Origin of the sequence: Nocardia sp. NPDC050799 (assembly GCF_040654015.1) — a bacterium.
Taxonomy (GTDB): domain Bacteria; phylum Actinomycetota; class Actinomycetes; order Mycobacteriales; family Mycobacteriaceae; genus Nocardia.
In genome coordinates this window covers 1-112,367 of the sequence record NZ_JBFAHF010000015.1, presented here as the reverse complement: position 1 = coordinate 112,367, position 112,367 = coordinate 1, and the positions used below count along the sequence as shown (strand labels likewise).

Below are 112,367 nucleotides of genomic sequence, written 5' to 3'. Positions count from 1 at the left end.
CCCGCCCCCCACCATGGCGTCGGCGAGTTCCTCGGTGAACTCCTCCGCGATGCTGGTGCAGGTCAGAAACTGGCGCAGCGTCGGGGAGAGGGTGTCGATGAGTTCGCCCACCAGCAGGTCGGTGAACGCGTGCGGCGGCCGGGCGAGCGCGGTCAGGGCGTCGCGGTGCGCGCCGTCGTGGGCGGCGAGATAGATCGCCGCGATCCGGACCAGCGCGGCCCAGCCCTGGGTGAGCGACATCAGCGTGCCCAGCGACTCCGGGTCCAGCGCGCAACCGTGTTCGGCGCACAGGCCGGCGGCCTCCTCCGGCGACAGCGCCAGTTCCGGGCCGCTCCACCGGGTCAGCCGGGAGTGCAGTTCCAGTAGATGCCACCGGATCGGGGGCTCGAACCGCGCGCACACCACGGTCGTCACCGTCGGCGGCGCGTACTGCAGGAAGTATTCGAGCCCGGCCAGCGCGAGCGGGTCGGTGATCAGGTGGGCGTCGTCGATCACCAGGACGGTGGGCGCGCCCTCGTCGGCGAGCGCGGCGATCACCGCCTCGGCCTCACCGACTCCCGCCGCGGGCTGTCCGGCGCCCGGCCCGGAACTGCCCAGACGGGCGCGCAGCTCCGGCCACAGCGCGGTCTGCTCACGGATCGTGACCCAGGCGATCCGCGTGTCGTGATGGGAGCGGGGCAGTCGGCGTGCGGCCCAGTCCGCGACGGCCACGGTTTTGCCGATCCCCACCGCGCCGCAGATCAGCAGGACACCGCCGTTGCCGCTGTCGGCCACGGTGTCCAGCACCGAGTGCAAACGTGGCCGGGACACCGGTGTGAAGGGCAGTATCGGGATGGGCGAGCGGGCCCGGGCCCGCGATACCGGGCGACCCGTCAGATCCAGTGTTGGCGAAGTGGTCACGGTGCCTCCCGAAGACGTCGTCCGAAACAGCACTAGCACGCACTCGGCCGCAGCCTACCGGAGCTGCGAGGGCTCCCAGCGGGTCGTGAACCAACCTGTTACCAGGGCGTATCCGGTCGAAATCATCCGCAGCGGGTGAGCCGGTCGGTCCGGCGGCAGCCATAGCGTGGACCGGTCGCCGGCACCGGGGACCCTGTATCCGAAAGCGAGCGAGGTGGGCCATGTCCTTCTGGGAAGTGCTCTGGCTGATCGTGGTGAGTTTCGCGTTCGTCGCCTATCTGCTGCTGCTCTTCTACATCATCGGTGATCTGTTCCGGGACAAGCAGACCTCGGGTTGGGTGAAGGCGATCTGGGTGGTGCTGCTGATCGTGCTGCCGCTACTGACCTCTCTGGTGTACTCGATCGTGCGCGGCCGGGGCATGACCGAACGCGCGGCCGTGGAAGCCGAGCAGGTCGAGGCGGCGCAGAAGAAGTACATCCAGCAGACCGCCGGTACCAGTCCGGCCGCCCAGATCTCCGAGGCGAAGCGGCTGCCGGCCGAGGGCACGATCACCGAGAGCGAATTCGAACGGCTCGAGGCCAAGGCCATGTCGTGAGCGAACCCGCGCCGGGGTCCGGCGATCCCGTCTCGAAGGACTCCGGGCCGGGCCCGGAGGGTGCGGGCTCGGGATCCGAGGGGCCGGAGCCGGCGCCGGGACCGGACGGCGCCGCGCGGGCACCGGAAAGCTCTCGCCCGGCGCAGTGGGCGATCCCCCGTGGCCTGATCGTGCTGCTCGTCGCGGCGGCCACGGTGGTGGCCGTCACCGGAGCGAAGGCGTTCTCCGGTGTGCTCGGCCCGGTATTCCTGGCGCTGATGTTCGCTATTGCGGCGCAGCCTATCCAGACTCGGCTGCAGCGCCGCGGCAGACCGGCCTGGATGGGGATGATCGCGGCCCTGGCGGTGGTGTATCTGGTGCTCCTGGGCCTGGTCGGTGCGTTGGCTTTGTCGGGCGCGCAGCTGGCCACCGCGCTCCCGGACTATGCCGACCAGTTCTCCGCCCTGTTCGATCAGGTCCGCTCGCTGCTGGAACGGTTCGACGTGGACCAGGACCGGATCCAGCAGGCGTTGAGCGGTTTCGACTTCGGCAAACTGGTCGAGGTGCTCGAGGGCGCGCTGCGCGAACTCGCCGGCGTTTTCTCCAACCTGCTGTTCGTGCTGGCCCTGCTGCTGTTCATGGCATTCGACGGGATGACCATCGGCCGCCGGATGACCGTGGTGGCCGGAATGCGGCCCGATATCTCGCACGCGCTGGGCACCTTCGCCGCCGGCACCCGCAAATACCTGATCGTCTCGACGGTGTTCGGGCTCATCGTGGCGGTACTCGACGGTGTGGCGCTGTGGTTGCTCGCAGTCCCGTTCCCGGTGCTGTGGGGACTGTTGTCGTTCATCACCAACTACATCCCGAACATCGGATTCGTGATCGGGCTGATCCCGCCCGCGCTGCTGGCCCTGCTCGACGGTGGTTTCTCGCGGATGGTGTGGGTGATCGTGCTCTACTGCGTGTTCAACGTGGTGGTGCAGTCGGTGATCCAGCCGAAGTTCGTGGGTGACGCGGTCGGTCTGAGTGTCACGGTCACCTTCCTCTCCCTGGTGTTCTGGTCCTGGGTGCTGGGCGCCCTCGGGGCGCTGCTGGCCATTCCGCTCACGCTGCTGGCCAAGGCGCTGCTGTTCGATATCGACCCGTCGACCCGGTGGATGGACGTACTCATCAGTGACCGGGCGCCACCCGACACCGAACCGGACGACGAGGCACCGGCCGCCGGCCCGGCGGCGTGACCCCGTTTCACCCGTGACGGGTGAGGTGAATCCGTCGCGCCCACGCGAGAGTCGACGCACACCTGCGCTCGGAAGGAGTGGAGATGACAACTGCCCGGGAGCCGATGACGAGCACTTCCGGCCCGTCCCCGGTACGGCAGGGCGTCGCGGCCGGTACCTCGATCGCCGCGGCGATTCTGCTGCTGACCGTCGGCGCGCTGTCGGTACTGGAAGGAATCGCCGCCGTCGCCGAGGACGGATTGTTCGTCGTCGGCGTGAACTACGCCTACGAATTCGATATCACGACCTGGGGCTGGATCCATCTCGTCCTCGGGATCGTGCTGATCATCAGCGCGCTCGGCCTGCTCACGGGGACGGCCTGGGGTCGCGGCCTGGCGATCGGTATCGCCGCGCTGTCGATCCTGGCCAATTTCCTGTGGCTGCCCTACTACCCGTGGTGGTCGGTCCTGATCATCGCTTTGAACATCGTCGTGATCTGGGCGATCGCGACCTGGCGGCCGCAGACCTGAGACCCGCGCGTGGTGGTCCTGGGTGATCTGCTTCCGTTGGCGGTGGGAGTGGCGATCTCTCCGATTCCGATCGTGGTGGCGATTCTGATGCTCCTGTCGAAGAACGCGTCCGCGGCGGTGGGCGGTTTCGCCACCGGTTGGACCGCGGGCATCCTGCTCGCGACCGTCGTCTTCGCCGTGCTCGCCGCCGCGGTCGGGTTGTCCGCCGACTCCGAACCCGGGGCGGCCGCGGCGTGGGTGAAGATCGTGCTGGGGCTGCTGTTGCTGGCGGTGGCTCTCGTGCAGTGGCGTCGCCGTGCCGATACCGTCCCACCCGGGTGGATGCGGAGTATCGATTCCCTGACTGCCGGGAAGGCCGTACTGCTCGGAGCGGCTCTCGCGGCGGCCAACCCGAAGAATTTGCTGCTGTGCGCGTCGGCGGGGGTGGCGGTGGGGGCGAGCGGGACGGCGGTAGCGGCCCAGATCGTGGCCGTGGTCGTGTTCACGGTGCTCGCCGCGGCCAGTGTCCTCGGCGTCGTGGTCGGGTACACCGTCGCGGCGGATCGGCTGCGCGGCGCGCTGGACCGCAGCCGGGCCTGGCTCGAGGACAACAACCATGTGGTCATGGCGATGATGCTGCTGGTGATGGGCGCCGTCGTGCTGGGCAAGGGGATCGGTGGCCTGTGACGAACTCGGCGACTTCGGCATCCGGGCACTCCGGAGTGGCGAGTGCGCTGTTCCCCTCGTTGCACGGGTACCGGCGGTCGTGGCTGCGGCCGATCCGGATCCGGGCGTACCCCACCGTCGCGGCGGCGGTGGGGGAGCAGACACCGCCACACCGCGACCCCTCCGAAGAGGATCGGTGACGCCGGTGTCAGCGCCGGCCGCGGCGGCGGATCAACAGCCCGGTCACCAGCCCGATCAGGAACATGACCAGCAGGATCAGCCACATCGGCGAACTCACGGTGATGGGCAAGAATTTGATCTCCACATGGTCGCGGTTCTCGACGACGAAGATCACGGCGATGACGGTCAGAGCCAGGGCCAGCCACTGGTTCACGGTGATCCGGGACAGCAGCGACGGCTTGGGTTCGCGGTCGGTCATCACATCCTCCGGTGGGCAGTCGGTCGCGACACTGTGCAGTCTCCGCCGCGGCCGGGCCGCGAGCATCATCCGCCGGGGATGACCCGGCGTCGATCGACGTTCACCTCACCCGGGGCGGCGCGGCGACCGCAGCACACGCGGGCGGCGCGCTGGACATCAGCACGTGTCGTGGCGCGGCGGATACACCCGTTCGCTTTCCGGCTCGGTGCATCGAGTGTGACCGTCGGGCCTGCTCGCCGACTTCCCACTCCCGCCCCGCGGGTCCCGCGGCCCTCCGGTGCGCTGAGCGGGCAGTTCACCCGTCGTAGGTGATACAGCGGGTGACTGCGGGTGCCTAGCGTGGTATTCCGGTGCGCCGACATCGCTGTTCGAGCGCGGACCCGCGCGGCGGCGGAACTCGGCCGCGCCGGAACCCGAGAGCCGGCCGACAGATCGCGAGGTAACGATGACCACGGAACTGGACTTCGACGACACCGCCGACTTCGGCAACGCGATGCGCGGGTTCATGGCCGAACTCGATCCGCCGGTGGTGACGGCCGCGGACGGCTCGGTGGTCTACGACATCGGCGCCTACGAATTCCTCGACGGCGACTGCCCGGACACCGCGGACCCCAGTCTGTGGCGGCAGGGGCAGTTGTGCAGCAAACAGGGGCTGTTCGAGGTGACCGAGGGCATCTACCAGGTCCGGAATCTGGATCTGTCGAATATGACGCTGGTCGAAGGACGCGACGGTGTCATCGTGATCGATCCCTTGCTGTCGGAGGAGACCGCGGCCGCGGGCCTGGCCCTGTACCGCGCGCAACGCGGTGACCGGCCGGTCACCGGCATGATCTATACCCATTCGCACGCGGACCATTTCGCCGGCGCCCGGGCGGCGGTGCCGGCCGGTCATCCGCCGGTGCCCATCCTGGCGCCCGCCGGATTCCTGGAACACGCGGTGAGCGAGAACGTGTACGCCGGCAATGCCATGAACCGCCGGGCCGTCTTCATGTACGGGGCAGTGCTTCCGAAGGCGCCCGACGGTCAGATCGGTGCCGGACTGGGTATGACGACCTCCACCGGGACCATCACCCTGATCCCGCCCACCGTAGACATCACGCGCACCGGGCAGGAAGAGGAGATCGACGGGGTCCGGATGGTGTTCCAGCTGACCCCGGGCACCGAGGCCCCGGCCGAGATGAACTTCCTGTTCCCCGATCGGCGCGCACTCTGTATGGCCGAGAACGCGACCCACAATATGCACAATGTGCTGACCCTGCGCGGCGCGGTGGTCCGCGATTCCCGGGTCTGGGCACAGTATCTCGACGAGGCCATCGCCCGGTTCGGCGACAAGGCCGATGTGGCGTTCGCCTCGCACCACTGGCCCACCTGGGGCCGGGAGCACTGGACCACCTGGCTGGCGAACCAGCGCGATATGTACGCCTACCTCCACGATCAGACGCTGCGCCTGACCAACGCGGGCTACACCGGGCCGGAGATCGCGGAACGGTTCGAATTCCCGCCCGAGCTCGACAAGGTCTGGGCGAACCGCGGGTACTACGGTTCCACCAGCCACAACGTCAAAGCCATCTACCAGCGGTACATGGGCTGGTACGACGGTAATCCGGCGCATCTGTGGGAGCATCCGCCGGTCGCGCTGGCGCAGCGGTATGTGGCCGACTACGGCGGGATCGAGGCGCTCGTCGCCAAGGGGCGGGAATACGCCGATGCCGATGACCTCCGGTTCGCGGCCACCTTGCTCAACCACGCCGTGTTCGCCGAACCCGGCCACGAGGGTGCCAAGGAGACACTGGCACAGGTCTACGACCGGCTCGGCCACGGCGCCGAGAACGGCACCTGGCGCAACTTCTATCTGACGGGCGCCCAGGAACTGCGGAAGGGCCCGACTCCGACCCCGATCCAATCGGCGAGCCCCGAGATGATGACCGCGCTGACACCGGAGATGATCATCGACTCCCTCGCGGTCCGGATCGACGGCCTGCGCGCCGCCGCGACCGGTTTCACCATGGACTGGGAACTGACCGACGAGGACGCCGTCCACCGCCTCACCCTGTCCCACGGCGCGCTCACCCATCGCGCCCTCACACCCGACGCGCCCGCTGTCGGGTCCGCGGATCTCACGCTGACGCTCACCAAGGAACAGCTGCTGAACGCGGTGAGCGGGACAGGATTCGACGGTGTGACGATCACCGGTGACCGGAGCCTGATCGACACGTTCATCGGGTTGCTGGACGCTCCGGATCCACAGTTCCCGATCGTCACGCCCTGAGCCGCGGCGCCCCGGGACCGACCGGACCACGGTCGGCGCCCCGGGTACCGACCGTGGTCGCCGGCTTCCGGTTGCCCCGCCGAACGGGCCACGGTGAAGACCTTCCGGTGGCCACCACCCGGGGTTCCGGTAGTAACCGCCGAAAAACCAACGGATATGGCGTAGCCGCAGCTGACCGCCGGTGAGGCCCGGTTCGGCCTGCGGCAGACCTGTGACCCCGAGTTCTTCTTGACTGATGTCCAAGAAGCCGTTACCGTAACCGCGACCTGCTTCTTGGATGGCGTCCAAGAAGAGCGGTGGTGAAGCGGGAGGACGCGAGTCATGGAAATCAGTGGGCCTGCCGATCGGCGCGAGGCGGTAGCGGTGCGGCGGCGTGAGGTCTCGTTCCCCTCTGGCCAGGACGAGTGCGCGGCATGGCTGTACACCGCACCCGAGCTGAACGGCCCGCGTCCGATGGTGATCATGGGGCACGGGCTCGGGGCGGTGCGGGAGATGCGCCTGGATGCCTACGCGGAACGGTTCGCCGACGCGGGGTGGTTGGTGCTGGTGTTCGACTACCGTCACCTCGGGGCCAGCGGTGGAGCGCCGCGCCAGCTCCTCGATATCGCCCGCCAACGCGCCGATTGGCATGCCGCCCTGGCCTTCGTACGCACACTACCGGAGGTCGATGTCGACCGGATCGCGTTGTGGGGCAGCTCGTTCGGCGGCGGACATGTCCTTCAGGTCGCCTCCGAAGACACCCGTATCGCGGCGGTCGTGGCCCAGTGCCCCTTCACCGACGGACCGGCGTCGTTGCGCTCGCGTCTACGGACCGGCCCGCTGAGCGCGGTAGCGCTGACAGTGGCCGGCATCCTCGACACGGTAGGTTCCTGGTTCGGCGCGAAGCCGATCCTGTTGCCGATGGCGGGGACGTCCTGGATGCCCGCGTTCGTCGCCTCACCCGACGCCCTCGCCGGCGCTTCCGCACTCCTGCCTGCGGGGACCCGGCTCTCGCGGCGCACCAGCGCGTTGTTGGAACGGCTGCCGTCGGTGCGGGCTCAGGTGTCGAAGAACATCGAGCTGACCGAGATCGACGGTGGGGAAGAACCGGTGATCGGTGTCGGTCGCGACAGCATATGGGGTGTATTGCGCGGCCCGGACGGTGAGTTCGATGCCGCCAACGCCCTGGCCGCACGGCTGGTGCTGCGCCTTCCGCTCGATCGGCCCGGTCGCGCGCTGGCTCGCTTCAGCACCCCGACGCTGCTGTGTGTCTGCGACAACGACGCGGCCGCGCCCGCGAAGACCACGAAGCGTCGCGCGCAGGGCCTGGCACACGTGCACGTCCAGAACTACCCGTGCGACCACTTCGACATCTACGTGGGCGAGCACTTCGAACGCGCTGTGCGTGACCAACTGTATTTCCTGACAACACAATTCGACTACACCGCACGCAACACGCAGTAGGTCGACCCGGGCTCGTGGACGTGCGCAGACCAGGCACTCAGCCGGCGGCTGCGGCGAGACTGCGAGCGCTGTTCAGCAATGTCTCGATCACCGCGCGCCGCTGAGCCTGATCCGTCGGATGCGTCAGCAAGCCCTCGACAACGAAAACGCCGATCGTGACCAGCGGATCCACATCGTCAACGGGCACGCCGAGCTCGATCAGCTCCGCTCGGAACAATTCCTCGGCCAGTGCGTGGAACTGCTCGTGCCATTCCTGAATGGACGCGGACTCCTCGGCGCGCGTGTGCACCGTGCTGACCAACCGGCCCAGTTGCTCCAATTCCTCGACCAGCCACAACAGCCGATCAGCCAGCCCCGAGCCCAGCACTTCGCCGTAGGAGGCCATCGAGTCGGCCAGGACCGCATCCAGGACCGCGATCAATACCGCGTCCTTGTCCTGGAAGTACCAGTACAGCGTGTTCGACACCACTCCGGCGTCGCGGGCGATCCGCGTCATCGACGCCGCGTCGTATCCCTCCTCGACGAACAACCGCCGGGCGGCCACCACGATCTCCGCACGCTTCTCTTCCCGATCCTGCGGACGTCTGTTGCGAGGCATCTCCAGTCCTGACCTAGTACCGGCCCCGATGCTATCTTGACCGGCCCCCAAGAACGGCCTCGGCAGGCGAACGGTCAAGCAAGCGGTCCAACGAACACCCTCAAATGCCGCAGATCGCGTATTCGGAGCACTGTCCGAGCGCCCTCGTTACCCCGGATAACGCGCTGTTATCCGGGGTAGTGCATCTGCCGACCTCCGGCTATAGCGCCCCAGCCGTGCGCGAAGTGGCCCCGTTATCGGGCCATGACCCATATCCGTTGCTTTTTCGGCGGTTACTACCGGGACCCCCACCCCTGCCGGGGCGCGGTGATCCCTTCGGTTTGCGTGGGCATCGGGCAGGTGCGGCCGGGCCGGAGCGGGCGCGCCGTTATTGCCGGAACCGGTGGCCCATACCCGTTTCGGTCAGCAGATGCCGCGGGTGGGACGGGTCGTCTTCGAGTTTGCGCCGCAACTGGGCCATATAGACGCGGAGATAGTGGGTTTCGGTCTGATACGCCGGCCCCCACACCTCGCGCAGCAGCTCGGTGCGGCCGACCAGTTTGCCGCGGTTGCGCACCAGCATCTCCAGCACCCCCCACTCGGTGGGTGTCAGATGTACCTCGGCGCCGCCCTTCACGACCTTCTTCGCCGACAGGTCGACAGTGAACGAATCGGTCACCACCACCGGTTCGTCGATTTCCGCCGAGGCCGCCGCTCGCCGCAGGGCGGCGCGCAAGCGGGCCAGGAACTCGTCCATGCCGAACGGTTTGGTGATGTAGTCGTCGGCGCCCGCGTCGAGCGCGTCCACCTTGTCGGCCGAATCGGTGCGGGCGGAGAGCACGATCACCGGCACCCGGGACCAGCCACGCAACCCGGCCAGCACCTCGATACCGTCGATATCGGGTAGCCCCAGATCGAGGACTATCACGTCGGGCCGGCGTTCGGTGGCCGCGCGGAGCGCGCCCGCGCCGGTGGACGCGGTGACCACCTCGTATCCGCGCACCGACAGGTTGATCCGCATGGCGCGCAGGATCTGTGGTTCGTCGTCCACCACGAGGACGGTCGTGTCCGCTCCCGGTCCGGCATCCTGCTCCGGGGGAGTCTTCATCACCGCACCTCCGTCGCCGGTCCGTCCGCGTCGACGTTACCGGGCGCGACCGCCAGGTCGACGGTGACCGTCAGTCCACCCCCGGGGGTGTCGGTGGCGGTGACGACGCCGCCCATGGCGACCGCGAACCCGCGCACCACCGAGAGCCCGAGCCCCAGACCGCTGGTGTTGTCCCGGTCGCCCAGCTGCTGGAACCGATCGAACACCCGCTCGGTATCGGTGCCCGGCAGACCGGGTCCGTGGTCGACCACCCGGATGATCACCCGCCCGTCGGCCGTGGTGGCGTCCACTTTCACCGGGGACTCCGCGCCGTAGCGCAGTGCGTTGTCGACCAGATTGGCCAGGACGCGCTCCAGCAGGTCGGCGTCGGCCCGGACCGCCATCGATCCCACCTGGACCGTTACCCGGTCGAGGGAACTGCGCCGGGCCCCGCGCGGGCTGACCCCCACGCTGACCAGCGCCCGGTGCACGACCTCGTCCAGGTAGACCGGCCGCATCCGCGGCCGCACCACCCCGGCGGCCAGCCGCGACGAATCGAGGAGATTGCCGACCAGTGAGGTGAGTTGGTCCGCCGATTCCTCCACCGTGGCCAGGAGTTCGGCACGGTCCTCGGGGGAGAACTCGACATCGTCGGAGCGCAGGCTCGACGCGGCGGCCTTCACCGCGGCCAGCGGCGTGCGCAGATCGTGGCTCACCGCGGAGAGCAGGTCACGCCGTAGCCGATCGGCCTCCGCGAGCGCGGCCGCCTGATTGGCCTCCGCGGCGAGCTGCTGCCGCTGCACCAGCCCCACGGCCTGGTTGGCGACCGCCTCCAGGACGCGCCGGTCCCGGGCGCGCAGGGTCGGACCGCCCAGCAGCAGCCAGTAGTCGCCGTCGCCCACCTCCACCGCGGTATCGGCGGTGTCGGCGCGTTCGGGTGGATCGGTGCCGACCGTGGCGATCACCCCGTCGGTGTGGTGCCGCAGGCTCACCGCCCGCTGGGCGTAGGTCCGGCGCAGGCGGTCCAGCAGCGCGGTCAGATCGGCGCCGCGCAGCACCGAACCCGCGAACAGTGTCAGCAGTTCGGCCTCCCGGGACGCCTGACCGGCCTGTTCGGCCCGCCGGGCGGCGGTATCGACAAGGATGGCCACCGCGACCGCGACGACCAGCAGCAGGACCGCGGGCAGGAAACTGTTCGGTTCCTGGATGGTGACGCTGTAGCGGGGATCGGTGAACAGGACATTGAGCAGCAGCCCGGCGAGCAGCGCGGCGGCGATCGCCGGCAGCACGCCCCCGAACAGCGCGACTGCCAGCACCGCGACGAAGTACAGCGCGCTCTCGCTCACCAGATCGAGGTAGCGGTCGAGCCAGGCCGCGAGCAGTGCCGAGATCGCCGAGGGCACCACGAACGCGGCGACCCAGGCGGCCGTGCGCCGTGACCGCGGCCGCGGCCGCCGCCGGCGGCGCCGCCGGCCCGCCGCCTCGTGGGTCACCATGTGCACATCGATCTTGCCGGAGCGCTGCACCACCTCCGCGCCGATGCCCTCGTCCACCATCCGCGCCCAGCGGGAGCGCCGGGAGGTGCCCAGTACCAGCTGGGTCGCGTTGACCGTGCGCGCGAAATCGAGCAGGGCGGCGGGGACCTCGTCACCGACCACCGTGTGCAGTTCGGCTCCCAGATGCGCGGCGAGTTCCCGGACCGCCGCCATCTGCGGCGCCGCCACACCGGTCAGCCCGTCGCCGCGGACCACATGCAGCACGAGAAGTTCGGCACTGGATTTGGCCGCGATCCGTGCGGCCCGCCGGACCAGCGTCTCCGATTCCCGGCCGCCGGTGACCGCCACGACCACTCGCTCCCGGGCCTCCCAGGTGTCGGTGATCCGGTGGTCGGCACGGTACTTGGCGAGGGCCGCGTCCACCTGGTCGGCCAGCCAGAGCAGCGCCAGTTCGCGCAGCGCGGTGAGGTTGCCGCGCCGGAAGTAGTGGGCGAGTGCGGCATCGGCCTTGTCGGGTGCGTAGACATTGCCGAGGCCGATCCGCCGCTGTAATGCTTCCGGGGCGATATCGACCAGTTCGATCTGGTCGGCCGCCCGGACCACCGAGTCCGGTACGGTCTCACGCTGGACGACGCCGGTGATCTGCTCGACCACATCGTTGAGGCCCTCCAGATGCTGGATGTTCACCGTCGAGACGACATCGATCCCGGCGGCCAGCAACTCCTGGACATCCTCGTAGCGCTTGCGGTTCCGGCTGCCCGGGGTGTTGGTGTGGGCCAGTTCGTCCACCAGCACCAGTTCGGGTTTCCGCCGCAGGACCGCGTCCACATCCAGCTCGTACTGCACCGTCCCGCGATAGGGGATCGCGATGCGGGGCAGTTGCTCGAGGCCCTCGAGCAGTTCCGCGGTCTGCGCGCGCCCGTGTGTCTCGACGATCGCGGCCACCACGTCCTGGCCGCGGCCGAGCCGGCGATGCGCCTCGCCGAGCATCGCATACGTTTTCCCGACCCCGGGGGCGGCGCCGAGATAGATGCGCAGCTCACCCGGTGTGCGGTCGTGTGTCGTGCTCACGTCGGCATCATGTCATCCCGCATCCGCATCACGCGCCGCCCGCGGCGGGAGCGGGATAGCGGCGGTCCAGGTCGAGGTTGAGTTCGAGCACGTTCACCCGGGGTTCGCCGAGGAATCCCAGTGCGCGGCCCGCGGTGTGCGCCGCCACGACCTCGCGCACCGCGGCCGGATCGGCGCCCCGCGCCGCGGCGACCCGGCGCACCTGGATATCGGCGTAGGCGGGGGAGATGTGCGGGTCCAGGCCACTACCGCTGCCGGTCACCGCGTCGGCGGGGACCGCCGGTTCGGCGGGGGCGTCCCCGGCGATCGGCACGATGCGCCCGGCCGAGTAGTCCTCGCCGTAGCGGGCACATTCGACCCGGACGCCCTGGTATTCGGCCACGAACACCACAGGAGCCGCACCCCGGCGGGTGGGGCAGGGTTCGTTCACGCTGACCACTCGTTCGGGTGTCACCGTGCCGTCGTGGTGGAAGGTGCCCAGCACGGCCAGTACCGCCCCGACACCTTCCGGAGTACAGAACGGCCGTGCCCCGTTCATGTTCTCCCGCGCGCCGATCTCCCGGCTACGAGTGCACACCTGTGTCAGCAGGCTCGGCGCGAAACCGGCTGTTTCCGGATCGCCGCCGGCCGCGCGCGACGCCGGGTCGGCGGGCGTGTCGACGACGTCCTCCGGGCCGAGATTGCCCGGGCCGGAGGCCAGCGCGTCGTAGCCGTCGCCGGCGGCGGAGGGCCGGCTCTGGAAGTACCAGGCGATCGGCTTTCCGTCCGCATCGGTGAACGATTGGCCGATCAGCGAACTGCCGGCGATACGGCCGTCGGTTTCGATGATCGAACCGTCGGCCTTGTCGCTCAGCCCGGGGAGCCGGCCTACCGCCCAGACGCCGGCCGGATAGAGCAGACCGGTCACCAGGGTCAGCACCAGCAGCGCGCGCAGTGCCGCCAGATGCTGCCGGATCAGATCGGAGAGAGACATATCAGGACATCCCGGGGAGGTATTGGACGAAGAGGTCGATGATTTTGATCCCGAGGAACGGCGCGATGACCCCGCCGAGCCCGTAGATCGACAGATTGCGGCTCAGCAGGCCGGCCGCGCTGCCGGGTGTGTACCGGACACCGCGCAGCGCCAGCGGGATGAGTGCCACGATGACCAGGGCGTTGAAGATCACCGCGGACAGGATCGCCGACTGCGGGCTGGTGAGCCGCATGATGTTCAGCAGGTCGAGTCCGGGGAAGAGGCCGACGAACAGCGCCGGGATGATCGCGAAATATTTGGCGATATCGTTGGCGATCGAGAAGGTCGTCAGTGCCCCGCGGGTGATGAGCAGCTGTTTGCCGATTTCCACGATCTCGATCAGCTTCGTCGGATCGGAATCCAGGTCCACCATGTTCCCGGCCTCTTTGGCCGCCGAGGTGCCGGTGTTCATGGCGACCCCGACATCGGCCTGGGCCAGGGCGGGCGCGTCGTTGGTCCCGTCGCCGGTCATGGCGACGAGCCGGCCGCCTGCCTGCTCACGTTTGATCAGCTCCAGTTTGTCTTCCGGCGTGGCCTCGGCCAGGAAGTCGTCCACGCCCGCCTCGTCCGCGATCGCCTCGGCGGTGCGGGGGTTGTCGCCGGTGATCATGACGGTGCGGATACCCATCCGGCGCATCTCGGCGAAACGCTCCCGCATGCCCTGCTTCACCACATCCTTGAGGTGGATGACGCCGAGCACCCGGGCGTCACCGTCGGCGATCTCGCCGACCACCAGGGGAGTGCCGCCCGCGGCCGAGATCCCGTCCACGATGGTGCCCAGTTCGGTGGGTACCGTGCCGCCGTGGCCGCGGATCCATTCGGCCACCGAATTGGCCGCGCCCTTGCGTAACTGGTGTCCGTCCACATCCACCCCGGACATCCGGGTCGCGGCGCTGAACGCGACCCACTGCGCGTGGGTGAGTTCGCCGGCAGTGCGCTCCCGCAGTCCGTACGCCTGTTTGGCGAACACCACGATCGACCGGCCCTCCGGGGTTTCGTCGGCGAGGCTGGAAAGTTGTGCGGCATCGGCCAGCCGATCGGCCGCGACCCCGGCGAGCGGGACGAAATCCGCGGCCTGCCGGTTGCCGAGCGTGATGGTCCCGGTCTTGTCCAGCAGCAGCGTGTTCACATCGCCGGCGGCCTCGACCGCGCGCCCCGACATGGCCAGCACATTGCGCTGCACCAGCCGGTCCATTCCTGCGATCCCGATAGCCGAGAGCAGTGCGCCGATGGTGGTCGGGATCAGGCATACCAGCAGCGAGACCAGCACTATCCCGGTGATTCCGTAGCTGCCCAGCGCCAGGCCGTCCGGCACGCCCGGGTTGTTGTCCCTGGAGTAGATCGCCAGCGGCTGCAGGGTGACCACCGCGACCACGAAGATGATGGTCAGGGCCGCCAACAGGATGTTGAGCGCGATCTCGTTCGGCGTCTTCTGCCGGGCCGCGCCCTCCACGAGGGCGATCATCTTGTCGATGAAGCTCTGGCCGGGCTCCTGGGTGATCCGGACGACGATCCGATCCGACAACACGGTGGTACCCCCGGTCACGGCCGACCGGTCGCCGCCGGATTCCCGGATGACCGGGGCGGATTCACCAGTGATGGCCGATTCGTCCACCGAGGCGATCCCCTCGACCACATCACCGTCGCCCGGGATGACCTGCCCGGCCTCCACCACCACATGATCGCCGCGCCGCAGCTCCGGCGCCGGGACCGGCTCCTCGGCACCGGCCGCGCGCGGTGACCAGTCGGGCAGCCGCCGGGCGACCGTATCGGCTTTGGCCTTGCGCAAGGTATCGGCCTGCGCTTTTCCGCGGCCCTCGGCGACCGCCTCGGCCAGGTTGGCGAACACCACGGTCAGCCACAACCAGGCCACGATCGCCCAGGCGAAGAAGCTGGGTTCGGCGATCGCGAGCGCGGTCGCCCAGACGGCGCCGATCTCCACGATGAACATCACCGGATTGCGCCACAGCGTCCGCGGATCCAGTTTGCGCACCGCCCGCGGTAGTGCGGTCGGCAGCATCTGTGGATCGAGCAGTCCGCCGCGTACCGGTTTCTTCCCGGACTGCGGCCCGACGGCGGAACCGGGGTGTTCGAGGGTGGGAGTGGACATCAGTGGAGCCCTTCGGCGAGTGGCCCGAGCGCCAGCGCGGGCAGGAAGGTGAGAGCGACCAGGATCACGGTCACACCGACGACGAGGCCGACGAACTGCGGTCGATGGGTCGGCAGGGTGCCCTCCGATACCGGGGTGGCACCCTGCCTGGCGAGTGAACCGGCCAGGGCCAGGGCCAGGATCATCGGTAGGAAGCGGCCGAACAGCATGGCCAGACCGAGCGCGGTATTGAACCATTCGGTGTTACCGGTCAGCCCGCCGAACGCCGAGCCGTTGTTGTTTCCGGCCGAGGTGAAGGCGTAGAGCACTTCCGACAGCCCGCGCGGCCCGGAGTTGAGCATGGACGCGCGCTGCCCGGGCAGGGCCATCGCGGCGGCGGTACCGGTCAGCACGATCACCGGCGTGACGAGGAAATAGCCGGCGGCGAGTTTGATCTCGCGGGGGGTGATCTTCTTACCGAGGTACTCCGGTGTGCGCCCGACCATCAGCCCGGCGACGAACACTGTGATCACCGCCAGGATCAGCATTCCGTACAGTCCCGACCCGACGCCGCCGGGCGCGACCTCACCCAACTGCATATTGAACATCAGCATCATGCCGCCGAGGCCGGTGTAGGAATCGTGCGCCGAATCGACGGCGCCCGTGGAGGTCAGTGTGGTGGCCGCGGCGAAGGTCGCCGAATTCGCTACTCCGAAGCGCTGTTCGACACCCTCCGACGCTGCGCCTACCGCGGCCGGCACGGTGCCGTGGTGCCGGAGCTGGAAGAGGTTGACCAGACCGATGCTGAGCAGTGCCAGCACGGTCATGACCGCGGTGATGGCGAACCCTTGTTTCGGGCTGTTCACCATGCGGCCGAAGGTGCGCGGTAGCGAGAAGGCGATGACCATCAGCAGGAAGATCTCCAGCCAGTTCGTCCACGCGACCGGATTCTCGAAGGGATGCGCGGCGTTGGCGTTGAAGAACCCGCCACCGTTGGTGCCGAGATTCTTGATGGCCTCCTGACCGGCGACCGGTCCGCCGGGCAGGGTCTGAGTGGCTCCACCGAGGGTGGTCGCGACCTGATCGTGCAGGTGGAAATTCTGCACGACACCGCCGGCGATGAGCACCACGGCCGCCACACTCGCGATCGGGAGCAGGATACGCAGCGTGCCGCGCACCAGATCGACCCAGAAATTACCGAGTTCACCGGCCCGCGAGCGGGCGAAACCGCGGACGAACGCCATGGCTACGGCCATGCCGGCCGCGGCCGAGACGAAGTTCTGCACCGACAGGCCCGCCGCCTGGACCAGATGGCCGAGCGTGGATTCGCCCGCGTAGTTCTGCCAGTTGGTGTTGGTGACGAAACTGACGGCGGTGTTCCATGCCAGCGCCGCGGTCATGGGGGTGCCGGGGTCGGCGGGCACCAGTGGCAGCTTGTCCTGGACCAGTAGCAGGACGAACAGGAAGATCACGCTGATCGCGGAGAAGGCCAGGACGCTGCGGGCATACCCGCCCCAGGTCTGCTCACGGTCGGGGTCGGCGCCGATGATCCGGTAGATCCCCCGTTCGACGCGGGAGTGGCCGGTGCGGGTGTAGACGCGATACATGTAGTCCCCGAGGGGGACGTGCACCAGAGCCAGCGCGATCACCAGGGCGGCGACGAACAGCAGCCCGGCGGTGGTGGTACTCACTCAGAACCTCTCGGGGAACAGCAGGGCGGCCACCAGGAACGCGGTCACCAGAACGGCGAGGACCAGCCCGACGGCATTGACGATGTTCACAAGCGCTCCACCATTCGCTGCACGAATCCGAGCACACCGAACACCGCGACCGTGACCACGAGAAAGGCCAGGATCGACACTTTCGCCTCCGTTCCGAGAACCTGGGGCAGCGCGACGCGGCCGATCGGCCGCTGCTGCCGAACCGGATCGAAACTACGAGCCGCGCGGTACCCGGTCCGCGCCGTTGACGAGTCCTTTACGGGCCGCGTTTCCGCCTTGACGCCTTCCTTGCGCGTGCCGCCCGCCCGCTGTGATGTGCGTCGCCGCCGGTGGAAATACTGTTGTTTTCCGCCACGTGCATGGCCACCGTCGCCGACCGATCGATTCCTGTTACCCGGGAGCGATTGATCGCGGGTAGCGGGGCTGTGTGGAAAGTCTGTGCGCAGCTGTATCCGCGAACCCGCCCGCGACGCGGCGCCGAGGGCGCACGCTGTAGAGGAAGCGCAGGTGTTCGCCACGGCCGTCTGATCGGATCTGCCCCGGCACGGACAACGGAGGATCGCTCATGCACCCGTTCGCCTATGAACCGCTCGAACTCGTCCAGGCCGTCATCCTGGCCGTGCGGTGCGTCCTGCACGTGTATTCGTCGGGCACCCCGTGCGTACCCGTCTGATGGCGCCGGGAGCGCGGCGGGCCTGCCACTTCCGGCCGGGAAGCGGCAGGCCCGCGGAGCGACTTTCTCAGTAGCAATCGGTCGGTTCGCCCACCTTGACCACCGACAGCACCGCATCGCCTTCGCCGATCGGGGTGCCGGGCGCCGGTCTCTGCGCGACCACCACCCAGTTGCGGTCCACCACCTGCGACCGGCCCCGGCCGGTGGCGTCCTCGCTCCGGGAGTAGAAGACCCCGGCCGTCTGGATGAGGTCCTGTGCCGCCTGGAGGTTCATACAGACGACCGCGGGCATCGTTGCCTCGCGCGCGGTTTCCGCGACCGGGGGCGCCGTATCGGTTCCGGCCGATTGGGGCGCGGGCGCGGTGAGTGTGACGGTGGTGATCCGGACCGGAACCGCCGATGCGACAGCCGTGTACGACTCCGTATCCGGCTCGGGGGAACCGCAGGCGGCCAGTACCGCCGCGGCCGCCACGATCACGCACACGCAGAGTGTCTTCATGAGCATCCTCTCGACCTTCGATGAAGTGGTGTGGATCACTCGCAGATCGATCGGCTATCGATAGTTGTTACGCCGCGGCGTAAATCGGCGGCGCGGGCGTGGGGCCCGGAGAGCGCGGAAGGGCCGGACCCGCCGAGTGGCGGATCCGGCCCCGGAAAACTCGGGTCCCGCGAATTACACTGCGGCGGCGGCGAATCCGGCCCGCAGATCGGCGAGGATGTCCTCGATCCCCTCGATACCCACCGCCAGGCGCACCAGTCCCGGCGTGACACCCGAGCTGAGCTGCTCGTCCGGGGTCAGCTGGGAGTGGGTGGTCGAGGCGGGATGGATGACCAGCGAACGGACATCGCCGATATTGGCGACGTGGCTGTGCAGGGTCAGCGCGTCCACGAACTTCTTGCCCGCGTCGACACCGCCGGCCAGTTCGAAACCGACGACCGCGCCGGTGCCCTTGGGCGCCAACTGCTTACCCCGCTCGTACCAGGGGGAGGACGGCAGCCCCGCGTAGGAGACCGAGGTGACTTCCGGGCGCTCGGTAAGGAATTCGGCGACCGCCTGCGCGTTCTGGACGTGCCGTTCCACCCGCAGGCTCAATGTCTCCAGGCCCTGGCTGATCAGGAAAGCGTTGAACGGCGCGATCGCGGTACCGAGGTCGCGCAGCAACTGAACTCGCGCCTTGAGCGCGTAGGCCGGGGCGCCGAGGTCGGCGAACACGGCGCCGTGGTAGCTCGGATCGGGCTCGGTGAAACCCGGGAAGCGGGGGCCGTCGGCGCCGCGGACCGTCCAGTCGAAGGTGCCGCCGTCGACGATCACGCCCGCGATCGCGGCGCCGTGGCCGCCGAGGTACTTGGTCGCCGAGTGGACGACGATATCGGCGCCGTGTGCCAGGGGCTGGATCAGATAGGGGGTCGCGACCGTATTGTCGACGATCAACGGCAGGCCCGCGCCGTGCGCGACCTCGGCGATCCCGGGGATGTCGAAGATGTGGTTCTGCGGGTTGGACACCGTCTCGCCGTAGAAGGCCTTGGTGTTCGGCCGGATGGCGGTACGCCACTGGTCGAGATCGTCGGGATCCTCGACGAAGGAGACCTCGATACCCAGCTTGGGCAGCGTGTAGTGGAACAGGTTGTAGGTGCCGCCGTAGAGCCGGGGGCTGGAGACGATGTGGTCACCGGCGCCGGCGATGTTCAGGATCGCCAGGGTCTCCGCCGCCTGCCCCGAGGACACCAATAGTGCCGCGACCCCGCCTTCGAGCGCCGCGACCCGCTGTTCGACCGCGTCCTGGGTCGGGTTCATGATCCGGGTGTAGATATTGCCCGGCTCCGCCAGCCCGAACAGCGCCGCGGCGTGTGCCGTATCGCGGAAAGTGTAGGAGGTGGTCTGGTAGATCGGGAGGGCCCGGGCGTTGGTGCTCGTGTCGGGGTCCTGGCCGACGTGGATCTGCTTGGTCTCGAAGCTCCAACCGGCGGACGGGTCGGCCGGCGGGGTGGTTTCGGTCATCGCGGAGTTCTCCTGTAGGTGAGGAACGGGACGATCGCGCCGGACACAGCGAATTTGCCTCGGGCAGCACGCGTTTCCGGCCTGCCGCGGCCGGATGCGCCGCTGCGGCCCGTTCACGCTAGGGGTGGCCCTCGGGGAATGGCCACGGTTTTGTTCGCGCAGATTCCAATCATGCCGTGGTGGCGGGCCCCGCGCCATGCTTTCCGCCGTTCGGCCCGGTGCGCTCACCCGGCCGCCGCGCCGCGTGGTGCGTACATGATGATCGCGACCCCGGCCAGGCAGAACAGTGCCCCGGTGATATCCCAGCGGTCCGGCCGGAACCCGTCGAGCGCCATGGCCCACAGCAGCGAACCGGCGACGAACACCCCGCCGTACGCGGCGAGGATCCGGCCGAAGTTCGCGTCGGGTTGCGCAGTGGCGACAAATCCGTACAGCCCGAGCGCGATCACACCCGCGCCGATCCAGGCCCAGCCGCGATGTTCGCGCACGCCCTGCCACACCAGCCAGGCGCCGCCGATCTCGGCGAGGGCGGCCACGGCGAACAGCAGGATCGACCGGATAACGCTCATGCGGGCCGAGCCTACGAGACCCCCGCGTGCCGCGGGACGGGCACGGTTCGCCGGAGACCGGGTTCCGGCGAAAGCAAGACAAAACTGTAAATATGTCTTACAGTTGATACATGGTGGCAAATACGTATCGAGATCGGGCCCGGTTCGAATTGCGCTCCGGCGAAACCTGGCGCGAGCCGTGGACCATGTACGCGGCGCTGCGCGACCACGATCCGGTGCACCGTGTCGTCCCCGCCGACCACCCGGACAACGACTACTGGGTGCTCACCCGGCACGAACACGTGTACGCCGCCGCCCGGGACACCGGCACCTTCTCCTCGGGCGCGGGGCTGACGGTGGAATACGGTGAACTCGAACAGATCGGGCTCACCGGGAACCCGCCGATGGTGATGCAGGACCCGCCCGAGCACACCGAATTCCGCAAACTGGTCGCCCGCGGTTTCACCCCGCGTCAGGTCACCGAGGTGGAGCCGGTGGTGCGCCGGTTCGTCCGGGATCGGCTGGACCGGCTGGCCGCTCACGGCGGCGGCGATATCGTGGCCGAGGTGTTCAAACCGCTGCCGACCATGGTGGTCGCGCACTATCTCGGGGTTCCGGAGGAGGACCGCTCCCGTTTCGACGGCTGGACCGACGCGGTGGTCGCGGCCAGTACCCAGCGCACGGCGGACGCGCAGGCGGCGTCGATGGAGATGCTGGGTTATTTCGCCGATCTCATCAAGCGCCGGCGTACCGATCCGGGCGACGATACGGTGTCGCTGCTCGTCCAGGCCGGTATCGGCGCCGACGACGCCGATGTGGACGGTCTGGTCCAGATCCTGGCCTACACCTGGACCATGGTCGCCGGCGGTAACGACACCACCACGGGCCTGCTCGGGGGTGCGGTGCAGTTGTTGCAGCGCGACCCGCGGCAGCGCGCGGCGCTGGCCGCCGATCCGGCGGGCATCCGGGTCGCGGTCGAGGAGTTCGCCCGTCTCACCTCTCCCGTGCAGGGCCTGGCCCGGACCACGACTCGTCCGGTGGAGCTGGACGGCATGACGATTCCCGCGGGCCGTAAGGTGCTGCTCGTGTACGGCTCGGCGAATCGCGACGAACGGGTCTTCGGCGCCGATGCCGCCGAACTCGATATCGAGCGGGACCCGCAGCGCATCATGACCTTCGGGCACGGCCCGCATCACTGTCTGGGCGCGGCCGCGGCCCGGATGCAGGCACGGGTGGCGCTGGAGGAGCTGCTGGCGCGTTTCCCGGGCTACCACGTCGATATCGACGCGGTCACCTACGCGCCCGGACCGTACGTCCGGCGGCCGACCAGCGTTCCCTTCCGGTGCGCGGCGTGACCGATCGCCGCGATGACCCGCTGCCCCGGATCGGCGTCGTGGATGGTCCCCGCGCCCCGAACGGTGACCGGAGACCCGGTGCCGGGCTCGCCGGAGCCGCGCGATGACCGGTGACTGGTTGGCCGGCGGGCGGACCGAACTGGCCGCGGAACGGATTCTCGACGCGGTGCGTGCCCTGGTCATCGAGAAGGGCGCCGGGACGGTCGGCATGGCCGAGGTGGCCGAGGCGGCGGGCTGTTCGCGGGCGACCCTCTACCGCTACTTCGCCAACCGGCAGGCGTTGTATGTCGCCTTCGCCGGCCGGGAGGCCACCCAACTCCTCGCGCGGGTCTGGCGTGGCCGGGTGCCGGACGGCCCGGCCCGGGCCGAACTGCTGCTCGACGGACTGACCGCCACCCTTGCCGAGGCCCGCAAAACCCCGCATCTGGCTGTCTGGTTCGAACCCGCGAACGCGGGAATCGTGGCGCGGCTGTCGGATTCGTCAGAGGTGATCGACGAACTGGTCGCGGTCTTCATCACGCGACTGCGCCCGGACCTGTCCGCGGCGGCGGCGGATCGGCTGGGCCGGTGGGCGGTCCGGGTGATGATCTCCCTGCTGACCCTGCCACCCGCGACCGCGGACGAGGAGCGCGCCCTGCTGCGCGATTTCCTGCTCCCGTTCCTGCTGGGTACGGCTCCGGCGGCCCGGTAGCGCCCGGACGACCTGCGCCACCCCGGGCCGTTCCAGCGCGACGACGCGGCGTGGCGCGGTAGCTTTGCGCCATGGACGCGATCTCCGGTCTGGACTACCCGCTGCTGCTCGCCGATTTCCAGGGCGAATTCCTGGCGTCGATTCCGGATGCCGATCCGGTGGCGCAGATCCCGCACTGTGGTGACTGGACGGTCCGCGAACTCGTAGAGCACCTGGCCTTCGTCCATCACTGGGCCGCCGCGAACGCCCGCGCGGAGAAGGCCGAACCGCTGGGGGAGGGCCCGTTCGACCTCGCCGCCCACTACGCCGCCTGCGCGACCGAACTCCGCGAGACCCTGGCGGCCCTGGACCCGCGGGCCCAGGGCCGGATTCTCGCGCACCCCGAGCCCACGGCGCCGGGACCCGCATCGTTCTGGCGCCGCCGGCAGGTGCACGAAACGCTGATCCACGGGCACGATCTGCGGGCGGCGATCGCGGGGAAGGCGGCCCGCGGCTCGATCCGGGCGGTCCCCGAGGTGTGGGCGGATACGGTGGACGAGGTGGTGGAGGTGTTCTATCCGCGGCAGGTGGGGATGGGCAGGCTGGAGCCGCTCGAGGTGGCACTGCGGTTGGTGGCCACCGACCTCATCGACCCGGTCGAGTGGGTGCTCGGCGATTCGGAGTCCACGGCCGGCACCGTATCGGGGACGGCCGAAGGATTGGCACTGCTGCTGTGGGGCCGGGCGAGTGCGGACGAAGCGGGCGTCGATATCGCCGGCGACACCGGCCAGGTCGAGGAGATCCTCGGTCGGCCGATCGTGCCCTGACAGCCACCATGCCCCGATAGCCGGGCGATACCGCCGCCGCCGCGGCGGGCCACGCCCGGGACGGGGACCGGCTGGTGCCGCTTTCGGGTAGGTACGTTGCCCAGGTTCGCCGTAGGCGAAGGCGACGAACGAACTGGGGCTGTACGCGAACGCTGCTATCCCAGCTCGGCGAGACTGCGGGACCAGCGGCCCAGCTGCGCGGTATCCACCGGTTCGTACCGCGGGTCCTGCCGGGTCGCCGCGAGCACCTCGTGGCCGAGCCGCCGGATGCGCTGATGCCGGGTCCAATGCGCCCGCGTCCATTCCGGCTCGTTGTGGGCGGCGTCGATCGCGCCCAGAGTGGAACCCATCAGTTCGAATTCCAGCTCCCGCCGAGCGGCATCCTGCGGGTCCGGCGGTGTGCCCGCCCGGTGCGGTGGTGTCGTATGCGAGGAGTGCGCTCGACCTTCGCGTGGAGCCCGGCCCGGGGATATGCGGTGCAGGAGGTGACCGATGACCTCCAGCACCCGCTGATCGTTGCGCAACAGCACCCGCCGGTGGGCCCGCCGGTCGACCGCCCACAGCGCGGCCAACCCGACCACCACACCGATCACGCTCTCCAGCAGGCGGTCGCGCAGCACCGGGAACATATCGCCGTACTGTCCACCCCCACCCATCAGCAATGCCAGCGGCGTGATGAAGACGACCGCGAGCCCGTAATTCCGGGCGACGAACATCTCGATCGCGAATTGCAGGGCCATCAGGATCAGCACCAGCGCCCAGTTTCGGGGTTCCAGCGCGTAGAGCGCGGCGAACAGCACCAGTCCCAGCGCGGTACCGCCGATTCGATGGACCCCGCGGTAGGTGCCGCGTACCCGGTCCGGGCCCTGGTGCAGCAACACCGTGACCGTGAGGACCGCCCAGTCCGGGCGGCCGAGATCCAGCGCGACGGTCGAACAGCCGGCGAGGAGCGCGGCGACCCCGATCCGGTTCGCCGAGACCACCGCGTGGCTGTCCGGCGACAGCGACCGCAGGAGCCGGTAGCGCAGCGACGGCCGCGGTGTCGGTGCGGGTCGGCCGGTATCGAAGAGCAGATCCGATTCGTCGTCGGCGGTCCTGTTGCGGTGCAGCGCGTCGGCGAAGGTGCGCTGGGCGCCGGTGAGCGTGGCGGCGAGACCGCCGGCGCCGGTGCGCCGGGCGTCGTCGAGCAGTGCCCATGCCGTCTGTACCTTCATCGCGGTCGCGTAGCGCGCGTCCACCAGGCCCGCGGCCCCGGGGTTGAGGGCGGCGTAGTCGTCCACCGCGGCGACCGCGGCGGCCACCGCCCGCTCCTCCGGCGGATGGGCCCGCGTCAGCGTCGCCGACATACCGACCAGCAGGGCACTGACCCCGCCGAGGGCCGTCCACAGTGCCACCTGCCCGGGTGGGACGCCGTGTCCGGTGATCAGCGAACCGACCCCGGCGGCCAGGACGAAGAAGAACCCACCGGGCGGACCCAGCCGCAGCGCCGAGTTCACGAAGGTGCCGGTCACCGCGACCGCCGACATCAGCAGCACCAGGAGAAGCTGCCACCAGTGCGTGCCACCCGAGTCGAGCCGCTGGTGGATCAGTTCCCCGGTGAGGCCGCCGGCGACCGCCGAGAGGGTGAGCGCCAGCGCGGCCGCCCCGACGACCCGCCAGCGGCGCCGGTAGACCTGGCCTTCCCCGAAGATGACCGCCAGCGCGCCCGTCGCGGCCATCAAGCCCTGTTGTTCGTGCCCCAGGGCCACCGCGACCAGCGCCGGCGCACCGAATGCCAGGGCCGCGCGCGCCGCTCCGGGCAGTCGCCGCCCGGCGGGCGGCAGACCGAACAGCACCGAACGGGCCGGAGCCGGTGAGGGAAGCGTCGGTCCGTCCGGAGCCACCATTCACCCTCTCCTCACCTGGCCGTTCACTCCTCGGTGACGAATCCTTGCGCGACCATCCAGTCGCGCGCCACCTCCGCGGGCTCACGGCCCTCGACATCGACCTGCCGGTTCAGTTCCGTGATCGACTCGTTGGTCAGCAACCGGGAGATGGGTGCCATGAGCTCGGCGATCCGCGGATGCGCCCGGGCGAAATCCGCACGCATCACCAGAGCGGCATTGTACTTGGGGAAGAAAGAGCGATCGTCGCGCAGCAGGACCAGGTCGAGTCCGGGGATACGGCCGTCGGTGGCCGCGACCGAGCCGAATCCGCACTGCGCGGCGTCGGCGGTCGCCTGATAGACCACCGCGTCCTGGACGATTCGCTTGGGCACCTGCCCGCCGTCGATGCCGTAGGCGCGGGTGAGTCCCGGGAATCCGTCCTGGCGGACATTGAACTCGGTGCCCACGCAGATACTCGCCGCGGCGGGGTCGGTGGTGACCAGGCGCGCGTAGTCCGACAGGGTCCAGGTGCCGGTCCTTTCCGCGGTGCGCCGGGCGGTCGCCAGCGCGTAGGTGTTGTTCATGGGCGCCATCGCCGTCCACGCCATGTCGTGCGCGGCCAGGTCCGCGTCGCGCACCGCCGCGAACTGGCCCTGTTCGTCCGGGACCGGTTTCTCGTTGCCGAGATAGTTGACCCAGCCGGTTCCGGTGTAGTCGTAAGCGATATCGATCTGCCCGTTGACCTGGGCGTCGCGCAGACTGTTGGAGCCCTGGATATCGGTGAGATCCCGGACTTCGGCCCCGGCCGCGACCAGCGCGTATTCGATGATGTAGCCGAGGATGTTCTGTTCGGTGAAATCCTTGGAGCCCACCGTGACGGTGACACCCGCCAGCTCCGGGTCCGGGCGGATACTGCCGGGCCCGACCGGTAGCGGCACCGCGCTCCCGGCCTGCAGACCGCATCCGGCCAGTAGCAGTACCGCCGCCAGGAGCAGCAGCCGTGCCGATCGGACGGTTCTCATCGCAGCCCCCGCGGGCCGAGGAACCGTTCCGCCACCGCACCCAGCCAGTCCACCAGCAGGGCCAGTGCCACCGCGAGCACCGCGCCGACCACCAGCGTGACGTTATCGCGCAGTTTGTAGCCGGTATCGATCAGAATTCCCAATCCGCCCGCGCTGACCAGGAACGACAGCGTGGCGGTGCCGACGGCCAGCACCAGCGAGGTGCGTAACCCGGCCAGGATGAAGGGGACGGCGAGCGGGAACTCGATCCGGCGCAGGACCGTCACCGCCGACATCCCCTGTCCGCGCCCGGCGTCCACCAGCATCGGATCGACTTCCTGGTAGCCCAGGATCGTGTTGCGCAGGACCGGCAGCAGCGAATAGAACGCGATCGGCGCCACCCCGATCCAGAACCCGGTGGTGCGGGTGGCGAGATAGAACAGCACGATCAGCCCGATCGCCGGTGCGGCGGCCCCGATATTGGCGATACCGACGACGAACGGGGCCAGCCGGCGATACCCGGGCCTGGTGAGCAGGGTGCCCAGCGGGACCGCGACCAGCACCACGAGCAGCACCACGGTGGCGGTGATCAGGATGTGCTGCCAGGTGACGGTGGCGATATTGCCGGCGTTGAGGCTCGCCTGCTGGGTGAGGGTCAGGTCGCGCCGGAACGCCCACACCAGAACGCCCGCGGTGAGCAGCGCGACGAGCACCGGCTGGACCAGCAACCGGAGCCGCTCGGCGCGCCACTGCGCCGAGCGCCGCCCCGGTGCGGTGGGCGCCACCAAGGTGGTCATGCCGGTACGTCCGTCGTCGTGCCGGTGCCGGGCTCGGTCCGCAGCGCGGCCAGGTGGCCGACGAGAGTGTCGATCGTGACCAGTCCCGCGTACTTTCCGTCCGGCCCGGTGACCACCGCGGTGGCGTTCCGGTCACCCAGCAGCGCCGCCAGCCCTTCCTGCAGAGTCGATTCGGCGGATAGTGTCTCGGCCGCGGTCCCGGCCCCGCCGACAGAGTCGGTGTGGGCGAGGTCGGTGGTGGTGATCCAGCGCAACGGCCGCCCCGCGGTGTCGAGCACCAGGGCGCGAGCCCCGTCCCCGATCGCGGTCCGCGCCACGTCGACCGGAGCGTCCTCGGTGACCGTGGCGCATTCCTCGAGCGTGACCTCCCGGATCCGGGTCAGGGTCAGCTGTTTGAGCGCGGCGTCGGAGCCGGCGAATCCGGCGACGGTCTGGTCCGCCGGGTCGGCCAGGATCGCGGCCGGCCGGTCGTATTGCAGGATCCGGGACCGGTCGCCCAGGACCGCGATCCGGTCGCCGAGTTTCACCGCCTCGTTGAAATCGTGGGTGACGAAGACGATCGTCTTGCCCAGTTCGTCCTGTAGCCGGAGCAATTCGTCCTGGAGCAGGCCGCGGGTGATCGGGTCCACCGCGCCGAACGGTTCGTCCATCAGCAGGATCGGCGGGTCGGCGGCCAGCGCCCGCGCCACCCCCACCCGCTGCTGCTGCCCGCCGGACAGCTGGCGCGGATACCGGCGCCGGTAGGTCCCGGGATCCAGCCCGACCAGTTCCAGCATCTCGTCGGTGCGGGCGGCGATGCGCTTGCGATCCCAGCCGATCAACCCCGGGACGGTGGCGATGTTCCGCGCGACGGTCATATGCGGGAACAAGCCCGCCTGCTGGATGGAGTACCCGATACCGCGGCGCAACCGGTCGGGGTCGATCTCGGCGGCGTCGCGGCCGTCGATGGTCACCGTGCCGGAGGTGGGCTCGATCAGCCGGTTGATCATCCGCATGGTGGTGGTCTTCCCGCAGCCCGACGGTCCGACCAGTACCACGATCTCTCCGGCCGGTATCGTCATCGATACCGCGTCCACGGCCGGATCCTGTTGTCCGGGATATTGTTTGGTGACGGCGTCGAGCACGATCTCGACCCCGGACACCGCCGCCGCGGTCGTACGGTTCGCCGAATCAGTCACGAATACCCCTCGAAATGGTGAAACGTCCGACGAGGACGAAGATCCCGTCGAGAACCAGGGCGAGTGCGACGATCAGCACGGTGCCCGTGAGCGCCTGCGGTACCGCGTTGGGGCTACCGAGCCGGGCCAGCCCGGAGAAGATCAGATTTCCCAGCCCGGGGCCCTTGGCATAGGCGGCCAGCGCCAGAATGCCCATGATCAACTGGGTGCTCACCCGCATACCGGTCAGAATCGACGGCCAGGCCAGCGGCAGTTCGATCGCGGCGAGCACCCGCAACCGGTTCATGCCCACCCCGCGCGCCGCATCCACCACCGCGGTATCCACCGCGGAGAGACCGACGAGAGTGTTGCGCAGGATCGGCAACAGCGCGTAGAGCACCAGCGCGGTCACCGTCGGCGCGACACCCAGGCCCATCAGGGGAATGAGCAGCCCGAGCAGCGCGAAAGACGGCACCGTCAGAATGGTGCCGGCCGCGGCGGTCGCGGCCGCCGAGCCGAGCGGGCTGCGGTACACCGCGACACCCACGGCCACGGCCACCACCGTCGCGATGAGCAGGGACTGCACGACCGCCGAGACGTGCAGATAGGAGTCGACGAAGAGCTGATGCCGTCGTTGCACGACGAAGCTCCACCACGTATCCAGGATCCGACCTCCCGTTCCGGCCTCCAGCGAGGCTATCGCGACCGCGCCGCCCCCGGACGGGTTTTCCCGGAGGACGTGCGACCGCCGAGCCGGCGACGCGGCGCGCGACTACCGCGGGAGACGGTTCGTACGGTGACGATGACACACGACGAACGACCGGATCGGTGCCACGCCTGGATCAGTTGCGGGCGAGCGCGCGGTCGGCGAGTGCGCCGATGATCGGCGCGAGCGTTTCGGCGTAGCCGACGGTGAGGTGATTGTCGTCGCGGAAGACCAGGTTGTCCCCGATAACAAGCGGGCAGTCGTAGGGGGTGCAGAACAGTGAGGTCAGATCGGCGTACTGTCCGCCACCGCCGGTGGTTGCCGCCTGCTCGGCCGCGATACCGGCATCGTTCAGCGCATCCGGTCGTGCCGGTGCGCAGGCCGCGGAATCGTCGAGATGTTCGGACAGACATATCGGGACATCGGTGTGCGGGTCGGGGATCGACCCCAGCACGAGCACGGCCGCACCGGTTGCGCGCAGCCGGGCGACCAGGCGGTGCAGGCTGTCGATCCAGGCCGGGTCGTAGGAAACAAAGCCGAAGTCGGCACCATATCGCCGGGACATGCTCACCACGATCAACCGCGGTCGCTCGGCCTGCAGCCGGGCCACGATCTCGTCGCGCCACTGCTCGCATTCGGTGTACTCCCGGCCCAGGTAAGGACTGGTGATGGGCAGGTCCAGGAGCGGGCAGGTGACCTTGGCCATGGTCTCCAGCCGCCAGTGTCGCGCCGCGGTGATCTGCTCGAGCGCCGGCTGCCACATCGCGGCATGGGAATCGCCGACCAGGGCCACCGTGGTGGCCGAGTCCGGATCGCCGGAGGCGCACTCGGCCTGGCCCACCTCTCGCCAGGACCGTACACAGCCGTTCACGAATACGTCCGCTTTGCTCCCGGCCGCGTCGGCGAGCGAGGGGGTGAGATTCGAAGGGACGGGGCCGGTTGCGGCCGATGCGGCAATAGCGGCCTGCGCTTGTGCGACCTGCTGCCGGACTGCTGCCTCGCCGGGGTCCGTGGTCGGTGTGACCGGTGCGCTGGGTGCGGTGAGGGCAAGGGCCGGAGCCGCCGTACCGCGGCCGGCCGGGACCGGCACGAGTACGAGCAGTGCGAGCGCCACGCCGCCGGCAACAGCCGTGATCGCCCCGCCACAGGCGAGGCTGCGCGCGGCCGAACCGCGTAAGGGAACGGCGAAACGGGCCGGATTCTCGACCAGCCATAGTGTGAGCATGGCGAGTCCACCCGCTATCGTGACCGCGCCCAGCGAACCACCGAGTCCGAGCGGATGGCCGACCACCCAGGGCGCGAGCAGTAACACCGGCCAGTGCCACAGGTACCACGAGTAGGACCCGCGGCCGATCGCCCGTAGCGGGCCGAGTGCCAGCCCGCGCCCGACACCGAACCGCGGAGTGACGCAGCCGGAAATGATCACCAGTACGGTCCCTGCGACGGGTAGCAGCGCGGCGGTTCCGGGATATCGGGTGTGCTCGTCGAACCAGGTGCAAGCGGCGGCGATCAGCAGCAACCCGACCCACCCGGCCAGAGCGGCCGGAATCTTCGGCAGCCGGGACCACATCGCCGCCGACAGCGCGATCACGCCCCCGGCGGCCAACTCCCAGGCCCGGGTGGGCAGCGAGAAGAACGCCCACGACGGGAGCGTGCCGGTCCAGCTCAGTGAGGTTGCGAAGGAGAACGCGGCGACGATCAGGAGAACGATCAGATACGGCTGCGGTGCCGCCGAGCCGGTGTGGTGCCGTCGCGCGAACCACGCCGTCGCGGCGATAAGCACCGGCCAGAGCAGATAGAACTGCTCTTCCACACCGAGCGACCAGAAGTGTTGATACGGCGACGGAAGCACATCGCCGGCAAGATAGTCGGTGCCGCGCAGCGCAAACCGATAGTTCCCCGCGTATAGCGCGCTGGCGATCCCGTCGCCGAGTACCCGGCGGGCCGGCAGGGGCGGCAGCAGCACCGCGGCCGCCACCGCGGTGGTGACGAGGACAATTCCTGCCGCGGGTAGCAGTCGCCGGGCCCGCGCGCCGTAGAACAAGACCAATCCGATAGTGCCGGTGGTCGCCGTTTCGCGATAAAGGATTCCGGTGACGAGAAAGCCGGAAATGACGAAAAAGACATCCACGCCGACGAATCCGCCACCGACCCCGGGCATGCCCGCGTGAAAAAGCACGACGGCCACCACGGCAACTGCTCTCAATCCTTCGATATCGGGCCGGAAGTATCTCCGCGGCACCGCGTTATCGCCGCGGTCCGCACGCCGATCACCTAATTCGCTGCCGACCGCCACGGTCATGTGCAGCATTGTTATCGGTCTTGATGTTGTTGTCACGACAACGCACCGCGTGCGGATATTCCTGTCCGAGTTCTCCCGGTCGTGCTCGACGCCATCCACGGACAAATCGACGAATCGGGGGAGTGTCCGGTCAACGGTGGATACGATTCCGGTGTCGGTCGGCTACCGGTCGGGGTGATCCGGCCTTCGCCCGACACCGCACATGGGGACTGTGGATCGCGAGTCTGTTTCCGGCCTGATCCGCTGACCGGATGGCGAGTGGGAAAGGTGCCGCGCCGGTGACACTCGATGCCGTGACCAGGAAGAAAGCCGAGCAGCCGACGGTGGCGGAGCTGGTCCGGATAGGCGAGAGACAACCTTGTCCACGACCCGGCCAGGCCGCTCTCGGCTACCGCCGCGAGGGTCGGCAAGCTGCCGTCGCGACCGACTGAACCTGCCGCGCATGCTGATGACCGGATGCCGGGCCAGTTCTCGAGCGGCCTCGGCTTCCGCTACCGGACCTTTCACCCGGACTCCGCCGCGGCTGATCTCCGGGGGCCCCGCAGGAGTGCACGGGCATTGTCGGATCGGGAAACGGTGGGAAAATCGGCGAATTGTCGATGAGTAAACGCGAAAAATTCCAGATCCCGGCGCGTAGAATTCAAGCGGGTCGGGACACTATCTGGAGCCCATCATGACGACAAAGAATTCACACACGAAGTTCGCCCGGTTGGCGGCCGCCGCCGGTATAGCCGCAGTTGCCGCGATTCCGGTCGTCGCAGCCGCGCAGCAAGCGCCTACCGCGCAGGCAACCACGCCCACGTCTGCAACCCAACTCGTCGACAGCCCTGGCTGGGGTGGTGGCGGTTGGGGTCGCGGCGATGGTTGGGGCTGGGGTAATGGCGGCTGGGGTCGCGGCGGCTGGGGTTGGGGTAATGGTTGGGGTTGGGGTAATGGCTGGGGTTGGGGAAATGGCTGGGGCTGGGGTTGGAGTCCTGGCTGGGGTGGCTGGGGCAGCTTCTGACGCCGGTGACCGTGCCCGGCGACGCGCATCGTGCCGGGCTCGGTGACATCCAGTAACCGATCATGTGAAGTGAGGTGCGACCAGCCGGACTGGAGCTGGTAACGAGATGAAGATCGTATGCGTCGGTGGCGGGCCGGCCGGGTTGTACTTTGCCATTTCGATGAAGCGGCGCGACCCGGCCCATGCCATCACGGTGATCGACCGCGATCCCCCCGGGGCCACCTATGGCTGGGGCGTTGTGTACTGGGACGACCTGCTCGACATCCTGTACCGGAACGACCCCGAGAGCGCCCGGGCGGTGCGTGCCGAGTCGGTCGTATGGCGTGAACAGGCAATTCACTTGGGCGACCACCGGATTGCACATTTCGGGGGTTACGGGTTCAGCATGGGGCGCGCGGCGTTGCTCGACGTACTTTCCCGTCGGGCGAGCGATCTCGGCGTCGATGTCCGGTACGGGCGAGAGGTCCACGATCTGTCCGGATTCGACGACACCGATCTCATCGTCGCCTCCGACGGCGCGAACAGCCGGGTACGACAGCTGGGTGATGATTGTTTCGGTACGTCGGTCACACTCGGCGAGAATCGATATATCTGGCTCGGTACGGACGAGGTCTTCACCCGATTCACCTTCGCCTTCGAACACACCTCGGCCGGTTGGATCTGGTTCCATGCCTACCCGTCGGTTGCCGGGAAGATCAGCACCTGCATCGTCGAGTGCCAACCGCACACTTGGCATGGACTGGGATTCGACTCCCTGGACGATCCGGAAACGGTGCGTGTTCTGGAGAACATCTTCGCGCGCGTTCTCGGCGGTCATTCGTTGATCAGCAAGGCACGAGGCGAGTTCGCGAAATGGAGCCGCTTTCCCGAGGTGACCAACAAGACCTGGTATCACGACAATGTCGTGTTGCTCGGCGACGCGGCGCACACGACCCACTTCACCATCGGTTCCGGGACCCGGTTGGCTATCGTCGACGCCGTCGCGCTCGCACAGAATCTGTACCAGTATGCCGAGGTCGCCGATGCGCTGGAGAATTACGATGCCCAGCGGCGCGCCGCACTGCGCCCGATCCAGGCCGCCGCCCGGGCCAGTATGAACTGGTTCGAACACGCCGACCGGTATCTCGACCGTAGCGCCGTACAGTTCGCCTATGCGATGGCGGCCCGGCACGGGCCGCAGGTGCCGTGGCGATATCAGCTACACCTGCTCACACAGGTATCCGCCGTGCGCAGGGTCCGGCGTGCCGTGGACTCCGGACAGCGATGGTGGCGGGCTGCCCGACGGGGGGAATCCGCGATGGCATCGCCCTCGCCGCGACGCCCACGCGGACCGATCCCGACCGATCGGTCGGAGTCCTGATCCCGCATACGCCGAGCATTTCGCGGTCACGGGCCGTCCGCGGAAGAAACAATCGACCTGTCGAGGGGTGACCGACGGGCCCGGCCGGCGGGGTCGTTGGGTTTCAGACGCCGGGTGGACCGGCTTGCTTTTCATCCGCGGTTTGTCGGTCCTCACCCATGATTTCCCGAAGTGCGGTGGCGATGATCTGCCGCACTGGCCGCTGCGCTTCGACTCATTTGTCACCTGCGTGGGACAGAAGAGACGATCACACGATGAGCCGTCCTGTTACCGCTGAGATTCCGATCGGTCCCGTGGATGTGCCCGAGGTGGTCGAGGCGCTCGCCGGTGCCGACACGATAACCCCGGTGTGGCGTAACGAGCTCGGAGGTCTGACGTTTCGTCTCGAGGGCGAGGTGGTCAGGTATGCCAAGTGGGTTGCCGCGGGCACACCGGAGATCGATCTGCGCGGCGAGGCGGAGCGGCTGACTTGGGCGCAGCAGTGGGTGACCGTCCCCCGGGTCCTCGAGCACGGGGCCGACGAGCAGGGCGCCTGGTTGGTTACGGCGGAAGTCGCCGGACGCTCCGCGGTGGAGCCTCGGTGGATCGCGGAACCGACGACGGCGGCGGCCGCGATCGGGGCAGGGTTGCGCCGGCTGCACGAGCGCCTACCTCTCGACCGATGCCCGTTCGAGTGGAGTGTCGGAACACGACTCGTGCGCGCCGATGAGCGTATCGCCGAAGGGGAGGGACCGGCGGACCGGTCGCCCGAGTACCGGCATCTGAACGTCATGGAAGCCCGGGCACGGATCGGCGATCCGCCCGCGATCGACCGCCTCGTCGTCTGTCACGGTGACGCGTGCGTTCCGAACACGTTGTTGCACGACGACGGCGGGTTCGCCGCGCATGTGGATCTCGGCTCGCTGGGGGTGGGCGACCGATGGGCCGACCTCGCGGTCGCGGCATGGAGCACGGAGTGGAATTACGGCCCGGGATACGACGGGATCCTGTACGAGGCGTACGGGGTCGCGCCGGACCCCGAGCGCATCGATTACTACCGCCTGCTGTGGGATATGGCCTGAACATCCGTGCGCCGGGACCGGTGAGATCGCTACTTACGCGGTCCGGTCCGGCTCTTCCTCATCCCCAGGTGAGGGGGTCGAGGTGCAGGTAGAAGTCCAAGCGCTCGCGGTCCAGGTCGAGGCCGTACCCGGCCGCGAACAGCGTGTCGGCGGTCAGTGCCTGCTCCTCGTTCTCCCAGGTTTCCCGCGCGTTGGCGAGCAGGAGCGCCAGATCGGCATAGCGATCGGCGGACCCGAGACGGCCCAGATCGATGAATCCGGACACCTTCAGCGTTTCCCGGTCCACGACGATATTGGGCAGGCACAGGTCGCCGTGACAGACGACCGTGTCCGCAGCCTCCTGGGCGCGCATCCGCGCGATCTCGGGTTCGAGGCGGGCCAGCAGTTCCGCGGCCGGCGTGTGCTGCTGCTCGACGGGGAGAAACTCCGGGTTCACGGCATTCCGGCCGACGACGTCACGCGCCACGGCGACCATCGTCTCCAGGCCGCGGTCGTACGGGCAGCGTTGCGCCGGTAGTTCGTGCAGCCCGCGCACCGTGCCGGCGATATGTTCCCAGGCCGCGCGGAGGTCCGTAGCCGAGAGTCGATCCGCGGAAACGCCGGGGACGGCACCGGTCACCAGCAGTGCTCCCGCCTCGCCGGAGTGCCAGTCGAGCACCCGTGGGCCCGGCACGTCCTGGTCGGCCAGCCACTCCACTCGGTCGTGCTCTGCCTTCAGCACGGCGGCCTCCGCGGCCGGAACGCATTTGGCGTATCGGGTGGCGTCCGCGTCGCGAAAGACTGTGGCGCCCGACTCGCCGGTGGTGACAGGTGACCAGTCTTCGATGGTGTATCCCGCACTCGCCAATATCGTTCGCGGGTCGTGGCCATCACTCATTCCGGCCACTCTAACCAGCCCGCCTCCGCGCTTGTCGGCCCGAAGGCGGCGCCCGCGCTCGGTCCGGGGCGACCAGTGGCCGAGACACGCATATGGGCGCCCCCCGCGTGCGTGGGAACAGCCCGACACCACCCGTGAGTATCCGGTGCGCCGGTAGGCTGCCGCAGGTGACCGCGTCGGATTCCGGAGATCCCCTTTCTGCCGGTGTGCTGCCGATGGAGCAGTACATCGCGGGTCTGGTCCGTAAGCGGATGGCGGCGGGGGTGTTGTTCCGCGACGGGAAGGGTCGAGTGCTGTTGGTCGAGCCGTCTTACAAGCCGAACTGGGAGATTCCCGGTGGTGCTGTGGAGGCCGATGGGTCGCCGTGGGAGACGGCGCGGCGTGAGGTATTCGAAGAGCTGAGTTGGCGTACTTCGGTGGAACGGTTGCTGGTGGTGGACTATGTGCGTCCACAAGATCATCGACCCGAAGGTGTCGTGTTCGTCTTCGACGGTGGTGTCATGGCTGAGCGCGACGTCGCCGGTATGACTTTTCGCGAGGGTGAGATCTTGTCCGCCGGCTTTCACACCTTGCAGGAAGCTGCCGAGCGGGTGAAGCCGTTGCTCGCCGATCGGCTTGCTGCTGCGCTGTCCGCTGCCCAAGAGGGTGCCACTGTGTTGTGTGAGCAGGGCCGACGCCTTACCTGATGAATACTCCTTCGTGCGGGTGGTCCTGGGTCATGCGGACTCAGGCAACCGATTGGCGGCAGCTCCCCGGATTGTCTCGCCGGTCATGTGCTGTTTGCCGGCTGCGAGATAGAGGCTGTCGTGGATGCCGTCGGCGTACATCAGGCCGCCCAGGTCCCGGCGAGTCTTCGCAACCTGGCTGTCGGCGCGGAACCCGGCGGCGCCCAACAGTAGGGAGAGGTCTTTGAGGGCCAGGTTGGCTGCATCGATACCATGGGCTTTTGTCTCGGCGCTCCACCGTTCGGCATGCTGATAGCCGGATGCGGCGAGGTCGGCCGCGCTGGCGGCTGCAAGCAGGGCCGTGACGATCTGGGCGTGCCCTCGGCCGATTGTTATGAGCGCCGAGTCCCGCACTCGCGTGATGTCACCTGTATCGCGTCGGTCGGCGAGAGCGGTGACCACGGTGTCGAACACCGCGGCGGCGCCGCCCAGCGCGGTGGCGGTGACCAGTGGCCGATAGTGGGCGAAGTGTTCGCGGAGCAGGGCCATTCCGTCGCCTCTCAGAACGTTCCCGGGCTGGATCGGGACCGCCCGGAGATCGAGGGTGCCCCAACTCCACCCGGCCAAGCCCGCAGGAGGGAACGTATGGCGGTGCAGCCCGGGTTCCGCAGCGTCGACCACAGCGGCTGCCAGGTAGCCGTCCGGCGCGCGGAAGAACAGCACGAACAGCGCCGCTTCGCTGAGGCGACTTATCCAAGTTTTGTGGCCTGTGACCAGCCATCTGCCTCCTGCGATGGAGGTTGCGCAGGTGCGGGCGGCGGCAGGGTTGGACCCGCCGTGTGGTTCGGTGATCGCGATCCCTGCCAGTTCACCCGAGAGGAGTCGAGGGATCCACTGCCCGCGGGCTTCCGGTCCGGCGTGGCGGGCGATGAGGGCCCCGTGGCCCAGGCCCGTGGCGTCACGCAGGTCGATATCGCGGTAGTCGCAAAGGAACTGTGCGAGCACCTGAACAGCGGCGACTGGTCGCCGGTGTCGAGGACCTCGCGGCGGGCGAGTCCGCTGCGGATGGCCAGCAGCCGGTACCTACGGTCTTCAGATCCCAGCGTCGCGGTCAACGGGTAGCTTTCGACCAGTTCATCGAGTGCACGAGCGAGGACGATCAATTGCTTCCAGCCGGTGCGATGGTGAGGGTCGAGCACAGACTGCAGGGGCTGAAGCCAGGTGTCGATGACCTCCGGCAGGCTGATGGTGTTCACGGTGCCTCCCCGTGCACTTCGGCGGGGTGGCCGTAGGCCAGGGCTCGAGGTGGGATGTCGCGGGTGACCAGTGACCCCGCTCCTACAAGGGCGTCGGCGCCGATGGTGACACCGGCCAGTATCACCGATCCAGTTCCTACCTTGGCGCCGGTATCGAAGCGGGGTGCAAGCAGTATCGGTTGGCGATGTGGGTCTCGCCAGGTCAGAGTCTTGTCGTCGATGGTGCGCACACCGGCGCCCAGGAATACCCGGTCGGCCAGTCGTGTGGAGCTGGTGATGTGTGAGCCGGGTGAGCACCGCACCTGGCTCCCGATCCGGGAAGCGCGTTCGATGCAGAGGTGGTGCCCGAGTTGTGTATCGTTACCGACAAATACGCCGGTGCGCAGCAGCGTGTGGTGTCCGATCACCGTGCCGGACCCGATACCTGATTCGGCATAAACCACAGTATTGCAACGGATCACAGCGTCGGAACCGATTATCGTGGTGCCACCGTGGCCGCCCCGGATCGACCCACGGCGTATCCGTGCTCCGGTTTACCGTGAACCACCCCGGGTCTGGTGCTCACCTTCTTTCTTGGGAAGGATGGGCGAATCATGCCTGCGAAGTACGACGAAGCGACCAGGGCCAAGGCTGTCCGGCTGGTCGTCGATCACCGTGACGACTACGACAGTGAGTGGGCCGCGATGAAAGCGGTCTCCGCGCGGTTGGGGATGACCACGGAGACCCTGCGCAAATGGGTGCGTAAGGCCGCGGTCGACGCCGGTGAGGCCGACGGGGTCACATCGCCACGACAGCGCCTGAATGAGTCGACTGTCTTCGGAAGCGCCACAGGAACCATCGCAGACTTATGTCACCAGCGGCGGAGTGCAGCCCGGAGCACATCAACAGCCGTACGGCTACCGTCACCGCGACTTCGACATCGGGTCGGCACGACCGACATCGCGGTGCCGAAATTGCGGCAGTAATCGTATTCTCTGAAACTGCTGCTCGAGCGCCGTAGACGCGCCGAACGGGTGCTGTTGCTTTATGGTTGTTCCTCGCGTTGTTTTTCGATCGCGTTTCTGATCAGCGTTCGCGCCGCTTCGCCGGTCATCGACTGGCTGGCCAGAGAATTGAATGATCGGTGGTAGATATCTATTTCCCGCGCCTGATTGATCTTCAGTTCCGCGGTGACGCCTTCTACCACGACAACGCGGCGATCGTACATGACGAAGTTCATGGCAGGGGCTGGACAGTAGGCGTGAGCCGGTACTATACCCAACAGCACGCGGGGCAATCCGATCACCGCCAGTAGTCGGTCCAATTGCCCTGCCATCACATCGTGGCAAGCCACACCCGTGGAAAGAGCTTGTTCGCCGATAAGAATATGAAACCTGCACTCTCCCCGGTAGAGTAGTTTTTGTCTTTCAAGCCGTTTCGAAACGCCTTCATCAAGATCATCTGGTATTCGATAAAATTCGATTGCCTGCCGTAAGATTTCTTCGGCATATTCTGCGGTCTGGAGAAGTCCGGGTATTACGTAGGGTTGGTAGATCCTCATCAGTCGGGTCTGTCCGGCAAGCTTCGCCAGCTTGTTCTGCCCACTTTTTGTGCCTCCGCTCAGGACGCGCCGCCACTCGACGTGGGCACTGTCGATATTTCGAAGCGTGGTGATCAGTTCCGGCAGTTCAGGCTCCGCGCCCAGGATGTTGCAGTAGGCTCGGAGATCGGCCTCGGAGGGGGGTCGTCTGCCGTATTCCAGCTTCGATACCTTGGATTCATGCCACCCTGCACGTTCGGCGAGGTCGCGCCCGGACATTCCGGTGGCGCGGCGCAGCTCCCTGAGTCGTTGTCCGAGGGCTTCTCTCGCTTCCTGAACGTTACCGGTCACTTCACCATCTACGACGCTTCACGGGCTGCATATTCAGCATGAGGTGTGGCCAACTTCCAGAGCCGTTGTCTGACGCCTTGACAGTACTCGACGATGCGAGGATCTGTCGTCAGAGCCACGCCGGCCGACTTGAGTTGTCGGTTAACCAGATTGAACGCCACCCGCTCATTATCTATAAGCCACCAATCGTCCGTCGGTACCTCCCCGGCGAGATGGCGTGGTAAATAACGGATATCTTCACCCGCCTCGACGTTGCGAAAGGCGACGACGAGACTCCACCTCTGGTAGTCGGTGTGCGGCACAGTAACTACCCGAATCCGGCTCACCCTGACACCCCGGCCGGTCAACTCCTCGACAAGCGCTTCCCAGTCTCGAAACCACTCGTAGTCATCGGGCTCATTGTTCAGAAACCGCCGGAACGGTTCGGACTCCACGGGTACCGCGTAGTCATCTCTGACTTCGAGATGGAACGCTTCACTGCGGCACTCGCGGAACAGGTCAGACCAGTCACCTTGCCGCAGATACACCGTAGAAGGTCCTTTTGCTCTTGGGTACCTCGATTGCCGCCTCGTCGTCCGCGAGGTCGAGTTGACTCAACGTCTTGTCGTCCGTAATCGGCCGACCGCTGAGGGTGAACGTACCCCGTCCCGTGTCGGTCAGCGCGGTCCCGATAAACGTGTGCGGTTCGGCGAAACCCGTCAATAGGTGCGGAATCTCGATTGTCTCTGATGTGCCGGTGCGCCAGCCTGTCGCTACGTAACTGCCCTGGTCGGTGGCGTACAGGGTCGGGCAGTCGTTCACCTGTGAACCACCTCTGCCGAGGAACCTGAGCTGCATTGTGTCGCGCCCTTTCTCGCGTTCTGCACTGGTGATCTGCGCATCCTCATCTTTCATCGATTGGGCCAAACTTCACAGGAAAACAGCCGAACTTGGACAAATTTGGGCAAGTTCGTGGCTCGTGCACTCGTTGGCCTTCTAGCGTCTGAGCTGACAGCCGGGGCAGAAGTTCACGGGCCGCTCGAGCTGGGGGGTCGCCCGCTCAACCAGCCCTGAACGGCCTACCAACGACTGAGCAGGAAATGACATGGCATGGCACGCAAAGAGCTTCGGCCCTTCTCCCTGCCCGCTGAGAACCGGACTGGACGGCCACGGGTCAGACGATGACGAACGGTCCAAGGTGGGTTCCAGCCGTGATGCCACGAGCTGTTGGGTGCATCTGTGTACCCGTTGCTGGGGAGACCCATTCGTATGAGCGCACACATCGCGACGCCAAAGATTGGTGTATGTAGGCCGGTCGGTGTGGACACAACCCGGGCCAGTATCGCCCGGGTCTACGACTACAGCCTCGATGGTAAGGACAATTACCCGGTCGACCGAGCTGCGTTCGAAGCAATTCTCGGGGTCGCACCCGGTCAGCGTGAGGTGTCGCGACTGAACCGGCGGTGGCTGCATCGAGTGGTGCGATACCTGGCGGGACCGGCCGGGATCGATCAGTTTCTCGATATCGGTGCGGGGTTGCCGACTGTCTGCAATACCCATCAAGTCGCCCAGCAGGAGAACAGGGACGCCCAGGTGGTGTACGTCGACAACGATCCGCTGTGTTGTGCGCACGGGCGGGCGTTGCTGGAGCAGAACCCGAACACTCACTACCTCTGTGGCGATCTTCTCGAAGACGGCACCTTGCTGGAGAACCAGGGTGTGACCCGGTACCTGGATCCGGGCCGGCCCATCGGTCTCATCGTGTGCGGAGTGCTGCACCACGTCGATGACCGTATCGATCCGGCCGGAGTTGTGCGCGGCTATACCGATCGGCTCGCGGACGGCTCGTTCGTGGCGATCACCAGTTTCTGGGACCCGGGCGACGAGGATCCCGCACTGCACGCACTCGCGAAACGGTTGGAGCGGGCGTTTACCGAGATGAGTGTGGGTTCGGGTTGGTACCGCACTCGGGAACAGCAGCTCGAATACTTCGGCGGGCTGGAACTCGTTGAGCCCGGTCTGGTCGGGCTCACTGACTGGTGGCCGGCGGGACCGCCTACTCGTCCGCGGTGGCCCGAGGAACGGTTGATCCTCGGTGCAGTCGGCCACAAGCCTCTACCGGCTCCGCCCCGGATACATCCCGGCTGAGCGCAGGCTTCTGCAACCTCGGTTTCTTACTTCTGCGCGTGTGCCACCGATGTCACCCGTGCTCTCTCCCAGCCGTCGGCCCGGGTTCAGGCGGTGACGCGCCTGGGCTCGCGACATTTATCGATTTCGATCTGTTCGGAGGGTGATCAGTCATGTCTTCTTCGCGTAGTCCGGTTCTCATCGTGGGCGCCGGTCCGACCGGGCTCACCCTCGGTATCGAGTTACTGCGTCGTGGCGTCGGTATCCGGTTGATCGACAGGCTCACCACCCCCGTGACGACGTCGCGGTCGTTCACAGTGCACACCCGCACTCTGGAGTTGCTGGAACAGGCGGGGATCGTCGACGAGTTCCAGGAGAGGGGTTTGCGCGGGGAGTGGATGGACTACCGGTTCGCGGGTTTCCCGGAGAAGGTGCGGCTGGATTTCACCGGTCTCGACAGCCGATACCCGTATTTCCGCACGATCGGCCAGTGCGATACCGAGGAGATCCTGCGCCGGCATTTCACCGCGCTCGGCGGGGCCATCGACTGGCACACCGAGCTGGTTTCGGTGACCACGGACCCGGACGGCGGAGTCACCGCCATCGTGCGGGACACGAACAGTGGTGAGACCGGAACCGTGCACCCCGACTGGCTGGTCGGTTGCGACGGCGTGCACAGCACCGTCGCCGATTATTCGGGTGCGCAGGTCGGCCGCGCGGAGTATGTGGGGACGGCGATGCGGATGATGGACGTGCCGCTTCGGCGGCAGTCACCGGGTTTCCCGGTGGAGGTCGGCGGTATCGACTACCGCATCACCCGCGATCACATGCTGCTGACGACAGCATTGCCCGGTGGTGTGTGGCGGGTATTGATCAGCGAACCCGGCGACGCCCGCAATATCGACGCTTCGGCCGCGGCGTTCCAGAAGGTCCTCGACGAGCATTTCGGTGGTGCGGTGCGGTTGGGTTCCCCGGAATGGACGACGGTGTTCCGGACGCGACGGCGGCTCACCTCCCGGTATCGCAACGGCCGGATCTTCGTCTGCGGGGACGCCGGTCACGAGCGGTCCCCGGCGGGTGGGCAGGGGATGAACACCTCGATGCAGGACGCGTTCAACCTCGGTTGGAAACTCGCCGCCGTGGTGCACGGCCACACCCGAGAGTCGCTGCTGGACAGCTACGAGGCGGAGCGGCGTCCGATCGCCGAGCAGGTGATCGCCGGTACCCACGAACTGCATTCGGTGCTGATGGACCACGGCCGCCCGGTCGCCGAACGGCTCGCGATCGCTCGCGAACCCGGGTTCACCGAGCAGGCGGTGGCTCGGATCTCCGGCATCGCCTACCGATACGGGAGCGCGCTCGGCACCGGATCACCCTCGCAGCGGCTGTCGGAAGGTTTGGTGGTGGGAGACCGTGCCTCCGACGTGGAGATCACTGCTCGGCTGCGCCTGCACGAACGGTTGCGCCACGGCGGGCACACCCTGGTGGTGGCCCATCGCGACCCGCACGATGCCGCGAATATCTCGGCGCTGCTCACGCGTGTTCGTCACCGATTCGGCGCCCGGGTGGAACCGGTGGTCGTCACCCCTCCCGGGTATCACGGGCCCGGCCCGGCCGGTGCCATCACGGCCGACAGCCGCCGGATCCACGACCGTTACGGCACACCCGGCGGGGACGCCGTCTGCCTTATCCGGCCCGACGGCTATATCGGCGCCCACTGTCTCCTCACCGAGGAGAACACGGCGTTCGCGACGCTGCGCGACACCCTGTCCTGATCAGCCGGAAGTCGCCGGCGAACAGCTTCCCCGACACCCACCGGGAGCAGATGGGCTGCCTCCGGTGCATTCGGGGACTCGACTCGGCGACGACGACGAACTCTTCGAGGTCGTCGCTGCCCCTCATTCGGGCCTCGGAGCCCACTTCTCAGTTGTCTCCCGCCTCTTTCGAAGAAATGGAACATGTCGACTCCACCATCGATCTCCTATCCCCGCACCGATCACCTCGGCTCGTGCCCGGTCGCGCACACCGCACCCGAGGTTTCCACGGAAGCGCGCGTGCCCGTCCACACCCCGGAATTCGCTGCCGACCCGCACCGGATCTACCACGAAATGCGCACGGAATTCGGTGATCTCGCACCCATCGCACTCGCCCCCGGGGTGCCGGCAACCCTGGTACTCGGCTACCAGACCGCGGTCCGGATCCTGCACGATACCGAGCATTTCCCCACCGACCCCCGCACCTGGCAGACCACCGTGCCCGCGGATTCACCGGTACTGCCGATGATGCGCTGGCATCCCGCCGCCCGCTACAGCACCGGGCCCGACCACCAGCGGTACCGGCAGGCGTCGAAAGACAGCATCGACGCCGTCGACGGCCACGCCATGCACACAGTCGTCGAAGAACTGGCGGCCCCGCTGATCAACGGTTTCTGCGAGTCCGGGACCGCCGAGCTGGTGGGAGACTACGCGCGCCCCCTCGTCGTCGCTGTCCTCAACCGAATCATGGGATGTCCGCCCGACATAGGGGCGCGAATCATCGCCGGCACGGCTGCGCGTTTCGACACCGTCGACGCCGTCGCGGGGATGGGTCTGCTGCGGACCGCGCTGACAGAACTGATCCGGCTCAAACGCGACCGTCCGGGCGACGACGCCACCTCACGCCTGCTCGCCCACCCCCGCCGCCTCGACGACGGGGAAGTGCTCGCCCAGTTGCTGAGCTTCTACGGAGCCGGCGGCGAAGCGCAACCGAATCTGATCACCAACACCCTGTTACTGATGATGACCGACGAGCGGTTCGGCGGCGGACTGATCGGCGGGAGTCTGTCCACCCGTGACGCCCTCGACGAGGTGCTGTTCCACGACCCGCCGATCGCGAATTTCTGCACCACCTACCCCCGCACCCCCGTCCTCATCGGCGACACCTGGCTTCCCGCCCACCAACCCGTGCTGATCAGCCTCGCCGCCGCCAACACCGACCCGCGAATCACCGACGGCGACCACACCGGCAACCGCTCTCACCTGTCCTGGAGCACGGGCCCGCATGCCTGCCCGGCCCGCACCCTGGCGTATCAGATCGTGCAGGACGCGATCGATCAACTCCTCGACGCGGTCCCCGATATGGCGCTCGCGGTCCCGCGCGGCGACCTGGTGTGGCGGCCCGGCCCGTTCCACCGGGCCTTGACCCGGCTCCCGGTCACCTTCCGCTCCTGCCCGGCCGTCGCCCTTCCTTCGCGCCACACCGCTCGGGGATGATCGTGAACTCACTGGCCGTTCACCAACTCATCGCCCTCCACGCGACTCGCCCGCACCGGGGCGGACCGCTCGCCGAGGGCACCGGCCCCGGCGCGGGCATCCACACCACGCCCGGCTCGGACCTCGGCGGTGACTGTGCCGTCGATCCGGCGTTCGGTTCCCTGGACGAAACGTTACGGGTACGCGCGGCACACAGCGGTCACACACCGCTGTGCCCTCAATGCCTGGGAGCGATCGCCTATCTCGGCGGACTTCATGACGACAGCTATGAATGACCCCAGGCCCGGGACCCGGCCAGCTGCCTGATTCGGGTATCGCCGCCACCGCCCACCAGCCCCCGGCGCCCCACCCGGCGGCGGGCTTGGTGTCGCCGAGTGGGGTGCCCCGCTTGGGGCCACCGGCCGGGCATCGTGGTGAGACCGCGGAGTCACTCGTTGTCGCGGTGCGGGTTGCCTTCGTTATCCGGAGCGTCGCGGGTACTCGGACCCTGCCCCTTCAACCACCGGAACCCGACCACCACGGCGACCAGTATCGCAATCGCGAGGATGACGAGTAGTTCCATACCTTCGCGCCTACCCGGGTCCGGCGACTTCAACCACCGAGTCGTCCCGGGCCGGTGCGCCCACGGCGTCGGCCATCAGCTCCTCGGCCCGGGACAGATAGCCACCGCGGGACAGACGGTCGTCGATACCCGGCGCGGCCGGCACATCGGCGGCGCTCAGTGGCCCCGTGGCTCACGCAGGGTCGCGCCTTCCTCGAGCTTGATGCGCCGGTGCTCGGCGACCACGATCAGCCCGCCGGCGATCAGGCAGATCACGCCGAGGATCCCGGCGATGACCGCCCAGCCGGCGAAGCCGTAACCGGCGGCGGTGAGGGTCAGCGCCACCAGGACGATGCCGATGGCACCGAGGATGATGCCCGGCCAGTTGCGGGTGTCTTGGATGGTTTCTCCGGCGTGCGAACGGGTGGTCCGTGCGTCGTCGGGGAAACGATGCTCACTTGCGGGGTGACTCTTATTGGGATCGTTGTGTCCGGCGACCATGGTCATGTCCTTCCTGTCGAGCCTACGACCAGGGACGTTGGCCCGAATACCCGCTCGGCGGCGGTTGAATCACGGGCGCGTGGCCGGTCCTATCCGATTCATCCGGCCGGGAAAGGGGGCGGCGGGACCGGGTGCCCGGGGTCCGGGAGGGGTGGGCGATCCGGTGCCGGCCCCGGTAAGGGCCCGGGTTCGGGTGGGACCGGCGGCGGGCCCGGGACGGGCGGCTGTGGTTCCGGCGCGGGGCCGGGAACCGGCGGTTGCGGCTCTCGGGGCCGCGGTTCGGGCGGGGGAGCGGGCAGCGGGGGCGTGGGGTCGGGATCCGGCGCCGGATGCGGTTCCGGAAAGGGACGCTGTGGGTCGGTGGCGCGCATGATGATCGTGCTCCTGTCGCGGGTGCCGGGGCCGGTGCCGCGAGGCGTTTTCGGCCGCTGACCGCGATACCCGCCGCGGGCCTGGCGAATCAGCGGGCGGAGCGGGAATCCACGTGTCCCGGCCGGGCTGCGCCCGTTCGGCGCTCCCTCGGTGGTGTGCTGCGGCCTCGGCCGACGATGGACGTGATGCCCAGGTGCACCGCTGCCCGGCGACGGTCGACATCGTGACCGCGACGGGTGATTATGCTGCGAGGGCACCGCCCGAGTACCGATCCGTCCCGAAAGGTCTCCATGCCGCGTATCGCGACCGCCTCCATCGTCGACAAGCCCGACCTGCTGGCATTCCTGGGTTCGCGCCATCACGGCGTGCTGGTCACCACCCGCGCCGACGGCCGCCCCCAGATGTCACCGGTGACCTGTGGGCTGGATTCACAGGGCCGGATCGTCGTATCCACCTACCCGGGCCGGGCCAAGACCCGCAATATCCGCCGTGAACCGCAGGTGTCGCTCTGTGTCCTCTCCGACGAGTTCGACGACGCCTATGTGCAGGTGGACGGCCGGGCCGAGATACTCGATATGCCCGAGGCGCTCGACGGTCTGGTCGACTACTACCGCGGTATCGCCGGTGAGCACCCGGACTGGGACGAATACCGGGCGGCGATGGCACGACAGGGCAAATCGCTCATCCGCATCGATATCGAGCGCTGGGGGCCGATCGCCACGGGCGGCTTCCCACCGGAGGTCGGTACCGCCGGCTGACCGCTGGTCCGGCGACGGTCCGCGCCCGCCCATTCCGTCATCGACGGCTGTGTGCAGGGCGTCGATATCGAGCTGTCCCCGGTGGGCCGGATGACGATCGGATGCTGTAGAGGCGGGACTCCGCGGCCGGCTCGGGTTCGTCCGTGCCGTCAGGGCGCGGCGGTGCCGATCCGCCGCCCGGCCGCCCGCATGGCCTCGGTATCAGAGGCCACGATGACCTCGGCGAAACGGGACCGGTAGTCACCCAGATCGTCCCCGACGGAGCCCACCACCGCGTACACCGGGGTGTCGCCGGCCCGCCCGAGAATCGCCGAAATGATCTTGCCGGCCCGCGTCTGCCCGTCGAGTCGCCCTTCGCCGACGACGATGGTGCCCACCTGTGCGGCGAGGGTGTCGAATCCCGCGCTGTCGAGCACGTACTCCGCGCCGGAGCGCAATTCGGCCCCGTACTGTGCCCACATGCCGCCGGAGAATCCCCCGGCGGCTCCGGTCGCGTCGACCCCGGACGGATCGCGGGGCAGGGTGCGCGCGGTGTCGGCGAGTCGCCGGGTCAGCAGTTCGACGGTGGCCGGGTCGGCGCCCTTCTGCGGTCCGAACACCCGGGCGGCCTCCACATAGCGGGTGGTGACATCGGTGAGCACAGTGATCGCAGCCCCGCCGAGACCGCCGGAGTCCTCGATGGCCGCGATCGCTCCCATACCCCCGTCGGTGGTGGCCGATCCGCCCGCGGCGACCACGATCCGCCACGCTCCGCGCCGCACCGCCGCCGCGATGAGCATGCCGGTGCCGTAGGTATTCGCGGCGACCGGATCGCGCGGACCGTTGTGCGCGGTGGTGATACCGCTGGCCGCGGCGATCTCGATCACCGCGATGCCGTCGTCGGACAGCCCGAAGGTGGCCGCACCGGGGACACCCCACGGATTGCGTGCCGCGACCGTCACCGGGTGGAGTCCCAGCGGCCCGGTGAGGGCGGCGAGGGTACCTTCACCGCCGTCGGCGACCGGGAGGCGCACCGCGGTCGCGCCTGTTCCCTCGACGCCGCCGGCGATGGCGTCGGCGACCTCGGCGGCGGTGTAGGTGCCTTTGAAACTGTCGGGACAGACCAGGATCGTCACGCCGCGCCCCCGCCGATCGCCACGGACCCGCGCGCCTCTCCGGGCCGCGCCCGATCGGCAACGGGATTCCCGGATGCCGCGGGGAACCGGATCGAACCGCCGCCGGGTGGCCGCCGCGTCCCTCGGCCGGTCGACGCCGTGCACACACTCATGGCGACCGACTCTATCGGGCACCGACCGCACTGCGTGTATACCCATCGTGCAGTAGGGCCCGGTGTCAACCTGATGCCGCGACCCGGACATTGTCCGGGTCGCGGTGGTGCTGTGACGATTGCGCCCACCGACTACCGCTCCTCGTGGCCGGCGCGCCGCGGCCGGCTTCATCGGGGACAGGGCAGCCCGGCCGGGCCGGGGCCGGTATGGACGGCATCGGCCCGGCCGGCCGCTCAGGCGTGCAGCAGCGCCGAGGCCCGGTCGGCGATCTCGGCGCCGACCTCGGTGGTGGTGGCCGTGCCGCCGAGATCGGGCGTGCGCGGCCCGCCGTTGCCGAGGACATCGGTGACCGCCCGGTCGACCGCCGCCGCCGCGACGTGCTCGCCCAGATGATCGAGCAGCATGGCGCCCGCCAGGATCTGCGCCACCGGGTTGGCGATGCCCTGACCCGCGATATCGGGGGCGCTACCGTGGACCGCCTCGAACATCGACGGCGCGTCCCGGGCCGGGTTGATATTGCCCGAGGGCGCCAGCCCCAGTCCGCCGGTGACGGCGGCGGCGAGATCGGAGAGGATATCGCCGAAGAGGTTGGAGCCGACGATCACATCGAGCCGGTCGGGATGCAGCACGATCTCGGCGGCCAGCGCGTCGACGTGCATCTGCCGGGTCTGCACGGCCGGGTATTCCGCGGCGATCCGTTCGAAGATCTCGTCCCAATAGGGCATGGAGTGAATGAGACCGTTCGATTTCGTGGCCGAGCAGACGCGGCCCGCGCGTTCGGTGGCCCGGTCGAAGGCGTACCGGATGATCCGTTCGCAGCCGACCCGGGTGAAAACGGATTCCTGCAGGACGAATTCGTCCGGCCGGCCGGGATTGTGCCGGCCGCCGATCTCGGAGTACTCACCCTCGGAGTTCTCGCGCACGATGAGCAGGTCCAGATCGGCGGCGGTGCGGTCGCGCAGCGCCGAGGTGGTGCCGGGCAGCAGCCGCACCGGGCGCAGATTGACGTATTGGCCGAAGGCCCGGCGCAGCGGGATGAGCAGACCCCACAGCGAGATGTGGTCGGGTACCCCGGGGAAACCGACGGCGCCCAGCAGGATCGCGTCGAACCCGGCGAGCCGCTCCGGTCCGTCGGCGGGCATCATCGCGCCGGTGCGCAGGTAGTTCTCGCAGGACCAGTCGAATTCGGTCCATTCGATGCCGGGCAGCACCCGGTCGAGAACTTTCGTCGCCTCGGCGGTCACGTCGACGCCGATACCGTCGCCCGGGATCGTCGCGATCCGATAGGAAGTCACAGTGGCACTCCGATGTATTTGATCTCGAGGAACTCGTCGATGCCGACCAGGCCGCCCTCGCGGCCGAGACCGGATTCTTTCACCCCGCCGAACGGCGCGGCCGGATTGGATACGACACCCTGGTTCAGGCCGACCATTCCGGTGTCGAGCGCTTCGCTGATCCGCAGCCCGCGCCGCAGACCTTCGGTGTAGACATAGCTCACCAGACCATACGGGGTGTCGTTGGCGCGGGCGACGGCCTCGTCCTCGGTATCGAAGGTCGCGATACTCGCGACCGGCCCGAACACCTCGGTATGGCAGATCTGTGCCTCGTCGGGCACATCCACCAGGACGGTGGCGGGATAGAAGTTCCCCGGACCGTCGAGCGGGTCACCGCCCAGCAGTACGCGGGCGCCGCGGGCCCGGGCGTCGGCGACCAGTTCGGTCACCTTGGTCACCGCGTCGGTATCGATCAGCGGGCCCACGACGACCCCGGGTTCGGTGCCGCGGCCCAGCGGCAGCTCGCCCATACGCGCGGCCAGCCGCTCCGCGAATTCGGCGGCCACCCCGCGCTGGACGAGGAACCGGTTCGCCGCGGTGCACGCCTGCCCGATATTGCGCATCTTCGCCGCCATCGCCCCGTCGACCGCCGCGTCCAGGTCGGCGTCGTCGAAGACGAGGAACGGTGCGTTGCCGCCCAGTTCCATCGAGGTTCGCATGACGGTGCGCGCGCACTGCTCGAGCAGTTTCTTGCCCACCGCGGTCGAGCCGGTGAAGGACAGTTTGCGCGAGCGCGGGTCGTGGATGAGCGGTGTCATCAGGGCGCCCGGATCCGAGGTGGTCACCACGTTCACCACCCCGGCCGGCACACCGGCCTCGTGCAGGACCCGCGCCAGCGCCAGAGTGCACAGCGGGGTCTGTTCGGCGGGTTTGACCACGCTGGTGCAGCCGGCGGCGAGGGCGGGCCCGATCTTGCGGGCGCCCATGGCCATCGGGAAGTTCCAGGGGGTGATGAGCAGGCTCGGCCCGACGGGCTGCCTGGTGACCAGGAACCGGGAGCCGCCGCCGGGCGCGGGCATGTATCCACCGTCGAGGCGCACGGCCTCCTCGGCGAACCAGCGGAAGAACTCCGCGGCGTAGGTGATCTCGCCGCGGGCTTCCGCCAGCGGTTTACCCATTTCGAGTGTCGCGATCAGGGCGAGGCGGTCGGCGTCGTCGAGCAGTAGCCGATGGGCGCGCATGAGGATCTCGCTGCGCTCACGGGGCGCGGTGCGCGCCCAGCCGGCCTGGGCGGCCGCCGCGGCGTCCAGCGCGGCCAGACCGTCCTCGGGGGTGGCGTCGGCGACCTCGCACAGCCGCTGTCCGGTCGCCGGATCCAGGACGGGCAGGGTCTTCGCGGTGTCGCGGGTGCGGCCGTCGATGAAGAGGCCGGTGGGTACCGACTCGACGGCTTCCCGTTCGGCGGCGGTGAGTGTTGCTTCCGTGAGCACGGTGGGACGCTCCTCCCTGACGGCGGCCGGTCGAGCCTGGCCGGATTGTCGACAATCCTACAATAGAGATCAGTTCTCGTGGGGGGGAAGGCTCCGATTGCGCGTTACGCGACGACGCGGCGAGAATCCAACCCTTTAGTACTGTTAACTACTCCGTTGCCGAGAGGTGACCCGGCGCTTGCGCCGGGCGTGCAGAATTCTCGCGGCGGAGTCGCGAACAGGGAATGTGAGTGCTGGATGGTCGTCGATCACGAGGTCGCGCGAAATGCTTTACGGCCCGGGGATTTCCCGGATGAGCGCGGCCGATTCGGCCGATTCGGCGGCAGATATGTCCCCGAGGGTCTCATGGCCGCCCTGCTCGACCTGGAGCGCGCATACGACGCGGCCCGCGCCGATCCGGCGTTCGTCCGGGAACTGACCGGCCTGCTGCGCAGCCGGGTCGGCCGGCCCACCCTGCTGCACCGGGTACCGCAGTTCGCGGCGCGGCTGGGTACCCCGGCGCCGACGGTCTATCTCAAGCGGGAGGATATGGCCCACACCGGGTCACACAAGATCAACAACGCGCTCGGGCAGGGGTTGCTGGCCCAGCGCATGGGCAAACGCCGCATCGTTGCCGAAACCGGTGCGGGACAACACGGAGTGGCCGTCGCGACCGTGGGCGCGATGCTCGGTTTGAGCTGCACCATCTATATGGGCGCCGTCGATATGGAACGGCAGCGGGCGAATGTGATCCGGATGCGACTGCTCGGCGCCGAGGTGCGGGCGGTGGAAACCGGGAACCGGCGGATCAAGGAGGCGATCACCGAATCGGTCCGCGACTGGGTTTCGCAGGTGGACACCACCCACTACCTGCTGGGCAGTGCGGCCGGGCCCACTCCCTATCCGCGGATCGTGCGGGATTTCCAGCACCCCATCGGGGCGGAGGCGCGGTCCCAGATATTGACCGCCGAGGGCCGATTACCCGACTACGTCATCGCCTGTGTCGGCGGCGGCAGCAATGCCCTCGGCGCGTTCCGTGCCTTCGTGGCCGATCCGGGGGTGCGGTTGTTCGGTGCGGAGGCCGCCGGGCGCGGAATGGAGACCGGCGCGCACGCGGCTTCGCTGAGCGCCGGCAGTCCCGGCGAGATCGACGGCACTTTCAGCTACCTGCTGCAGGACGACGACGGTCAGATCGCCGGGACGCACAGTGTGGCCGCGGGTCTGGACTATCCGGGTGTGGGCCCGGAACTCAGCCATCTCGAGGACAGCGGCCGCCTGACCGCAGTCCCGGTCACCGATGCACTCGCGCTGCGCGGGATGGAGGTCCTCGCGCACAGCGAGGGCATCATCCCCGCCCTGGAATCCGCGCACGCGGTGGGCTGCCTGCTCGAGCTGGCCGAGCGCGGTGAACTGGCCGCCGGGTCGGTGATCCTGCTGTGTCTGTCCGGGCGCGGCGACAAGGACCTCGAGATCGCGGCCGAGCACCTGGGGCTCTGCTGACCTTCCGGTCGCCCGTTCTCCGATGTGTCCCGCGGGCTCAGGTGACCTCACTCATATCGGCGCGTGCAGTGGTCGCGGGCGGGGGCCGTCGCGACCTGGGCGATCGGGCGCTGACCGGGAATACAGCCGCCCGAAAAGCGATTGATCTCTGCGCAGCCGTAAGAAACACTGGCGCGTCACCGATGAGCCGAGCGCCGCTCACTCGTCTGTTCTGACGTACGCCGGGCAACGGTCATCGACGACCCCGCTCCGTTCACGCCAGATCACTCACGACCTCCGGAGGTAGCCGATGCCCGCCCTGTTATCCGATCGCCGGACCGGAGGAGGCACCCCGGCCGTCGTTCGGTTGCTGGTGATCGCGACCTTCGTGGTGATCCTGAACGAGACCATCATGATCAACGCGATCCCGCGCCTGATGCACGACCTCGAAGTCACCGAGCGGGCCGCGCAGTGGGTGTCGACCTCCTTCATGCTCACCATGGCAGCCGTCATCCCGGTCACCGGCTGGTTCCTGCAGCGGGTCACCACGCGGCGCGCCTACGCGCTGGCCATGGGTATCTTCCTCGCCGGGACGGCGCTGTCGGCGGTGGCGCCCTCGTTCGCGGTACTGCTCGCCGGGCGAATCGTCCAGGCCGGTGGTACCGCGGTGATGATGCCGCTGCTGATGACGACCCTGATGACCGTGGTGCCCGAACGCGACCGCGGCCGGGTCATGGGCAATGTCACCCTGGCCATTTCGGTGGCTCCGGCCATGGGACCGGTCATCTCCGGTCTGGTTCTGCAGATCGCCTCATGGCGCTGGCTGTTCGTGCTGGTGCTGCCGATCGCGGGCGCGGTCACCTGGTTCGGGTTGCGACGGCTGGAGAACATCGGAGAACCGGAGACCGGTTCGCTCGACTGGTTCAGCGTCGTCTCCGCCGCGCTCGGTTTCGGCAGCCTGGTGTACGGATTGAGCCGGTTCGAAGCGGGCACGGTCGCCACCCCGGTCCTCATCACCCTCGCCGGCGCCGTCCTGATCGGCCTGTTCGTCGCCCGGCAGCTGTGGTTGCAGCGGCACGGCACCCCGCTCCTGGATCTGCGGATCCTGCGCTCGCGCACCTACAGCCTGGGCCTGGTCCTGATGGCGGTCGCGTTCCTGGCCATGCTCGGCTCGATGATGCTGCTGCCGTTGTATCTGCAGAACCTGCGTGGTCTGTCGCCATTGGAGACCGGGCTGCTGGTCATGCCCGGCGGTCTGGCCATGGGTGTGCTCGGCCCGGTGATCGGCCGCCTGTTCGACCGGTTCGGCGGCCGCGTCCTGGTGATCCCGGGGGCAATCGGGATCACCGCCGCGCTGGCCGGTTTCACCCAGATCTCGGTCACCATGCCGTACTGGCAGCTGCTGGCCCTGCACATCCTGCTCATGCTGTCACTCGCCGCGGCCTTCACTCCCGTGTTCACCCTCGCGCTCGGGGCCCTGCCGGAGGACCTCTACTCGCACGGCAGCTCCATGCTGGGCACCCTGCAGCAGGTCGCCGCCGCGCTGGGGACGGCGCTGGTGGTCACCGTGATGGCGAGTCGCACCAGTGCGCTGCAGGCCACGGGTATCGATACGCTGACCGCGCAACTGGACGGGATGCGGTTGGCCTTCGTAGTGTCGGCGGCGCTGTCGCTGGTGGTGATCGTGACGGCGATCCTGCTGCCCAACCGGTCCGGCGCACCCGGCGCAACCGGCGGCACCCAGCATCCCGAACCCGAGCTCGCGAAGATCTGAGCGACCCTGGACCCGGTATGTACCCGACGTGGTCCGCGCCGCCGGCGGCCACCGCGGTCCGGGCGGCAAGGTCGCGGTGGCCTACGGCCGGGTCGGGCCGGACACCGCGTAGATTCGGCGATATGTCGAGGCAAGACGGCGGTGCGGCCGCGAACCACCAGCCGCTGCTGGTATTGGGGAAGATCACCGAGATCCTCGATGCCTTCTCCCTGGCCCGGCCGTCGTTGACGCTGGGCGAGATCCAGCAGGCCACCGGGTTGCCGACCTCCACGGTGCAGCGGCTGGTCACCAATATGGTGGCGCAGGGCCTGCTGGACCGGGCGGGGGACCGGATCCGGGTCGGGCTGCGGATGAGCTATTGGGCGGCGACGGCGGTCAAGGGACTGGACCTGCTGGCGATCGTCGACCCGGTACTGCGCGAAATCCGGGACGAGACGGGGGAGACCGCCTGTGTCTTCCGCGCCGAACACGGTTTCCGGGTGTGCGTGGCCATCGCCGAAACCCGGCACGCGCTGCGCCGGGACATGTACGTAGGCAAAATCATTCCGCTCTACGCCGGGTCGGCGGGCCGGATCCTGCTGGCCTGGGATCCCGAGCTCGCCGAGCGGGTATTGGCGGCACCACTGGAACCGCTGACCGAGGGCACCGTCACCAGCCCACCGGAACTGCGGTCGCTCATCTCCCGGGCGAAGGCCGACGGCTACGCGATCAGCGCCGGAGAGCGGGAGGATTCGGCATCGGGGCTGTCCGCGCCGATATTCGACGCGGCCGGAAGGGTGGTGGCGGCGTTGACGATCAGCGGCCCCACCCTGCGGATGCCGCTGACGCAGTGCGAAGCGTGGGTGGACCTGCTCGTCGGCTACGCCGAACAGGTCACCCGCACCCTCGGCGGTCGTATTCCGGCCGCCGACCCCGGGCCCGCCGCGGTCAGTGCGCCCGCGCCTCCGGGTTGACCGGGTACGGCGGCAGTTCGGCGCGGAGCATGGCGACGGCGTTCTCCGCGCAGCGGCGGGCCATCTCGGCGCGTACCGGGACCGTGGCGCTCCCGACATGCGGCAGCAGCACGGTATTGGGCAGTTCGGCCAGGCCCGGCGCCAGTCGCGGTTCGTCCTCGTACACATCCAATCCCGCGCCCGCGATGGTCCCGTCGCGCAAGGCCGTGACCAGCGCCTGCTCGTCGACGATCGGCCCGCGCGCGGTATTGATCAGAATCGCCGACCGTTTCATCGACCGGAGCACGGATTCGTCCACGAGATGGCGGGTCTCGGCGTTCAGCGGTACATGCAACGAGAGATAATCGCTGGTGGCGACCAGTTCCGGCCACGGCAGCTGCTGTACTCGTCCGGCGAATTCGCCGAGCTCGTCCTCGCTCACCACCCGGTCGCCGGGCGGGCGTGGGGAGAACGCCACGGTCATTCCGAAAGCGAGCGCGCGCCGCGCGGTGGCGCGGGCGATCCGGCCGAAACCGGCCAGGCCCAGGGTCCGGCCGCTGACATCGTGGCCCAGCAGCAGTTCCGGTTCCCAGCCGTGGAACTCGCCGGACCGGACGAAGGTATCGGCCTCCACGCACCGGCGCGCGACCGCCAGGATCAGCAGCAGAGCGATATCGGCCGTCGCGTCGGTCAGGACGCCGGGGGTGTTGCCCACGACGATGGAGTTCGCGGTGGCCGCCGCGATATCGATATTGTTGTATCCCACCGCGAAATTGCTGATCCCGGTGATCTTCGCCCGATCCAGCAGTTCGGCGTCGAATTCGTCGCGCAACTGCGCGACCACCACCCGGTAGTCCCCGGACGCGCAGGCGTCGGCCAATTGCGCACGGCTCATCCGGGTCTCGGCCACTGTCACCGATCCGGCGGCTTCGAGTAGCCGCATCCCGGGATCGGGCAGGGGGGTGGTGACGAGGAAATCCGCGGCCCTCACGACTGTCCGCCGATCACCCAGTCGAAGGCCCGGGCCTTCGAGCGGGCACCCTGCGCGGTCTTGGACCGGTTGGGCTCGCCCAGGTCGGCGAGCAGCGACTCCCCGGTCTCGACCACGGTCGCCAGCACGGCGGGAGTGAGCCAGTCGGGGCGGGTGGCGAACAGCAGGTCCTCGGTCGCGGTGTTACCGCTCGCGCCCGGGGCGAACGGGCAGCCACCCAATCCACCCAGCGACCCATCTACCAGCGTGGCGCCCGCGTCGATGGCCGCCAGCGTGTTCGCGACACCCAGGCCCCAGGTGTCGTGACCGTGGTAGACGATGCGGCGCGGCGGGGTGTGCGCGCGGACGCCCTCGACGAGCTGTCGCACCTGGGCCGGGACAGCCTGGCCCAGCGTGTCGGCGAGGACGATATCGGCGGCGCCGCCGGTCCGCGGATCCGCGGCGATACCCAGCACCCGGGCCGGATCGACGAGACCTTCGAAGGGGCAGGTGAACGCGGTCGCGATACACAGCTGGATGGTGCCCCCGCAGTCGCGGGTCAGCTCGATCGCCGCGGGCATGGCGGCGACGCTGTCCTCGGTGGTGCGCCCGATATTGGCCTTGTTGTGCGAGTCCGATGCCGACAGGCAGTACTGGAAATTACGCGCACCCGCCGCGGCCGCCTTCTCGATATGCCGTGGCGTGGCCACCCACACCCAGCATTTCGCGAGTTCCTCGGGCGTCAGCGCCGCGATCACCTCGAGTGAATCGGCCAGCGGCGGCACCAGGTCCGGGCGGGCCATGGAGCCGATCTCGAGCTCGGGGATACCGAGCGCGAGCAGGTCGCGGACCAGCGCCACCTTCCGTTCGGTCTCCAGCGGTTTGCCGGTGAGCTGCAGCCCGTCGCGCAGCGTCACGTCGCGCAGCTGCGCCGCCGGTGTGTAGCTGAAGGTCATGCCGTAACCCCTGTTTCCGAAGCGCCTGTGACGGCGTCGATCTCGTCGTCGGTGAGGCGCAGTACCGTGGCGAGTACTTCGCGTGTGTGTTCACCCAGGTCGGGGCCGATTGTACGGATCGGTAGCGAGGCCCCGCCGATCACCGGGACGATGCCGGGGAAGCCCACCGTGGCGGGTTCGTCCGCGCCCGTGTCCACCTCGAACCGCTGGATCATGTTCCGGGCGGCGTACTGCTCGTCGGCGCAGATATCGGCCGCGGTGTAGATCGGGCCGGACGGTACGCCGGCCGCGTCGAGGAGCCGCAGCGCCTCCGCGCGGGTGTGCCGGCTCGTCCAGTCGGCGATCGCGGCATCCAGTTCGTCGCGGCGGGCCCAGCGTCCGGCGTTGTCGCGCAGTTCCGGGTCGGCGCCGAGGTCCGGGCGGCCGATGGTCTCCATATAGCGCGCGAAGATGGCGTCGCCGTTGCCCGCGACGATGATGCTGGTGCCGTCGCTGCACGGGTAGGCGTTACTGGGGGCGATGCCCTCCATCCGGCCGCCGACACGTTCGCGTCGCACGCCGTAGGCGAGATAGTCGGGGACCAGGGACTCCATCACCGACAGGATCGACTCGTTGAGCGCCACATCGATGATCCGTTCCGGCAACGGGATCGGGGTATCGCTGCGGGCCCGCTGGAACAGGGCCATCACGGTGCCGAACGCGGCGTAGATACCGGCAATGGAATCGCCGATGGACACACCGGTACGCACCGGCGGCCGGTCCGGATCGCCGATGAGCTCGCGCAGCCCGCCGACCGCTTCGGCCACCGCCGCGAAACCGGGCCGGGCGGCCTGCGGGCCGGTCTGCCCGTACGCGGAGATCCGGGTGATCACCACAGCCGGATTGGCTTCGTGCAGTGCATCGGGGCCGAGCCCCCATTTCTCCAGCGTCCCGGGCCGGAAGTTCTCCAGCAGTACATCGCATTCGCGGACCAGATCCAGGATGAGGGCGCGGCCCGCCTCGGTCTTCAGGTCCACCACGATGGACTTCTTGTTGCGGTTCACCGTGCGGTACAGCATGGAGGTCTCACCGCTGTAGAGGCGCCAGCGGCGCAGTTCGTCACCGGTCACCGGACGTTCGACTTTGATCACCTCGGCGCCGAAATCGGCGAGCATCCGGCCGGCGGTCGGGGCGGCGATGTAGTTGCCGAGTTCCAGGACCCGGATACCGGCGAGCGGCCGGACGGGCTCGTTGCGCATATCTTTCCTATCGTTTCCGAGTTCTACAGGGCCAGGCTCAGCGGCATGATGAGCACAATCGCCACCACCGAGGCGATGGATACGCCCACCGAGCACGTTTTCAGCGTGCCGCGAGTGGTCTGCCCCATCAGCGATTGCAGCAGCCAGAAGGTATTGCTCGTGACGTGCACGGCGAACAGCGATCCGGCGCCGGCGGCCAGCGCGATCAGCACGGGATCGATCCCGAGCGCCGGGGCCACCGGCGCGAGGATGCCCGCCGCGGTGATCGCCGAGAGGGTCACCGAACCGACCGCGATATGCAGTACCGCCGCGATCGCCCACACCATCAGCAGTGGCGCCGCGGTGCTCGCGGTGAAGTAGTCGCCGAGGATATCGCCGACGCCGGTGGCCGTGATGGTGGCGGCCAGCGATCCGCCGACCCCGGTCAGGACGAGGATCTGCCCGCTCTCCTGGAAGCCGGTGGTGAGACAGCGCTGGATGCGGTCGATGCCGACGCTGCGCCGGCCCACGATGCTGGTGCCGACGAGTCCGATCAGCAGGGCGATGACCGGAGTGGCGAGGAATTCGATCACCGGGTTGTGGATCTCGGCGACATCCAGGACGGCGCCGACGGCGATGAGCAGCAGAGCGGTGATCAGCGGTGCCATCAGCAACGGAAGCGGGGTGTCGGGCCGGGTCCGTGCGGGCGCCGCGACGGCCACCCCACCGGAACCGGCCGGCTTGCCGGCAGCACCGGATGCCCCGTCGCCGGCAGTGGGCTGTTCGTCGCCGTCCTGGAGTTCCGCGTCGCCGGCACCGGGCTGCCTGTCGCCGGCGTGGAGTTGCGCGTCACCGGCAGGCTGATCGGCGGGGTAGGGCTGTTCGTCGCGTTCGGAGTTCCACCAGCCGCGGTCGAAGAGGAACGACATGACAGCAACCGCGATGGTGACCGTGGGGATCACGAGCAACAGGCCGAACAGCAGCATCTTGCCGAGCGGCACACCGAGCAGGCCGGCCAGGGCCAGCGCGCCGACGCCGGGCACCATGAGCACGATGCCGCATTCGCCGCCGATCGCCAGCGCCGTGGCCATCCGGGCGGTGCCCTTCTTGTCCATCTTGGCGGCGGCGGTCCGAGCCAGCGGTGCCGAGATGACGAGTAGTACGTCGAGGTAGATGGACTGCAGCGCGGTGGCGACGGTGAGCGAGAGCGCGTACGGCATCCGGTTGACACCGAAGACCCGGATCAAGGCGCGCACGAGGCGTTCGATGGCCCCGGTCTCCTGCAGCATCACGCCGGTCAGCACGCCGAAGGCGATCAGCAATCCGACCTCGGCCATGATGTCGCCGAAGCCGGTGGCGATAGTGTCTACGGTCTTCTCGGTACCCAGACCCGCGGTGAGCCCGAGATAGGCCGAACCGAGGACCAGCGCTACCGCCGGGTTGATTTTGAATCGGATGATCAGCACGACCACCGCGAGGACCGCGGCGCCCGTGTTGACCATCGTGGCAAGGTCTGACATGTGCATATCCCATCGAGTCGCACCGGGCCGGGCGTTGCTCCCGCGCTGGCGGCACGGAAGGCCTCTCGTGACGCAGGCCACAGCGGATTCACATTATGAGCACATACTCACGATATAGGCAACCGGCGTGCCGTGGGAGCCGCGTGCGCTGCGCGGTTGTTGCCCGCCTGCCGCCCGGTGGATACGGTTGGCTCGCCACGGACCGCGGCGCGACCACGCGGGCCGTGCGGCGTCTGTCTCATCCGGGTCTGTCCCATCCCGGGCCTCTCCGCCTGTTATCGCTCGACTCGTGCGAACCCGAAACGGAACACGGAGGACACGCAATGCCGATACGTGAAACTCCCTGGCCGGCCGGCACCCCGTGCTGGACCGACTGCCAGGTCGACGATACGAACCGCGCCCGTGAGTTCTACCGCGACCTGTTCGGCTGGGAGATCGCCGACAGCGCGCCGGAAGCCGGCGGCTACCTGATGGCGCTGCGCCACGGTCGCCCGGTCGCCGGAATCGGCCCCACACCGCCCGGGCAACCGATGCCGTCGGCATGGACCACCTATATCGCCACCGACAATGCCGACGACACGTCCGCCGCGATCGTGGCGGCCGGCGGCACCGTGGTCATGGCACCGTTCGATGTGCTGGATGTGGGGCGGATGTTGGTGGCCACCGATCCCACCGGGGCGGCGTTCGCGGCGTGGCAGGCGAAGCAGCATTTCGGCGCGGCGGTCTACAACGAGCCGGGCGCCTACTGCTGGAACGAACTGCACACCGACGGCTATCAGCGCGCGCAGGAGTTCTACGCCCAGGTGTTCGGCTGGACGTTCACCGAGATCGGTGACGGGGTGAACGTCGACTACGCGACCTTCGCCCTTGCCCCCGACGGGGAACCGGTCGGCGGTCTGAACGATTCCACCAAGAACCCGGGCGCCGGGCCGTCGTACTGGCTGAGCTGGTTTCAGGTCGAGGACACCGACGCGATCCTCGCCTCGGCGACCGGCCTGGGCGCGACCTTGCTGATGGGCCCCGACGACAGCCCCTTCGGGCGGATGGGCGTGCTCACCGCGCCGCAGGGCGAAACCTTCGGCGTGATCGACACCGCGCGGGCCACCGAGATGCCGTCCTGACGGCCTCGCCCGGCCGCTGTCGGGACGGCCGGGCGAGGCGCGCGGGGTTGCCGGTGTGCCGGGCCCGAGACGCAGACGAACCGGCCGCCCCTTGCGGGCGGCCGGCCGGGGTGGACGGACAGGCCGGGTTGTTCACCTACACAGTGCGTGGGTGAGCACATCGCGGATATCCACGGTGGAGGGTGTACCGGTAAAGGAGAAGGTGACCGCGAGCCCCGGGGCGGCGGCGCCGGAGATGGCAGAAAAGCCGTAGATGCTACCGAGGTGGCCGGCATATTGCAGGCCGCACGGCAGCTGGGTGTACGCAATGCCGAGCCCGTAGGACATGCCGTCACCGCGGCCCATATCGCTCCCGTCGAGCATCTGCGGCAGTCGGTCCTGCGGCACCACCCGACCGGACAGCAGCGCGAGGAAGAACCGGTTCAGATCGGCGCCGGTGCTGATCAGCGCGCCGGCCGCCCACGGCAGCGACGGCTCCACCCGCGTCACGTCGGTAACGGTGCCGTCGACGGTGGCGTAGCCGGTCGGATGCGGGTCGCGCAGACCGGTTTCTCCGGTGGCCGGCAGGTAGGTGTCCCACAGTGCCAGCGGAGTGAGAATACGGTCGCGCAGTTCGTCGGTGTAGCGGTGTCCGGTCACCACCTCGATCAGCAGGCCGGCGACGATGTAGTTGGTATTGGTGTATTTGAATCGAGTGCCGGGGGCGAACTGCGCGGGTTGCCGCAGGGCGGCTGCGATCTCCTGGGCGGGGGTGTAGGTGTGGCCGTCCTGTGCCGCCTCGTACTCGTTCGTCTCCGGAGTTCCGGGCAGTTCGGGCAGTCCGCTTCGATGGCCCAGGATCTGGCGGACGGTGGGGGCGTACTCCTCCATCCCGGCCCCGATGAGCAGACCGGGCAGATACGCGTCGATCGACCGGTCGAGGTCGATCCTGTGTTCGGCGACCAGTTGCAGCACAATCGCGGCGGTGAAAGCCTTGGTGACGCTACCGACCCGGACATGCTGGGGACGATCGGTAGGGATCGGGGTCCCGGCGGCGATATCGGAGAGGCCGGCGGTGGCGACGACGGTCGCGTCGTTCTCGGTGATTGTGGCAATGGCCCCGACAGCACCCGAGCGGACCACCGCGTCGAGGTCGCCGCGCACTCTGTCCATGCGGGCGGCAGCCACCGAAGGTGTCGGGGCGGGCTCGACCGAGCTCGTCGTGCAGGCAGACAGGAGCACCGCCACTGTGCAGAGCGGTAGGACGATGGCTCGTATACCCATGATCCGATAGTTACGGGCTGTGTGCGGCGGCGCCGCGCGACCGCGATCGGCGTCGCGCGGTGTCGACGGAGCCGGTCAGGTGCCGCGGTCGCGGCGTTCGGTCCGGTCCACGCGTTCGTTCGCCGGATTGTCGTCGTCCTCGTCGTCGCGGGCCGGACACAGCGAGGCGAACGGTCCGGGTCGTTGCGCTACTTCTCTGATACTCATGCCATTCACGGCCGCCGCGTACCCGGCCACAGCGGATCGAATCCGGCTCCGGCGAAATCACCGGGACCGGTCGGCGCGGCGGCCGGTCAGACGGGACGCGGCGCCGGTCAGGCCGGTTGCGGACTCAGTTTGCGCAGCGGTTCGTCCAGTTCCGCGCGGTAGAAGTCGATGAACCCGTCCGGGTCCGGCCCGGCATTCTGCATCACCAGATGATCGAACCCGGCGTCCACGAACGGCTGCGCGACGTCGAGGTAGCGCTGCGCGTCCGGCCCACAGGCGAACTTTTCCAGAATGTCCTCCTCGCGGACCGTCGCCGAGGCCGCCGCGAAATTCACCGGGTTCGGCAATTCACTCATCACTTTCCAGCCGGTGAGCGCCCAGCGTGAGGTATCCAAGGCCGCCCGGGCCGCGGTGTGCTCGTCGGGCGCCCACGCCATCGGCACCTCGGCGTAGCGGGGGCCGGTGCCGCCCGCCGCCTCGTAGTCCGAGACCAGGTGTGGTTTCGGTTCGGTGGCGAAGAGCCCGTCACCCAGTTCGCCGGCGATCTCGGCGGCGTGGCTGCCACCGGCGGCCACCGCGATCACCGGCAACTCGTCGGGCAGATCGAATACGCGGGCATCGGACAGCTTCAAGAACTGGCCGTCGTAGGAGCGGTAGCCGCCCTCCCACAGCGACCGGATGATCTCCAGCGCTTCCCGCAGCAGTTGGTGGCGGCCGGCGACATCGACCGGGAAACCCTCACCCACGATGTGTTCATTGAGCCGCTCGCCGGAACCCAGACCCAGGGTGAACCGGTTCTCGGACAGGATCGCGAGCGTGGCGGCCGCCTGCGCGATGATCGCGGGGTGGTACCGCACGGTCGGACAGGTGACCCCGGTGGCGAGTCCGATCCGGTCGGTCTCCGCGGCGATGGCGCCGAGTACGGTCCAGGCGAAGGGGGAGTGGCCCTGGTTGTCCAGCCACGGGTGGAAATGGTCGCTGATCTCGACGAAATCGAATCCCGCGGCTTCGGCGCGGACGGCCTGCCGGACCAGTTCGGCGGGGCCGAAGCCCTCGGCGGCGAGTTTGTAGCCGATCTGCATGGTTCCTCCGAACGCTGTAGTCGTCGATGGCCACCGCCGAGTCGGGTCTCGCGGCGGGGCGGCGTCGGACGCAGGCGCGATACCCGATGGGCCGCGCGGGAAACGGGAACGGCTCGCTGCACCGGTCGGCCGGCAAGCGGTCAGGCCGAGGAGTAGGGGGAAACGCCGGTGGGTGTGCGCGTCACGGTGGCGCCGGCCCGCGTGGCGAGCGCCGCGAACGCGACGGCGTCCCGGACGGCCGCGCCACCGGGGTCGTTGTTGAAATAGACGAAGACGTCCTCGGCGTCGGACCAGGTCCCGGTGAGGCGCTCGGCCCACGTGCGCAGGGCGCGCGTCCCGTAGCGGGGCGCGGGTGCCGCCCGGCCCCGATGCAGTCGCAGGTAACCCCAGTCGGTGGTCCGCCAGCGTGGGGTCACCGGCTGCGAGCCGGCGTCGGCCCAGCAGAGTGCGGCGCCGTGGTCCTCGAGCACACCGTGGATGCGCGGCGACCACCACGACTCGTGCCGGGGCTCCACCGCGACCCGGATATCACGGGGGAAACAGCACAGGCAGGTGTCGAGCAGGCCCGGGTCGGCGCGCAGCGTCCCGGGAAGTTGCAGCAGCACCGGTCCGAGCCGCGGTCCCAGCCCACCCGCGTGGCGCAGCAACCGGGCGACCGGTTCCTCGGGATCGCGCAGGCGTTTCATATGGGTCAGGAACCGGCTGGCCTTGACCGCCACGACGAAGTCGGCCGGTGTCCGCTCCCGCCAGGCCTCGAAGGTCTCCCGGGTGGGCAGCCGATAGAAGGCATTGTTGTTCTCGACGGTCGCGAAACCCGCGGCATAGTGTTCCAGCCACAGCCGTTGCGGGCACCGCTCCGGGTAGAGGACACCGCGCCAGTCCCGGTATTGCCAGCCGGAGGTGCCGATGTGCAGCGTCATCGCCGGATCACCGGCTCTTCGCGGCGCGGCCCGGGACCGTCGCGTCTCCGTCCCGGGGCCGGGTGGTGACGCGGTCCTCGACCCGGCCGGACCGGTCGCCTGAATGGGCTCATGAGTGGCGGCTACCCGGGAGGTCCGCATTCATGCCCTCGGCGGTGCCGCCCCGGGCGCGCAGCGAAGCGGTAGCCCCGCTGTCACCGCGCCCGGGCTGTCACCGGGCCGCGACCGCCACCGCGTCTGGGCTGTCGCCGGGTCCCGGCCGTCACCGCGCCCGGGCTGTCACCGCGCGCCGGTGACCAACGTGTCCCGGCCTCCACTGGTGATTCCGGAACCCGCTGTAGCGTCCGGAGATCGGCTGTTGCCTACATACCGGGGCACGAGCTGACCCGGGCGGCCGCAGAGGCAAGGTTCGCCTCGCCGTCGCATTTCAGCGATACTTTCCGGGCGATGTTCGGGCTCACGCCCACGGCCTTCGTCCGGATCGGCGGCGAACTGTCGGTCATCGAGCGACGAAGGCCACCGCCCCTGTCGGCGGGGAGATGACGTGGGTATATTCGGCATCGGCAACTAGTTGCTTGTGCTAATCAACTCTGAGTGGTGAAAAGGTGATGCCCATGCCCGGTTTGACCGGCCGCATCCACGGCGCCGACGGCTGGCCCATACTCGACGCGGTGCTGACCGTGACGGATATGCGTGGTCGGCAGATCTGCCGCGCGGTATCCGACGAGAACGGCGCGGTGTCCACCGAACCGCTGCGTCCGGGTGTGCACACCGCGGTGCTCACCGCCGCCGGATATCAGCCCGCCGCCCGGGCGGTGCAGATCTCGTCGTCGGGTTCGGGCACCCTGGGCGAGGTGGCGCTGGCCCCGGTGGTCGACGCCGTCGCCCTTCCGCCGGCCGGCCCCTGGACCATCGACCCCGTGCACTCCTCGGTGATCGCCACCGCTCGTCACCTGGGCATTTCCAGTATCAAGGCGCGGTTCGCGGAGGTGAGCGGACGGCTCGATATCGCCGAGCGGTTCGAACAGACCTCCGGCTACGCCGAGATCAAGGCCGCCGCCATCGACACCGGTATCGAGATGCGCGACACCCACCTGCGCTCCGCTGACTTCCTCGACGTCGAGAACTACCCGCTGATCTCCTTCACCGGCAACGGGCTCAGCCGCACCGGCGGCGACACCTGGGTGATGTCGGGTGAGCTGTCCCTGCACGGACAGCGCCGGCCGGTCGATCTCGCGCTGACCTACGGCGGGTTCGGCCCGGACCCCTGGGGCGGGGTCCGGGCCGCCTTCCATGCCGAGACCACGCTGCGGCGTGACGATTTCGCTATCGACTACAACGCGATGGTCCGTGCCGGAGTGGCGGCGATCGGCACCACGGTCAAGATCGATCTGGACATCCAGGTGGTGCAGGGCGACCAGCTCCCCGAATCGGCCTAGCGGAGAGGCCGGCGGTACCGGCCGGCTACCGGACAGCGCTGGTGCGCCGGTACCCGTCGGTAATGGCGCGGAGTTCCTCGGCGGTCAGCACTTCCTCGATACGGTCGAAACCCTCGGGCGCCCGTTCCGCGACCATCCGCAGGGCGCGATCCATCGGAATGTCCCGGTTGGCGAGAACGATGGAGTTCGCCCTTTCGCGGCGTGCCGATTCGTAGGCCGCCAACCCGGCGACCGGGTCACCCGCGCGGGCCAGCTCCGCGGCTACCGACCGGGCGTCGAGAATCGCCTGTGAGCCGCCGTTGGAGCCGACCGGGTACATCGGGTGCGCGGCGTCGCCGAGCAGGGTGATCCGGCCGAAACTCCAGCGCGGCAGCGGATCCCGGTCGACCATCGGGTATTCCAGGATGGTCTCGCTCGCGGCGAGCAGGGCCGCCACGTCGAGGCCGGCGATCCGCCAGCCGCGGTAGTGCGGTACGACATCGTCGAGCCGTCCGGTATATGTCCACTCGGCCTCGCCCTGGCTGTCCTGTGGCATCCGCACCTCGGCGACCCAGTTGACGAGGACCTCGTCGCTGCCCGGCGCGGCGGGCCCGAGCGGATAGGCGACGAGTTTGGCGGCGTGATTGCTGCCGGCCATCAGCATCGAGGTGCCGGTGAGGAAGCGCGCCGCGGTGGCGACGCCGCGCCACATCCGGATACCGTTCCAGCACGGTGGGCCCTCGTCCGGGTACAGGTGCGCCCGTACCGCGGAATGCAGCCCGTCGGCGCCGATCACCGCGTCCGCGGTGAGCTCGCTCGCGGGGCCGCCGCCGTGCTCGTCGACCGTGACGCGGACCTGCCGATCCACTTCGATGGCGGCGACGAACCGGCACCCGGTCCGTACCGCGCCGGGACCGAGCCGGTCGCGCACCGCATCCAGCAGCAACGACTGCAGCCGGCCGCGGTGGACCGAATACTGCGGCCACGGGTATCCGGCCGCCACGCCGCGCGGCTCTCGCCAGATCTCGTTGCCGAACCGGTCGTAGTGCACCAGTTCGGAGGTGGCGATCGCCCGCGCGGCGAGCGCGTCGTGCAGCCCGAGTTCGGCGAGGATTCCGGTCGCGTGCGGCAGCAGATTGATGCCGACGCCGAGCGGGCGTAGCCGCGGGACCCGGTCGATCACCTGGACCTCGATACCGGCCGCGTGCAGGCTCAGCGCTGTCGTCAGCCCACCGATCCCGGCGCCGACGATCAGCACCCTCATCGGGCCGCCGCCAGCGGCACATAGGCGGGGTTGAACCGTTCGTGCAGATGCGCCACCACGGTCGACCGGTCGGACAGCACGCTCTCCTTGTACGCGCAGGGCAGGCCTTCGCCGCCACCGGCCGCGGGCCAGCGCGTGACGCCCGCGCCCAGGACCGTGCGCGCGAGGTGGCGGCGGGCGCCGGCGAGACTGTGGCCGATGGGCAGGCGTTCGTCGGTGAGCAGGGCGGTGAGTTCGTCGTCGGTGGCCACCACGGCCACGCAGTTCCACGAGACGGCCGCGCCGCCGGTGGTGACGAGGGTCGAGTGGCGCACGATCACGGGATCGGTATCGGCACAGCCGAGCGCCGTGCGTACCGCGGGGTCGAGGTCACCTCCGGTGGTGGTGTGCTGATCGGTGAGGTCGAGTGCCAGCGGGCGGCCGATCAGCGCCTCCAGCAGTCTGGTCATCGATCCGTCAGCGCGCAGTAACATCCGGGTAACCGAGGGTAAATCGGATCCCGTTGTCTCCGTGAGGAATTCCGTCACCGGGTCAACGATACGGCGGCGGCGCCGGGGCGGCATTCCCGGCGGCGGAGATATCGGCCACGTGAAGGGCCGGGGTGGTATCGCCGGAGAAGCTGCCGATTCGCCCCTTTCACAACCAAGCGCTTGTTAGAATCCGGCGATGATCTCGACGGTCGTCTGGGGGACCGGCAATGTGGGCCGCGCCGCCGTACGGGCGGTCGACGCCCACCCCGAACTCGAACTCACGGCTGTCCTCGTGCACGACCCGGTTAAGGCGGGCCGGGACGCGGGCGACCTGGCCGGGCTCGACCGGTCGCTGGGCGTGGCGGCCACCACCGATGTGGACGCGGTGCTGGCGGCCCGCCCCGGGGCGGTGGTGTACGCCGCGTCGGGGGAAATCCGGCCCGACGACGCCCTCGCCGATATCGTCCGCGCGATCGGCGGCGGCGCGGTGGTGGTGACCCCGGCGCTCTACGCCCTCTACGACCAGCGCGGCGCCCCACCCGAGGTCCGGGAACCGGTTCTGGCCGCGATCGAATCCGGCGGCGGCTCCCTGTTCGTCTCGGGCATCGATCCCGGCTGGGGCAACGATGTGCTGCCGCTGCTCGTCAGCGGTTTGGGCAGCGTCGTCGAGGTGGTGCGCTGCCAGGAGATCTTCGACTACTCCACCTACGACCAGCCCGATTCCGTGCGCTACCTGGTGGGCATGGGGCAGCCCATGGACCAGGTACCCGCCATGGTGGCACCCACGGTCCCGACCATGGTGTGGGGCGGACAGGTGCGGCTCATGGCCCGGGCGCTCGGCGTCGAACTCGACGAGGTCCGCGAGTCCGTCCAGCGGCTGCCCCTGGAAACCACCGTCGAGACCGCGACCATGGGCAAGTTCGAGGCCGGCACCCAGGGCGCCATGCGTTTCGAGGTGCAGGGCATCGTGGCCGGTGTGCCCCGGATCGTGGTGGAGCACATCACCCGGATCCACCCGTCGTGCGCACCCGAATGGCCCGCCCCGCCCAACGGTGCAGGGGCGCACCGAGTGATCATCGAAGGCCGTCCGCGCATCGAGGTCACCGTCGAGGCGACCGACGAGGGCGGCAACTACGCGGCCGGTGGTAACGCCACGGCCGTGGGGCGGCTGGTCGGTGCGATCGACTGGCTGGTCGCGGCCGGGCCCGGCCTCTACGACGCCCTCGATGTCCCGCTGCGCCCGGCGGCCGGAAAGTTCGGAAGGAACGCCTCGTGAGAGTTGACATTCCCGAAGGCAAGGATCCCATCGGTTACGTCTGGGGCGAGATGGTGCCCGGCATCGGTCTCGCCGCCTCGAACTTTTCGCTGGCGGTGTACGCGCACACCACGCTGGGCCTGCGCGAATTCGAGGCCGCGCGGCTGCGGATCGCCCAGATCAACGGCTGCGTGTTCTGCCTGGACTGGCGGACCGAACGCGACGGACAGAAGGTGGAGGAGGGCTTCGACGCCGCCGTCGCCGACTGGCGCGGCACCGAGATGCTCGACGACCGGGCCCGGCTGGCCGCCGAATACGCCGAACGCTACGCCCTGGACCACCACAACCTCGACGAGGATTTCTGGTCCCGGATGACCGCGCACTACAGCCAGGCCGAGATCGTGGAGCTGAGCATGTGCCTGGGCTCCTGGCTCGCCTTCGGCCGGCTCAACCATGTCCTCGGACTCGACGCAGTGTGTGTGCTCCCCGGACATTCGGCGCCGAGTGCCCCCGGGGCCCGTCCCGGTGCCTGAGCCGGTTCCCGGCCCGGGACCGGTGCGATGAAGCCGCGGCGTCCTGGGTAACTGCGGGGTATGAAGACTCGAGACCGTATCGCCGAACCCTGGGGAGCACGCACCCGCTACGGTCCGGGGCTGTACGAACTCCGCGCCGAGGACCGAGGTGACCGGTGAAACTGCATATCGTCATCGAGGAACTGCAATTCTCCGAGCGAGAACTCGCCGGGGAACTGGCGGCCGTCGCGGTCCGGCACCGGGCCGAATACGAGATCCACCAGACCGCCCGGGATCTGGCCGGCTCGTCGCAGGACCATCTCCGCGAACTGGACGCGCTCGCCCCCCGGTTCGGGGCGGCCAAAGGTCACGGCCGGCGCCACCTGCGGGTCCGGCTTCCCCGCCCGCGCCGGCTGCGCGGAGCCGGCGGCCGGCCGCCGGACCCGGGGCTGCGGCTCCTGCGGGATCTACGCCGGCTGCATCAGCTCGCGGCGGGTGTGTCGGTGGACTGGGAACTGCTCGCCCAGGGCGCGCAGGCGGCCCGGGAACCGGAACTGCTGGCCCTGGCCGCGCAGTGCCATCCGGGTACGCAGCGCCAGCTGCGCTGGACCAACGCCATGTGCAAGGTGCTCTCACCCCAGATCCTCGCGGGCTGAGTCGCGGCCGGCGGCAAGCGGCCGAACCGGCGCCCGGCCGGCTGTGTCGGCACCGCGAACCCGGGTATGCCGCACACCCCGACGGACAGCGAGGTGAACTGATGCGGGTGATCGTCACGGGGGCCACGGGAAATGTGGGTACCGCGGTGCTCGAGCAGCTGAGCGGTACCGGAACGGTGGATTCGATCGTGGGCGTGGCCCGGCGGAAACCGGAGCACGCGCATCCGGGGGTCGAATGGGCGGCGGCCGATATCCGCTCCGCCGATCTGGCGTCGCTGTTCCGCGGCGCCGACGCGGTGGTCGACCTGGCCTGGGTGTTCCAGCCCACGCGGCGGCCCGGCGACACGTGGCGGACCAATGTCGGGGGGACCGGCCGGGTGCTCGCCGCGGTGGCCGCGGCCGGGGTGCCCGCGCTGGTACACGCCTCCTCGGTCGCGGCCTACTCGCCCGCGACCGGTGACGAGCCGGTCGACGAGAGCTGGCCGACCGAGGGCTGGCCGGGGGCGTCCTACGCGGTCGAGAAAGCCTATGTAGAGCGGCTGCTGGACCTTTTCGAATACGAACATCCGGACTGCCGCCTGGTCCGGATGCGCCCGGCGTTCACCTTCCAGCGCGCCTCGGCCGCACAGCAGCGCCGGCTGTTCGCCGGACCGCTGCTCCCCGACCGGCTGGTCCGGCCGGGACTGCTACCGCTGTTGCCCTATCCGCGCGGGCTGCGCTTCCAGGCATTGCACAGTGCCGACGCGGGCCGTGCCTATACGGCGGCGGTGCTCTCCGGCGCGCGGGGCGCGTTCAATATCGCGGCCGAACCGGTCCTCGACCGCGCCGAGCTCGCGCGGTTGCTGGGTGTGCGCACGGTCGAAGTGCCCCCGTGGCCGGTCCGGACCGCGCTGGCCGGCGCCTGGCACCTACGCCTGGTGCCCGCCACGCCCGGCCTGTTCGACACGATGATGCAGTTGCCGATCATGGACACCACCCGGGCCCGGACGGAACTCGGCTGGCAGCCGCGGGTCACCGCGACCGACGCGCTGCGCGAGTTCCTCGACGCGCTGCGCGAACGCCGGGGTGGCGACACCCCGCCGCTGGCCCCCGACGCCGGGGGAGTGGCGCGCCACCGTGAATTCACCTCCGGCGTCGGTGGGCGCGATCCGGTCGACAACCGACTGTGTGATCACGATCCGTCCGGGTAGCCGCGCCCTATGGCTACTATCGCTCCCTTACCGAAAGAACGCATAGGCGCGCCGCTACGGGCCGTGGTGACCGGATCCGATTCGGGGATCGGCCGGGCGATCGCGGTCGCGCTGGCCGGCGGCGGTGTCGATGTGGGGATCACCTATCACTCGGACGAGGCCGGTGCCCGGCATACGGCGGGACTGGCTCGCGACCGGGGTGCGCGCGCCGCTGTCCGGCAGATGGATCTGGACGATCTGCCCACGAGTACCGCCGCAGTGGACGAACTCGCCGACGAATTGGGCGGAGTGGATGTGCTGGTGAACTGTGCCGGTACCGGCTCCGCGCAGAAGGCGATGGATATGGATTTCGACACCTGGCGGCATGTGCTGTCGGTCGACCTGGACGGCGCCTTCCTCTGTACGCAACGTGCCGTCCGGCATATGACGGAGGCCGGCCGCGGCGGGCGGATCATCAATATCACCAGCGTGCACGAGCACGCACCCAAGGTCGGGGCGGCACCCTACTGTGCGGCCAAGGCGGGCCTCGGCGCCCTGACCAAAGTGCTGGCGCTGGAACTGGCCGAACACGACATCACCGTGAACTCGGTGGCCCCCGGGGAGATCGCCACCCCGATGACCGGGCAGGAGGACGCCGATCCACGCGAACAACCCCGGCCGGGGCTGCCGCTGGGCCGGCCCGGCCACGCCGAGGAAGTCGCCTCCGTGGTGGCTTTCCTGGCGACCCCCGCCGCGGGATATGTGACCGGAGCGTCCTATGTCGTCGACGGCGGCATGCTGCTGATGGGGCCGCAGTCCAGCCAGCTCGTCGGCGACGAGGGCTGGCGTAATCCGAAGGGAGACGCATGATGACCGATCGACTTACCCTGGCTCCGGTGTCGGCACTGGTGCGCGGCGCGTTCGACGCCGGTGCCCATCTCCGGCACGCCCGTTTCTTCCACCCGCGCGGCGTCCGGCTCTCCGGTCGGTTCCGCGCCGAACCCGAATTCACCCGGCTGTTCGGCGACGGCGACCGCGCGACCATCGGGCGCCTCTCCAAAGGGGTGGGCACTCCCGGCGGCCTCCCGGATATTCTCGGCCTCGCCTTCCGGGTGCTCGATATCAACGACAAACCCTGGGATTTCGCGCTGGCGACCACCGGACAGCGCCCGGTCGCCCGGCTATCCCTGACCGTCGCGCGCGGCTGGGACAGCGCCCGGTTCGGCAGTCTGCTGCCCTACCAGTGGGACGATTCCGATCCGCTCTGGGTGCTCGCCGAGCCGGACCCGGGGCTACCCACCAGCACCTCGCTGTCGGCCCTGGCCCGGCATGTGCACGAGCATCAGATCGGGTACACGATCTCGGTCGCCGGTTACGGGCCCGCGCGCCAGACCGTGGGACACCTGGCGCTGCGCGCCGCCGACCCGGGCGAACATCGCACCGATTTCTACGATCCCGTGCTCAACCACCCCGCCGATGTAGCCCTGCTGCCCCGCGCGGTGCAGCGGCTGCGGGAATCGGCCTACGACGGCAGCCGCCGTGGTCGCGGTGTCGAGGACCGGGAAACCGGCCGGGTCGAGGTGGACCCGCACCGGTGACGGCGGCGCCAGGAAATCGGCGGCGACCTGTTTGCGCGGCGGCGTCCGGGAAAACACGCGACCATGAACGAAACCGAGGACCCCGGCACGGAATCCCCTGAGATCGCCGAGTGGGCGAGTAGCTCGATTCCGTCGACCGGCGAACAGCTGGACGAAGACGAACTGGCCGCCGACCCGCTCGAGGAGGGTATGGATCCGCCCGACCACTGGTCGGCCGCGGACCGGTACGCCACTACGCCGCGGGAGCAGCGAGAGGGTGAACCGATGGAGCTCCGGCTTGCGGAGGAAGAGCCCGATATCGTGCCGGAGGGTCAACGTTCGGCCAGCCGGCCCGACGCGCAGCCGGGCGCCGAGCGGCCCTGAGCGGCTCGGGGCAGGGACGGCGCCGGTGACGCCGGCGCCGCAGCGCAGTCGGCGATTTCGCAGTTCATGATCGGGTGCCGGCGCTGCTGCGCGGCGGGTGCGGTGGGCAGTGCCCGGTTCTGCCACTCGTCACGGTGTCGCGAGTCGAGGCCGGGACCTACTCCCCAACCCTGGCCGCCCGCTACGAGTCGGTGCGGTGGTCGTCGCGCCCGCCGCCCGTAACCGGGCGGGCAACGGCGCGGTCCGCGCTTCTTCGGCCGTGTCATCCGGGAGTCGGGCGGCCACCTGGGTCGCGGGCGTTCAGTGCCGCGTCCAGGTGGGTTGAGCGAAATCCGCGACCCGGGCCGCCTTCGGCTCGCTGCCCAGCAGCACCACCTCGCGGAACTGCCAGAGCATGGCGCCGGTGGGGGCGTGGATCGTCATATTCGGGCCCAGGCGCATCTGCAGCAGGCCGGGCTCACCGGGCGGGGCGTCGACCGCCGGGGCGCCGTCGTCGTGCATCCGGGCGGAGTCCGGCAACACCCAGTGCGGTGTGTCGTCGGCGGCCAGCCGGTCGAAAGCGGCCTGGTGCACCGAATGGACTTCCTCCGCGTTCGGCTGCAGGCGCGTGATATCGGACAGCGTCGCCACCAGGGGAGTGATGGCGAACCCGGAGCTGGCCGGAAAATCGTCGAGGGTGCCGAGTACATCGTCGGGGCCGGTCGTCAGCCCGAGCTCTTCGTGCAGTTCGCGCAGGGCGGCCTGCTGCGTGGTCTCGCCCGGTTCGACGCGGCCGCCGGGCAGCGCCCACTGCCCGGCATTGCGGCCGCGATAGGCACGTTTGATGACCAGCACCGACAGCGATCCACCGGTATCGACCACACACAGCACCACGGCGGCCCGGCGCAATCCGTCGGTATCGGGTACCGCGATCCGCGGGAACACCGCCAGCCGGGCCCGGGCGAGGGTGCGGAATTCGTGGAGATTGTCGGGGACCCGCGGTCCCGGGTCTGTTCCCATACGTTCGATCATGCACCATCGGCCCGCGGCCGCCGGGCGGTGGGCGCGGGGTTCACAGGCGCCGCATCACCGAGACGACCTTACCCAGCACCACCGCGTGGTCGCCGTCGATCACCTGATACGCAGGGTTGCGCGGTTCCAGGTACACATGACCGGCACGGCGGCGGAACACCTTGACCGTCGCCTCCCCGTCCAGCATCGCGGCGACGATCTCCCCGGTCTGCGCGTCGGGCTGGCGGCGTACCACCACGATATCCCCGTCGCAGATGGCCGCGTCCACCATCGAATCGCCGCGCACCCGCAACCCGAACACGGTCCCGCGGCCCACCAGTTCCCGTGGCAGCGTGAGCACATCGTCGGTGTGCTCGTCGGCGAGGATCGGCGTACCCGCCGCGATATCGCCGACGACGGGGACCGCGACGGCGTCCCGGGCGGCGGGTTCCGCCACGGCTCGGGCGTTCAGGAACAGCCGCACGTCCATCGGCCGGGAGACTCCGTCACCGCGGCGCAGGAAGCCCTTCTCCTCCAGACTCTTCAGATGCCTCGATACCGAGGACGGGGAGCGCAGCCCGACGGCGTCACCGAGCTGCCGGGTATTCGGCGGGTAACCGTGCCGCACCACCCACTCCCGTATCGCCGCGAGGATGCGGCGCTGGCGTTCCGGCAGGGTCGAGGTGTCGAGGTGGTCGAATTCGGTCACCGCGACATCGTATGACCAGGCGTGACAGCCGCTTCCGAGGTATCCGCGTTGCCGCGTTGCCGCGTTGCCGCGTTGCCGCGTTGCCGGGCCGCATGGACTGTCGGCCTGCGGGACTGCGGGCCTGCGGGACTGCCGAGCCGCCGAGCCGCCGAGCCGCGGGGTCGCGGGGTCGGGCTCAGCTCGCTACGTAGGGCCGTGCCGCGCGTGCGGTACGCAGCGCCTCGCCCCACCAGACGAGCTGGTCGAGCAGCGTGGTGGCCGCGGTCTCGGCGCCGGCGCCGGGTGCCAGCGCGCCGGTCTCGTCCCGCTGCCCCCAGGGGTTGTGGAAGCTGACGGTGTCGCGGACGGTGACGGCGTGCAGTTCGGCGAACACCGTGCGCAGGTGCTCGGTCGCGCGCAGGCCGCCCGAGATACCGCCGTAGCTCACGAAACCCACGGGTTTGGCCTGCCATTCCGCGTGGTGCAGGTCGATGAAGTTCTTCAGGGTGCCGGGATAGCTGTGGTTGTACTCCGGCGTGATCACGACGAAGGCGTCGGCGGCGGCGAGTGTCTCCCGGGTCCCGGCGAGGCCGGCGGCGGGCGCGCCGAAGGTGTGCGGTAGTTCGGTGTCCGCGATATCGACGGTGATGGGTGCCAGGTCGGCGCGCAGCGATGCCCTGGTGAGGAACCAGTCTCCGACGGCGGGGCCGAAACGGCCGTCGCGGCTGCTGCCGATGATGACCGCGACGCGCAGGGGTGTGCCGGTGCCGGATGCGGCGGCGATATCCATGTTTCCTCCAAGGTGTGCCGGGCGGTGGGTGCGCCGCCTCGGCAACCACTCTGAATGCTCAACTATTGTTCAGGTCAAGTCCGGATCCCGGCCTCCGGTGACAGACGTTCGCCGGCGGGTATGCCGACGATAGAACGTGGCGCATTACGGAACGGTTGCGCGAGCTCTACACTGGCGCGGTCGGCGAGTCGACGTTCTAGGCTGGTACCGGACGGCGTATGCCCTGGCACGAGGGAGCACATGGATATCGCGGAGGCGCCACAGCCGGTGTACCGGCAGGCCCGCTTTGCCGATCTCGAGGACATCGCGGCCATCGAGGCCGAGGTGTTCGGTGAACCGTACCTGTACCTGATGCTGCGCCAGCTCTATGATCTGCACGGTTCGGAATGGCTGGTCGCCGAGGTCGCGGGCACGGTCATCGGGTACGCGCTCACCCTGGAGAAGTCCGGGCGGGCGCTGCTGTTCACCTTCGCGGTGGCCAAGCGGTACCAGGGTGCCGGTTTCGGCCGCGCGCTGCTGAACCAGACCCTGCGCGTATGCCGGGAACTGGGTACCGACACGGTGTACCTCACGGTCCGGCCCGACAATCATCCCGCCGGAAATCTGTTCAAACAGGCCGGTTTCGAGTTCGTCGAACACGACGAGCGCTACTTCGGGCCCGGGGAGCCCCGCGACCTCTACGAATTCCGACTCCATCCCTGAACGCTAAACTGGTTCGTATGGGCGAGATCTCGCCGTTCGTGGCGTCGGTCTCCACCAGGATCGCCAGGCACGCAGCGGCTTACACCGCCGAGCTGGATGCCGCCGCGCATCCCGAGCGGATGTCACTGGACACCTTCGCCGTGCATGTCGAAGCCGTTCTCGACGATTACGATCCCCCCAGCGCGCGTCGCCGGCACTCCGACACGCTGGTCTTCCCGCACCTCTACGGCGCGGCCCGCGATCCCCGCCCCGACGAGGAGGGCTGGCGGGTGCCCAGCGCGGTACCGGCCGCGCTCATGGCCGCCGAGGTCGAGTTCCGCGGTCCGCTGCGACTCAGCGCCCGGCAGAACACGCTGCTGGCCGAGGAATACGAGGCGATCGGTGCGCAATTGTCGGAGGTGGGCCTGGCCACCCACGCGGCCCTGGCCTTCCGCCGCGCCATGGCGTTGTACCGGGTGAATGAGGACGACGAAGCCGAGGACCGCTGCGGCCTGCAGCTGGCGCGTGCGAACACCCGCGGACTGCCGCACGGGTTGCGACGCTGGGCCGGACAGGGTTCCTATCTCCTGTGTGGTCACGGCTATCGGCCCTCGTGGCTGCTGGGCTGGGTGATCCTGCAGATGCTGGTGTTCACCGGGGTGGCATTGCTGCTGGGTGGGCAGGCGGTCGACGATACGATCTACATGGGTGTCACCGGTTTCCTGAATCCGCCGGGCCCCGGTGATACGCAGGAATTGCCCAGAGCCGTACGGACGCTCTTCGTCGTCGAGGCCTGGACCGGCGCGGTATCCATGTCGGTGTTCTTCGCGCTGCTGGTCCGGAAATGGTTCCGGATGTAGCCGGGGCGGCGGTGCGGGCGGGTCACCATTCCGCGTCGAAGATCTTGTGCCGCAACGCCGACAGCGTGGCGACCGCGATATTGTCGCGTAACCGGCCCACCAGGGTGTTCCACTGCCGGGAGAAACCGGGATCGTTCTGCAGGTCCTTCCACAGCGCACGTAGTACCGGCGGCGTATGGGCGCCCGGCATCCACAGCCCGGCCAGATGTTCGAGAGCGGGAGCCAGAATATCGATTCGTTCGCGGCTGTGCGGGGCGAACCGGTCGGCTTCGTCGAGGGCGTCGGCCAGTACCGTCAGCAGCCAATCGTGCGCGGCCAGATCCTCGCAGAACCGTTGCGCCGCCTCCAGATCGGTTTCGTCGCGCACGATCAGCCGCACCGAGCGGACGGTGTCGTCGTCCAGGTGCAGGGTTGCGGCCGGCCCGCTGCTGCCGCCGACCCGGGCCGTCCAGCGCAGCCGGGTCGTCCCGGCCTGCACCGGTGGGTTCTGGTCCAGCCGGGAATCGGCGCGGACCCGGGCCAGCAGCCGTTCGCTGATCGACGCCAGGTCCAGCGGGGCCGTCCCCGGCAGCGGGCCGGCAGCGAGATAACTGTCGGCCAGGACGTTCCCGGCCGCCACCCGCTCGGGAATCCGGGTGACGACCTCGGTGACCCCCTTCTGGCTGATGTAGTGGGACCAGGTCTGGCGCCGGCGTTCCGAGGCACGCACCACCCGGGTACGCGCCGAGGACTGCAGCACCCGCCCGCCGGCCAGTGCGAGACTGGTGGCCACGGTGCCGACGATCCGGGCGGGCTGATCACCGAGGCGAAGATCGCAATCGACCCCCACCGCCGTGGTCGGGGACAGGCCCAGCGTGCCCGGTCGCTCCCGCCACCGCACGCCGCAGCCGGGTAGCAGGGCCAGCAGTTCCCCGGCCTCGGCTCGGGTCAGCGCGGTGGCCGACGGCAGCAGGCAGGTGCGTACCTCACCGAGGACGACCAGGGGCGCGGTCGCGGCCATCTCAGGACCCGTCGAGTAGCAGGTGGGACAGCCGCTCGCTGATCTTGCGCGAGACCACCACGTCCTCGGCCGCACCGGTCGCGATGACCTGCGCGAGCACGTCCTCGTCCAGGTCGAGATGGTCGAGCACCAGTCGTACCGCGTGTTCGATACCGAGATAGCGTTTGGGCAGCATCGACAGGGTCTGATACGCCGCGAACGGCGCCGCGTCCGGGGTGAGCTGCACGACCGGCGGCACCTCGTGCCAGCGACGCGGCCACGGCTCACCGTGCCACTGCTGCGGATCCACCACGGCGGCACCGTGATACCGCAGCATGCCCAGCCGCAGCAGATGCCAGACCGCGGCCAGAAACGGGCAGGACCAGCGGGTCACCGTGACGTCGTCGACGAGCTGGGTGCTCCACAACTGCACGTCCAGGAAGATGGAATGCTCGCGGCGGCCGAACTCTTCGGGTGGTTCGTAGGTGCGTCCGCGCATGGCCTGCGCCGGTTCGTGTTCGGAGGACCGGCGGCCGTTGCACAGCCACCCGGACTGCGCGGTCGGCGGCCGGCGCCCGGTATCGGGCGGCGCCGGTTCGGCGACGATCCGCGCGGCCACCATCTCGGCCACCGGGATCGGCTCACCCAGCGGGACCCCGTCCATGAACTGCGAGGTCTGCCAGCAGCCCGACTCGCGGGCCAGATAGTCGATGGTGAGCCCGGCCGCGTCGGCGGCGGTGAGCAGTTTGCCGAGGACCTCCGCGGGATCGGTATCGGGCTGGAAGTAGTCGTCGATCAGATAGCAGGTGCTGACCCGGACGTCCGGGCCGAACCGGACGCGGGCGGATTCGGTGAACGCCGCGACCAGCGGCACGATCCGGCGGAACTCTGCCTTCACCCGCTCGAGATCGCCCAGGAGGTCGTTGAGATAGAAGTGCCCGACCTCGATCGACAGATGCGAGAGCGGAACCGGGGCGACCCAGGGCTGTTCGGTGGCCTCGGTGTAAACCTGCCTGTCCCGCATCTAGAGCCTCTCCCAGCTGGCGACGTCCATCAGGCGCCGCGCGAGTTCGGTGTAGGCCTGCGCCGTTTCGTGGTTGGCGATATGGGCGTTGACATCGCTGTCGAGAATCAGCTGTTCCCGCCACTGCAATACCGGTTCCATCGGCGTGGCGCCCAGCACCGCGGTCGCGCCCAGCCGGTTGGCGGTGGCCAGCCGGCGCAGCGCGACATCCTGTTCCTGCAACCATGCCGCCTGCGCCGCGCGCTGCGCGGTGAGATGCGAGTTGGCAGCGGGTACGGCGGTGCGGATATAGCGGGTGGAGCCCAGCAGTTCGTCGGGATCGTGCCCGCAGGCCGCGCCGGTCTGCAACAGCCCGTGCGGACCGTAGACCAGGCCGGCCGCCGCCAGGATGTGCTGACGGGTCCAGCGGTGGAAGATCAGCCAGCGCGCCGTCCGGCGGCGCAACTGCGGGAGCGCGGTCGCCTGCAGCGCGATCTCCAGCGCGACCGACCGGCCCGCGCTCAGGTCGACGATCACGACCCGGAACTCCTGTTCCAGCGCCACCAGCAATTCGGCGCAGCGGGTCACCACCGCATCGTCGGCGGTGAGGAATTCGGCGCCGCCCTCGTCGCCCGGGAACAGGACCAGCCGTCCGGAGCGGGGGGCGACCCGTTTGAGTTCGGAGCGATCGGTGGCGGTGCCGACGTCGACCCGGGCCGCCGTCCCGGTCTGCCCGAGCAGATAGGAGTGCACCCCGCCGTCGGCGACGCCCCGTTCGACCGTGCCGATCTCGAACAGCGCCCCGGCGGTCGGTGACCCGAAATCGAAATCCACATAGGCGACGTTCCGGCCCGACATACACAACCGGTACGCGATATTGCAGCTGGTCACCGAACGTCCGGTGCCGCCCTTGTCGGAGGTGGAGAATACGAGCACCCGGACCCCCCTATCGCGTCGCGTCCTGGCGCGCGTACGCCAGTTCGTCGAGCTGGATCAGCGCCTGGGTGGCCAGACTGTACGCGGTACCCGGACGCTCGTGCAGCACTCCCCGGGCCCGGTCCAGTGATTGCCGGATCCGGTTCACCGCCGCCTGCTTCGGGGTCAGATCATCGCCCGCGACCTCGAGCTCCTCCTGGTTGAGCAGATGTTCGGCCTCGCTCAGCAGATCGACTGCGCGCGCGACCATGGTGGCCGGGGCCAGCGGCGGTTCGCGGAAGGTGTCGTAGGCGATCACCAGGCATTCCATGACGCGTTCGGTGACGAACCAGGACGGGCCGGCCGGGACCGCGGACTCCGGGCCGAGCAGGGCCGCCGGATCGTCCCACAGACCGGCCGCCGGGCCGTCGCGCTGGATTCGCCCGTCGAGATGGTCCATCGCCGCCTCGGCGAGCGCCATCAACTGATCCCGGGTGTCGACATCGGTGCGCAGGCGCGCCGCCTGCAGGCAGCGTTTGAGCATCATGGTCACGAAATCCGGGACATACCATTCGAGTACGGAGCCCCCGCCGATATCCTCGCTCCCGGCCAGACCCAGCCGGACACCCGGATAGTGCAGGACCGCGGCCGCGTCCCCGGCGGTGAGGCGGCTGGTGATCCGGCCCCGGCGGGCCAGCTGATCGAAAACCGCCACGGTCCGGGCCAGGTCCTCCGTGCTGTCCCGGTACACCAGGTCCTGGATGAGGATGGCGGTGACGGTGAGACTGAAGTAGTCCGATTCCTCGCCGTCGGAGGTGCGCCAGGGAATATCCTCCAGCGGCCAGCGGCCGCCGCCGAACCGGGCCACCGTGGACCAGTAGTTGCGGGCCAGTTCGAACCGCAACTGCAGGGCGTCGGCGAGTGTGCGCTGCTCGTCGCTCAGCAGGTCCAGCTCCCGGATGCGCTGGGAGGACAAATCGATGATGCCGTCGAGGGCGACGGCGGTGAAGTACAGGTAGGGACGGGGTTCGGCGTGCCCGGCCGCGTGGCCGACCTCGCCGGGGACGAACTCGATGGGTTCGGCGGTGCGCACGATGCCCCAGCCCCAGCCGCATTCGAAGAGTCGCTCGTCGTCGGCGACGTCCACCTCGGCGGTCTGGCTGAGCCGGACCTCGTTGGCGGCCTGGACCCGCAGCCGTTCCAGCCGTGCCGACAGGCGCCGGATCACCTCGTCGGCGGGGGCGTGGCTCTGGTTGATCATATGCAGGATCGCCTGTCCCGCCGCGGACTTCGGCTCGGGCGTGTGGATGACGAAACTGCGCACCAGACCCGCCATCGCGGCGGTGAGCCGGATCCCGACCGCGTCGATCACCAGCGGAATGCGTTCGCTCAACTGCCGTGCCTCGCGCCGCACCTCACCGCCGACGAAACGCTGGAATCCGCGCAGGAAACGCAACGCCGCGATACACAGACTCAGCGACATGGAATAGGAGTCGACGATCCCCAGGGCGAGCTGCTCCTCGGTCAGCGGGCGATCACCGGTCGCGCGCAGGTAGGAACCGGCCGCGAAGACCGGATCCCCGTCGGGACCGGTATAGCGCCGCAGGTAATCCTCCAGCAGGCCGACCAGTGCGCCGCCGATGCGGGTCTCCTCGCCGAAGGGGTCGAGTGTCCGCCGGGCGTCGGCCGCCATATCGTCGGGCTGGTCCAGGGCGAAGGCCTCGAGTTCGGTCGCCGGGTACAGCAGGCACAGCAACTGTTCGGCGTCGCTGATCGAATTGCTGCCGTCGCGGCCGCCCCAGGTCCAGGTGCCGCCCCGGTAGGAACAGGCGAGCACGGCCCGCCACAGGTCCAGCAGCTGTTGCCGCGGCCTAATTCTCATATCCCGTGTCCTCGCCCCCGCGTTCGATCGGCGCGTCGAACGTCGTCACCTAGAGTGTGCCCCGACTTCGTTCGCCGGGACAACTATTCGGCGGGTTCCACGTTTGCCGCGAGATAACTTGCGCGGCAAACGCTTCCGATCGGCCGGGGCCGGAGATCCGATGCGCCGTCCGCGGCCGACCTCGCCGCCTCGCCACCCCGGGTTGCGGGCTCGATCGGTCCGCCCCGGCATTGCGCGCCTGCGGAGCAGGCGGGTGGCAGCAGGCCGGGCATCTCCCGGGGCCGCGGGCGGCGGGCGAGTTCGTGGTTCGGCCGTGGTCGCCGTGGCGTCGGCCTGGTGCTGGGTAAGGAACTCGGTCTACGCCGCATCGCGGTCAGGGGCGCGCAGCACCGACGGGGGATGCACCGTACCGGTCACCCGGAGGCCCGGGCGTTCGACGGTGTGGCCGCGTAGCGACCGCGGCCGAGGTCGCCGCCGCGGCAGTCCGCCGCCGCCACGCGGACCTGCCCGAGATCGGCGCCGCCGGGAACGAACTCGGCGGCGCCGACCGGTTGCGGTGCCCGGCGGCGGTTCGTGGTCGCGCGGGCGGCGGGGCTCATCGACGGGTCTACTTGCCCAGGGCTTCGGCCAGTTCGTTCTTGGTCATCTTCGAGCGGCCCTTGATATTGCGGCTCTTCGCTTCGTTGTACAGCTGGTCGCGGGTCCGGCCCTTGGGCTTGTCGGTGCCCGAACGCAGGCCGCCGCGTCGCTGCGGTGACATATCGCGGGTCGAGGAGCGGCTCGCGGTCTTGGTCTGCCCGGCCTGGGCGCGGTTCTTGTTGACGGTCCGGGCACCGATTTCCTTCGCACGCTCGGTGCTCGCTCCGCGATCCTCGGCGGAATCCTTGATGTGCTCGTACTGCCGTTCCTGCTTGTCGGTCCATTCCTTCGGCATGACACACCTCCTGTCTGCCCGGCCGTATACCCGCGTACAGCCAGGACAATCAGCATGCAGGTTGCCGCGGGTCGTGGGCGTCCTACCCCGGCCGCGCGGCAGTATGCGGAAATTTTCGACGGTTTCGGCGTGTCGGTGCCCGGGCTATCGGTCCTCCGGTGCCCGGGTCAGCGCGGCGTGATGGTCCCGCATGGCGGAGACGACCGCGGCGAGCACTCGGTGGGCGGCGGCGAGATCGGTGGTGGGCAGGCCGGCGAGCGCCGAACGGGTGCGCCGGCCCAGTGGGTGGAAGAATTCGCCGGCCACCGACATGCCGTGGTCGGAGTAGTGCAGCAGCACCCGCCGGCGGTCACCGGGATCGGTTTCGCGGTGGATATGACCCGAGGCGATCATCCGTTCGACCAGGTAGGTGATCGCGGCCGGGGACAGGCCCATGAGTTCGCGCAGGTGTCCGGCGGTGAGCGGACGGCCCTCGGCTTCGGCGGTGGCGACGTGCATGAGCGCGCGGAAATCGGTGCTGCGCAGGGAATGCGAATGGGCGAACAGATGCCCGATCTGTTCGGACACCGCGGTCAGCGCGCGGATATCGGTGGCGATCTCGGTTTCGGCATGTTCCCGGGTCGTATTGTCCGTCTTCGCCGAGGGCTCGTCTTTCACCTGCGCCGTCCTTTCCCTGATCCTGCTCGCAAGAGTGTAGGTGCCGGGAGTGTCGGCCTTGCCCATTATTTCAGTTTCTGAAATAGTTGCCGGGTGAATGCCTGGGAACGCTTCGCCACCGTGGTCACCGGCCGCCGCTCGTGGGCCCTGCTCCTCGCCGTACTCGCTGCCGCCTGCGCGGTGATCGTGGGCGTCGGCGGAAACGATGACGCGGGCCAGGCGCCGGCCTCGCTGCCACAGGATTCCGACGCCGCGCGGGTCGACGCCGCGGTGGCGGAATTCCCCGGCGGCCGGGACGCGCCGGCGATTCTGGTGATCGCCCGGGCCGACGGCGCGGAACTGACCGACTCCGACCGCGCCGCCGCCGCGCGAACGGCTCGGGAGGTCTCCGGTACCGCCGCGGACGCGCTCGTGGTCGCGCCGGACGGCAAGGCGGCACTGGGGCGTGCGACGGTGTCCGCCGACCTGAACGGAGCGGACCTGGCCACCGAGATCGACCGGCTGCGCGAGGCGGCCGCAGCGCACGCGCCACCCGGCCTGACCGTGCAGATCACCGGCGGTCCGGCGTTCGGTGCCGATATCGCCGACTCCTTCGCCGGTGCGGATGTGACCCTGCTGGCCGTCACCGCGCTGGTGGTCGCGCTGCTGCTCATCGTCACCTACCGCTCGCCGGTGCTGTGGCTGGTACCGCTGCTGGTGATCGGTCTCGCCGACCGGACCGCCACGAGTATCGGCACAGCGCTCGCCCGCGTCACCGACCTCTCCTTCGACGGCTCCACCGCGGGTATCACCAGCGTTCTGGTGTTCGGCGCGGGCACCAACTACGCGCTCCTGCTGGTTTCCCGCTATCGCGACGAACTGCACGGGCACCGCGACCACCGCGCCGCGCTGCGCGAGGCCGTCCGGCGCGCCGGACCGGCGATTCTCGCCAGCAATGTGACCGTGGTGCTCGCCTTGTGCACGCTGCTGCTCGCGACACTGCCCAACACTCGTTCGCTCGGCCTGATGGCAGCCGCCGGCCTACTGGTCGCGGTGGTTTTCGTCCTGCTGGCGCTGCCGCCCGCCCTGGCCCTGTGTGGCCGGAAGATTTTCTGGCCCTTCGTTCCGCACGCGAGTGCCGACGGGGCCGCGGCGCACGGCGTGTGGCATCGGATCGCCACCCGGGTGGTGGCCCGGCCCGCCGTGGTCGCCGGTGGGGCGATCGCGCTGCTGGTCGTGTGTGCGGCGGGCTTGACCGGCGCTGATATCGGGCTGTCGCAGACCGAACAGTTCCGGGTGCGAGCCGAATCGGTGGACGGCCTGGATACTCTGGCTGCCCATTTCCCTTCAGGCGCGTCGGATCCGACCGTCGTGCTCACCCGGCACGACGCCGCCGCGGGGGTCCGTCCGGCGCTGGAGTCCGCGCCGGGTGTCTCCGCTGTGGTGCCCGCGGGTGGTCACGTCGGGGTGGACCGGTGGATGGTCACCCTCGAGGCCGCTCCCGAATCCGAGGCGGCCTACACGACGATCGAACAATTGCGCGGCACCCTGGCCGGAATACCCGGCGCCGAGGCCATGGTGGGCGGGAGCGACGCGAAAGCGCTCGACACCCGCGACGCCGCCCGGCACGATCAGCTGCTGCTGATCCCGCTCATCCTGCTGGTGGTCTTCGCGGTGCTGCTCGTCCTGCTGCGGGCGCTGCCCGCCGCGGTCCTGCTGATCGGCGTCACCGTGCTCAGTGCCTTGGCCGCGCTGGGGCTGGGCAGCCTGGTGGGCACGCATCTCTTCGGCTTCCCCGCCCTGGATGCGACGGTGCCGCTGTTCGCCTTCCTCTTCCTGGTGGCACTCGGTATCGACTACACCATCTTCCTGGTGACCCGGGCCCGCGAGGAGACGCCGGGCCACGGCACCGTCGACGGTATGGTGCGCGCGGTCTCGGCGACCGGCGCGGTGATCACCAGTGCCGGAATCGTCCTGGCGGCGGTGTTCTGCGTCCTGGGTGTGCTGCCGCTGATCACGCTCACCCAGCTCGGCATCATCGTCGGCATCGGCATCGTGCTCGACACCTTCCTGGTGCGCACCGTCGTCATCCCCGCGCTGTTCGCCCTGGTGGGTCCGAAGGTGTGGTGGCCCAGCGGTTTCGGCGGCGACGCTCACCCGGTGCCCGCCGCCGAACTCGCGGAGCAGCGGCAGTAGCGGCGGAGCGACCCGCCGATAAGTGAGCCACACCCGATTCACACCGTCTTGATAGGTAAGGCTAACCTGAATCCTATTTGTACGATTCAGAGGCAGGACGGTAGAGCGCATGGCATCGAATATGCAGCGTGCACGGCGGTGGAAGCGAAGCTTGCCGCCACGGCGATGGACGGTCGCCGGCATGATCGGGGCCCTCGCGCTGACCGGCGGGTGCTCCACCCGGGAAGCGCAGACCGAGGAGGCGGCCGCCACCGGCGCGCTGTCCATCGTCGATCAGCGGGGCGCGACGGTCACTGTGAACGGTCCGGCGGACAAGGTGGCGTTCACCGTGATGCCGGCGCCGTCGATCTTCGCCGCGGTCGACCGCGGATACGACCGCATCGTCGGCATCAATCAGTCGACCCTGGTGGCGAACCGGGGCGGCATGTTCGCCACCATGTTCCCCGGCTCGGCCGATTCGGCCGTCGTCGCGGGCAACGATTTCGTGCCGAACGTGGAAACCCTGCTGCAACTCGACCCCGATGTGGTGGTGCAGTGGGGTGACCGGGGATCCGAGGTCACGGCGCCGATCGAGGCGGCCGGATTCCCCGTCGTGGGCCTGAAGTACGGCACCCAGGACGATCTCGAGCAGTGGATCACGCTGTTCGCGCAGATCGCGGGTAAACCCGAACGTGGACAGCACCTCATCGACTGGCAGCGCACCGAACAGTCCGAGATGCGCGCGCAGGTGGCCGCGCGGCCGACCCCGCGGCCCCGGGCGATGATCCTGTCCCGGACCGGTGACACCTACAGCACCACCAGTGCCAAGGGTTACGACGGTTTCCAATTCGATCTCGTGGGCGCCGATCTGGTGACGAAGGGTTTCGTCTCCGAGTCCGGGCAGGTGAGCCCCGAGCAGATCCTGGCCTGGAACCCCGAGGTCATCATGCTCAGCGGATTCGACCAGAGCACACCCGCCGATATCTACGCCGATCCCCGGCTGTCCGGTGTCAGCGCGGTGCAGAACAAGCGCGTCTACAAGACCCCGCTCGGCGGTTACCGGTGGCAGGTGCCCAGCGCGGAATCGCCGCTGATGTGGCAGTGGATGCACCAGGTTCTGTACCCGGCCGCGCGGGACGGGCGGTTCCGCGCCGATATCCGGGCCGCCTTCGACGACCTGTTCGCGTACCGCATCTCCGACGACGAGATCGATCAGGTGCTGCGCTTCGACCTGAACAAGGACGCCGCGGGTTATGACCAGTTCCTCCGCTGACCCGGCGGCGGTCGCGGCGCCGGAAGTTCCGGCGCCGCGCCGCGCGCGCTTCGATCGGCACCTCCTCGCCATCCCGGGATTCCTGGTCCTGCTGATCGTGGTGGCCCTCGCCGCGCTTGCGGTGGGCCGCTACACCGTGCCGCCGAACGAAATCGTGCGAATCCTGCTGGGCCAGGTCTTTCCGCTGGAACAGACCTGGTATGCGCAGGAACGCACCGTGGTGCTCGATGTGCGGTTGCCCCGGGTGCTGCTGTCGATCCTGCTCGGCGCCGGCCTGGCGCTCACCGGCGCGGTCATGCAGGCCGTATTCCGTAATCCGCTGGCCAGCGCACAGGTGCTGGGGGTGTCCTCCGGTGCGTCCTTCGGTGGTGTGCTGATCCTGCTCGCCGGTTTCGGCGGCGCCGCACTGGTCGGCGGCGCCTTCCTGGGTGGCGTGCTGGCGCTGGTGCTGGTGGTGGCGATCGCCCGGGCGGTACCCGGCGCACCGCTGCTGATGATCGTGCTCGGTGGCACCGTGGTGGGCGCGATGTTCCAGGCGATGGTCTCGTTCATCACCTATATCGCCGATCCCTACAGCGAACTGCCCTCGATCGTGTTCTGGCTCATGGGTTCGCTGGCGACGGCGACCTACACCAAGGTGCTCACCGCCGCGATCCCGATCGTGGCGGCCGGTCTGGTGGTGCTCGCCCTGCGCTGGCGGCTGAACATCCTCGCCATGGGCGACGAGGACGCCACCGCACTGGGCCTGAACCCCGCGCGGCTGCGCAATTTCCTGCTGCTGTGCGTCGCGCTGATCACCGCGGGTTCGGTCTCGGTCGCCGGGGTGATCGGCTGGGTGGGTCTGGTGGTCCCGCATCTGGTGCGCATGATGGTCGGTACCGACAACCGGATGGTGCTGCCGGTCAGCGCGCTGCTCGGGGCCGCCTATCTGACCGCGATCGATACCCTCTCGCGCACCCTGAGTACCGCCGAGATCCCGATCGGGATCCTCACCGCCATCATCGGCGCCCCGTTCTTCGTGGTGCTGCTGATCCGCAACCGTTCCCGCCTGTGGGGTGCCGATGCTTGAGGCTAGTGCGCTCTGTTACCGCTATTCGGCGAAGGGACCGTGGATCTTTCGCGACGTCTCGGTCCGCGCCGCCGCGGGCGAGGTGTTCGCCGTGCTCGGGCCGAACGCACGCGGTAAGACCACCATGCTGAAATGTCTCGCGGGTCTCATCCGGCCGGTCGCCGGTTCGGTCGAATCCTCCGGCCCGGTCGGATACGTCCCGCAGAGCCATTCGGTCGTGTTCTCGTTCTCGGTGCTCGATATCGTCCTCATGGGCCGGGCCCGCACGGTGAAGATCTACAGCACGCCCACGGCCGTCGATCGCGCCGCCGCCCGGGAGGCGCTGCGCCGGGTGGGCATACCGTACCTCGCCGACCGCGACTACACCGCGCTCAGCGGGGGCGAGCGTCAGCTGGTGCTCATCGCCCGGGCGCTCGTCTCCGACTGCGACACCATCGTGCTCGACGAACCCGCGGCCGCCCTGGACCTGCGGAATCAGGCCCAGGTGCTCACCGTGCTCCGCGCGCTGGCCGACGAGGGGATGGCGGTCGTGATGACCACCCACCATCCCGATCACGCCCTGCACGTGGCCGAACGGTCCATGCTGATGGTCGCCGCCGACGATCAGCGCCACGGCCCGACCCGGGAACTGCTCACCGGCGCCCTGCTGTCGGAGATGTACGGCGTGCCGATCGTGACCGCCGATATCGAGACACCCAGCGCGGTCCGGCGGCTCACCGTGCCGGATTTCGGGCGGGGGATCTCGTGACAGTACTGAAAGCCGTGATGGCCCCGGCCCGCGGCGAGTACGCCGGCGGCTTCCGGGAAATCGATGTCTACGATCTGCCGGGGGAGTGCACCGGCGCGGTCACCGGTCTCTACCTGACCGGCGACGTGGATCAGGAATACCTGGCCGAGCAGCGTCCGCTGCTCGATTCGTTCGTCGCACGCGGCGGACGGATCGTCGTGAACGGGCATGTGCAGCGGCTGTTCCTCGACGGGCTGACGAGATGGCGCAAGCTGGAGTTCCGTAACCCGCGTGACCTCGCATTGACGCGGGTGACCGAACATCCGGTGTGGGCCGGCACCGATCCGAAGGCGTTCCTCTACAACACCGGCACCCGCGGGCCCGTCCCGTTCGCGGAACTGGAACGTATCGGTGTCGCCGGATTCTACGGGCGCGGCTGCTATCCGGACCTGCCCGAGCACGCCCGGGTTGTCCACACCATCGGCCGCACCCGGGCGCCGATCGATTACGACTACCCACTCGGTGCGGGCCGGGTCCTGGTCCACGGCGGCAACGACCTGCTGCAGTTCGCCACCGCCGACCGCGGGACCGCGCGACTGCACCCGCAACTCCTGCGCTGGCTGGAAGGCGACGATGACTGACCCCGAGACCGATATCGCCTTCCTGCACGGCGGTAGCCACGCCCAGCTGGCCACCCTCGCCGATCCCGCCCTGGCGCCCTACCGGATCCGGCCGGTGCACGTGCGCACCGGCGCCCTGGCGGAGATCGGCGAGGCCGAGGTGATCGTGGTCGCCGACCGGCTCCGCCCGGACCTGCTGGGGCGGTGGACCGATATCGTCCGCGCCGGGCTCGACCGGGGCGCGACCGTGCTCGTATTCGGGGAGAACCACACCGGACAGTGGTTGCCCGGCGTCCGGGAACAATCCCGGCCCACTGTGTTCTGGTGGTGGCGCACCGGCGAGGACCACCGGCTCCGGAAACAGGCCCCCGGCCATCCCGCCTGGGAGTTCTTCGCCGACCGCGCGGTGATCTGGCACTACCACGGGGTGCTGGAACCGCCGCCGGGCGCGGTGAGCCTGGTCGACCTGCACACCGAGGACGGCGTCCGCGACGGCTCCGTTCTCTATATCGACGAGAGCTCCGCCGCGGGAGAGCTGCTGGTCACCACGATGGACCCCGTGTACCACCACGGCTCCGGGTTCATGCCGGGCGCGACACAACTGCTCTATTCGGCACTGCACTGGGCCACCAGGAAGAGGGAGAAGACATGCTGACAGTCCTCGAATCCGGGACACCGATCGAGCTCTCGTTCGCCGATCTGTTGAAATACCACGGCACCGAGTTCCCCGGTGGCGTCGCGCACGCCTACTGCGCTGTGCGACATGCCGTTTCACTGTTCGGTACCGTCGAACGACGGGAAGTTACGGTCCGCACCGCTTTCCCCGGCCCGGGCGGCCGCGACGCCATCGAGATGGCACTGCGCGCGGTCACCGGCGACCGTTTCACTGTCGTCCCCGAACTCGCGGCCACCGAGCGCGGACCCGTCCTCGCCCGCTACGTTTGGGAATTCACCTACCGGGAGCGGACGGTCCTGCTGCGGTTACGGGACGCGGGATTCGTCACCGCCGAATTCATCGAACTCGGTGCGCGCCGCGACCGCGACGCGGCCGACAACGCCCGGCTGACCGTGTTGAAGCAGGAGATGACCGACCGGCTGCTCGCCGGCGCCGTGGGCGAGGTCTACGAGGAGGTGCCGCCACCGACGCGCTGACGCGCATCCCCTCCGGACCCGGTTCGCCGCCCTACACTCGGCGCGGAGTGCGTGCCGGTTTTCCCGACGTGGGCCCGGGTACGCGACCGGTATCACGTGCGGAAGGAGGGCCGATCCATGGCGGCCGACGGGGTAGAGGGATTGCGGACGGTAGTACTGGACTGCCCGGATCCGTGGAAGCTGTCCGAGTTCTATCTCGGATTGCTCGGCGGGGAAGTGGTGAGCGCGGAAAGTGACGACACCTGGGTCGCCATGGTCGACCCGCAGGGCCGGCGGCTGGCGTTCCAGATGTCGCCGGATTATCGGCCGCCCCGGTTTCCGGACCCGGCCGGTTCGCAGCAGGTCCACTTCGATGTGCTGGTCAGCGATGTGGAAATCGCCGAACCGGCCGTTCTGGCGCTCGGCGCCACATTCGTTCACGCGGAGGAGACATTCCGGGTCTACACCGACCCGGTCGGGCACACATTCTGCCTGGTCTGGTTCACGTGACCGCAGCCGCGGTCGCGCTGTTCACCCGCGATCTGCGGGTGCGGGACAACCCGGTGCTCACCGCGGCGTACCGGGAGGCCGCGACGGTGGTCCCGCTCTTCGTTCTCGACGAGGCCATCCTGTCCGGTCGTTCCTGCCCGCCCAATCGCGCGCATTTCCTGGCGGCCGCCCTGCGTGAACTCGACGACGAACTCCGTGCGCTCGGCGGCCGGCTCGTTGTCCGCGCCGGAGACGTCGCCGAAGAGGTGGCGCGGGTGGCGGCGACGGCGGACGCGCCGGTCGTCCATATCGCCGCCGATGTCAGCGTCTACAGCCGCCTCCGGGAGCGGCGGCTGCGTGATCGCCTGGCCCGCGACGGCCGCGAACTGCGGATCCACACTGCCTCGCTGACCGTCGTACCACCCGGAGATCTGGTGCCCGCCGGCAATGATCACTTCGCCGTGTTCACGCCCTATCTGCGGCGCTGGACGAGCGACCGGCACCGGGCGGCGCTGCACGCGCCGCGCCGCCTCGAGCTGCCGGAGATCGCGGCCGGGTCGCTTCCGGAGCCGAGCGAGCTCGGGGTGGGCGAACCCTCGCCCGAACTGTCGGTCGGCGGCGAGACAACGGGCCGAAAAATGCTGCGGGACTGGATTTCCCGTAACCTCGGCGGCTACGCGTCCGGCGGTGACGATATGGCCGCCGACACCACCTCACGGCTTTCCCCGTACCTGCATTTCGGCTGTCTTTCGCCGGGGGAGGTGGTGCGCCGCGCCGGTGATTCCACCGAGAGCGCCGCCGCGTTCGTCCGGCAGGTGGCCTGGCGGGACTTCTATCACCAGGTGCTGGCCGCCCGGCCCGGCGCGGCATGGGCCGACTACCGCGCGCGGGATATCCGCTGGCGCGACGATGAGCAGGCGCTCGCGGCCTGGCGCGAGGGGCACACCGGTATCCCGATCGTCGACGCCGGGATGCGGCAATTGCGCGCACAGGGCTGGATGCACAATCGCGCCCGCCTGATCACCGCGAGCTTTCTCGCGAAGTCGCTGCGGGTGGACTGGCGGGCCGGCGCGCGACACTTCCTGTACTGGTTGGTCGACGCGGACCTGGCGAACAATCAGCTCAACTGGCAATGGGTCGCCGGAACCGGAAACGACACCCGCCCGAACCGGGTACTCAATCCGCTGCGCCAAGCCGACCGCTACGACCCGCACGGCGACTATGTGCGGCGCTGGGTCCCCGAACTCGCCGATATCGAAGGCCGGGCCATCCACCGGCCGTGGCGGCTCGACACGGACTATCCGGCGCCGATCCTCGAGTTTCCCGGGATGTGACGCGACGATGCCCGGACCGCACGGCCCGGGCATCGTCGCATTCACTGCGTGCTCAGCGGAGTTTGGATTTCGCCGCCTTCTTCTTGGCCTTCGCCTTGGCTTTGTCGGCCTTCGCCTTCGCCTTGGCCAGCTGGGCGCGCTGCGCCTTCGCCGAGGCGCCGAGCTCGCCGCCACGGTGTTTGGTGTAGTCGGCGAGTTCGGCGGCGCGGGTCTTGGCCGCCTCGGCCCATTCGGGGCCGCGGTGCTGGGCGGTTTCGGCGAGTTCGCCGCCACGGTGTTTGGTGTAGTCGGCGAGTTCGGCGGCGCGGGTCTTGGCCGCTTCCGCCCACTCCGGTCCCCGATGCTGCGCCGTGTCGGCGAGTTCGCTGCCACGGTGTTTGGTGTAGTCGGCGAGTTCGGCGGCCCGGCTCTTCGCCACCGCGGCCCATTCGGGACCGCGGGTCTGGGCGGTTTCGGCCAGCTCGGCACCGCGATGCTTGGCGGTTTCGGCCCAGTCGGCGCCCCGCTTCTTGGCGGTGTCCGCCCACACCGGACCCCGCTGCTGGGCGATCTCCGCCAGCTCCGCGCCTCGCTCGGCCGCGGAACCCGCCAGATCCCGGCTCCGGTCGGCGGCCTGATGTAGTTGCTGCCGGACGGCCTCGCCCGTGCCGCTACGGGCCGACGACCCCACCGGCAGCGCACCGCCGACAGTGACGGCGGCCCGGCGGGCGGCGCGGCGTCCCCGCCAGCCCAGCGAAGGCTTACCCGCGGTATCCGATGCCGCGATCATCAGGCCCCCGAGCAGGCTCACGTCTTTGAGGAAGGCCGTCCGTTTCGCCGCGCGGCGCTCGGGGTCGTTCTCGGCCCAGAAGTTCTGCTCGGTCACCGTCGCCGGAACCACCGTCGCCGCCAGCGCCAGCGCCGCCGGGCGCGGCGCCTTGCCCAGCGCCAGGAGGGCGCCGCCGGCGATCTGCACGGCCGCGGTCACCCGCACCAGGGTGCTGGGGTCGGCGGGCAAGTTGCCCGCGATATCGGACGGCAGCGATTCCTTCCCCTTGTGGACCAGAGTCGACGCTTCCTTCACCCGTGATTCCGGATGCATCAGTGTTTCGACTCCGTTGACGACGAACGCACTCGCCAGCAGGGGGCGGGCGAACCGGCGTAGCAGCATAATGTGCATCCCTTTCTTCGGTGTTTCGCATCTGTCACAGCTGGTCACCAGGGGTAGTAGGCCAGAGTACTGCCGATCTACCCGGCTTCCGGGCCGGGAAACAGAACCGGCCGCAACGTGTCCGCCCGAACCGGCCTCGGAGGCGGGTGGCGAATATCCGGTAATCCGACATTTATGTGATCAGGGTCACATAATTCGATCGGATGCAGGATCTGCATCAGGTAAGGCATCGAATCATCGCGCCCCGTGCGCGATACGTCGCCGCGCCGCGCCGCCGTGCTGGGTATCATCCGGCAAATCTCGCCGGGTGCCGTGCCGCCGTGGTGTGCATTGCCTACTCTCGGATTCAGGGCATCCGCGCACCGCAGGCACCCGGCGTCCGGATAGGCGGAGTCGCGGTGCCGGGTCGCATTCTCCGCGACCACCCGGCAGTGGTACGAGCCGAAAAACCTGCACATCGCCTGTCATCGGAAGGACGCAATACAATGTCCGCCACGATCTCGGATCGTGAGGCCACCGATCTCGCCCTCGGCCTGGCAGTCCGAGCGCCGTCTGTACAACACCCAACCCTGGCGCTGGCGGTCCGCCGACTCCGGTATCCAGCTCTTCGCCGATACCGGCCGGCAGCTGATCGTCACCGATCCCTCGCTGCGCTCCCTCATCGTCAGCTGCGGTGCCGCGCTGCACCATATGCGCGCCGCCCTGGCCGCGCTCGGCTGGGCCTCCGCCGTGGACTACTGCCCGGACCCCGGCGATTCAGACCATCTCGCCACGCTCCACACCACCCGCCGGCCGCCCACCGACGCCGAGATCGAAATGGCCGCCGCCATCCTGTGGCGCCGGACCGATCGCCGCCACTACCTGCCCAAGCCGATCCCGGCCCGTTACCTGCGGTCACTGGCCGCGCAGGTCTCGGCACGCGGAGCCGCCGTCCGGCAGGTCCCCGACACGCTGCTGCCACGCCTGCGAACGCCCATGCAGCACGCGGTCGCCGCGCACGCCACCGACCGGCGGTACCGGGAGGAGATCGCCCACTGGAGTGGGCATGATCGGCTCACCGACGGGGTGCCGTCCCGGAACGCCCCCGCGGCGCGCCCGGACGGCGAGATCCCGGTGCGTACCTTCGCCGACCCCGCCCTGCTCGATCCGGCGAACCAGCCGGACGCCGCGCAATGGCTCGTCGTCGGCACCACCCGCGACGACCGGCGGGCCCAACTGCGGGCAGGGGAGGCGACGAGCGCGCTTCTGCTGACCGCGACCGAACTGGGCCTGGCCACCAGCGTGCAGACCGAACCGCTCGGCGTGCCGGACGCACGGCAGGAGATCCGGACCGGATTACTCCACGACTGCGCGTACCCCCAGTCCATGGTGCGGGTCGGCTGGAGTTCTCGCGGTTCCGCGCCGCTGGCCGATACCCCCCGGCGCCCGATCGACGAAATACTCGAAGTCTGATCCACCGGGACGGTGCGGAGACGTGCCGTCCGCTAGTAACCCCGTTCGGTATCGACGAGGGCCAGCAGCGGTTCGCCCGCCGCGAACCGTTCCACATTCGCGCGCACATGCTCGGCCAGCAGGCCGGGCAGACCGGTGGACGGGTTCGCCAGATGCGGGGTGATCACCGCATTGGGCAGCGACCAGAGCGGATGCCCGTCGGGCAGCGGTTCCGGATCCGTGACATCCAGTGCCGCGCCCCCGATTGTTTCCGCGCGCAGCGCCCGCACCAGCGCATCGGTATCGATCAGCGACCCCCGGGCGATGTTCACGATCCAGGCCGCCGGTTTCATCCGGGCCAACGCGTCGGCGTCGACGAGGTGCGCGGTATCGGCCGTCGCCGGTGCCGCGATCACGATATGGTCCGCGCGCGAGAAGAGTTCGGCGTTCCTGCTCGCGTCCACCGTTTCGACCGCCCCCGGCACCGGCGTCCCGGACCGGGTGGAGGCCAGTACTTGTGCCCCGAACGCGCGGAACAGCGGGATCATCGCCCGGCCGATACCCCCGCAGCCGATGATTGCGACAGTGGCCCCGTGCAGCGTCCCCACCCGGGTCTCGAACTCGGCCTTGCGCCACGAGGTCGCACGCGCCTGTTCACCCAGCCCTCGCACTCCGGCCAGGAGCAGCAACACCGCGTGCTCGGCCACGCTCGGCGCATAGGCACCGGCCGCCGAGGTCCAGACGCGGTCGTCGTCGATGAGGCCCGCGGCGAACCACCGTTCGATCCCCGCACTCGGCAGCTGCACCCACCGCACCGCATCCGGTAACCGCTCGGGAAAGGAATCCGGCCCGCCCTTCCATACCACCACCTCGGCCTCGCCCAACGGCACCAGCCGGCCGCCACCCGCCTCGATTCCCCGGGCGAGGGCGGGGTCGTAATCCGGACCCAGGTGGACGGCGGGGACTCTGGTGTGCGGCACAGTTCACTTCCGGGACGTCGGGGCTGATGGCCGCATCATCATCCGCCGGCGCGGGCGTCGTCAACAATTCCCCTCACCCGGACCGAGACGCTGGACGCGGATCGGCCGCTAGGACAGGTTTCCGGAGGCCAGCGCCCGCACCCCGGCCACGGTCCCACCGTCGACCAGCAGATCGACTCCCGAGATGAAACTCGACGCCGGATCCAGCAGGAACGCCGCCGCATGCGCGATATCGTCCGGCGTCCCCAACCGCCCCGTCGCCGACGCGTTGACCATCGCCCGCATCGCCGCACCCGACTCGCCGTCCAGCTCCTGCCGCCCCATCGGCGTCGAAATCACCCCCGGGCTGATCGAATTGAGCCGCGCACCCCGCCGCCCCCACGCGACCGCCGCGGCCTGCACCCGTGCCACATTGCCCCGTTTCGCCACCGCGTAGGCGATACCCGGATGCGCCTCGTGGTCCAGGAACGGCAACGCCGGCAACTCCGCCGCCGGCGTATGCGCGAGCGCCGCGACCTGATCGTCGGGCAGCGGCGCCATATACGCCGACATACTCGCGATCACCACCCCCGCCCCGCCCTCGGCGACCACACTCTCGAAAGCATCCAGCACCAGCGCCGTCCCGAGCAGATCCACCGCCAGCACCGCCTTCGTCACCGCCTGGGTCGGCGACACCCCTGCGGTGTGCGCGATATGAGTGACCCGCCCCGCCTCGCCGGCGGCCGCCGCCAGCGCCGCCACCGACCCGGCATCCGACACATCGACATGCTGCCCACGCACCTCATGCCCCTCGCCGGCCAGCACCTCGACCACCGCGCCCAAATTCTCCTTGTCGAAATCGGCGATCAGCAGCCGCCGGCCACCCCCCACTCGGCGCGCGATGGCCCGCCCCATGCCTCCGACCCCGATAACGACCGCGACATCATGTCCCACCTAGCGCTCCTCACCGCGACTGCTGGTTGCGCACCACAATCTACCCACGCACCGCAGCCGCTGGACCAAAATTCGTCAGCCGCTGATAGAGGAGGGGAAAACCCCAGGTGGCACCCGCGATTTTGCCCCGGTGGCGCGATCCGATACTCTTGCTGAGCACACCGGTCCGGGTGGCGGAATGGCAGACGCGCTAGCTTGAGGTGCTAGTGCCCTTTATCGGGCGTGGGGGTTCAAGTCCCCCTCCGGACACAACCAGTACGCCCACGGGTGGTTGTGGGATGGCTTCGGCTGCGACCGTTCGTGTGGTGTGGTCGAAGGTGAGTTTCAGGCCGAGTTGCCGATACACTTCTAATTTGTCCTCAGGGTCCGCCTTGCGGAGTATGGCTGTCATGCCGTCCAGCGATCTGATGAGTTGCTCGATTTCGGTTCGGGTCATTTTCGTATGTGCGCGTCGTTGAGCTTCTGATGCTGCGATCTGCGCGGTGATGTATTCACGTTCGGTTTGGATTTCTTTGGTCCATTCCGCGACCAGCGCGGGGTCGGTTCCGGCTTCCAGCGCGGCGCGGTAGGTGGCCAGTTTCCGGTCGAGTCCGGCGAGGGTGTGGCGTGCGGTGTCCAGGACCGGTGTGTTGTCGGGTTGGGCGTGTTCCAGGTTGTTGAGGATGTCTTCGATGTGGTCGGGGTGGAAGGCTTCGGTGAGCCAGGTGTCGAGGGGTTCGGTGAGTTGGTCTTCGCGTAGGTAGACCGCGGGGGGATGGTCCAGGTCGTTGGCCAGGGCGTATTCGGAGGGGTAGCGGCAGCGGTAGTGGGCCCGGTCGTGGTTCCAGGTGCCCTGCATGCGGCGTCCGCACGCATCGTGGACCAGCAGCCCTTTGAAGCAGTACGGGTGGGTGGTGCGGACGACTCGACCGCTGGATTTCGGTCCTCGGGAAGCCAGGCGCAGGCGCACGTGTTCGAGGTCGGCTGTGGTGACCAGGGCGGGATGGGCAGGTTTGTCGGAGTAGACCCACTCGGATTTCTGGTTCCAGGTCAGGTGGGTTTGGTGGCCGAGGGCGACGTCGTCGACGTCGATGAGGGTTTCTTGTTTGTGTTGTTTGTTCCAGACCGCGTGGCCGGTGTAGCGGGGGTTGGTCAGGATCGTGCGGACAGCGCCTTTCGACCAGGCGATGCCGGTGCGGTGCGGGTTGCGGCGGCGGTCGTACGCGGATGGGCAGGGGATGCCGTCGGCGGTGAGGCGTTGAGCGATGGCGAAGACGCCGATGCCGGAGAGGTATTCGGTGAAGATGCGTTGAACGATCGGGGCGGTGGTCGGGTCGGGTTCGAGGGTGTGGAGGCGTTTGCCGTCGGCGGCTTTGCCGGGGTGGGGGTGTGGGCCGGCGTCGGCGAGTCGGTATCCGTAGGGTGGTCGTCCGCCTAGGTAGCGGCCTTCGACTTTGGCCTGCGGCCATGGCGGCGCGGACGCGGATCTTGATGCGGTTGCGTTCGCCTTTGGACATGCCGCCGAAGACGGACATGATCAGGTCGTGGGCTTCGGAGTCGGGATCGATCGGGCCACCGACCTCGGGAACCCAGAGCGCGACGTCGTAGTGGACGAAGACGGGGAAGGTGAGCCCGAATTGGTTGCCGTAGAAGGCGCGCTGGGGTTCACCGATGACGACAGCGTCGAACCCGCGGTCGGGTTGTTTGAGTAGGTCCAGTAGCTGTGCTGCTTGGGGGCGGCGTTTCCAGGGGATGGAGCGGGATTGCCCGATGTCGAAGAATTCGGCGGCGATGTGTCCACGGTTGCCGATCAGAGCGCGGGCTCGGGCGAGCTGCCAGTTACGTGATGTTTCGGGGTCTTGTTGGTCTTCGGTCGATACTCGGCCGGCGAACGCGAACCGGATCATCATGCCGCCCGTTGCTCGGGTGCGGACTGGTTGTCGGTCTCGGCGGCGGCGACATTCTTGATCAGACGTATCAGGGCAGCGGCGACCTGGGGTGAGACCTCGGGTGGCGTCGATGGTGGGATGACTTGAATATCGTCGTGTCGTGACGCCGTTGACCCCGCGATGTGTAGCGCGGGTCGGGGCTGGTTTGATGCTGTTCCCTTGTGGTGGTGTCGCCGACGTTGTGTCACAGTCACTCTCCCCGGGATGTCCGTTGGTGAATTTGCAGACGGTGCGGATGTGTTTGCGTACGAATGTGGTCGTAGCTGTGGTCCATGAACGCTCTGCTACGGCCGGTTGTCAATCCCGTATGTCTACCGTGATGTCCTGGCTACGGAGGTTCGCCATGGTGCCGGTCGCCTGGTACCGGTAACTTCTCGATTCCCGGCAGGGATTGGACACGGCTGGTCGCTAGTTGCTGCCCGTATTGACTGCTGTGTACCGGTGTTAGGCGCACGGGGCACGAAATCAGCCGGAATCGGGTGGTCGCAGTGCTGTCGGCCTGGTGATTTCGGAGTTGCGGCCTGCTGCCAGTTCTCAGATCTTGTCTACCGTCACTGGGCGGGAAACGTATTCGTCGATGCCGACGTTTGGTGCTGCATCATGCGTTGGTGCAAGCGCCGTATGAACCCCGGTGTGGGGGTCAGGGGTTCGAGTCCCCTTAGCTCCACTTAAAACCCCAGGTCAGGCCCGGTCTAGTACCGGGCCTGACCTGTTTTGTTTTGACCAACCCCCCGTTTACCCCCCGGTTTGGTCCCGAAATGGTGTTGACGATGGTTCTGCCGTCGTACTGCCAGTGAAGCAGTGCCACCTGATCCGGGTGTATTTCCGGGGCCGGGGGTCATTGTGGCAGGTCGGGTAGGTCCGCCAGGGTCTGTAGTGCGCCTTCGTACCAGGCGTGTACAGCCAGCCAGAGATAGGGCGGTCGTCCTTCCACGGTTTCCATCGAACTGGCGGCCCTTGAATGCGTCGTCGGTGAGCGTGTTGCCGAAGGCGATATTGGTCGCGTCGTGGCCCTTGGCCAGCAGGTCAGACTTGCAGATCGCATACGACTGCGGGTTGTACTCCTGGCCGTACAGGCTCAGCCTCGCGTCGGGGTTGTGCGCGAGCAGGTGCTCCTCGGCTAGGGCGAGCATTCCGCCGGTGCCCGCGGTGGGGTCGTAAAGCGTGCGGATGATGCCTGCCTCGGTCAAGTCGGCGTCCTTTTCGGCGAAGAGCAGGTCGACCAGGAGCCGGATCGCGTCGCGCGGGGTGTAGTGGTCGCCGGAGGTCTCGTTCGCGGCCTCGTTGAACTTGCGGATGATGTACTCGAATGCGTCGCCCATATCGGCGTTGGAGACGACGTCCGGATGCAGATCGACGGACCTGAAGGAGGTGACGACCTCGCGCAGGAGTTCCGCCTTCTCCAGGGCGAGAATTTCTTTCTTGAAGTCGAAGTACTCGAAGACGTCGACATCGGGCGAGAACCGGTCGATGTAGTCGGCGAGGTTGTCCGCCAGCCCGTCGGCGTCGGCCAGCAGGTTGGCGAAGGAGTAGTGCGAGGTGTTGTAGAACTGCCGCCCGGTGGCCTTCTTGACCTCGATCTCGAGCCGTTTGGGGTTGTCGTACTTCGCGGCGAGCTCGCGGACCGTCTCCCGGTCGGGCTCGATGATGCAGTCGAGGCGGCGCAAGATCGTGAGCGGGAGGATCACGTTGCCGTACTGGTTGGGGCGGTAGGGACCCCGAAGTTGGTCGGCGATCGACCAGATGAAACTACCGAGGGTGCTCACACGGCTCCTTACCAGGCTCACTCGACGACAGATATCGGACGCCCACTGCGAGACCCTCCACGCCGTCCGCGCGCAGTCTGCGCTGACCGGTGCATCCATCGACAATCATCGCGCATTACGACACGTCGCGTGCCGCGAGGGACCAGCAAGGTCTCCGGTAGGAGCTAAGGACATCGCCTATTTCGAGGTGATCCGCATTGCTCGCGTGCCACACATGCTCGGTGGGGCGGACGCGTGTGTGGTCCGGGGTCTATCTCACGACGGCGCTGGGTCCTGGATGGCGCCTCGGTGTCGAATCGTCTCGGGTGTCGATCGGAATCGGTCGTGGCGCTTCGACTGGCGCGGCTACAGTCTGGAGTAAGCGGCGAATCCGCGGTGGGGATGCCCGGTCGTTGGGTTAGGGTGTTTCGGGTGTTCAGCGTGGAGATGAGCCGCGCCTTCCAGGTGAGGCAGGGACTGTCTTCACCGGTGCGCCAGACCCGGGGGGTGGCGCCGATCACAGAGGTCTCGGTCACGATGCGGGTGAGTTTCTCGTTCGCCGACGACCAGCTCGACGCCTATGGCCGGTTTGTTGATACCGATCTGCTCGACGAGGTTCTCGACGAGTATGCGGCGCGCTTGTCGGCGACCGTTTGGACCAAGTTGTTCGAGCACAGGCCGACTTTTGAGCGCGTTGCCCAGATCCTGTACCGGGAGCTGATACAGCGGATCCCGCAACTGGCCTACGTGACCTTGGTCAACGACGCGGCAGGTGTGACCACTACCTACCAGGGTGGGGCGGACTCTGGGGGCAAGGGTGTGTTGGTGGTGATCCGCGGGAATTCTGCGTCGGGGAAGTCCTCGACCGCCGTGGCGGTTCAGCAGCGTTTCGACCATAGCCGCTGTGCAGTGGTCTCTCAGGACACTATTCGGCGCAACGTGCTCCGCGAGTTCGACGAGCCCGGCGCGTTCAACATCGGTCTTGTCGAGCAGATCGCCAGGTCGTGTCTGGCTCGGGGGATGGTGGTGATCGTGGAGGGCATTCTCGATGCCAACCGCTACGGGCCCATGCTGGAACGGCTCGTCACTTCGGCGGGCCGGTCCCTGTTGTACAGTTTCGATCTCACCTTCGCTGAAACCCTGGTCCGGCACGCCGGGCGGCCTCAAGCCGCGTCGATTCCACCGGAGCAGATGGCCGGCTGGTATCACGGGTGGCAGCCGCTGCCATTCGCGGACGAGACCCGTATCGACGCCACTTGGACCCTTGATGCCGTAGTCGAGCGGATCTGCCGCGACATCGAGCACGAATTGGCCGGCGGCGGCCAGCCCGGAGGTTCTGCCGTCGGCTTTGACGCTCCAGCTCCAGAGACGAAATTCGGTGGTGAGGCCGGTCTGCACGCTGCACGATGATCCGATGACCGAGATCGAAGCCCCGGTGTCCCGGATCCGGTGGAGCGGTGTGCCGGTGGCGGTGCGCGCAGAGATCGAGGAACGGTTGGGTGCACGAGTGCGTTCGGCATCGACCCAACCCGGAGGATTCAGCCGCGGAATGGCTTCCCGGCTGGTCTTGGTCGACGGCCGCACCGTGTTCGCCAAGGCACTCCCCACCGACGAAAGGTTCGTTCACCGATACCGCGTCGAGGCCGACACCACTGCGCAATTGCCACCGCAGATCCCGGCCCCGGCGCTGCAGTTCACCCTGGAAACCTACGGGTGGCGCGTGCTGGTATTCGACGACATCGCAGGCCGGCATCCCCGCTTCGATCAGCCGGCAGAACTTACAGCGGTCCTCGCTGTGATCGAGGACCTGGCACGGACGCTGACCCCGAACCCTCTGGCAGGGGCCCCGACCCTGGCCGCTGAGTACCGCCCGAAGCTCTCGGGCTGGAGTGCGATCGCCGAGGACGGCCCGCCCGGCGACATGGACGGGTGGGCGCGCCGGAATCTGGATTGGCTGGCAATCCTCGAAAAGCGATGGGAGGCTGCCTCGGTGGGCGAGACGCTGCTGCATACCGATCTCCGCGCGGACAATATGCTGCTGCGCCCGGATGGCACGGTCATGGTCGTCGACTGGTCGTGGCCGTGCGTGGGCGCAGCCTGGGTGGACCTGGTGTTCCTGGCCCCCGCATTGACCCAACACGGGGTCGACCCCGAACCGATCCTGGCGTCGCACCCCCTCACCCGCGACATCGATCCCGCCGCGATCACCGCCATGGTGTGCGCACTGGCCGGATATTGGACCCGGGAGAGCCACCGGTCCCCCGGGGCACAGTCGCCAGCTCTGCGTCGACATCGAACAGAAGCCGGCCGCGCGGCGATCGTGTGGCTACAGCGGCGAGTCGGCTGGAGATAACCACTGCGTCTGCGCAGCGGTCGGCGGCGAACAGCTGCTATTCGGGTTCGGAGAGTCCGAGCCGCTGGTCGTGGCCCGGCGAGCGTGGATGGTATAAGGCCGTGCCTAATGCGACGTGAGTGGCTGGTGGCCGACTGGCTGATCAGAGGGGTGGTGATGGAGAACGTGACGCTGACCGCGGCGGACGGCGTGGTGCTCGACGCTGCTGTGCACGTCGCGTCGACGAACGCGGGTCGTGGTGCGGTGGTGCTGGTCCATGGGATCACTGTGGACAAAGGCGAGGGCGCCATGATGTTCGTCTGCCTGGCCGACCGACTGGCGACAGTGGGTTCATGTTGTGCGGTTTTCCTTCCGCGGCCACGGAACCAGCGGCGGCGCGTCGCGGAATGTGACGATTGCAGGGAGTGCCTGGACTTGCAGGCTGCGGTGGAATACACGCAGAACCGGTTTGCCGGGCCGTTGTCGGTGGTGGCTGTCAGTTTCGGTGCGGTACCGACCGCGTTGCTGCTGCCGTGGCTCGCTGCGAGTCCGGACCGTCTGGTGTTGTGGAACTCGGTTCTCGACCTGCACCACACGTTTGTCGACCCCGAGCTTGACTGGGGCAAAGGGAACTTCGGACCGCCGCAGCGCCGCCGGCTGGCCGAGCGCGGGGTACTCCTCGTCGATGTCGATGTCGATGTCGATGTCGATGTCGATGTCGATGTCGATGTCGATGTCGATGTCGAGTTCGAACTCGGGCAGGTCCTGTTCACCGAGTTCGAGCACTACCGTCCGCTCGACCAGTTCCTTCAGGCCGACGTCCCCGCGTTAATTGTGCACGGCGACCGCGACACCGCCGTCTCCTACCGCATCGCCGCAGAAACAGCCAGGGCCCGCCCGGCGACCGAGCTGGTAACGATTGCGAGCGCAGACCACGGATTCGATACCGAGGACAGGGAGAACGAAGCGATCACCACCACCGTGGAACGGCTCACCGAGCGAAGCGCGGTCGGCTCGCCGACCGCTGATTCTTTCCGAGTCGTTTCGGCGATCCCGCTGCGAGCCGGCGCTGCGGGTTCAAATTCGCAGCTCTTGCGTATTCAGGTGAGGAACGCGGCGCAGTTGTCAGTGTTATTGCGGCATCAGTCGCCCGCGGAGCGTACTGCTCAGCGCCCGATCTCTTCTGCTTCACGCAAAAATTCGTCCTTCCTGGTATTCGTGCAGCACATCACCTGTGTCCGGGATGGGAAATTATGCATTAACGCAAAATCGGTGCCCGTAAACCCTTCCCTTTGAAGTTGTTTAGGGGTTTGGATAGGGGCGTCAATCCAATACCGGAGAGGTGATCGATGGATCCGAACATTATTCTGATCTAGTTGGGCCCCAGGTTGTCGACGCTCTCACGCGGGCCTTCGGTGGCTCCGTGGTCAGCGGGAATCGTCCTGTCATTCATCTGGTTCGCTCGTCAGCGATACCCGATCTACTGGGTAGCATTTTCTCCTGAAAAATCGGGGACTGACGCGTTATTTCCTTTCTTCTGACCTATTGAGCGCCCTCATTAAGGGCTGTTTCTGTGTGGCATTCGACAGAAAATCGTTGCCGTCCTCGGAGTCTCACTGAGAGCGCACCGGAATCTTCTTGCGACTCTCAGCCGAACGTGCCGTCGCACAGCATGCAACGGAGGCTCTGCCACGATCACAACCCACCCGACGGTTGAAACGCTGACCGAATCGGCGCAGGTGAACCTAGCGAGTTACCTGTCTTGGAACGTGATGCCGGCCGGTACGCCTCCCTCATCTACGCCGACGGCACGTTCGGCCGGGAATGGGTGGTACCGATGTGGTCCGACAACGATGTCACAGCCGATATAGATGTGCCGCTGACCTGCACAAATAAAACCTGACGGGCGTCGTGCGGTGCATGGCGCTCTCACCACCGCCCGACCCATCGTGCTGGCGAACCTGACCTCACGCCGCGCTACGGCTTTCCCCTCTCACTCTGGCGTGACGGTCGCGGTTCGTGTTCTCCCGTAATTCCCGCGCGCATCCCTGGCTCTAGGTCCATGCGCCACAACAGCCCAGGAAGGCATGTCATGTTTCGTATCGCCGCACCGGCCAAGTCCATCCTCATCGTCGGGGCCGGTCCCGCCGGTCTCACTCTCGGTATCGAACTGCTGCGCCGCGGCGTGCCGTGCTGTGTGATCGACGCACTGCACGCCCCCGCCACCACGTCACGGGCCTTTACCGTGCACGCGCGGACCCTGGAGCTCTTCGAGATGATGGGGATCATCGACCCGTTCCTGGAGCAGGGACTACGCGGGATATCGATGGACTACCGCTTCCACGACGCCGGGCAGATCGTCCGGCTGGATTTCACCACCCTCAACAGCAAATACCCCTGCTTCCGGATCATCAGCCAGACCGACACCGAACAAATCCTGCGCGAGCACTTTCTGCGACTCGGTGGGGTCATCGACTGGCATACCGAACTCCGCGCCGTCACCGTCGACGACGGTGCGGTCACCGCCACTTTGTTCGACACCGCCGGCCGGCGCACCGAAACCGTGCAACCCGATTGGCTCATCGGCTGCGACGGCGCCCACAGTGTCGTCCGCCGTCTCATAGGCGCCGACTTTCCCGGCGCCCGTGACCACGGCGCGGTGATGTGGATGACCGACGCGCCCTTGACCGGCCGCCCCGGCGAGGCCGGCCGCGTCTGCTACGACATCGGTGCCGACCACATGCTGCTGACCACCCAACTGCCGAACGGGACCTGGCGAGTCCTGGTCAGCGGCGCCGGTGACACCGACAGCGTCGACAGCTCACCGGAAGCTTTCCAGAAGATCCTCGACCAGCACTTCGACGGAACGGTAATCCTCGGGGACCCGCAGTGGACCAGCGTGTTTCAGGTCGGCCGCTATCTCAGCGCCACCTACCGTCAAGGCCCGATACTGCTGTGTGGTGATGCCGCGCATCTGCAGGCTCCCGTCGGCGGCCAGGGTATGAATGTTGCGATTCAGGACGCGGTCAACCTCGGCTGGAAACTGGCCGCTGTCGCCACGGGCGCTGTCGGCCCCGCACTCCTGGACACATACGAGCAGGAACGACGCCCGATCGGTGAAAAGGTCATCGCCGACACCGACGAACTCCACTCGGTGATCCTGAATCACGGTGTGCCCCTCACCGAGCGCCTCGCCAAAACCCAGGAACCCGGATTCCTCGATCGTGCCGTACGTAACATTTCCGGCATCGCCTACCGCTACCGCGACACCACCACCGCTTCCTTACTCCGCGGGCTGGGCCTCGGCGACCGCGCGCCCGACGTCGAGGCTTGAACCGGTCGGATCCGCGAGTAGACCAGGGCGGGTATTCATACGCGCAGCGCACCATATGTCCAGCTCAGGAACGCGGAATGGTCGACCGTGCTCGATACTTGCATCGGTCGTCCGTGGCTTGCGCGGGACAGACGTGCGTTGGGGTGTATCTCGATTCGTTCGGTGTGGAAGGCAACGAAGGGCAGTCCGAGCGCGGCGCTGAGGACCAGGGTATGCCTCATCCAGGCTATGGGTTCGCGGGCGGACCATGCTCGTAGGTGGGTCGCCAGTAGTTGTGTCCACGGCGGTGTGGTGGGGCGTTCGAGCGCTCGCAGGCGTGGGGAGTTTGGAGGGATGCGGAGGGTGTCGGAATCGGTGTGGTCGCCGAGCATTAGACGCGGTGTGTGCAGTGCGCGCAGGGCAAGCCCGGCAGATGTCGGATCAACGCGGAAGTTCTCCGGCACGGGCGTCTTGCCCCGGTGACCGCCCGGCGGCCCGCCCAGTTGGGTGACCATTACCTGGTCGGTGATCTCTGGTAGGCGGGAGATGACAGCGGTGAGGTTGGACATCGGACCCAACCCCGCCCACCGGATCGGGCGGGTGGATTCGCAGAGTTCGACAATGGCAGCGATCATATGATCGAGACCACGGATGCGTTCGAGGAAATCTTCACCGAACGCCGGGGGAGGTTGGTCGTTGTCGAGGAGGAACCGGTCCTCGCCGCCCAGGTCGAACCCGGCGATCACCCGGACATCGGGCCGGTCGAGCATTTCCAGTATGTGGCGGGCCAGCTGCGCGCGGCGGCCACGAGTTTCGTCGGCGGTGACCACGACCAGATTCGGCGCCACACGTGCCGCGATCACCAACGCTACGAGACCTGCTGGGTGCCAACCGATATCGGTATCGAGGATCACCAGCTCATCGCCTGTTACGACGGGTGGCGAGGCCCGGTGGTCGGTCGTGGGTAGGCCGGGGATGGAAATTGCGAGGCTCCTTTCAGCGCGGGCGTCGGTAGCCGCCCGGGTTCGATCACGGGCAGGATGTGTCGGGGAGGCGTCGTGCTCGGTGGGCAACTGCGGTGGTCAGGTCGGTGTAGTCGTCGACCAGTTCGGCGAGGCGGTACCACGCGGCGTGTACGAACGGGCTGGACGGTTCGGCGCTCATCAGCAGGTGGTACGCCCGAACCTGCTGGGCAGCGAGCCGATCGATCACGGTGCCCAGGGATTCGAAGTGCAGGGTCGCGTTCGGATGTGGCGGCGGCGCATGCTCGGTTACCCAGCGATCGGCCTGCACCGACAATTCGGTGCGGTGGGGGCATGCCAGGCAGGCGGGGCGATGAAGACGCTGCTGGTGCAGTTGCCCGAACCGGTAGGCGATCGGTGCGAGGGGATGGGGGCCGACGTGATGACCTCGAATGGCCGACAGCAGTGCCTCGCCGGTCGGGAACAACGATTCCGACGAGTCGGTGATACGGGCGGGTCGTGAGGTGCCGGTGCTGACGTGCATCGGGTCACCTCCGTGACGTTGGTAGCTGGCGGCGGGCAGTGGCAAGCACGGTCGACCGTGCGGGCAGCGCTTGTGCAGTGGTCGGGGGCCAGATCCAGTACCAGGTGAGGGGTTGGTCGGTCATCGGCAGCCACACCCTCTGTCCCGCGGTCAGAACTCGTACCCCTGCACGGTGCAGTGCGGCACGGGCCGTGGCGCCGAGCGCGCCGCCTGTGCCGGGGCCGACGAGGAACACCCAGTTGCGGCGTGGTCGCTGATAGGTGAAAACCGGCGCGGTGACGCTGCGGTCGTGTTCGAGTTCGTGACGGACCAGAGTGCCCAGGTCCGGTGGCATCACCACCGCCCCCAGCGATCCGGACGCGGTTACCGCGACCCGGCCGAATGTGCAGGAGACCGGAAATCCCATCCCCCGGTAGATGTGGGCTACCTCGAAGGGCGTGTGGCAGTTCTCGAACATCAGGATTTGTCCTTCCGGTGAGGCCCGCCGGTGACCACACCCGACGGAGACCCGGGTACCGGCTGTATCGGGACGACCCCGCGTTGGCCGCGGGCCGCGACCCCGCTGAACGCCACGACCGTGTTAGCGATCGACCACGCCCGCCGCGCGATCACCGCGATACCCCTGCCCAGGCCAGCGCCCGCGCGGCAAATCCTTCCTTGCGGGGCGGCGGCCACGGGCACTCCATGGCAGCCATGCCCATCACTTCCAGCACAGTCAGCCCCAGCAGCCTGACGTGCGCCTGCAGGGCCGCCATGTCTTCGAGGGCAAGTAGCGCCGCTTCGGCTTGATCGCGTGTCAAGGTTCGCCCAGGTAGATAACTCACTACCCATCCGCCGTCGCCTGTGCTGCGCGCGTGGTGCGGTGTGCGGTCGCTGACGAGATGTTGTGACTCCTGCAGAACCGTCATGTTGATCACTGCTCCCGGTCGTCGTGTGGCGGTACATACCACCCTGCATCGACCATAAGCAAATATATAAGCTGATACAAGCGCTTATTAAGTTCATTATGAGTACGCTTGTGGATGTGGTGGATACTGAGTCGCACGACCCTGAACCGCAGGAGGACCACACAGTGACCGTGAGCCGATCAGATCCGTCAGCACTACGCTTCTTGATCGGTCACGAGCTGCGATCCGCCAGAGTGCGTGCCGGGGTCAGCCAGGCCGAAGCCGCCAAAGAACTCGGCTGCACCCAGCCGAAGATCAACAACATGGAGAACGGCAAGTACCAGCAGCAACCCGACGAAACCGCTACCCTCATGCGTCTCTACGCGGCAGAGGTCGATCAGATTGATCGGATCACGTCACTGGCCGGCCGAGCCGATCAAAGCACGTGGTGGGCGCCGTTCAGCGAAGTCCTGCCCGGCTGGTTCAAAACGTTCATCGGACTCGAAGGGCTGGCGACGAGCCAATTCACCTACCAGGCGATGACCCTGACCGGCCAGCTCCAGACCGAGGGCTACGCCACCGCCCTGCTCAGCGGGGGCCTGCAGATCGCGCCACTGGACCTACCCCAAACCATCCGAGCACGGATGGCCCGCCAACGGTTGACCAGCGAGGATAACCCGCTATACCTGCAGGCCGTCATCGAGGAACACACCCTCGACCGGCTCGTCGGTGGCCCCGAAGTCATGGCGGAACAGCTCGGCCACCTCCTCGATCTGATGGACCGTGAGAATGTCGAACTCCGCGAGATGCCGACGAGTACCCCCGTGCACGCCGGTCTCGACGGGGACTTCACCCTGCTCCACTTCGACACCGCGCTGAGCCTCGGCTACGTCGAGTACCAGACCGGCGCCCTGTACGTGCAGGATCGAGAGCAGGTCGCGATGTATAAAATGATTGCAGATCGACTTCTCTCCCTGGCCCTGCCGGTCGAGGAGTCCGCCCACATCATCCGGGGGCGCAGAGATCGCCTCGAACAAGCGTAGGAGAACGGAATGACTTCCCAGGACCGCCTGCACTGGCGGACCTCGAGCTACAGCGGAACCAACGGTGGCCAGTGCGTCCAGGTCGCCTTCGGAAGCCAGACGGTCTTCATACGCGACAGCAAATACCTCCGAGATCCCGCCAACGATCCCGCAGCCCAACCCATCATCGCCATCAATAGCACCTTCTGGCCACGCTTCCTCGACCACGTGAAGGCAGGCAGCAGCCACCCACTCGGCGACGGCCTCCCCGAAATCGAACAGCGCACAGACGGCTACATCGTCCTACGCGATTCTGACACCGAAGCGTCCGCCATGGTCTTCACGCCCACTGAATGGGCCGCGTTCATCGCAGGCGCCAAGGCGCAGGAATTCGATCTGCGCGCCGCCTAGTAGTGTCTCCTGTCCTCGAGGCGTCGTGTAGGAACTCAGAAAATGTGTCGGAATCTTGGAATGATTGGACGGTGCCGTAGCGGATCCGTCATAGTTTTGAGCGTCCGCTCCGGCGCCGGGCTGACTAGTGCATGTTTTTCGCCGGTTGGCTTGCGGCCCTCGGCGGTGTCGCTGCCCGGATCACCTTCAACCCGAGCCCGGCGCTCCGGCAGAGCCGATCTGAGGGGACCAGGTGCAGCGACTGACCGGTTGAGCGTGCCCTGCAGAAGGCCAGCGCGGTAAACATTCGCCGGTGCGGAAATCTCTCTACTTCCCGTGCAGTTGACGGAACCCCGGATCGGTATCATCAACACCCGGCGTGGCCTCTTGGGCTTGCTAATTGGTCGCACTGGCTTGATTCTCGTGCGAAGGAATTCCGGGATGCATGCAGGTTCTGAAGTGTCCGTGGCCGAGCTGGCGGCGAATGTGGCGGCCCGCATTCCACAGGGTCGGCGGCATGTGCTCGGAATCGCTGGGCCTCCTGCGGCAGGCAAGTCGACGTTGTCGCAGAATCTGGCCGCCGCAGTCCGGGCTGGGCACGCTGTGCCTGCGGAGATCGCGCCGATGGACGGTTTCCACAAGACCTCCGCCGAACTGGACGCGGTCGGGGCCCTCCATCGCAAAGGCGAACCGGACACCTTCGACGTCGCGGGGTTCGTTGCGCTTCTGAAAGTGCTGCGTGAAGCTCCACTTGGGCGGCGTATACCGTGGCCGATCTACGATCGCGACCTGCATGATCCCGTGCCCGATGCCATCGTGTTCGCCGCGCAGCGACTGGCGGTCGTGGAGGGCAACTACCTGCTGCTCGAACAGCCGGGTTGGGCTGGGGTCCGCTCACAGCTCGATGAGGTGTGGTACCTCGACGCCGCCGACCACGTCATCGAGCAGAGATTGACCGCCCGCCATCTCCACGGCGGCAAGACGATCGAACAGGCGCAGGTCAAGATTGCCGACAGCGATATGCCGAACGCCCGTCTGATCGCGGGCACGCGGGATCGCGCCGACATCGTGCTGCGCGAGACTGGCGGGAACTACGCTGTGATCAGGTGAATGCTGTAGCCCACTTCCGCGTACCGAAGGTGCGGCACGACAAGGTCGCCACCTCTGAGGCACGGGTGAGCGCGTCGACGAAATCGCGGCTCTGGACGTAATAGGCGCAGAACGCGCCGTGCAAAATATCCCCGGCGCCGAGAGTGTCGGCGGCGGCGGTGACCGGTGTGACCTCAATGATGCCGTGTCGGCCGTCGTCGGCGAACATGATCGGGTCCGGGCCCCGCGTGACTGCGGCGTGTTTGGGCCCAGCTGAGCATAGGTGATCGATTAATACTGCAACGACACTCGGGTGAGGCGGTTCTGGTAGATCTGTGGTGTGGTGTTGGATCGTGCTGTGGCCGAGTTGGATTCGTTGATGACCCGGGTCGGTGTCCGGTTCACCCGGTCCGAGCCGCGGGCTCGGGCCCGGGAGTATGTATCGGGGCTGGTAGCGGGGTTGGAGCGGAAGAACGGGTGGACGCTGGCCGAACGTGCCGGTGAGTCGGGTCCGCAGGGGATGCAGCGGCTGCTGCGGCGAGCGGACTGGGATATCGACGGGGTCCGTGACGATGTACGCGCCTATGTCGTGGAACGGCTCGGTGACCCGGGAGGGGTGCTGGTCGCCGATGAGACCGGGTTCTTGAAGAAGGGTGTGCGCTCGGCGGGGGTGCAGCGGCAGTACTCGGGCACGGCCGGGCGGACGGAGAACTGCCAGATCGGGGTGTTCCTCGCTTATGCCTCGCCCCGCGGGCACGCGTTGATCGATCGGGAACTGTATCTGCCCGAGTCCTGGACCGCCGACCGTGAGCGCTGCCGGGCCGCCGGGATCGACGAGGAGGTCGGGTTCGCCACGAAACCACGGCAGGTGATCGCGATGCTGGCCCGGGCCCTGGATGCCGGGGTGCCGTTCGCGTGGTTCACTGCTGATGAAGCCTACGGCCAGGCCGGATACCTGCGGGAGTGGCTCGAGTCCCGCGACGTGTCCTATGTGCTGGCCACTCGCTGTGATCAGCGGGTGACCACTCGCGGGGACCGAGTGGCCCGGGTCGACGAACTCGTCGACGAGTTCGCTGCGGGCACCTGGCAGCGGTTGTCGGTGGGTGCCGGTGCGCACGGACCCCGCGAATACGATTGGGCACGCCGCCAGATCGAGGGGACCTGGGCGCGTGGACGCGGGCACTGGCTGCTGGCGCGGCGCTCGATCAGCGACCCCACCCACATCGCCTACTACCTGTGTTACGGACCGGCCCGCTCCCGGCTGGTCGATCTGGTGTTCACCGCCGGGTCGCGCTGGCATATCGAAGAAGCATTCCAGCAGGCCAAAGGCGAAGCCGGGCTCGACCACTACCAGGTCCGCAGCTACCGGGCGTGGTATGCCCACATCACCTTGTCGATGCTCGCTCTCGCCTGGCTCGCCGCTATGAAAGCGATTGCCGCAAAGGGGGATACACCGAGACCGGTGAAGACATGATCGCTCTCACGCTACCGGAGATCCGCCGCCTGCTCGTCGCCCTGGTCCTGCCCCGCCACCACGACCCCGACCACGTCTGGGCCTGGTCGCGATGGCGCCGCCGCCGACAACACCAAGCCCGCCTATCCCACTACCGGCGACGAGGCCACCCACTCACCTGAGTGGAGAGTGTCAGAATTTTTGTGGGCGGAACAGTGACCGTTCCGTTTAATTCCCAGTTATCCGCTCACCATAAAACAGCGCGAGCGTGTTGAGTATA

General features: G+C 68.3%; 113 protein-coding genes, 1 tRNA gene and 4 pseudogenes (1 of these 118 running past the window's edge). 55 read left to right on the top strand and 63 right to left on the bottom strand.

The features are described from left to right. Positions 1-900 carry the 5' portion of a LuxR C-terminal-related transcriptional regulator gene (locus tag AB0H42_RS17670; RefSeq protein ID WP_357056827.1) on the bottom strand. 1,734 nt of this gene lie to the left of the window's left edge, so 900 of the gene's 2,634 nt are visible here — the first part of the coding sequence; it begins with the start codon at positions 898-900; its stop codon lies off the left edge, out of view. Between the two features lie 221 nt (positions 901-1,121). Between AB0H42_RS17670 and AB0H42_RS17665 the strand changes: the two genes are divergently transcribed. The 4 genes from AB0H42_RS17665 to AB0H42_RS17650 all read left to right on the top strand — a co-directional run bounded on the left by AB0H42_RS17665 (position 1,122) and on the right by AB0H42_RS17650 (position 3,891). After that, a complete protein-coding gene (locus tag AB0H42_RS17665; protein WP_357056824.1) occupies positions 1,122-1,496 on the top strand; it encodes a PLDc N-terminal domain-containing protein in 375 nt (124 codons plus the stop codon). A gap of 152 nt (positions 1,497-1,648) precedes the next feature. Next, positions 1,649-2,716 (top strand): AI-2E family transporter, encoded by a 1,068-nt coding sequence (locus AB0H42_RS17660; protein ID WP_357057005.1) that lies wholly within the window; start codon positions 1,649-1,651, stop codon positions 2,714-2,716. Positions 2,717-2,799: 83 nt separating this feature from the next. Beyond that, entirely contained in the window at positions 2,800-3,225 is a 426-nt protein-coding gene (locus AB0H42_RS17655; RefSeq protein ID WP_357056821.1) for a hypothetical protein, read from the top strand. A 9-nt stretch (positions 3,226-3,234) separates the two neighbouring features. After that, complete coding sequence (locus AB0H42_RS17650; RefSeq protein WP_357056819.1) at positions 3,235-3,891, top strand: GAP family protein; 657 nt, start codon at positions 3,235-3,237, stop codon at positions 3,889-3,891. 187 nt (positions 3,892-4,078) lie between these two features. On the opposite strand, the gene AB0H42_RS17645 is transcribed toward AB0H42_RS17650, so the two are convergent. After that, a complete protein-coding gene (locus AB0H42_RS17645) occupies positions 4,079-4,309 on the bottom strand; it encodes a LapA family protein (RefSeq protein WP_357056816.1) in 231 nt (76 codons plus the stop codon). Positions 4,310-4,754: 445 nt separating this feature from the next. Here AB0H42_RS17645 and AB0H42_RS17640 point away from each other — a divergent pair, with 445 nt between their 5' ends. Both AB0H42_RS17640 and AB0H42_RS17635 read left to right on the top strand, forming a co-directional pair. Then, positions 4,755-6,578 carry an alkyl sulfatase dimerization domain-containing protein gene (locus AB0H42_RS17640; RefSeq protein WP_357056813.1) on the top strand — a complete coding sequence of 608 codons (1,824 nt, stop codon included), beginning with the start codon at positions 4,755-4,757 and terminating at the stop codon, positions 6,576-6,578. A gap of 321 nt (positions 6,579-6,899) precedes the next feature. Then, entirely contained in the window at positions 6,900-8,021 is a 1,122-nt protein-coding gene (locus AB0H42_RS17635; RefSeq protein WP_357056810.1) for an alpha/beta fold hydrolase, read from the top strand. A gap of 37 nt (positions 8,022-8,058) precedes the next feature. Here AB0H42_RS17635 and AB0H42_RS17630 read toward each other — a convergent pair whose 3' ends face one another. From AB0H42_RS17630 to AB0H42_RS17580, 11 genes are all read right to left on the bottom strand, one after another. Next, positions 8,059-8,619 (bottom strand): TetR/AcrR family transcriptional regulator, encoded by a 561-nt coding sequence (locus tag AB0H42_RS17630; RefSeq protein WP_357056807.1) that lies wholly within the window; start codon positions 8,617-8,619, stop codon positions 8,059-8,061. Positions 8,620-8,986: 367 nt separating this feature from the next. After that, on the bottom strand, positions 8,987-9,706 hold the full coding sequence (locus AB0H42_RS17625) for a response regulator (protein WP_357056804.1): 720 nt from the start codon (positions 9,704-9,706) through the stop codon (positions 8,987-8,989). Beyond that, positions 9,706-12,252, bottom strand: a complete 2,547-nt coding sequence (locus AB0H42_RS17620; protein ID WP_357056801.1) for a sensor histidine kinase KdpD — start codon at positions 12,250-12,252, stop codon at positions 9,706-9,708. Before AB0H42_RS17620 ends, AB0H42_RS17625 begins: the two co-directional genes overlap by 1 nt. Before the next feature lie 28 nt (positions 12,253-12,280). After that, a complete protein-coding gene (locus AB0H42_RS17615) occupies positions 12,281-13,225 on the bottom strand; it encodes a potassium-transporting ATPase subunit C (protein WP_357056798.1) in 945 nt (314 codons plus the stop codon). A gap of 1 nt (position 13,226) precedes the next feature. Then, positions 13,227-15,374, bottom strand: a complete 2,148-nt coding sequence (gene kdpB, locus AB0H42_RS17610) for a potassium-transporting ATPase subunit KdpB (protein WP_357056796.1) — start codon at positions 15,372-15,374, stop codon at positions 13,227-13,229. Further along, entirely contained in the window at positions 15,374-17,044 is a 1,671-nt protein-coding gene (gene kdpA / locus AB0H42_RS17605; protein ID WP_357056793.1) for a potassium-transporting ATPase subunit KdpA, read from the bottom strand. The genes kdpB and kdpA overlap by 1 nt, the downstream gene beginning before the upstream one ends. After that, entirely contained in the window at positions 17,045-17,134 is a 90-nt protein-coding gene (locus AB0H42_RS17600; protein ID WP_157181736.1) for a potassium-transporting ATPase subunit F, read from the bottom strand. Continuing rightward, entirely contained in the window at positions 17,131-17,592 is a 462-nt protein-coding gene (locus AB0H42_RS17595; protein ID WP_357056789.1) for a hypothetical protein, read from the bottom strand. The genes AB0H42_RS17600 and AB0H42_RS17595 overlap by 4 nt, the downstream gene beginning before the upstream one ends. A 222-nt stretch (positions 17,593-17,814) precedes the next feature. Beyond that, positions 17,815-18,246, bottom strand: a complete 432-nt coding sequence (locus tag AB0H42_RS17590; RefSeq protein ID WP_357056787.1) for a PASTA domain-containing protein — start codon at positions 18,244-18,246, stop codon at positions 17,815-17,817. A 174-nt stretch (positions 18,247-18,420) separates the two neighbouring features. Then, positions 18,421-19,746, bottom strand: coding sequence for a bifunctional o-acetylhomoserine/o-acetylserine sulfhydrylase (locus AB0H42_RS17585; protein WP_357056784.1), 1,326 nt, complete (start codon positions 19,744-19,746; stop codon positions 18,421-18,423). Positions 19,747-19,970: 224 nt separating this feature from the next. Continuing rightward, entirely contained in the window at positions 19,971-20,315 is a 345-nt protein-coding gene (locus AB0H42_RS17580; protein WP_357056781.1) for a YnfA family protein, read from the bottom strand. Positions 20,316-20,425: 110 nt separating this feature from the next. On the opposite strand from AB0H42_RS17580, the gene AB0H42_RS17575 reads away from it, so the two are divergent. The 3 genes from AB0H42_RS17575 to AB0H42_RS17565 all read left to right on the top strand — a co-directional run bounded on the left by AB0H42_RS17575 (position 20,426) and on the right by AB0H42_RS17565 (position 23,146). Next, complete coding sequence (locus tag AB0H42_RS17575) at positions 20,426-21,649, top strand: cytochrome P450 (protein WP_357056778.1); 1,224 nt, start codon at positions 20,426-20,428, stop codon at positions 21,647-21,649. Positions 21,650-21,752: 103 nt separating this feature from the next. Then, positions 21,753-22,340, top strand: coding sequence for a TetR/AcrR family transcriptional regulator (locus AB0H42_RS17570; RefSeq protein ID WP_357056775.1), 588 nt, complete (start codon positions 21,753-21,755; stop codon positions 22,338-22,340). 71 nt (positions 22,341-22,411) lie between these two features. Beyond that, complete coding sequence (locus AB0H42_RS17565) at positions 22,412-23,146, top strand: maleylpyruvate isomerase family mycothiol-dependent enzyme (RefSeq protein ID WP_357056772.1); 735 nt, start codon at positions 22,412-22,414, stop codon at positions 23,144-23,146. Positions 23,147-23,301: 155 nt separating this feature from the next. On the opposite strand, the gene AB0H42_RS17560 is transcribed toward AB0H42_RS17565, so the two are convergent. From AB0H42_RS17560 to AB0H42_RS17535, 6 genes are all read right to left on the bottom strand, one after another. Further along, the gene (locus AB0H42_RS17560) at positions 23,302-25,032 is read right to left on the bottom strand and encodes an FUSC family protein (protein WP_357056769.1); all 1,731 of its coding nucleotides are present in this window, start codon (positions 25,030-25,032) and stop codon (positions 23,302-23,304) included. Between the two features lie 23 nt (positions 25,033-25,055). Continuing rightward, complete coding sequence (locus AB0H42_RS17555) at positions 25,056-26,033, bottom strand: glycine betaine ABC transporter substrate-binding protein (protein WP_357056766.1); 978 nt, start codon at positions 26,031-26,033, stop codon at positions 25,056-25,058. Next, on the bottom strand, positions 26,030-26,809 hold the full coding sequence (locus tag AB0H42_RS17550; protein ID WP_357056763.1) for an ABC transporter permease: 780 nt from the start codon (positions 26,807-26,809) through the stop codon (positions 26,030-26,032). Before AB0H42_RS17550 ends, AB0H42_RS17555 begins: the two co-directional genes overlap by 4 nt. After that, positions 26,806-27,987, bottom strand: coding sequence for an ATP-binding cassette domain-containing protein (locus AB0H42_RS17545; protein WP_357056760.1), 1,182 nt, complete (start codon positions 27,985-27,987; stop codon positions 26,806-26,808). The genes AB0H42_RS17550 and AB0H42_RS17545 overlap by 4 nt, the downstream gene beginning before the upstream one ends. Next, positions 27,980-28,630: an ABC transporter permease gene (locus AB0H42_RS17540; protein WP_357057002.1), complete on the bottom strand. Its 651-nt coding sequence runs from the start codon at positions 28,628-28,630 to the stop codon at positions 27,980-27,982. Before AB0H42_RS17540 ends, AB0H42_RS17545 begins: the two co-directional genes overlap by 8 nt. A 178-nt stretch (positions 28,631-28,808) precedes the next feature. Beyond that, positions 28,809-30,974 (bottom strand): acyltransferase family protein, encoded by a 2,166-nt coding sequence (locus AB0H42_RS17535; RefSeq protein WP_357056757.1) that lies wholly within the window; start codon positions 30,972-30,974, stop codon positions 28,809-28,811. Between the two features lie 1,109 nt (positions 30,975-32,083). Here AB0H42_RS17535 and AB0H42_RS17530 point away from each other — a divergent pair. Further along, positions 32,084-33,337, top strand: coding sequence for an FAD-dependent monooxygenase (locus tag AB0H42_RS17530; protein WP_357056754.1), 1,254 nt, complete (start codon positions 32,084-32,086; stop codon positions 33,335-33,337). 254 nt (positions 33,338-33,591) lie between these two features. Beyond that, the gene (locus tag AB0H42_RS17525) at positions 33,592-34,398 is read left to right on the top strand and encodes an aminoglycoside 3'-phosphotransferase (RefSeq protein WP_357056752.1); all 807 of its coding nucleotides are present in this window, start codon (positions 33,592-33,594) and stop codon (positions 34,396-34,398) included. 58 nt (positions 34,399-34,456) lie between these two features. Here AB0H42_RS17525 and AB0H42_RS17520 read toward each other — a convergent pair whose 3' ends face one another. Continuing rightward, positions 34,457-35,275, bottom strand: coding sequence for an APH(3'') family aminoglycoside O-phosphotransferase (locus AB0H42_RS17520; protein ID WP_357056749.1), 819 nt, complete (start codon positions 35,273-35,275; stop codon positions 34,457-34,459). 167 nt (positions 35,276-35,442) lie between these two features. On the opposite strand from AB0H42_RS17520, the gene AB0H42_RS17515 reads away from it, so the two are divergent. Then, positions 35,443-35,961, top strand: coding sequence for an NUDIX hydrolase (locus AB0H42_RS17515; RefSeq protein ID WP_357056745.1), 519 nt, complete (start codon positions 35,443-35,445; stop codon positions 35,959-35,961). Between the two features lie 30 nt (positions 35,962-35,991). On the opposite strand, the gene AB0H42_RS17510 is transcribed toward AB0H42_RS17515, so the two are convergent. Genes AB0H42_RS17510 through AB0H42_RS17500 form a run of 3 tightly spaced genes read right to left on the bottom strand, consistent with a single transcriptional unit; the run spans position 35,992 to position 37,639 of the window. Beyond that, positions 35,992-36,792: an acyl-CoA dehydrogenase family protein gene (locus AB0H42_RS17510; RefSeq protein ID WP_357056999.1), complete on the bottom strand. Its 801-nt coding sequence runs from the start codon at positions 36,790-36,792 to the stop codon at positions 35,992-35,994. Next, the gene (locus AB0H42_RS17505; RefSeq protein WP_357057019.1) at positions 36,690-37,196 is read right to left on the bottom strand and encodes a hypothetical protein; all 507 of its coding nucleotides are present in this window, start codon (positions 37,194-37,196) and stop codon (positions 36,690-36,692) included. Before AB0H42_RS17505 ends, AB0H42_RS17510 begins: the two co-directional genes overlap by 103 nt. Continuing rightward, positions 37,193-37,639 (bottom strand): hypothetical protein, encoded by a 447-nt coding sequence (locus AB0H42_RS17500; protein ID WP_357056742.1) that lies wholly within the window; start codon positions 37,637-37,639, stop codon positions 37,193-37,195. The genes AB0H42_RS17505 and AB0H42_RS17500 overlap by 4 nt, the downstream gene beginning before the upstream one ends. Before the next feature lie 150 nt (positions 37,640-37,789). Here AB0H42_RS17500 and AB0H42_RS17495 point away from each other — a divergent pair. After that, a pseudogene (locus AB0H42_RS17495) lies at positions 37,790-37,981 on the top strand (IS3 family transposase); the annotation flags it as partial. Positions 37,982-38,220: 239 nt separating this feature from the next. On the opposite strand, the gene AB0H42_RS17490 reads toward AB0H42_RS17495, so the two are convergent. The 3 genes from AB0H42_RS17490 to AB0H42_RS17480 are packed head-to-tail and all read right to left on the bottom strand — an operon-like array spanning position 38,221 to position 39,960. Next, positions 38,221-39,066 carry a helix-turn-helix transcriptional regulator gene (locus tag AB0H42_RS17490; RefSeq protein WP_357056739.1) on the bottom strand — a complete coding sequence of 282 codons (846 nt, stop codon included), beginning with the start codon at positions 39,064-39,066 and terminating at the stop codon, positions 38,221-38,223. 8 nt (positions 39,067-39,074) lie between these two features. After that, complete coding sequence (locus AB0H42_RS17485; protein WP_357056736.1) at positions 39,075-39,593, bottom strand: DUF6879 family protein; 519 nt, start codon at positions 39,591-39,593, stop codon at positions 39,075-39,077. Then, positions 39,574-39,960 carry a hypothetical protein gene (locus AB0H42_RS17480; RefSeq protein WP_357056733.1) on the bottom strand — a complete coding sequence of 129 codons (387 nt, stop codon included), beginning with the start codon at positions 39,958-39,960 and terminating at the stop codon, positions 39,574-39,576. Before AB0H42_RS17480 ends, AB0H42_RS17485 begins: the two co-directional genes overlap by 20 nt. Before the next feature lie 405 nt (positions 39,961-40,365). Here AB0H42_RS17480 and AB0H42_RS17475 point away from each other — a divergent pair, with 405 nt between their 5' ends. The 4 genes from AB0H42_RS17475 to AB0H42_RS17460 all read left to right on the top strand — a co-directional run bounded on the left by AB0H42_RS17475 (position 40,366) and on the right by AB0H42_RS17460 (position 44,698). Then, on the top strand, positions 40,366-41,193 hold the full coding sequence (locus AB0H42_RS17475) for an SAM-dependent methyltransferase (RefSeq protein ID WP_357056730.1): 828 nt from the start codon (positions 40,366-40,368) through the stop codon (positions 41,191-41,193). A gap of 152 nt (positions 41,194-41,345) precedes the next feature. After that, entirely contained in the window at positions 41,346-42,947 is a 1,602-nt protein-coding gene (locus tag AB0H42_RS17470) for an FAD-dependent monooxygenase (protein WP_357056727.1), read from the top strand. Between the two features lie 183 nt (positions 42,948-43,130). Beyond that, entirely contained in the window at positions 43,131-44,423 is a 1,293-nt protein-coding gene (locus AB0H42_RS17465; RefSeq protein ID WP_357056724.1) for a cytochrome P450, read from the top strand. Positions 44,424-44,425: 2 nt separating this feature from the next. Then, positions 44,426-44,698: a hypothetical protein gene (locus tag AB0H42_RS17460; protein ID WP_357056722.1), complete on the top strand. Its 273-nt coding sequence runs from the start codon at positions 44,426-44,428 to the stop codon at positions 44,696-44,698. A gap of 152 nt (positions 44,699-44,850) precedes the next feature. On the opposite strand, the gene AB0H42_RS17455 is transcribed toward AB0H42_RS17460, so the two are convergent. The 3 genes from AB0H42_RS17455 to AB0H42_RS17445 are packed head-to-tail and all read right to left on the bottom strand — an operon-like array spanning position 44,851 to position 45,465. Beyond that, positions 44,851-44,985 carry a hypothetical protein gene (locus tag AB0H42_RS17455; protein ID WP_357056719.1) on the bottom strand — a complete coding sequence of 45 codons (135 nt, stop codon included), beginning with the start codon at positions 44,983-44,985 and terminating at the stop codon, positions 44,851-44,853. A 10-nt stretch (positions 44,986-44,995) separates the two neighbouring features. Then, complete coding sequence (locus AB0H42_RS17450; protein ID WP_357056716.1) at positions 44,996-45,130, bottom strand: hypothetical protein; 135 nt, start codon at positions 45,128-45,130, stop codon at positions 44,996-44,998. 11 nt (positions 45,131-45,141) lie between these two features. Next, entirely contained in the window at positions 45,142-45,465 is a 324-nt protein-coding gene (locus AB0H42_RS17445; RefSeq protein WP_357056996.1) for a hypothetical protein, read from the bottom strand. 662 nt (positions 45,466-46,127) lie between these two features. Here AB0H42_RS17445 and AB0H42_RS17440 point away from each other — a divergent pair. Continuing rightward, positions 46,128-46,595 (top strand): PPOX class F420-dependent oxidoreductase, encoded by a 468-nt coding sequence (locus tag AB0H42_RS17440; RefSeq protein WP_357056713.1) that lies wholly within the window; start codon positions 46,128-46,130, stop codon positions 46,593-46,595. Between the two features lie 149 nt (positions 46,596-46,744). Here AB0H42_RS17440 and AB0H42_RS17435 read toward each other — a convergent pair whose 3' ends face one another. The 3 genes from AB0H42_RS17435 to AB0H42_RS17425 form a co-directional block, all read right to left on the bottom strand. Continuing rightward, the gene (locus AB0H42_RS17435) at positions 46,745-47,710 is read right to left on the bottom strand and encodes a glycerate kinase (RefSeq protein WP_357056710.1); all 966 of its coding nucleotides are present in this window, start codon (positions 47,708-47,710) and stop codon (positions 46,745-46,747) included. A 386-nt stretch (positions 47,711-48,096) separates the two neighbouring features. Then, entirely contained in the window at positions 48,097-49,158 is a 1,062-nt protein-coding gene (locus AB0H42_RS17430; RefSeq protein ID WP_357056707.1) for a tartrate dehydrogenase, read from the bottom strand. Continuing rightward, positions 49,155-50,558, bottom strand: coding sequence for an NAD-dependent succinate-semialdehyde dehydrogenase (locus tag AB0H42_RS17425; protein ID WP_357056993.1), 1,404 nt, complete (start codon positions 50,556-50,558; stop codon positions 49,155-49,157). Before AB0H42_RS17425 ends, AB0H42_RS17430 begins: the two co-directional genes overlap by 4 nt. Positions 50,559-50,864: 306 nt before the next feature. Here AB0H42_RS17425 and trpB point away from each other — a divergent pair, with 306 nt between their 5' ends. The 3 genes from trpB to AB0H42_RS17410 all read left to right on the top strand — a co-directional run bounded on the left by trpB (position 50,865) and on the right by AB0H42_RS17410 (position 54,812). Further along, positions 50,865-52,106 (top strand): tryptophan synthase subunit beta, encoded by a 1,242-nt coding sequence (gene trpB / locus AB0H42_RS17420; protein ID WP_357056704.1) that lies wholly within the window; start codon positions 50,865-50,867, stop codon positions 52,104-52,106. Positions 52,107-52,395: 289 nt separating this feature from the next. Then, positions 52,396-53,859 (top strand): MDR family MFS transporter, encoded by a 1,464-nt coding sequence (locus AB0H42_RS17415; protein WP_357056701.1) that lies wholly within the window; start codon positions 52,396-52,398, stop codon positions 53,857-53,859. 122 nt (positions 53,860-53,981) lie between these two features. After that, positions 53,982-54,812: an IclR family transcriptional regulator gene (locus tag AB0H42_RS17410; protein WP_357056698.1), complete on the top strand. Its 831-nt coding sequence runs from the start codon at positions 53,982-53,984 to the stop codon at positions 54,810-54,812. Here the strand turns inward: AB0H42_RS17410 and AB0H42_RS17405 are convergent. Genes AB0H42_RS17405 through AB0H42_RS17390 form a run of 4 tightly spaced genes read right to left on the bottom strand, consistent with a single transcriptional unit; the run spans position 54,787 to position 59,454 of the window. Then, positions 54,787-55,782, bottom strand: coding sequence for a D-glycerate dehydrogenase (locus AB0H42_RS17405; protein ID WP_357056695.1), 996 nt, complete (start codon positions 55,780-55,782; stop codon positions 54,787-54,789). The two genes, AB0H42_RS17410 and AB0H42_RS17405, sit on opposite strands and share 26 nt — an antisense overlap. Further along, positions 55,779-56,717 carry a hydroxymethylglutaryl-CoA lyase gene (locus tag AB0H42_RS17400; RefSeq protein ID WP_357056692.1) on the bottom strand — a complete coding sequence of 313 codons (939 nt, stop codon included), beginning with the start codon at positions 56,715-56,717 and terminating at the stop codon, positions 55,779-55,781. The genes AB0H42_RS17405 and AB0H42_RS17400 overlap by 4 nt, the downstream gene beginning before the upstream one ends. Further along, positions 56,714-57,955 carry a CoA transferase gene (locus tag AB0H42_RS17395; RefSeq protein WP_357056689.1) on the bottom strand — a complete coding sequence of 414 codons (1,242 nt, stop codon included), beginning with the start codon at positions 57,953-57,955 and terminating at the stop codon, positions 56,714-56,716. Before AB0H42_RS17395 ends, AB0H42_RS17400 begins: the two co-directional genes overlap by 4 nt. 23 nt (positions 57,956-57,978) lie before the next feature. Continuing rightward, a complete protein-coding gene (locus tag AB0H42_RS17390) occupies positions 57,979-59,454 on the bottom strand; it encodes an SLC13 family permease (RefSeq protein WP_357056686.1) in 1,476 nt (491 codons plus the stop codon). A 323-nt stretch (positions 59,455-59,777) separates the two neighbouring features. Between AB0H42_RS17390 and AB0H42_RS17385 the strand changes: the two genes are divergently transcribed. Continuing rightward, the gene (locus tag AB0H42_RS17385; RefSeq protein ID WP_357056683.1) at positions 59,778-60,575 is read left to right on the top strand and encodes a VOC family protein; all 798 of its coding nucleotides are present in this window, start codon (positions 59,778-59,780) and stop codon (positions 60,573-60,575) included. A gap of 132 nt (positions 60,576-60,707) precedes the next feature. Here the strand turns inward: AB0H42_RS17385 and AB0H42_RS17380 are convergent, their stop codons facing one another. The 4 genes from AB0H42_RS17380 to AB0H42_RS17365 form a co-directional block, all read right to left on the bottom strand. Continuing rightward, complete coding sequence (locus AB0H42_RS17380; RefSeq protein WP_357056680.1) at positions 60,708-61,838, bottom strand: serine hydrolase domain-containing protein; 1,131 nt, start codon at positions 61,836-61,838, stop codon at positions 60,708-60,710. Between the two features lie 75 nt (positions 61,839-61,913). Next, positions 61,914-62,045, bottom strand: a complete 132-nt coding sequence (locus AB0H42_RS17375) for a hypothetical protein (protein ID WP_357056677.1) — start codon at positions 62,043-62,045, stop codon at positions 61,914-61,916. A gap of 107 nt (positions 62,046-62,152) precedes the next feature. Then, positions 62,153-63,127, bottom strand: a complete 975-nt coding sequence (locus tag AB0H42_RS17370; RefSeq protein ID WP_357056674.1) for a TIGR03557 family F420-dependent LLM class oxidoreductase — start codon at positions 63,125-63,127, stop codon at positions 62,153-62,155. Between the two features lie 140 nt (positions 63,128-63,267). Continuing rightward, on the bottom strand, positions 63,268-64,047 hold the full coding sequence (locus tag AB0H42_RS17365) for a DUF72 domain-containing protein (protein ID WP_357056671.1): 780 nt from the start codon (positions 64,045-64,047) through the stop codon (positions 63,268-63,270). Between the two features lie 237 nt (positions 64,048-64,284). Between AB0H42_RS17365 and AB0H42_RS17360 the strand changes: the two genes are divergently transcribed. Next, complete coding sequence (locus AB0H42_RS17360; protein ID WP_357056990.1) at positions 64,285-64,590, top strand: helix-turn-helix domain-containing protein; 306 nt, start codon at positions 64,285-64,287, stop codon at positions 64,588-64,590. A gap of 71 nt (positions 64,591-64,661) precedes the next feature. Continuing rightward, positions 64,662-65,486, top strand: a complete 825-nt coding sequence (locus tag AB0H42_RS17355; RefSeq protein ID WP_357056668.1) for a YceI family protein — start codon at positions 64,662-64,664, stop codon at positions 65,484-65,486. A gap of 25 nt (positions 65,487-65,511) precedes the next feature. Here the strand turns inward: AB0H42_RS17355 and AB0H42_RS17350 are convergent, their stop codons facing one another. Next, positions 65,512-66,729: a flavin-dependent oxidoreductase gene (locus AB0H42_RS17350; protein ID WP_357056665.1), complete on the bottom strand. Its 1,218-nt coding sequence runs from the start codon at positions 66,727-66,729 to the stop codon at positions 65,512-65,514. After that, on the bottom strand, positions 66,726-67,178 hold the full coding sequence (locus AB0H42_RS17345; RefSeq protein ID WP_357056662.1) for a hypothetical protein: 453 nt from the start codon (positions 67,176-67,178) through the stop codon (positions 66,726-66,728). Before AB0H42_RS17345 ends, AB0H42_RS17350 begins: the two co-directional genes overlap by 4 nt. Positions 67,179-67,395: 217 nt before the next feature. Here AB0H42_RS17345 and AB0H42_RS17340 point away from each other — a divergent pair, with 217 nt between their 5' ends. The 7 genes from AB0H42_RS17340 to AB0H42_RS17310 all read left to right on the top strand — a co-directional run bounded on the left by AB0H42_RS17340 (position 67,396) and on the right by AB0H42_RS17310 (position 72,752). Next, positions 67,396-68,475 carry a dihydrodipicolinate reductase gene (locus AB0H42_RS17340; protein WP_357056659.1) on the top strand — a complete coding sequence of 360 codons (1,080 nt, stop codon included), beginning with the start codon at positions 67,396-67,398 and terminating at the stop codon, positions 68,473-68,475. Next, entirely contained in the window at positions 68,472-68,987 is a 516-nt protein-coding gene (locus AB0H42_RS17335; protein ID WP_357056656.1) for a carboxymuconolactone decarboxylase family protein, read from the top strand. Before AB0H42_RS17340 ends, AB0H42_RS17335 begins: the two co-directional genes overlap by 4 nt. Positions 68,988-69,142: 155 nt before the next feature. After that, positions 69,143-69,622 (top strand): hypothetical protein, encoded by a 480-nt coding sequence (locus AB0H42_RS17330; RefSeq protein ID WP_357056653.1) that lies wholly within the window; start codon positions 69,143-69,145, stop codon positions 69,620-69,622. A gap of 101 nt (positions 69,623-69,723) precedes the next feature. Further along, positions 69,724-70,812: an NAD-dependent epimerase/dehydratase family protein gene (locus AB0H42_RS17325; RefSeq protein WP_357056650.1), complete on the top strand. Its 1,089-nt coding sequence runs from the start codon at positions 69,724-69,726 to the stop codon at positions 70,810-70,812. Positions 70,813-70,821: 9 nt separating this feature from the next. Beyond that, positions 70,822-71,661: an SDR family oxidoreductase gene (locus AB0H42_RS17320; protein WP_357056647.1), complete on the top strand. Its 840-nt coding sequence runs from the start codon at positions 70,822-70,824 to the stop codon at positions 71,659-71,661. Continuing rightward, complete coding sequence (locus AB0H42_RS17315; RefSeq protein ID WP_357056644.1) at positions 71,661-72,389, top strand: phosphodiesterase; 729 nt, start codon at positions 71,661-71,663, stop codon at positions 72,387-72,389. Before AB0H42_RS17320 ends, AB0H42_RS17315 begins: the two co-directional genes overlap by 1 nt. Positions 72,390-72,452: 63 nt before the next feature. Further along, a complete protein-coding gene (locus AB0H42_RS17310; RefSeq protein WP_357056641.1) occupies positions 72,453-72,752 on the top strand; it encodes a hypothetical protein in 300 nt (99 codons plus the stop codon). 300 nt (positions 72,753-73,052) lie between these two features. Here AB0H42_RS17310 and AB0H42_RS17305 read toward each other — a convergent pair whose 3' ends face one another. From AB0H42_RS17305 to AB0H42_RS17295, 3 genes are all read right to left on the bottom strand, one after another. Further along, positions 73,053-73,751, bottom strand: coding sequence for a CoA pyrophosphatase (locus AB0H42_RS17305; protein WP_357056638.1), 699 nt, complete (start codon positions 73,749-73,751; stop codon positions 73,053-73,055). Positions 73,752-73,803: 52 nt separating this feature from the next. Then, positions 73,804-74,451 (bottom strand): transcriptional repressor LexA, encoded by a 648-nt coding sequence (gene lexA / locus AB0H42_RS17300; protein ID WP_357056635.1) that lies wholly within the window; start codon positions 74,449-74,451, stop codon positions 73,804-73,806. 175 nt (positions 74,452-74,626) lie between these two features. Then, positions 74,627-75,220 (bottom strand): NAD(P)H-dependent oxidoreductase, encoded by a 594-nt coding sequence (locus AB0H42_RS17295; RefSeq protein WP_357056632.1) that lies wholly within the window; start codon positions 75,218-75,220, stop codon positions 74,627-74,629. 240 nt (positions 75,221-75,460) lie between these two features. Between AB0H42_RS17295 and AB0H42_RS17290 the strand changes: the two genes are divergently transcribed. Next, positions 75,461-75,922, top strand: coding sequence for a GNAT family N-acetyltransferase (locus AB0H42_RS17290; RefSeq protein ID WP_356991106.1), 462 nt, complete (start codon positions 75,461-75,463; stop codon positions 75,920-75,922). A gap of 17 nt (positions 75,923-75,939) precedes the next feature. Next, positions 75,940-76,761, top strand: a complete 822-nt coding sequence (locus AB0H42_RS17285; protein ID WP_357056629.1) for a hypothetical protein — start codon at positions 75,940-75,942, stop codon at positions 76,759-76,761. Between the two features lie 22 nt (positions 76,762-76,783). Here AB0H42_RS17285 and AB0H42_RS17280 read toward each other — a convergent pair whose 3' ends face one another. The 7 genes from AB0H42_RS17280 to AB0H42_RS17250 all read right to left on the bottom strand — a co-directional run bounded on the left by AB0H42_RS17280 (position 76,784) and on the right by AB0H42_RS17250 (position 83,131). Next, complete coding sequence (locus AB0H42_RS17280) at positions 76,784-77,761, bottom strand: SCO2521 family protein (RefSeq protein WP_357056626.1); 978 nt, start codon at positions 77,759-77,761, stop codon at positions 76,784-76,786. A gap of 1 nt (position 77,762) precedes the next feature. Beyond that, complete coding sequence (locus AB0H42_RS17275) at positions 77,763-78,764, bottom strand: SCO2522 family protein (protein ID WP_357056623.1); 1,002 nt, start codon at positions 78,762-78,764, stop codon at positions 77,763-77,765. Beyond that, the gene (locus tag AB0H42_RS17270; RefSeq protein WP_357056620.1) at positions 78,765-79,679 is read right to left on the bottom strand and encodes an SCO2523 family variant P-loop protein; all 915 of its coding nucleotides are present in this window, start codon (positions 79,677-79,679) and stop codon (positions 78,765-78,767) included. A gap of 10 nt (positions 79,680-79,689) precedes the next feature. Then, entirely contained in the window at positions 79,690-81,540 is a 1,851-nt protein-coding gene (locus AB0H42_RS17265) for an SCO2524 family protein (protein WP_357056617.1), read from the bottom strand. Between the two features lie 413 nt (positions 81,541-81,953). Next, positions 81,954-82,139 (bottom strand): hypothetical protein, encoded by a 186-nt coding sequence (locus AB0H42_RS17260; protein ID WP_357056614.1) that lies wholly within the window; start codon positions 82,137-82,139, stop codon positions 81,954-81,956. 8 nt (positions 82,140-82,147) lie between these two features. Then, positions 82,148-82,474, bottom strand: coding sequence for a plasmid stabilization protein (locus AB0H42_RS17255; protein WP_357056611.1), 327 nt, complete (start codon positions 82,472-82,474; stop codon positions 82,148-82,150). Between the two features lie 144 nt (positions 82,475-82,618). Beyond that, on the bottom strand, positions 82,619-83,131 hold the full coding sequence (locus AB0H42_RS17250; RefSeq protein WP_357056608.1) for a MarR family winged helix-turn-helix transcriptional regulator: 513 nt from the start codon (positions 83,129-83,131) through the stop codon (positions 82,619-82,621). 93 nt (positions 83,132-83,224) lie between these two features. On the opposite strand from AB0H42_RS17250, the gene AB0H42_RS17245 reads away from it, so the two are divergent. The 9 genes from AB0H42_RS17245 (at position 83,225) to AB0H42_RS17205 (ending at position 91,928) form a co-directional block, all read left to right on the top strand. Then, positions 83,225-85,306 carry an MMPL family transporter gene (locus AB0H42_RS17245; RefSeq protein ID WP_357056605.1) on the top strand — a complete coding sequence of 694 codons (2,082 nt, stop codon included), beginning with the start codon at positions 83,225-83,227 and terminating at the stop codon, positions 85,304-85,306. Between the two features lie 181 nt (positions 85,307-85,487). Then, the gene (locus AB0H42_RS17240; RefSeq protein ID WP_357056602.1) at positions 85,488-86,558 is read left to right on the top strand and encodes an ABC transporter substrate-binding protein; all 1,071 of its coding nucleotides are present in this window, start codon (positions 85,488-85,490) and stop codon (positions 86,556-86,558) included. Further along, a complete protein-coding gene (locus tag AB0H42_RS17235) occupies positions 86,539-87,627 on the top strand; it encodes an iron ABC transporter permease (RefSeq protein ID WP_357056599.1) in 1,089 nt (362 codons plus the stop codon). The genes AB0H42_RS17240 and AB0H42_RS17235 overlap by 20 nt, the downstream gene beginning before the upstream one ends. Next, positions 87,620-88,375 (top strand): ABC transporter ATP-binding protein, encoded by a 756-nt coding sequence (locus AB0H42_RS17230; RefSeq protein WP_357056596.1) that lies wholly within the window; start codon positions 87,620-87,622, stop codon positions 88,373-88,375. The genes AB0H42_RS17235 and AB0H42_RS17230 overlap by 8 nt, the downstream gene beginning before the upstream one ends. Beyond that, positions 88,372-88,995 carry a hypothetical protein gene (locus AB0H42_RS17225; RefSeq protein WP_357056593.1) on the top strand — a complete coding sequence of 208 codons (624 nt, stop codon included), beginning with the start codon at positions 88,372-88,374 and terminating at the stop codon, positions 88,993-88,995. Before AB0H42_RS17230 ends, AB0H42_RS17225 begins: the two co-directional genes overlap by 4 nt. After that, on the top strand, positions 88,988-89,629 hold the full coding sequence (locus AB0H42_RS17220; RefSeq protein WP_357056591.1) for a hypothetical protein: 642 nt from the start codon (positions 88,988-88,990) through the stop codon (positions 89,627-89,629). The genes AB0H42_RS17225 and AB0H42_RS17220 overlap by 8 nt, the downstream gene beginning before the upstream one ends. Then, positions 89,623-90,126 carry a hypothetical protein gene (locus tag AB0H42_RS17215; RefSeq protein ID WP_357056588.1) on the top strand — a complete coding sequence of 168 codons (504 nt, stop codon included), beginning with the start codon at positions 89,623-89,625 and terminating at the stop codon, positions 90,124-90,126. Before AB0H42_RS17220 ends, AB0H42_RS17215 begins: the two co-directional genes overlap by 7 nt. Positions 90,127-90,243: 117 nt before the next feature. Then, complete coding sequence (locus AB0H42_RS17210) at positions 90,244-90,615, top strand: VOC family protein (RefSeq protein ID WP_357056585.1); 372 nt, start codon at positions 90,244-90,246, stop codon at positions 90,613-90,615. Then, a complete protein-coding gene (locus AB0H42_RS17205) occupies positions 90,612-91,928 on the top strand; it encodes a deoxyribodipyrimidine photo-lyase (protein ID WP_357056582.1) in 1,317 nt (438 codons plus the stop codon). Before AB0H42_RS17210 ends, AB0H42_RS17205 begins: the two co-directional genes overlap by 4 nt. A 52-nt stretch (positions 91,929-91,980) precedes the next feature. On the opposite strand, the gene AB0H42_RS17200 is transcribed toward AB0H42_RS17205, so the two are convergent. Further along, complete coding sequence (locus AB0H42_RS17200) at positions 91,981-93,078, bottom strand: DoxX family protein (protein ID WP_357056579.1); 1,098 nt, start codon at positions 93,076-93,078, stop codon at positions 91,981-91,983. A gap of 507 nt (positions 93,079-93,585) precedes the next feature. Between AB0H42_RS17200 and AB0H42_RS17195 the strand changes: the two genes are divergently transcribed. Then, positions 93,586-94,530, top strand: coding sequence for a hypothetical protein (locus AB0H42_RS17195; RefSeq protein ID WP_357056576.1), 945 nt, complete (start codon positions 93,586-93,588; stop codon positions 94,528-94,530). 32 nt (positions 94,531-94,562) lie between these two features. On the opposite strand, the gene AB0H42_RS17190 is transcribed toward AB0H42_RS17195, so the two are convergent. Both AB0H42_RS17190 and AB0H42_RS17185 read right to left on the bottom strand, forming a co-directional pair. Continuing rightward, on the bottom strand, positions 94,563-95,489 hold the full coding sequence (locus AB0H42_RS17190) for a D-isomer specific 2-hydroxyacid dehydrogenase family protein (RefSeq protein WP_357056573.1): 927 nt from the start codon (positions 95,487-95,489) through the stop codon (positions 94,563-94,565). 108 nt (positions 95,490-95,597) lie between these two features. Then, on the bottom strand, positions 95,598-96,422 hold the full coding sequence (locus AB0H42_RS17185) for an SDR family oxidoreductase (protein ID WP_357056570.1): 825 nt from the start codon (positions 96,420-96,422) through the stop codon (positions 95,598-95,600). 164 nt (positions 96,423-96,586) lie between these two features. Here AB0H42_RS17185 and AB0H42_RS17180 point away from each other — a divergent pair. Beyond that, positions 96,587-96,671 (top strand) — tRNA-Leu (locus tag AB0H42_RS17180). Between the two features lie 253 nt (positions 96,672-96,924). After that, positions 96,925-97,161 carry a hypothetical protein gene (locus tag AB0H42_RS17175; protein WP_357056567.1) on the top strand — a complete coding sequence of 79 codons (237 nt, stop codon included), beginning with the start codon at positions 96,925-96,927 and terminating at the stop codon, positions 97,159-97,161. 246 nt (positions 97,162-97,407) lie between these two features. Here AB0H42_RS17175 and AB0H42_RS17170 read toward each other — a convergent pair. The 3 pseudogenes from AB0H42_RS17170 to AB0H42_RS17160 form a co-directional block, all read right to left on the bottom strand. After that, positions 97,408-97,683 (bottom strand): annotated as a pseudogene (locus tag AB0H42_RS17170) (recombinase family protein); the annotation flags it as partial. Between the two features lie 232 nt (positions 97,684-97,915). Further along, a pseudogene (locus tag AB0H42_RS17165) lies at positions 97,916-98,308 on the bottom strand (recombinase family protein); the annotation flags it as partial. Between the two features lie 983 nt (positions 98,309-99,291). Continuing rightward, positions 99,292-100,116: pseudogene (locus tag AB0H42_RS17160) on the bottom strand (class I SAM-dependent DNA methyltransferase); the annotation flags it as partial. A 411-nt stretch (positions 100,117-100,527) separates the two neighbouring features. On the opposite strand from AB0H42_RS17160, the gene AB0H42_RS17155 reads away from it, so the two are divergent. From AB0H42_RS17155 to AB0H42_RS17135, 5 genes are all read left to right on the top strand, one after another. Then, positions 100,528-101,505, top strand: a complete 978-nt coding sequence (locus AB0H42_RS17155; RefSeq protein ID WP_357056564.1) for a hypothetical protein — start codon at positions 100,528-100,530, stop codon at positions 101,503-101,505. A gap of 4 nt (positions 101,506-101,509) precedes the next feature. Beyond that, complete coding sequence (locus AB0H42_RS17150) at positions 101,510-102,448, top strand: phosphotransferase (protein WP_357056561.1); 939 nt, start codon at positions 101,510-101,512, stop codon at positions 102,446-102,448. Between the two features lie 126 nt (positions 102,449-102,574). After that, positions 102,575-103,723, top strand: a complete 1,149-nt coding sequence (locus tag AB0H42_RS17145) for an alpha/beta hydrolase (RefSeq protein WP_357056558.1) — start codon at positions 102,575-102,577, stop codon at positions 103,721-103,723. A 466-nt stretch (positions 103,724-104,189) separates the two neighbouring features. Beyond that, the gene (locus tag AB0H42_RS17140) at positions 104,190-104,330 is read left to right on the top strand and encodes a hypothetical protein (protein WP_357056555.1); all 141 of its coding nucleotides are present in this window, start codon (positions 104,190-104,192) and stop codon (positions 104,328-104,330) included. A gap of 189 nt (positions 104,331-104,519) precedes the next feature. Next, positions 104,520-105,761: an FAD-dependent monooxygenase gene (locus AB0H42_RS17135; RefSeq protein WP_357056552.1), complete on the top strand. Its 1,242-nt coding sequence runs from the start codon at positions 104,520-104,522 to the stop codon at positions 105,759-105,761. 35 nt (positions 105,762-105,796) lie between these two features. On the opposite strand, the gene AB0H42_RS17130 is transcribed toward AB0H42_RS17135, so the two are convergent. The 4 genes from AB0H42_RS17130 to AB0H42_RS17115 all read right to left on the bottom strand — a co-directional run bounded on the left by AB0H42_RS17130 (position 105,797) and on the right by AB0H42_RS17115 (position 108,154). Beyond that, positions 105,797-106,654, bottom strand: a complete 858-nt coding sequence (locus AB0H42_RS17130) for a nucleoside hydrolase (protein WP_357056549.1) — start codon at positions 106,652-106,654, stop codon at positions 105,797-105,799. A 115-nt stretch (positions 106,655-106,769) separates the two neighbouring features. Continuing rightward, positions 106,770-107,246 carry a DUF4254 domain-containing protein gene (locus AB0H42_RS17125; protein WP_357056546.1) on the bottom strand — a complete coding sequence of 159 codons (477 nt, stop codon included), beginning with the start codon at positions 107,244-107,246 and terminating at the stop codon, positions 106,770-106,772. Between the two features lie 4 nt (positions 107,247-107,250). Then, positions 107,251-107,703 carry a hypothetical protein gene (locus tag AB0H42_RS17120; protein ID WP_357056543.1) on the bottom strand — a complete coding sequence of 151 codons (453 nt, stop codon included), beginning with the start codon at positions 107,701-107,703 and terminating at the stop codon, positions 107,251-107,253. A gap of 151 nt (positions 107,704-107,854) precedes the next feature. After that, positions 107,855-108,154, bottom strand: coding sequence for a hypothetical protein (locus AB0H42_RS17115; protein ID WP_357056987.1), 300 nt, complete (start codon positions 108,152-108,154; stop codon positions 107,855-107,857). Positions 108,155-108,264: 110 nt separating this feature from the next. Here AB0H42_RS17115 and AB0H42_RS17110 point away from each other — a divergent pair, with 110 nt between their 5' ends. From AB0H42_RS17110 to AB0H42_RS17100, 3 genes are all read left to right on the top strand, one after another. Next, entirely contained in the window at positions 108,265-109,176 is a 912-nt protein-coding gene (locus tag AB0H42_RS17110; protein WP_357056540.1) for a helix-turn-helix transcriptional regulator, read from the top strand. Positions 109,177-109,185: 9 nt separating this feature from the next. Next, positions 109,186-109,566, top strand: coding sequence for a DUF397 domain-containing protein (locus AB0H42_RS17105; protein ID WP_357056537.1), 381 nt, complete (start codon positions 109,186-109,188; stop codon positions 109,564-109,566). 420 nt (positions 109,567-109,986) lie between these two features. After that, positions 109,987-110,655 (top strand): nucleoside/nucleotide kinase family protein, encoded by a 669-nt coding sequence (locus tag AB0H42_RS17100; RefSeq protein ID WP_357056534.1) that lies wholly within the window; start codon positions 109,987-109,989, stop codon positions 110,653-110,655. On the opposite strand, the gene AB0H42_RS17095 is transcribed toward AB0H42_RS17100, so the two are convergent. Continuing rightward, the gene (locus AB0H42_RS17095; protein WP_357056984.1) at positions 110,648-110,926 is read right to left on the bottom strand and encodes a PfkB family carbohydrate kinase; all 279 of its coding nucleotides are present in this window, start codon (positions 110,924-110,926) and stop codon (positions 110,648-110,650) included. The two genes, AB0H42_RS17100 and AB0H42_RS17095, sit on opposite strands and share 8 nt — an antisense overlap. 48 nt (positions 110,927-110,974) lie before the next feature. Here AB0H42_RS17095 and AB0H42_RS17090 point away from each other — a divergent pair, with 48 nt between their 5' ends. Both AB0H42_RS17090 and AB0H42_RS17085 read left to right on the top strand, forming a co-directional pair. Next, positions 110,975-112,108 carry an IS701 family transposase gene (locus AB0H42_RS17090; RefSeq protein WP_357056531.1) on the top strand — a complete coding sequence of 378 codons (1,134 nt, stop codon included), beginning with the start codon at positions 110,975-110,977 and terminating at the stop codon, positions 112,106-112,108. Further along, positions 112,105-112,269, top strand: a complete 165-nt coding sequence (locus tag AB0H42_RS17085) for a hypothetical protein (protein ID WP_357056528.1) — start codon at positions 112,105-112,107, stop codon at positions 112,267-112,269. The genes AB0H42_RS17090 and AB0H42_RS17085 overlap by 4 nt, the downstream gene beginning before the upstream one ends. The last annotated feature ends 98 nt before the right edge of the window (positions 112,270-112,367 follow it).

Excerpts from the sequence above, each read along its gene's own strand:
- AB0H42_RS17320 (WP_357056647.1), top strand. The coding sequence starts at position 70,822 with ATGGCTACTATCGCTCCCTTACCGAAAGAACGCATAGGCGCGCCGCTA.
- AB0H42_RS17585 (WP_357056784.1), bottom strand. The coding sequence starts at position 19,746 with ATGACCGAAACCACCCCGCCGGCCGACCCGTCCGCCGGTTGGAGCTTC.
- AB0H42_RS17310 (WP_357056641.1), top strand. The coding sequence starts at position 72,453 with ATGAACGAAACCGAGGACCCCGGCACGGAATCCCCTGAGATCGCCGAG.
- AB0H42_RS17655 (WP_357056821.1), top strand. The coding sequence starts at position 2,800 with ATGACAACTGCCCGGGAGCCGATGACGAGCACTTCCGGCCCGTCCCCG.
- AB0H42_RS17635 (WP_357056810.1), top strand. The coding sequence starts at position 6,900 with ATGGAAATCAGTGGGCCTGCCGATCGGCGCGAGGCGGTAGCGGTGCGG.
- AB0H42_RS17240 (WP_357056602.1), top strand. The coding sequence starts at position 85,488 with ATGATCGGGGCCCTCGCGCTGACCGGCGGGTGCTCCACCCGGGAAGCG.
- AB0H42_RS17645 (WP_357056816.1), bottom strand. The coding sequence starts at position 4,309 with ATGACCGACCGCGAACCCAAGCCGTCGCTGCTGTCCCGGATCACCGTG.
- AB0H42_RS17100 (WP_357056534.1), top strand. The coding sequence starts at position 109,987 with ATGCATGCAGGTTCTGAAGTGTCCGTGGCCGAGCTGGCGGCGAATGTG.
- AB0H42_RS17105 (WP_357056537.1), top strand. The coding sequence starts at position 109,186 with ATGACTTCCCAGGACCGCCTGCACTGGCGGACCTCGAGCTACAGCGGA.
- AB0H42_RS17370 (WP_357056674.1), bottom strand. The coding sequence starts at position 63,127 with ATGCAGATCGGCTACAAACTCGCCGCCGAGGGCTTCGGCCCCGCCGAA.
- AB0H42_RS17665 (WP_357056824.1), top strand. The coding sequence starts at position 1,122 with ATGTCCTTCTGGGAAGTGCTCTGGCTGATCGTGGTGAGTTTCGCGTTC.
- AB0H42_RS17085 (WP_357056528.1), top strand. The coding sequence starts at position 112,105 with ATGATCGCTCTCACGCTACCGGAGATCCGCCGCCTGCTCGTCGCCCTG.
- AB0H42_RS17560 (WP_357056769.1), bottom strand. The coding sequence starts at position 25,032 with ATGGTGGCTCCGGACGGACCGACGCTTCCCTCACCGGCTCCGGCCCGT.
- AB0H42_RS17470 (WP_357056727.1), top strand. The coding sequence starts at position 41,346 with ATGTCTTCTTCGCGTAGTCCGGTTCTCATCGTGGGCGCCGGTCCGACC.
- AB0H42_RS17565 (WP_357056772.1), top strand. The coding sequence starts at position 22,412 with ATGGACGCGATCTCCGGTCTGGACTACCCGCTGCTGCTCGCCGATTTC.
- AB0H42_RS17265 (WP_357056617.1), bottom strand. The coding sequence starts at position 81,540 with ATGAGAATTAGGCCGCGGCAACAGCTGCTGGACCTGTGGCGGGCCGTG.
- AB0H42_RS17125 (WP_357056546.1), bottom strand. The coding sequence starts at position 107,246 with ATGCACGTCAGCACCGGCACCTCACGACCCGCCCGTATCACCGACTCG.
- AB0H42_RS17315 (WP_357056644.1), top strand. The coding sequence starts at position 71,661 with ATGACCGATCGACTTACCCTGGCTCCGGTGTCGGCACTGGTGCGCGGC.
- AB0H42_RS17625 (WP_357056804.1), bottom strand. The coding sequence starts at position 9,706 with ATGAAGACTCCCCCGGAGCAGGATGCCGGACCGGGAGCGGACACGACC.
- AB0H42_RS17465 (WP_357056724.1), top strand. The coding sequence starts at position 43,131 with ATGTCGACTCCACCATCGATCTCCTATCCCCGCACCGATCACCTCGGC.
- AB0H42_RS17380 (WP_357056680.1), bottom strand. The coding sequence starts at position 61,838 with ATGGGTATACGAGCCATCGTCCTACCGCTCTGCACAGTGGCGGTGCTC.
- AB0H42_RS17280 (WP_357056626.1), bottom strand. The coding sequence starts at position 77,761 with ATGGCCGCGACCGCGCCCCTGGTCGTCCTCGGTGAGGTACGCACCTGC.
- AB0H42_RS17210 (WP_357056585.1), top strand. The coding sequence starts at position 90,244 with ATGGCGGCCGACGGGGTAGAGGGATTGCGGACGGTAGTACTGGACTGC.
- AB0H42_RS17400 (WP_357056692.1), bottom strand. The coding sequence starts at position 56,717 with ATGACCTTCAGCTACACACCGGCGGCGCAGCTGCGCGACGTGACGCTG.
- trpB (WP_357056704.1), top strand. The coding sequence starts at position 50,865 with ATGGTCGTCGATCACGAGGTCGCGCGAAATGCTTTACGGCCCGGGGAT.
- AB0H42_RS17295 (WP_357056632.1), bottom strand. The coding sequence starts at position 75,220 with ATGGATATCGCCGCCGCATCCGGCACCGGCACACCCCTGCGCGTCGCG.
- AB0H42_RS17200 (WP_357056579.1), bottom strand. The coding sequence starts at position 93,078 with ATGCTGCTACGCCGGTTCGCCCGCCCCCTGCTGGCGAGTGCGTTCGTC.
- AB0H42_RS17410 (WP_357056698.1), top strand. The coding sequence starts at position 53,982 with ATGTCGAGGCAAGACGGCGGTGCGGCCGCGAACCACCAGCCGCTGCTG.
- AB0H42_RS17350 (WP_357056665.1), bottom strand. The coding sequence starts at position 66,729 with ATGAGGGTGCTGATCGTCGGCGCCGGGATCGGTGGGCTGACGACAGCG.
- AB0H42_RS17395 (WP_357056689.1), bottom strand. The coding sequence starts at position 57,955 with ATGCGCAACGAGCCCGTCCGGCCGCTCGCCGGTATCCGGGTCCTGGAA.
- AB0H42_RS17340 (WP_357056659.1), top strand. The coding sequence starts at position 67,396 with ATGATCTCGACGGTCGTCTGGGGGACCGGCAATGTGGGCCGCGCCGCC.
- AB0H42_RS17220 (WP_357056591.1), top strand. The coding sequence starts at position 88,988 with ATGACTGACCCCGAGACCGATATCGCCTTCCTGCACGGCGGTAGCCAC.
- AB0H42_RS17260 (WP_357056614.1), bottom strand. The coding sequence starts at position 82,139 with ATGAGCCCCGCCGCCCGCGCGACCACGAACCGCCGCCGGGCACCGCAA.
- AB0H42_RS17640 (WP_357056813.1), top strand. The coding sequence starts at position 4,755 with ATGACCACGGAACTGGACTTCGACGACACCGCCGACTTCGGCAACGCG.
- AB0H42_RS17275 (WP_357056623.1), bottom strand. The coding sequence starts at position 78,764 with ATGCGGGACAGGCAGGTTTACACCGAGGCCACCGAACAGCCCTGGGTC.
- AB0H42_RS17135 (WP_357056552.1), top strand. The coding sequence starts at position 104,520 with ATGTTTCGTATCGCCGCACCGGCCAAGTCCATCCTCATCGTCGGGGCC.
- AB0H42_RS17580 (WP_357056781.1), bottom strand. The coding sequence starts at position 20,315 with ATGAGCGTTATCCGGTCGATCCTGCTGTTCGCCGTGGCCGCCCTCGCC.
- AB0H42_RS17535 (WP_357056757.1), bottom strand. The coding sequence starts at position 30,974 with ATGACCGTGGCGGTCGGCAGCGAATTAGGTGATCGGCGTGCGGACCGC.
- AB0H42_RS17255 (WP_357056611.1), bottom strand. The coding sequence starts at position 82,474 with ATGCCGAAGGAATGGACCGACAAGCAGGAACGGCAGTACGAGCACATC.
- AB0H42_RS17445 (WP_357056996.1), bottom strand. The coding sequence starts at position 45,465 with ATGGTCGCCGGACACAACGATCCCAATAAGAGTCACCCCGCAAGTGAG.
- AB0H42_RS17480 (WP_357056733.1), bottom strand. The coding sequence starts at position 39,960 with ATGAAAGATGAGGATGCGCAGATCACCAGTGCAGAACGCGAGAAAGGG.
- AB0H42_RS17385 (WP_357056683.1), top strand. The coding sequence starts at position 59,778 with ATGCCGATACGTGAAACTCCCTGGCCGGCCGGCACCCCGTGCTGGACC.
- AB0H42_RS17530 (WP_357056754.1), top strand. The coding sequence starts at position 32,084 with ATGAAGATCGTATGCGTCGGTGGCGGGCCGGCCGGGTTGTACTTTGCC.
- AB0H42_RS17440 (WP_357056713.1), top strand. The coding sequence starts at position 46,128 with ATGCCGCGTATCGCGACCGCCTCCATCGTCGACAAGCCCGACCTGCTG.
- AB0H42_RS17570 (WP_357056775.1), top strand. The coding sequence starts at position 21,753 with ATGACCGGTGACTGGTTGGCCGGCGGGCGGACCGAACTGGCCGCGGAA.
- AB0H42_RS17390 (WP_357056686.1), bottom strand. The coding sequence starts at position 59,454 with ATGTCAGACCTTGCCACGATGGTCAACACGGGCGCCGCGGTCCTCGCG.
- AB0H42_RS17630 (WP_357056807.1), bottom strand. The coding sequence starts at position 8,619 with ATGCCTCGCAACAGACGTCCGCAGGATCGGGAAGAGAAGCGTGCGGAG.
- AB0H42_RS17615 (WP_357056798.1), bottom strand. The coding sequence starts at position 13,225 with ATGTCTCTCTCCGATCTGATCCGGCAGCATCTGGCGGCACTGCGCGCG.
- AB0H42_RS17230 (WP_357056596.1), top strand. The coding sequence starts at position 87,620 with ATGCTTGAGGCTAGTGCGCTCTGTTACCGCTATTCGGCGAAGGGACCG.
- AB0H42_RS17525 (WP_357056752.1), top strand. The coding sequence starts at position 33,592 with ATGAGCCGTCCTGTTACCGCTGAGATTCCGATCGGTCCCGTGGATGTG.
- AB0H42_RS17120 (WP_357056543.1), bottom strand. The coding sequence starts at position 107,703 with ATGTTCGAGAACTGCCACACGCCCTTCGAGGTAGCCCACATCTACCGG.
- kdpB (WP_357056796.1), bottom strand. The coding sequence starts at position 15,374 with ATGTCCACTCCCACCCTCGAACACCCCGGTTCCGCCGTCGGGCCGCAG.
- AB0H42_RS17150 (WP_357056561.1), top strand. The coding sequence starts at position 101,510 with ATGACCGAGATCGAAGCCCCGGTGTCCCGGATCCGGTGGAGCGGTGTG.
- AB0H42_RS17345 (WP_357056662.1), bottom strand. The coding sequence starts at position 67,178 with ATGACCAGACTGCTGGAGGCGCTGATCGGCCGCCCGCTGGCACTCGAC.
- AB0H42_RS17325 (WP_357056650.1), top strand. The coding sequence starts at position 69,724 with ATGCGGGTGATCGTCACGGGGGCCACGGGAAATGTGGGTACCGCGGTG.
- AB0H42_RS17290 (WP_356991106.1), top strand. The coding sequence starts at position 75,461 with ATGGATATCGCGGAGGCGCCACAGCCGGTGTACCGGCAGGCCCGCTTT.
- AB0H42_RS17215 (WP_357056588.1), top strand. The coding sequence starts at position 89,623 with ATGCTGACAGTCCTCGAATCCGGGACACCGATCGAGCTCTCGTTCGCC.
- AB0H42_RS17355 (WP_357056668.1), top strand. The coding sequence starts at position 64,662 with ATGCCCGGTTTGACCGGCCGCATCCACGGCGCCGACGGCTGGCCCATA.
- AB0H42_RS17115 (WP_357056987.1), bottom strand. The coding sequence starts at position 108,154 with ATGACGGTTCTGCAGGAGTCACAACATCTCGTCAGCGACCGCACACCG.
- AB0H42_RS17575 (WP_357056778.1), top strand. The coding sequence starts at position 20,426 with ATGGTGGCAAATACGTATCGAGATCGGGCCCGGTTCGAATTGCGCTCC.
- AB0H42_RS17590 (WP_357056787.1), bottom strand. The coding sequence starts at position 18,246 with ATGAAGACACTCTGCGTGTGCGTGATCGTGGCGGCCGCGGCGGTACTG.
- AB0H42_RS17365 (WP_357056671.1), bottom strand. The coding sequence starts at position 64,047 with ATGACGCTGCACATCGGCACCTCCGGCTGGCAATACCGGGACTGGCGC.
- AB0H42_RS17235 (WP_357056599.1), top strand. The coding sequence starts at position 86,539 with ATGACCAGTTCCTCCGCTGACCCGGCGGCGGTCGCGGCGCCGGAAGTT.
- AB0H42_RS17555 (WP_357056766.1), bottom strand. The coding sequence starts at position 26,033 with ATGAGAACCGTCCGATCGGCACGGCTGCTGCTCCTGGCGGCGGTACTG.
- AB0H42_RS17415 (WP_357056701.1), top strand. The coding sequence starts at position 52,396 with ATGCCCGCCCTGTTATCCGATCGCCGGACCGGAGGAGGCACCCCGGCC.
- AB0H42_RS17520 (WP_357056749.1), bottom strand. The coding sequence starts at position 35,275 with ATGAGTGATGGCCACGACCCGCGAACGATATTGGCGAGTGCGGGATAC.
- AB0H42_RS17285 (WP_357056629.1), top strand. The coding sequence starts at position 75,940 with ATGGGCGAGATCTCGCCGTTCGTGGCGTCGGTCTCCACCAGGATCGCC.
- AB0H42_RS17550 (WP_357056763.1), bottom strand. The coding sequence starts at position 26,809 with ATGACCACCTTGGTGGCGCCCACCGCACCGGGGCGGCGCTCGGCGCAG.
- AB0H42_RS17375 (WP_357056677.1), bottom strand. The coding sequence starts at position 62,045 with ATGAGTATCAGAGAAGTAGCGCAACGACCCGGACCGTTCGCCTCGCTG.
- AB0H42_RS17305 (WP_357056638.1), bottom strand. The coding sequence starts at position 73,751 with ATGGGAACAGACCCGGGACCGCGGGTCCCCGACAATCTCCACGAATTC.
- AB0H42_RS17455 (WP_357056719.1), bottom strand. The coding sequence starts at position 44,985 with ATGGAACTACTCGTCATCCTCGCGATTGCGATACTGGTCGCCGTGGTG.